We start from the raw sequence: 115041 nt of genomic DNA on the forward strand, positions 1-115041 counted from the left end.
AACGTGAATCATCCCCTGATGGACGGCGTCGCGCCTGGCGCGCGCGCGAGGTCCTCGGATCAACGACACCGGAGACAGGCGACCATGAGCCTTGTGGACATCCAACTGCTGACCATCGCGCTGGTCAGCGTGCTGGGCCTCGTGGCCCTCATCGTGGCCAGGCCGAAGCTCCACCCGCTGCTGGCGTTGCTGCTGGTATCGATGGCCGTCGGGCTCGCCACCGGCATGCCCTTGAACAAGGTCGCCTCCGCCATCTCCGGCGGCGCGGGGAAAACACTGGGCGCCGTGGGATTGGTCGTGGCACTCGGCGCCATGCTCGGCAAGCTGCTGGCGGACTCGGGCGTCACCACGGCCGTCTCCAATGCCATCGTGCGCCGGTCCTCCCACAAGGGCCTGCCCTGGGCCATGGCCGGCGTGGCCTTCGTCATCGGCATCCCGATGTTCTTCGAGGTGGGGCTCGTGGTCCTGCTGCCGCTGATCTTCGGCGTGGCGCGCCGGTTGGAGACCGGCAAGGTCGGCAGCGGCTCCGCCTACGTGTATGTGTCCGTGCCGGTGATCGCCGCGCTGGCCGCCATGCACGGCATGGTGCCGCCGCACCCGGGCCCGCTGACGGCGATCGCCACGCTCAAGACCAGCGTCGGCGCCACGATGATCTACGGCTTCGTCGCGGCCATCCCGGCGATCATCCTGGCAGGACCGATCTACGGCACCTTCATCGCGCCCCGCATGCAGGCACGACCGGACGAGGCCATGATCCACCAGTACGTGCCGGAGAGCGACGGGATCGCCGCCCCCGGGGCCGGCACCCCTGCGCCATCATCGACCGCGCCCAGCGTGGCCGTCGGCGTGCTGTGTGCCTTGCTGCCGGCGGTGCTGATGCTGGCGCATGCGATCGCGGAGATCGTGCTCGACAAGACCTCCCCGGTGCTGCACGTCACGGCCTTCCTGGGCAACCCGATCGTCGCGATGCTGCTGGGCCTGGTCTTCGCGATGGTGATGCTCCGCTCCGGCGAGCCGGACGCGGTGAGAAAGGCGCTCAGCGAGAGCGTCAAGCCCATCTCCAATGTGCTGCTGATCATCGCCGGGGGAGGCGCCTTCCAGCAGGTGCTCACCGATGCGCATGTCGGCGACGCCATCGTGCACATGAGCCATCAGTTCGCGGTCTCCCCGCTGCTGCTGGGGTGGCTGATCTCCATGCTGCTGTCCGTCTCCACCGGCTCCGCCACGGTCGGGATCGTCGGCGCCGCGGGCCTGCTGGCGCCGCTGGCGATGTCCGGCGAGACGGTCAACATGCCGCTGATGGCCCTGTCCATCGGCTGCGGGTCGCTCTTCTTCAACTACGCCAACCATGCGGGCTTCTGGCTGGTCAAGGAGTCGTTCGGCATGTCGATGGGCGAAGCCACCCGCACGATCTCGGTGGTCCAGTCCATCGTGTCCGTCGTGGGCCTGCTGATGGTGTTCGCGCTGAACCTTCTTCCGCCGTTGGGCTGAGGCGGTCTGTCGCACGTCCACCGTCGTCGACGTCCTCTCGTCTACAGGAAGTGACGAATGATCAACGCGACCGGGATGACCACGGGCGCGAGTCCCTTCGGGCCGGCGATGCTCACGGTCCCGTTGTAGGTGGCGGGTGACAGGCCGCTCACGCTGACGGTGACGCAGACCCGGCTGATCATCGCCTCGGCGTCGTTGACCACATGGACGGAGAGCCACGGCGCGCCCGTCTCCTGGGCGACCGTCGCGGTCAGCGGCGCATCCGGCCCTGCGCTGGCCAGCACGAACTGCGGGGTCGGATCTCCGGGCCAATCGTGGTGATGGACGAAGTTCAATGCGCGAGGTCCGGCCACGATCTGTCCGTCAAAGCATCCGATGTCATTCACCGTAGCCGGTTGAATGACATGCATCAGGTCGGGCGCGTGCAGGTCACGCAGCGTCAGCGACTGTCGCCCGTTCGGTCCCTTGTCCAGCTCGAAGACCTTCCACACGGTGCGGATGATCGACGTGTGGTCGAAGCCCGCAGTCGTCTCCCTCCCCTCGTTTTCCTCCTGCTGCCCTTTCCGCCGGACGACCGAGCTCGCACGGATGTGCGGCGACACGACGATCGCCGGGATGCGGCCGCCCAGCACGTTGAAATCGAAGCCGTTCGCCGCGCGGTCCGTCAGGCTGCGCACCGGCGGCACGTCGTGGCCCGGGGCGGTGCCACCGGCGGCGGGACATGGTCGAACACGCCGCCGTGTTCGTCATAGCTGATGATCAGCAGCGTGTCCGCCCAGCAGGGACTGCGCCGCAGCAGGTTGTAGAGCTGCATGAGAAAGACCTCGCCGGTCGCCGCATCGGTCGGCGCATTGCTGCCCCTGAGATGGGTCGGATACTTCGGCACGCCCGGGTGGTTGTGATTGGCCGGCAGGTGGGAACGCGCGTAGTTGTCGAAAAAGCGCGGCTCGATGAATGAGAACTTCGGCAGCTTGCCCGCCTTCACGTCATGGAGGAAGGTCGTCGCCTTGGCGCCCTTGATCTGAGGCGGATGCCCATGGCTCCCCCAGTCCGAGTCGTCGAAGCTCGCGACATTGATGTTGTCCGCGGCGCGGGCGGCATCCGCCACATCCCGCACGGTCTCGACCGCCACGGAGTAGTCGTGGAAGTAGACCTTCCATGTGGCGACCCCGTCGACGCTGCGTCCGTGCACCTCGTCCAGCTGCCGCATGACCGACCTGACCGGTTTCAACGGGTTGAACACGTACTGGATGTCGTCGATGAAGCTGAATCGCTCGCCGAGCAGGTTCACCGACTGTCCCGGCGCGGCACACATGGCGAAAGCCCGATTGGTGAAGGTCTGTGTCGGGACCGAGGCGAACCACTCGTCGCTGAGCGCATAGCGATTGGCCAGGAATGCCGACACCGGCATCTGGGCCGGCGTCAGGCAGTTCATGATGTCCTTGATGTTGTCCGAGGGGACGGGCGCCTCCGGATTGCCCAGGCCCCAGCACTGCTGGGCGTAGTTCAGCGTGAACCCCTGGCACAGGCGGGACCGGTCCCTGGGCGGGTAATCCACGTAGGGATTGGACTCGGGCTTGTGTGCCAGGCCCAGGAGCTGCTGCGCCATGTCGCAGAACGGCTCGCCGGGATCGATCGTCGGAATGGCGGTCGCGGCGTACCAGAGATCCGATCCCTCGATGCGGGTCGGCGTGACCTGATTCGAGACCGGAATGGTCGAGACACCGGGTGGGCACGGGTTGTTGTCGCAGCCCGCCGGGCAAGGGTTGCTGTCGCTGTCGGTCAGCCCATTCAGATGGGCTTGCCCGCCCGGAGCCTTGTCGTAGGGCGGCAGGTTGTCCGGGTGATAGAGACGACCCAGCACGTTGTCGTAAGAGCGGTTCTCGAACAGGACAACGACCACGTGTTGAATTGACATGAGGCTCCTCCAGGGTTCGGCCAAGGCCGGCGCGGGGAGGTCATTGCGAATTCGGCGGAAAGTGCGCCCGTTCAGCAACCCGTCCCATGCGGAACGACTCTAGGGCAAGCGCGGATGACGCATCAGCTGTCATGCCTGACAGGTCCCCCGTCCTTCGGCAACACGCACGCGCCGGTCACGCACACGAAGTTCCCGTCCCCCGGCATCTCCTGGCAGAACAGCACCAGGTACTCGTCCCCCAGGTCCCACACGATGCGTCGATCGATCTCCGCCTCGTGGTAACCGCCTTCGCAGGAGGAGGTCCAGGTGCCCGAGCCGTCTTCGAGCGCTTCATCCTCGCGCTCGTCGTCATCGAAGTCCGTCGAGATCGGCATGTCGGGCGGCCAGACGTCCGTCTGCGCCGGCCGATCGCCCATCCATGCGGACACCTCGGCGGTGATCGACTGGAAGGCGGCAAGGTTGTCGAGTTCCATCTCGCCCTGATCGTCCTCTGTCAGCTCATCGTCCTGCTCGAAGTCTCCGCTCGCGTCATGGAGCACCGCGATCTTGCGGCGCGGGCCGCTGCGGAAGAAGTTGTGGTCGCTGTCGTGGATGCCGTACAGCTGGATCTCCTCGATCCGGTCGGGATACGGCGCGGCGACCAGCCGCTTGATGAGGTCGAGAGGCGTGGGTTGTGTCATGCGATGCATTGAAGGCTATTCTCCAGCCCACAGTCTCGCCGATCACCTGCCTGGATACCCATGCACAAGAACCCCGACACCCCCGCTGGCACCGTCCACCGCCTGATCCTCGACAGCGAGGTCCTCGCGGGCAACCTGGTCGGCGCGCCCACCCGGCGGCTCGTGGACGTCTACATCCCGCACGGGCACGACGGTCGGGGCCTCCCGCTGCTCGTGGACATCGTCGGCTTCACGGCCGGCGGTCCGGTGCACACCAACTGGAAGAACTTCGGCGAGAACCTGCCGGAGCGGCTGGACCGCCTGATCGCCGCCGGCGAGCTGCCGCCGGTCGTCGTCGCCTTCCCGGACTGCTTCACGAAGCTGGGCGGCAACCAGTACGTCAACTCGGTCGCCATGGGCCGCTGGGACGATTTTCTCCGCGACGAGGTCGTGCCCTTCGTCGAGCAACGTTTCGCCTGCGGCGGCAACGGCCGTCGCGGCCTGTTCGGCAAGTCCAGCGGCGGCTACGGCGCGATGGTCCATGCGCTGCTGCATCCGGACTTCTGGTCCGCGGCCGCCGTGCATTCCGGCGACATGGGCTTCGAACTGCTGTATCGCCACGAGTTCGTGCCGGTGCTGCGCGCACTGGCCAAGGAGCCGGACATCAGCCGCTGGGTGGATGCCTTCTGGAACGCGAAGAAGCCCAAGGACAGCGACTTGTTCATCCTGATGATGTTCGCGCAGGCCGCGAGCTTCGACCCCGATCCGTCGGTGCCCTACGGCGTCCGGCTGCCCGTGACCCTGGACACCTGCGAGCTGATCCCGGAGCGCTGGGCCAACTGGCTGGCCTGGGATCCGCTGACGCTGGTGGAATCGCACGGCGCCGGCCTGAGCGCGCTCAAGGCGCTCTACATCGACTGCGGCGATGTCGACCAGTACAACCTGGTCTACGGCGCCCGGCGCATGCACAAGCGGCTGAGCGCGATGGGCGTGGCACACGTCTACGAGGAGTTCCCCGACGACCACTCGGCGGTCGACTACCGGATGGACATCAGCCTGCCGATCCTGGCAAAGGCGCTGTCCTGAGGCACTGGACCGGGGCGCCACGGCGCCAGGTCTTGCCCGGCGCTCCGTGCGAGCCGTGTGTGACGGTTTGTGTCGCCGTCAACCACGATCGTCAGGCGGACGTTTCCTCCAGCGCAGTGACTTCTGCGCGCGCCATTGAATTGGGAGTCATCGCGAGCGTTCGACCCGCCTCGTCGAGGCGTGGTTGTCCATCCATTCAAAGAAGTGCTCGAATGACCAAGATTTCCATCCTCGCGGCGGCGCTGCTGCTTGCCGCCGGCGTTGCGCAAGCCCAGACCGCCGCCGCGACCAGCGGCCTGTACGGCGACGTGGGCTACAGCTTCCTCAACCTCAAGTCCGACGACCCGACCATCAAGCCGGGCGCCCTGCGCGGCATCGTCGGCTGGGACCTGCACCCGAACGTGGCCATCGAAGCCATGCTGGCCACCGGCCTGAAGGACGACACCGTGGACGGCGTCAAGTTCAAGGTCACGCGCAGCTACGGGATCTTCGTGACGCCGAAGTACAGCTTCGACCAGTTCGAGGTGTTCGGTCGGGTGGGTTATGCCGACAGCAAGATCAAGGCCTCGGGTCTCGGGCTGAGCGGCTCCGACAGCTACGGCAGTTTTGCCTGGGGTCTGGGCGGTCGCTACAACTTCAGCAAGACCATCTACGGCGGCCTCGACTACATGCAGTACTACAAGAAGGACGGCTTGAAGGTCGACGGCGTGACCTTGAACGTCGGTTACCGCTTCTGATCATCGAGGCCCCGACCCCGGACGCTCCGCGTCGCGGGGACGGGGCGTTCGCCGCATGGCTTGACGTGCCGTGCCGTGGCGTCCCCTCCGCGCGAGGGTCAGGACTTGCCTGGCTCCCGCGACGACACGTCACGCACGCAACCGCCCGGCCAGCAGGTGGTCGACGACCGCCATGGCCCGCCGACCGCTCTCCTCCTCCGTCAGCCGCGCACCGCGGCTCGCGATGCTGGGCGAAGTCCTGAAGCGCCCGCCGACGATCAGCGTCGGCACGCCGTCGACACCGGCCCGCTCCTGCAACTGCGTGGCCTGCTGGCACTTCGTCGCCACGCTGAACGACTGGTAGGTGTCCATCAGCTGCTTCGGATCCACGCCCGCGCCGGCGAGCACCGCCGCCTGCTCCTGCGGCGTGTTCATCGACTTCCCCTGCTGCACGAGCAGGTCGAACACCACCGGCCGCAGGTGCTCCTGCAACCCCATCGATTCCAGCGCGAAGAACAGCTTCTGATGCGCGGCCACCTGCGCCCGTCCGGCGATGTGCACGCGGCGCATCGACACGACGTCGCGACGCTGCGCCAGCCAGGCGTCGAGGATCGGATCGAAAGCCTTGCAGTGGCTGCAGCCGAGCCAGAAGAACTCGACGAGCTCGATCTTTCCTCCCGCGGTCGTCGCGATCGGCGTGGCGAGGCGCTCGTAATGCTGGCCCTCGACAGGGCGCCATGCCGTCGGCGTGGCCGTTTCGGCCCCCGCGAGCCTCGGGACACCGGCCATCGCGGCGAGCGCCGGCACGGCCGGCAGAGAGAGCACGGTTCGTCGTTGCATGAGGATCCCCCGGTGTGAACGGGAGGATTCTTGGCGTGGCGTCTTAGACGGCGATTAAATCGAGGATCAGGGCATTCCCCATCACGGCGCCTGACTCGCCAGCAACTGCCGGTACGCGACCTCTTGCAATGCCGTCGTCTGCGCCGCGGTCAGGTTCATCGCCCGCGCCGCGACGCTGCCGGCGCCAAGGCTGCGCGGGTCGCGGCCGGTCAGCCGGCCGAAGGCCATCAGCGCCTCCAGGTAGCTGCCGGCTGCGCTGGCATGGTGGTTGTCGCCGGACCAGAGGTTGAGCTTGTCGCCGTCGATGCCGTCATACGGGTTGCGGTCCGCGACGCCCTGCCCGACCGCACGCACGAAGGCGTCGCCGACAGGGATCATCCCGGCCGTCCCGCGGTTCTGCGTGGCGGCGGCCTTGTAGCCGTTGCTCAACACGGTCGCGGCCTGCTCGAGCGTCTGTCCGTACCAGTGCCCGCCCAGCTGGTAGACCTGGTCCGGCCGCGCCCAGGTGGCCAGCAGCCACACGTTGGCCTTGGCGTTGCCGTTCGCGTTGGCATTCACGTCGACGCCATGGATGAACTTCTCCAGCAGTCCCGAGTAGGTGATGAGGTTGGCCGGATTGCCCGGCGCGGCAGGATCGAGGTTGCTCTGGTCCTGCATCACCACCGCGTCCCAGCGCTGGTTGTCGAGCACCGCCCGCTTGCTCGTGTAGTGGAACTTGAGCGTCTGCGCGCTGACGGCCTCGATGGCCACCTGGTAGTTCAGGCCGGCCTCCACCGTCAGCTGCTTGAAGAGTCCCGGCATCCCGCCGTAGCCGCTGCCGTTCAGGTCAGTGACGTTGACCGAGTTGTAGTGCAGCACCGGGTTCGCATTGCCGTGCGTGAAGCTGTTGCCGATGAAGACGACCTGCAGCGCACCGGTCCCGGTGCTCTCGCTTCGGAACGAGGACGTGCGGTTGTTGAAACCCGCCATCGCGAGGTTGGGCGCGTCGGCCGACAGCACGAGCATGCGACCGGACGCGCCGCCGTTCTCGTAGAGCGAAAGCTTCACGCCCGCCGGGACCTTCACCGAGGACACGCGGTCGGCGAGCACCTGGATGTCCCCGCCGGTCGCGCTGGTGCATTCGCTCTGCCCGCGGAAGTCGTAGTCCTCATAGAAGCAAACCGGCCCGGACGCCGGCGGCGGCGTCGTGGATGCCACCTTGAACGACGAGGCCAGGTTGTTGAAGCCCCGATCGGTGAGATTGGGCGCATCGCCGGTGAGCGCCAGCGCGCTGCCCGTGAAACCCGGATGCTGGTACAGCGTGACCCGTGTTCCCGCAGGCACGCGCACCGACGAGATGCGGTCCGTGACGGCGGCACCGACCTCGCCGCTCGCGGCCGAGGTGCAATGGCTGGCGCCCTGGTAGTTGTAGTGCTCGAAGAAGCAGACGTCCGCCGCGGACGCGGCCAGCGGGAGCAGGAGCGCGGTGGCCGCGGCCAGTCGTGCGGATACGGTTGTCAGGGGGCGCGACGTTGCGGCATGGGGCTCCTCGCCAGGGCATTGGGATTGAGGGCGCGAGTCTAGGAACGCCGCCGCTTCAATGCCAATACGACAAACCGTCGGCGCCATATCCAAAACCTCTGACGATGGGTTCTGAGCGATGGCGACGCGATGCCGGCGATGCGGCTCGGTCCATCCGGCAACAAGCCTTGCAACTTGCTACATCCAGTGCTGCAGCTCAAGGCTGTCGATGCCGGAACAAACCACCGCGGATATGAGTGGGTCAAGTTTCGACTGCAGCGCCTCTTACGAGAGGTAATGCAGAGAAGACTCTCCAACACCTTGCAAGCCTGGAAGGCGCTTCAACGCCGAGCGCAACCAGTTGCCGATTCCAACTAAGGGACGCTCTCAAAAAATAAGTATTTCTTCATCCCTCGGAGTTATCTAATGCATCGCCAGACGGATAGCTGCTGCAGCCGGATTGACCAAACCGCCCATAGGAAGGCTTGTGACACGCTGCATGTTTCCAATGTCGGCGCGGATCTCGCTTGGGCAAAAGGCGGAAAACAATTCAGCTTACCCCACGCTGCCTCGTTATATCTAGATTACATCAAGTAGTCCGCATTTTTCAGCATTTTCGCCGATTATGGAAGGCAAGGTGATTTTATCCTTTGCATTGACATTGAGAAAATGTCAATCAAGCCCCAACAGCTCCTTCGAAAGGAAAACCATGCCTGCCATTCTCATCTGGAACATTCAGCACTCCAGCGGCTTCCAAGATTCCTTCTCAGAGAAAAATAATTTGATCAACGAAGTTCTTGAAAATTGCATAAGAGATCAGGGCGTGACAGCTGTAATTCTCTTGGAAATTACCAGCAGAGAATCTGTTGAGCAATTCGCCAGAAATCGGCAGCTCGATCTCACCATTCACGGCGATGGGTCATCTCTGAAGTATGCAGTACTCACCAAAGGTGCACATAGATGCACAGATGTAACTCCGTATTTTCCGTCTTTTTCGGACAAGCCCCGAGGCGTTGTGCATGTGGGATTTGGGAGCATGCCGGCATTGCTCATAACGCACATCAAATCCGATTCGGGCGACTCCGGCCTTGCATGCCTATCGGATATATGCAAGCAGTTGCCGGAAAACATGCACTCAAACTCGCAAAGATGGCCGCAAGCCGGTGTGATTGCATTGGCGGATTGGAACCTTGAGGCCAAGAATGCAGAAATTGTGGCCAACTTGTTTCAAGCAAAGATCGTTGCACCGTCGATGCCCACGCGATACTCAAGCATAGCCGTGGATAAAATAACAAGCCCAAAAGTGGGCGAAAAAACCCTTGACTACGCTTGCGTTTTTGGGGGATTGAAATATTCCCCATCCATTTCCGCCATGGTGCCAGATATATTTTATGAACGCAGTGTTGGATTTATATTCGAAAAATATTTAGATCATATAAAGGGAAAGCGAAGAATTCTCAAGCAGGAAATCCAAAAAAGAGAAGACGAGCTAAAGGCTGCATTGGATTCAAAAAAGGCAGGAAAAAATATTACAAACACCACTTTGAAGGCCCTGCAATCAGCATTGGAAGTGCCGCAAAATGAAAAGATCGTGTACGACGTGGCCAAGCGGACTGTTCGAACGCTTTACGAGCGCATCGGAGCAAGGGCCAGACTAACTGACACTGACCAACAAGCAATCCACCAACTAATTACGCAACCCGGAATGGGCCCAGATCATCTGCCTGTCGTCATTAAATGGTAAGAATCGAGATTAATCCAAGTCGGAAGGTCGGCCTTTAAGCCGACCTTTTTTATTGTGCGCATCGTCGCTTCATGAATGGGCGGCGCAATCCCCACGCGGCTGCGCTTGCTCTCTCGAGCCGTCAAGGCATTCGTCCGGATCGCTTCATCAGATTCGCCGCCTTTTCCATCAATCCCGCCGATCGCCGCGCATCGGCCTTTCCTACTATTCATCCACGCCAACGACGAGTGCCTTCCAGCCGACGTCGGCAGGCGTTTGTCGTCACCTCCACCACAGGGACCCGAGGTCCCGTCTCAACAGGGAGTTCCACATGGCCTTTCCGACCTCCGTGAATGACCAGATCACCGATTCGGTCACGCAAGCCAACACCAAGGTGCTGGGCGACGCCCCCGCCATCGCGTTGGGCAACCTCTTCCAGGCGACCGCGCAGGCCCTGGCCAACGCGGCCCACAACGCCACCAACGCGCAGCAGCAGAGCTACGTGTCCGCCCAGGCCGCCACGACCATGGGCGTCACCACGCTCTACTCGATCGACACGGCCTCCACCGGCATCGCGACCAAGGACATCCTCACCGGCAAGCCCTACGGCTGATCCGCGACCGGGGCGTCCGCCCTGTCGCGCCCGAGTCCTCACGGACTGACCCCGACCCAGGAGCACCACCACCATGGCATTTCCCACCGCCGTCAACAGCCAGATCACCGACTCGGTGACCCAGGCCAACACCAAGGTCCTCGGCGACGCGCCCGCGATCGCCCTGGGCAACCTGTACCAGGCGACCGCGCAGGCCCTGGCCAACGCGGCCCACAACGCCACCAACGCCCAGCAGCAGAGCTACGTGACGGCCCAGGCCGCCACCACCATGGGCGTGGCGACGCTGTACTCCGTCGACACCGCGTCCACGGGCGTGGCGACGAAGGCGATCCTCGGCGGCTGAGCCGCCGGGACCGTCCTTCCGCCACCCCGCGACCGCCGACGTCCGTCCAACCGTTAACCGCAAGGAGCTGGGCACATGGCCTTTCCAACCTCCGTCAACAGCCAGATCACCGATTCCGTGACGCAGGCCAACGTGCAGGTGCTCGGCACTTCGCCGGCCATCGCCATGGGCAACCTGTACCAGGCCACCGCCCAGGCCCTGGCCAATGCGGCCCACAACGCCACGTTGGCGCAGCAACAGATGTACGTCACGGCGCAAGCCGCCACCACGATGGGCGTGACGCTGCTGTATTCCCTGGATACCAGCGCCACCGGTGCAGCCACGAAGAAGATTCTCGGCTGAGCCCCAGCGCGTCAGGAGCGTCCCCGCGAGCTCCCGGACGCGTCGCCGTCACTAGCGTTTCTTCCACCAACCGCAAGGAGCATTCACCATGGCATTTCCGACCGCCGTCAACAGCCAGATCACCGACTCGGTGTCGCAGGTCAACACCAAGGTGCTGGGCGACGCCCCCGCCATCGCGATGGGCAACCTGTTCGTCGCGACCAGCCAGGCGCTGTCGAACGCCGCGCACAACGCGACCAACAACCAGCAGCAGTCCTACGTCACCATGCAGGCGTCGACCACGCAGGGCGTGAGCACGCTGCTGGCCATCGACACGGCCTCCACCGGCAGGGCCACGGCCGCCATCTACGCCTGACCGCCGCCTCCGGCGTCCGGCCCGCGCGACGCGGTTCCAAGCAGTCCGCCGTCGTCGTGCGGGCCGGAGTTCCCGGATGAGTCTTCTGCCCGCCATCGCGTCCGGATCCCCGGTCGCCGTCGGCCTGGCCCCGGCGATCGCCATGGGCATGACCGACGTCGCGATGGCCCACAGCATCGGCCTGGCCATGGCGAACGCCGTGGCCAGCCAGCAGCGCGGCCAGGTCGTGGCGGAGGCCGCGCTCGCCCAGGTCCTCGCCATGATCATCGCCAAGGGAGCGTCTCCATGATCGATGAAAGCACCGTGAACAGCCAGATCGTCGACTCGGTCAGCACCACCGTCACCCTCGCGACCGGGCAGGCCCCGTCGCAGGCGCACGGGATGATCGACGCCGTGCTGCTCGAGACCCTCGGCATGGCGATGTACAACGCCGTGAACCGGCAGCAGAGCAGCGGCATGATCAGCGCCGCGGCCGTGACCTCGGCCTGCGCCCGCATCCTGACCATGCAGCCGCCGGCGCCTCCGCCGCCGGCCCCGCCGCCGCCGCCGTCGGTGAATCCGCTGCCCGGGCCCGCGGCGCCGCCCGCGTCCTCCGCCAACCTCATCGCCGGCGCCATGGCCGACGGCCAGACCGCGATCCAGGTCCTGCAGGCGCAGTCCGCCGGCTCCTCGCAGGATGCCGGCCTCGCGCAGAAGGACCTGCTGGCGCTGGCCGCGGCCGCCACCGCGGCGGCGAACACGACGCACCCCGCCGCTTGAAACGCCCGTGAAATGCCCCTGAAGCGCTCTTGAAGCGCCCTTGAAGCGCCAGGCCCAAGGCCCGCGGTCCGCCGTCGGTCGCCTCGGCGAGTCGTCCCCGTCCCACCCAGGAGTTCCCATGGATCCGACCACGGTCAATGCCCAGATCATCGATGTGATCAACCAGTCGCAACTGGCCACGATGAGCCCGCAGGTCGTGATGACCAGCGGCGCCGGCAAGGCCTACCAATCGGTGGCGCAGTCCTCCGCCATCGCGGTGCAGGACGCCGCGGACGCGCTGCGCAACATCTCGACCATCGCGACCACCGCGGCGGGCGTCGCGATGGCGCAGTACCTGGCGACCGGCGAAGAGCGCTACAAGAATGCGCTGGACGCCGCGCAGCAGCTGATGCAGAACGCCACCACGGACTTCTCCAACGTCGGCACGGCCGCGGCGAACGTCCTCAAGGGATTTCCGGCGGGTTGATCCGCGGACCCTCCCCTCAACTCAGGAGCCATTGCCATGTCAGTCTCAGTTGCGGGGCGGCCCGTCCAGCAGGCGGCGTCCCTGTCCGATCTGGCGCGGCTGGCGCTGGCCTTCGTCGACGGCGGCCTGGAATGGCTGGGCTGGGCGGCCGCCGGCATGGGGGTGCGCTACGACTTCCCCGATGAAACGACGCTGCTGTCCCAGGTCCAGCTCGGCCTGCACGGGTCCCCGCTGGCGCTGCTGCCCCGGCTCGGCCTGATGGTGAGCCCGGTGAAGCTGATGAGCCTGGGCGGCGATCTGCCCGTGCTGGCCAAGGCGGAGGGCGGCGATGCCAACGCGCTGCTGAACACGCAGGTCCGCCGCGTCCTCGACGACCACCAGCTCCTCAGCCAGGCCGATCTGATCGCCCCCCAGGCCTGGTTGACGGACCTGGGCGTGGCGCGGGCGCCGGTGCTGCAAGGCACCGAGTTCCACGATCGCGTGGCGCTGGTCCGGCTGATGCGCGATCCGCTGCTGGCCGCCAGCGCCGGCAGCGAGGCCGACACCCTGGCGAAGGAGGCGGCCACCTTCGCGGTGCAGCAGTCGCGCACGCCCCAGGAGTTCTGCGACTACTTCCGTTTCTACCTGGCCCTGGCGGCCCGCTCCGCGGCCGCCTCGCCCGGACCCGGACAACGCGCCGATGCCGCGGCCCAGGCCATGCGGACGCTGCTGCCGCTGTTCTTCGGCGCCCTGGACTGCCCGCAGGTCACCGGACTGCCCTCCCCGACGACGTCGGACGCGCGGTCAGGGCCTGGCTGTCCAGCGGCAAGCCGGTGGGGTTCTCCCGGCTGTCCGAAGGACTGGTGCAGGTGGCGCTGAACACGCGGTTCCAGAACGAGACCGGCAGCGCGGCACGACAACTGGTCGAGGCCTACCTGCAGGCGGCCCAGACGCTGCTCGGCCAGGCACACCCGCACGACGCGCAGCTGGGCCAGGACGGCAACACCGGCGTCTTCCTCCTGCAGTCCGGCGACCAGCACCTGGAGCTGCAGCTGAGCGCCAACGGCGTCATCTCGCTGCGCGACTTCGGCCTGGCGCGGCGGATCGCCGCGGCGTCGGTGCCGGATCCCGGTCCTTCGTCCGGTTCCCCATCCGATCCCCTGTCCCATCCCGATCAACAGGAGCCCCTGTCATGAGCGACCCCTCCGCTTCTTCCCCTTCCCCTCCCCCTCCCCCTCCCCCTCGCCCTCCCCCTCGCCCTCCCCCTCGCCCTCGCCGGCGACCCCCGAGCCGGTGCTTGTGCCGGTGCCCGTCCCTATGGCCGCACCTGTGGCCGTACCGGTGGCCGACGCCGTCGCGGCGCAGTTGCAGGCCTCCCTGGATGCGACGGCCGCCGCCCTGCGCGCGACGCAGCAGCAGTCCGAGGCCGCGCAGGCCCAGGCGGAGGCCTCGTTGGCCGCCCAGGAGGCGGCCATCGGCCAGTCCCTCCAGGACGCCATGCAGGCGCAGGCGGATGCCATCGCCGCCGCGCAGCAGCAGGCGATGAACGCGATCGCGGCGGCGGTCAAGGGAACCGGCGGCTGACGCCCGACCGCGGGCTACTCGCCCGCCGACATCGCACGGCGGTGGTCGCGGGCGCTGCGGCCGACGGCCCGGCGGAAGCACCGCTCGAAATGGCTGAGGTCCGCGAAGCCCGCGCGCAGCGCCACTTCGGTGATGCGCAGCTGAGGCTCCCGCAACAGCTGCTGTGCGATGTGGATGCGGATGCACAGCAGGAAGGACTTGAAGCTCATGCCCAGGCTGCTGCGGAACAGGAAGGTCAGGTGCGAGGCGCTGACATGCGCCTGGGCCGCCAGGTCGGTCAGCGAGACCGGCTCCGCGAAGTGCTCCGACAGGAACAGCAGGGCGCGCCGCAGTCCGGGATGCACGGTGTCGAGGACGCGGACCTGACGCTCGAGCACGATGCCGACCCACTGCGAGGCCGAACGGGGCGCCGCGGTGAGGCCCGTCGCCGTGGACGGGGCCAGCGGCCGCAAGGGACCGGAACCGGGCGGAACGGCTTGCGCCGACGCGCTGCCGACGGAGGCCGGGACCGCGTCCGGCACGACGTCCTCCGCGCGTCCCGCGATCTCCTCGGGGCCGGCTCCCGGCCGTCCGGCCCGATCGCCCGCCGCATCGCCCGCCGGCGGCAGCAGCCACGGCGTGTAGCGCCTCAGCTCCTCCAGGCCGATCACGGCAGCTTCGGCCATGGTCGTCAGGCAAGCCATGGCGCGGTCGAGTTCGGCGACGTTGCCGGGCCAGTCGTAGGCCTGGCAGGCGGCCGCCAGGGCGGCGTCGATCTGCGCTGGCTCGGCCGCGGGGAGCGACCGGCCCAGCGCCGCTTCCAGCAGCAGCGGAATGTCGCCCGGGCGCGCGCGCAAGGCAGGGAGTTCCGCGGAGAGATAGTCCAGTTCGGCATGTAGCGCCCGCGAGACCACCGGCACGCCGCCAGGATGGCGCAGGTCGGCCGTGGTCGAGGCGATCAGTCGAACGCCCGGCACACTTCCCGGAAGGCCGCCCGCCGCCGCGTTCTCCGCGCGCCATGCCTGTTGTGCCGTGAGCCACTGGCCCAGTAGTTCCGTCTGGAGCGGCGGCGACAGCTCGTCGACGCCGTGGAGGAACAAGGTCCCGCCCCGGGCCTGCTGCAGCCACGCCGCCGGGCCGTCCGGCGGATGCGCGCAATGGACCTCCACGAGCGGTCCCGACCGGCGTCGTCCGCCGGCATGGATGGCCGCCGCGGCCCAGGCCTTCTCGGTGCCGAACTCCCCTTGCAGCAGCACCGGCAGGTCGCTCTGCGCGGCCCGTTCGACAAAGCACTCGAGCCGGGCCAGCGCGGCGCTGGTGCCGATCAGGAGCCTGATCGGCCGCTGTGCCGCATGCGCCCAGTCCTCGACGCGGTGGCGGTGGCAGAGCCGCCCCAGCCACGCGCACAGGTGACGCAGCGCGGGCGCGGTCGTCGGCGTCTCCGGCAGGCCGGCCTGCCAGGCGAGGGTCAGGCGCCCGAGCGGCAGGCCCGCATGAACGACGGGCAGCGTGTCGCTGCGATGTTCGTCCTGCATGGCGGCCTGGGCCGGCGCTGCCTGCTCTGCCTGCTTTTCCTCCGAGACGGCGGCTTTCGAGATGACGGCTTGCGACGCCGTCACCGCCGGCCGCCATTCGACGTGAAGGCGTCCTGCCTCACGCTGCGCCAGCCACTCCCCTTGATCGTCGATGCTGAGCTCCAGCGCGCGCAAGGGCCACCGGTTCATCAGGCTGGTGGCCAGCCCGTTCAGCAGATCGGACAGGCGTCCGTGCGGCTGATAGGCGCGCCGGATCCATTCATCGATCGCCGCCGGGGACAGGTCGTCGGGGTCGGGCACCATGGTCGGTGGAGGCGGCGTCACGACGCGGATCGTGGCTGGAACAGCGAATCGACCGTGTCGACCAGCCGCTGCAGGATCCGGTAGACCAGCCCGGCGGAGAACCCGCCGAGCAGCGCCAGCAGCGGCTTGGCCATCGACGGCGACGACGCCGACTCCATCTCCAGCGGCAACAGCACCGACAGCAGCAGGCCGGCCACCAGCCCCAGTCCGATGAGGATCCAGTACGAGCCGTCATAGCGCGGGTCGTAGTTGGAATCGGAGACGAACCGCTGGGCCGTGAAGAGCGCCTGGAAGGTCGCGCCGATGCCCGCGGCCGAGAGCAGGAAGGCCAGCACGGCCAGCTGTCGCATGCCGTTCACGCCGTAGATGTCGGCGTTCATGGTCTCCGCGGTCAGGTAGGGGCTGACGCTCAACGCGACGAACAGCGCGAGGAAGCTGAACGCCGCCCCCAGCAGCAGGCGCACGTTGGGGATCGGGCCCATGACCCGGATCCATCCGGGCAGATCCGCGTGATCGCCCATCAGGCACAGCGTGACCGGCAAGGCCGGTGCGATGGCGCGGGTCAGTCCGGCGTGCAGGGCCGCCAGCGTGGACAGCGGGACGCCGGCCAGCGCCTCGATGGGCATCGTGGCGGGCGCCGGTGTGGACTCAATCGGGGACTCGACCGCGGGAGTCATTGCGGGCCTGTCCATGGCGTCCAGCCCCGCGAGGAGTTCCTCCGGCAGCGCCACGCCGCGCGACCACGCGAATCGCAGCATCAGCCAGATCTCGCCGGACAACTCATCCCGGAGCACCGGCGTCTTCGAGGTCGCGGAAATGGCGTGCGGCCCCTCGCTCATGGCGTCACCGGGAACGCGTCGACACGATTCACCCAGCCCTGGAGGAACCGGCCCAGCGTCGGCTTCGCCTCGACCAGCCGCTGGTAGTAGGCGATGCGCGCGGCGCGCAGGCGGCTGTAGAGCACCGTCGCATCCGCGCCGTTGAGCGTGGCGAACGTGCCGTCGCCGAACACGCCGTCCACGGCGAGCGGTGTGGGTGCGGCCGCGATCGCATTCAACGTCTGCTGCAGGACGACGATCGCATTCCTGCCGGCGTTGACATGGAAGTCCACCAGCATGTCCGCCACCCCTGGCTCGTGATGTCGTCGCCGCGCAGCGGGTCCCAGTACTGGCGCTTGTAGACGATGCCGGCCTGCGCGTCCGTCAGGGCGAGCAGGTTGTCGAGGGTCGGCGCGATGCCCAGGAGCTGCGGGCCGCAGCCGCGCAGGGTCTGCAGCGTGATGCCCTTGTTCGTCGCGCCGCCAGGGTCCGCGGGGTCGTTGACGAAGCCGCCCTCGAAGCGGAGGAGCATCGGCAGGAATCGGTTGAAGTCGGCCATGGTGAGGTCTCCGTTCGATCTCGTCGTCAAGGACGGGGTTGACCGCGAGCCCCCAGGCTCGCGTTGTAGTCCGCCAGCCGCGACTCGCAGTCGGCCAGCAGGCGGATCAGGTCGCGCTGACTCGCGGCGCATGCCTGCAAGCTGCCGCGATCGGCCCGGTAGCCCAGCAGCAGATCGCCGTAGGAGAGGCCCGCGGGCAACGGTCGCGGGTCGGCACAGGCTTGGGACAGGCCGGCGGGAACCGGACAGCCGAGCGCGGGGGCACGACCACGATCGGCGGCGACGCGCAGCCGGTCATCGCCAGGGACAGCCAGAGCAGGAGGCAAGCGGCTCGCATGAGGGGCCTCCCGTCTCAGCGGCCGCGCAGCGCCGCGAGCTGTGGTTCGGGCACGGTCGCCGAGAGGCAGTCGAGGCCTTCGCGCTCGTTGGCGACCGTGCTCCGCTGGGCGTCCAGCGCGGCCAGGCGCTGCGCGACGGACGCCGCATCGGCCGGGGCCGGCGGCGACTGGCGCAGGGCCGCCCGTTCGCGGTCCATCGCGGCGAGCCGCGCATCCAGCACGGTCACGCGCTGCGCCGCCTCGACGTTGGCGGCCTTCAGCCGCTCCTGGTCCTGGGAGGAGCGCTCCTGCAGGGCCGCCATGTCGCGTTGATGCGCGGCGGCGATCACATCCGCCCCGTCCGTCAGACGCTGCTTCGCCAGCTGGAACTGCCCGGCCTGCGAGTCCAGTTCAGCCCGGGTCCGGGTCAGCGTCCCGGTGACCTCGTCCAGCCGGTACGCCCCGACGCGGTAGCCGAGCAGGCCGCCGCCACCGGCGGCCAGCAGGAGGGCTCCGAGGAGCCAGGTGGGGATGACCATGTCGTCTTTCTCCATCGATGTCGTGATCGCCGCTGACCTGCCGATGGCATGGCGCGACGAAACGACTGTCGATGAACCGGGACGACGAAAACATTACGCGGCATTACGCGGCGTTCCGCGGCAGGCATAGCGCCGAGTCACGCGATATCAGGCCACATGACACCACGTGGCCGGCATGCTCGGCATGCTCGGCGTCAGGGCGTCAGGGCGTCAGGGCACCCCGCGCGGCCTCACGTCGCCCGGCCCGTCATGGCGGTCGGCGCCTGACCGCGCCGGATCTCCAGGGTCAGGTCCCCGAACCTCAGCTCCCCCGCCGTCGCTGGATCAAGGCCGGCGGGGTCACGTCTTGCCCCAGCGCCTGCGCCAGCTGGCGGCGCAACCGGAAGATCTGGATGTTGAGATGTCCGGCGTCCAGCCCCAGCATCCGGCCCAGGCGCTCGTGATAGACCCAGCCCTGATCCGGCGGTGCCAGCCCGCGCGCCGCGTCGTCGGTCCTCAGGCGCGCTAAGGTCAGCAGCGCGTAGTGGTGCGTCCGTTCCCCGAGGTCGAGGTCGCGGTCGCCATAACGCAGGCGGAGCATCACGTGCTCCTCGTCGAGGCTGACGTCGAAACGCGCGACGCACGCGGGCGTCACGGGGACCGGGGACACCGCCCCGGTCGACACTTCCTCGGTGATCTGGCCGACGCCCGAGTGGAAGCGCCAGCGGTGTCCACCGACGTCCACCTCGTCCCCCTCCTGCAGCGCGCAGAGGCCGGCCTCCGAGGTGCATTGCCAGACTCCGTCGTTCTCCTGGACGATGGACACGGTCGCGGCGTGGCTGTCGGGCAGCAGGTTGGAACGGGCGAGGCTGATCGCCTCCGCACCGTCCAGCCGCAGCAGCATCGGCCCGGGACGGTCCAGGTCCTGCACCCGCCAGCTCGCGGCCGCGTCGACGCCGAACGCGACCGACTGGCCCGGCTGCAGCGCCACCGCGCCGTGATGCGGCACGCGTCGGCCGTCCAGCATCGTGCCGTTGCGGCTGTGGTCGCGGAGTTCCCAGCCCTGCCCGGTCCAGCGGATCGAGGCGTGCAGGCGCGAGGCCTCGCCATCGGCGATGACGGTCGAGGAACTCCGGTCCCGCCCGAAGATGTGCTGGGCCAGCAGGACGATCCTGCGGCCGCTGGTGCTGTGGATCAGGACCGCCACGCTTCCCCCTCGATGAATGACGCGCAGGGACTTTAAGGAGCGGCCCGGCCGGGCGCAGCTGTAATGCCTGACAGGGCCGCGCGCGCGCGTTGACTGCGACAGTGGCGGATGCGCTTCATCACCGTTCCCCGACGCACGCGACCCGCGCCGGGACTGACCACGACCCTGGCCCGCGAATCGTCCGGCCCGTCGTCCGGTCCGTCGCCGCCCGATGCCGGCCATCCGGGCGTCGTCGGCCAGTACGTGCTGGAACGGACCCTGGGCACCGGGGGACAGGGCGACGTCTTCGCCGCCCGGGACACGCTGCTGCTGCGTCCGGTGGCCCTGAAGCGCCTGCGCCGCGTCGACGCCACCGGCGGTGATCGGCATCTCCTCGAGGCCCGGCGCTCCGCGAGCCTGCGGCATGCCGCCTTCGTCGGCATCCACGGCGTCATCAACGACGGCAGCGGCCAATGGATCGTCATGGAGCGGGTCTTCGGCCGCGAGCTGTCCGTCGTGATGCGGGACGGCCCGATGGCGCTGCCGCCGGCGGTCGACGTCATCCGCCAGGCGGCGCAGGCGCTGTCGGAGGTGCACCGGGCCCGACTGGTCCACGGCGACATCAAGCCGTCCAACCTGATGCTGCAGGCGGATGGCGATCTGCGCATCCTCGACTTCGGCGTCGCGCAGCCCTTCGATCCCGCGGGCTTCGACGCCGCGACTGCGGGCATCCAGGCCGGCACGGTCGCCTACATGGCGCCGGAACGCCTGGCCGGCGCCCCCGTCGCCGGCATCCGACCTCTACGCGCTGGGCGCCGTCTTCCTCGAGCTCGTCGGTGGACACCGCCGGTGCCCGACGGGTGCTCCGGGTGACGAGCGGTCCGACGGCAGCGCGTCGTGGCAGTTCCCCCGGGGCTGCCCGGGCCGGTCGTCGACCTGATCCGGACCATGGGCGCGCCGGCGGTCGAGGCCCGCCCCGCCGGCATGGAGGCCGTCGTGCGCGCGCTCGACGAGCTGCCCGTCGAGTTGCGCGCCGGGCCGCCAAACGGGCAGTCACGCGGGCTGTCACCCGGGGAGCCACGCGGGCAGTCACGCGGGGAGCCACGGACGGCGGGATCGCCGACGCGGCGATCGGGCTTGCACGCCCTGCTGCCCCCGCTGTTTCCCCTGCTCCTGCTGCTGGGACTGTCCGCCGCGGTGTCGGGCGACCATCCGGCACCGCCGGGTGCCGTCGCCAACCGCAGCGTGCCGAGCGACCCGCAGGAGATGCGCGCCGGCATGGACGCGCTGCGCCGCTTCGACGAGGACGGCGCGGTCGCGCGCGCGACTGCGCACTTCAGGACGGTGGTGGACCGTTCGCCCCGCCACGCCGCGGCCTGGGCCGCGTTAGCGATCGCGCACTGCATCAGCCATCGCAATGACGGGCATGACGAATCGCTGCTCCAGCAGGCGCGCGAGGCGGCCCGGCGCGCCGTCATGCTCGACGGGCAACTGGCCCTGGCCCAGGCCGCCGAAGGATGGGCGCTGGAGGTCCAGGGCGACCGGTCTTCCGCGATGACGCGCTACGAGCGCGCGCTGCGGCTGGATCCCGACAACGTCTATGCGCTCAACGGCCAGGTCCGCCTCCTGATGGCGCAGGACAAGTTCGAGGCCGCGCTCGAGCTGGCCTCGGCCGCCCGCGAGCGCCACGCCGACGACCGGACCTTCATCGACCTGCTGGGCTGGCTCCACTTCGAGCACGGCGACATGGCGGCCGCTGAACGCGAGTTCCGCGCCAGCATCCAGACGCAGCCCGACGCCGTCTTCGCCTACGCCAACCTCAATGCGACGCTGCTGCGCCTGGGACGACCGGAGGAAGCGCTGCAGGTCCTCCAGCGCGGCCTGCAGATCCGTCCGGCGGGCCGGCTGTATACCAACCTCGGCAATGCGCTGTATGCGCGGGGCGACTACGCGGCGGCCGCGGCGGCGTTCCAGGCCGCGGCCGACGGGCCGCACGGCAGTCCGAACTTCTATCTGCGCTGGGCCAATCTCGCCGATGCCCTCCTGTGGACACCCGGGGAGCGTCCAGCGTCGACCGCGGCCTACCGGCGGGCGTGGCAGCTGTTCCAGCCCACGCTGACGCGCGACCCGTCGCCCGCCAACGTCTCCCGGGCGGCGCTCTACCAGGCGCGGCTCGGGATGCTGGCGGAGGCCGCGGCCAGCCTGTCGTCGTTGCAGGCGCGGCCGCCCGATCGCGCGGATCCCAACTTCCGGATGGCCCTGGCCCAGGAGGCCCTCGGCCAGCGCGCGCTGGCGCTGCAGTCGCTGCGCCGCGCGTTGAGCCTGGGTTATCCCGCCGCCCTCGTGAAGACCGAGCCGGCCTTCGCCGCCCTGCGGGAAGACCCCGGGTTTGCCTCCCTCCTCCCCGTCCCTCATCAGCCCCCCACAGGAGACACCCGACCATGAGCCGACCCGCGCACGGCGATGCCGCCCCGCTTCCCGCCGCCATCTCACTGTCGTTCGACTATCAGCAGCAGTCCAAGCTGCTGTGCTGGAACGCGACCGAAGGCCATCGCGACATCTACATGCAGCGCGGCCCGAGGGCCGGCGGCGTCTCGCTGCTGCCGGGGGAGTACGTGAGCGTCTTCGTCAAGGGAGGGGGACCGATCGACGACCTCGACAAGCCCTGGAGCTTCCGGATCGTCGATTGCTTCTTCATCACGTTTCCGGAGCTGCACTGGGCCGGTGAGGAGATCGGCATGACCTACTCCCAGCCCTCGCCATTCATGGGCCCGACACTGGAGCGGTCGGGCAGCACCACGCGTCATGTCGACAACCTGGAACTGGCGCCGGAAAGACTGCTGTCCGCCGACAACTACCTCACCATCGTCTACCGCGCGCAGAACGCGTTCCGGGTGATCCATCCCGTGGGGACCCACCCGGTCAGCGCCAAGCATCAGCTGGGTCGCTGGGACATGAGTTTCGTGCTGACCGTGGAGATCACGGAGCCCGATCCGGCGAAGGAGAAGTACATCCGCGTGTTCCGATTCGATCCGGAAACGGAGGTCGGCAATGGCTACAACCGGCCGCACGAGGGGGCCGACGGCGATCAGCCCACCGGATGATGCGGCAGGACCGGGGCCTGCGGCAGCGCGACTTCCGCCGCCGCCCCGTTCCACCGCCTCAAGGCCCGCTGGAAGAACAGGCTGTTGGGCAACTGCAGCATCGTCCCGTTCTGCGCGTCGCCGCTTTCCAGCAGCGTCGTGTAGACCAGGTTGATGTCGACCACCCGGCCCTTCACGCCGGGCCGGTCGCCGGCTTCCAGCAGTTCCACGACATCGCCGATCCGGAACGCATGCGTGATGTAGATCAGCAGCGTGCAGAACAGGTTGGACAGCACGCTCCACGCGGCGAAGAACGCGACCGCGCCGACCGCGGCGAAACCGGTGAACGCCGTCCACAGCACCGAGCCCGACACGCCCAGGCGCTCCAGCGACCACAGCAACGCGCCGCCGTAGACGAGCACGCCGATGCTGCGCAGGAACAGCGAGGCGACCTTGACCGGGAATCCGTAGCGGCTCGTGAGCCGGCGGGAGATGAGGCGCGCCACGCGCATCACCAGCCACGCGCCCAGGCCGATGACCGCCACCTCGATCACCGGGACGAAGATGTCCAGCCATTCGGCCAGCCACAGCGGAAGACGGTCGTGCAGGGATTGGTAAAGCTTGTTCATGGCGCAGCAGGTTAACGCGTCGCCGCGTCGCCCCGGCCTTCAGGCACCGGGATGGATGCGACGACTTGTGAGGCAAGACCTGTCCCTCCGACCCGGTACGTCGTCGCCGGCCGTCCGTTTCCGTCCTACCTCTTCGGAGTTGTTTCGGTTTCAGCTCATCACAAAGAGAGCAGCGGCGTAGCGATTCGCGGGCCCGTTCAGAGGGCGTGAAGATGAAGATGCGCGCCTCGGGCAAGGGGCCCCTGCACGTCAGGGACCCCTGTCCGCGCCCTCCACTTCATCCTCGATGCCCATGAACATCCTGCAGCGCTCCGCACTCCTGCCCGAGGTCGCCAAGATCGCCCTGGCCGTTTCGCTCGCCCTGGCCACGGCGGGCACCGCCCTCGCCCACAGCAGCTTCCTGAAGGTCGACGGACGCACCGTCCGGAACCAGAACGGCACCGGCGACCCCATCTATCTGCGCGGGGTCAACCTTGGCGGCTGGCAGGTGCATGAAGGCTGGATGTCGCCGCTCGCCGGCGCCGGCGACGACTACACGATGCGCAAGACGCTGAGCCAGCGCTTCGGCGACGGTGGTCGCGACGCGCTGATCAACGCCTACCAGGACAGCTACCTGCAGGAGAAGGACTTCAAGATCCTCTCCGACCTCGGCATGAGCGCGCTGCGCCTGCCCATCTACTACCTCAACCACATGAACGAGGACGGCTCGTGGAAACGCGACGCCGCCGGCAGGATCGACTTCCGCCGCATCGAGTGGGTCGTCGCGATGGCCAAGAAGTACCGGATGTACGTCATCCTCGATCTGCACGGCGCGCCGGGATCGCAGAACGGCGCGGACCACAGCGGCCGCATCGGCGGCTCCGGCCAGCTGTGGAACAACACGACCTACCAGAACCAGACGCTGACCTTCTGGCGGGAGCTCGCGACGCGTTTCCGCAACGAGCCCACCGTCGCCGGCTACGACGTGCTCAACGAGCCCTCGCTCAACTACCCGGCGCCGGCGACCCGGCCGGTGCTCGACATGTACGACCGGATCTACAAGGAGATCCGCGCCGTCGACCCGAACCACATCGTGATCATGGAAGGCATCTGGGACTGGTCCGCGATCACGCGGCCGTCCGACTACGGCTGGACCAACGTCATCTACGAGTTCCACTACTACAACTGGGGCAACGACTCGAACTACCAGTCGCAGGTGAATTTCACCGAGGCCAAGATCAACCAGGAGAAGCAGTACGCGTCGTACAACGTGCCGCACTACGTCGGCGAGTTCATGTACTTCAACCTGCAGAGCAGCTGGGAGTACGGCCTGCGCCGCTACAACGAGGCCGGCTGGCACTGGACGAGCTGGACCTACAAGGGCACCAACATCGGCAACTGGGCGCTCTACAACAGCACCAACGCCGGCGCCAACACGCCCAACGTGGCCACCGACAGCTACGCCACCATCGAGGCGAAATGGCGCAGCTGGGACGTCGAGAAGAACATGGCGCCCAACACGATGCTGAACGGCGTGTTCAAGGCCGCGCTGACGGGCAAGAACAGCCTGATCCGCAACCTGCCCTTCGAAGGCAGCTGGCGCGCGACCAACAGGCTCGAGGCCGAGATGTTCTACGCGCAGAGCGGTGTGAGCTTCGACAGCACCGGCGTCGGCAGCTTCGACGCGGGCGACTGGCTGCGCTACATCGATGTGGACTTCGGCAGCGGCGTCGACCGCCTGAAGCTGCGGCTGGCGGTGGATGCGTCCAGCGCCGGCAAGCAGATCGAAGTGCGGCTGGACAGCCCGACCGGCGCCCACGTCGGCACGGTCACGGTGCCCAGCACCGGCGGCTGGACCAGCTTCCAGGAGGTGACGACGCCGATCCAGCGCAGCACCGGCATCCACAACGTGTACCTGGTGGCCAAGGGCGGCACCGGCGTGGCCAACCTCGACTGGCTGCAGTTCGAGGACTCGACCGGCACGAACACGCCGACGCCACCCAGCACGCCGCCGACCACCCCGCCCACGACGCCGCCCGGCTCGACGGCGCCGGTCTCCGGCCAGACCTACGTCCTCGTCGCCAAGCACAGCGGCAAGGCGCTCGACGTGCGCGAGCGCTCGACGCAGGACGGCGGCCTGCTCCAGCAATGGGCCTACGGCGGCGGCGCCAACCAGAAATGGGTGGCGCAGAGCGCCGGCAACGGCCTGTGGCAGCTGCGCTCCGCGTCCAGCAACAAGTGCGTGGACATCAGCGGCGTCAGCACCGCCAACGGCGCGGCGGTCCAGCAATGGAGCTGCACCGGCGGCGGCAACCAGCTGTTCCGGCTGGAAGACCAGGGCAACGGCTTCTTCTACCTGCGCGCGTCGCACAGCAACAAGTGCCTGGACGTGACCAACGTGTCGGCGCTCGACGGCGCGGCCGTGCAGCAGTGGGATTGCGCCGGGGACAACGCGCGCTGGAAATTCCAGGCACCCTGAGGGACGTTTTGCACCAAGGATCGCTTCTTGCCAGAACAAAACGCTCGCAGCCCGGCGACACCTCGTCGCCGGTCCCATTGTTCTGAAGACAAGGAGATTCACATGAAGCGTTCCCTGCTGATGGTGGCCACGGCCACGATGCTGTCCCTGGGTGTCGGCTCGGCCATGGCGCAAGCGGCCTCCAGCCCGACCTCGGGCACCGAGGACCAGGCCAAGGCGCTGAAGAAGCAGGCCGATGCCGATTACAAGGCCGCCAAGAAGGCGTGCAACGCCATGAAGGGCGATGCCGAGAAGCAATGCGAAAAGGACGCCAAGGCGACCCATGAGAAGGCCGAGGCGGATGCCAAGGCCATGAAGGAAAAGGCCCAGGCCGACAAGAAGGCCATGAAGTAACGGCATCGCCTGCCGAGGCGCTCCGGCGCTCCGGCAGGCGGTTCTGTTCCGGCCTTCCAGTGCGCGGCGGGATCACCCCGCCGCGAGTTCGCGCTCGACCTGCTCGCTGCCGGTCGGGCGTGTCTGCGTGCTGCTGCCGCCGCCGCCGCTGCCACCGTCTTCGAGGACCTGACCATTCCCCATCCGGATCACGCGGTCCGCGAGATGGAAGTAGCGGTCGTCGTGCGACACCACGATCACCAGGTGACCCTTGTCGCGCAACTCCGGCAGCAACTCCGTATAGAAGAGATGGCGGAAGGTCGGATCCTGGTCCGCCGCCCATTCGTCGAAGACCAGCACCGGCCGGCCTTCGAGGTAGGCGTGCACCAGCGCCAGCCGCTTGCGCTGCCCCGTCGACAGGTCGACGGTGCTGAACGCGCCGTCCTTCACCGACACCTTGTGCGCGATCTCCAGCCGTTGCAGATAGGGCAGCGCCCGCTCCGGCAGGCTGCCGCCCTGGCCGGCCTCGGCGGCGAGGTCCTCGAACAGGTAGAAGTCCGAGAACACCGTCGTGTAGAGCTGGCGGTAGTGGTCGCGCGTCTCGTCGGTCACCGGCGCGCCGTCGGCCAGCACCTGCCCCTGCTGCGGCGCGTACAGCCCCAGCAGCAGCTTCACCAGCGTCGTCTTGCCCGAGCCGTTGTCGCCGACGATGAACACCATCTCCCCACGCCGCAGCGTCAGGTCCACCGGGCCGAGCACGAAGGCGTCGCCGCCTTCGGGCTTCGAGAAGGCATAACGCACGCCGCGCAGATCGATGGACTCGCCCAGCGTGGCCGGCGCGCCCGGCTTGTCGAGGTCGAGGAAGGGCTCCGGCGTCGCGAAGCGCGCCGACATGTCCGCGATGCGCTGGAATGCCACCCGCGCCCGGCCGATGCCCGGCACCGCCGCGGCGATCTGGTCCAGCGGCCCCTTCAGGAACAGCAGCACCAGCACGAAGCCGCTCAGCACGGCGGGTTCCATGGTCCGGAATGCCGCCCAGCCCAGGATCAGCGCGATCAGCAGGAAGAACAGCGCCGAGCCGAAGGCCGTCGCCAGCACGTAGGTGTTGATCGCGCGCCAGTTGATCTCGCGGATGCGGTCGACCGTGCCTTCGATCTGGCCGCCGTACATCCCCGCGCGGCGCGCGCGGTGCATGCGCAGTTCCTTGGCGCCGTCGCTGATCGCGCGGTAGGCCTTGTGCAGCTGTTCCTCGGCGTCACGCGCCTTGTGGAAGCCGCGGATGCCGCGCGCCTGCGCCCAGGTCTGCACGCCCACGCCGATCACCAGCGCCACCAGCAGCAGCCCGAACAGCGGCGGTGACAGCCACGCCAGGTAGCCCAGGCAGCCCAATGTGATCGCCAGCGCGATCACCGCCGAGGACAACACGAAGGCGGCGTCGCTGATCATGTCCACGTCGCCGGTCAGCACCGGCATCAACCGGTGGGTGCGATAACGCTCCAGCGCGTCGATCGGCGCGGCGAGGATCTTGCGCGCCAGGCTCTTGCGCACCTGGGCCACCAGCCGCTGACCGACGAGGTTGGTGCACATGCTGGACGCCGCGCGTCCCACCAGCGCCACGGCGCACAGCGCGACGAAGGTCAGCAGCAGCCCGCCGGCCATGCCGCCGGGCCGGTTCAGCACCTCGTTGATCGTGCCCAGCAGCGCCACCGTCGCCGCGCCGGCGGCGATGCCGGTCACCGCCGACACCAGCAGCCAGGGCAGGAACGGCTTCAGCAGCGCGGAGACTTCGCCGGACTTGCCGGGCTTGGCGGTAGCGGAGCGAGGCGGGTCGCCCGCCGGAGTGCCAGGAGCAGTGTTCATCGGGGTGGTCTTTCAGCCGCCGGCACGGCGGCGCGGCGGACGGGGTGAGGTCCTCACCGGTAGACGTTCCAGCGGCGCGGATGTTCACGGCGCAACCCCTCGTGAACAAACGCGGCGGCAGGACGTCTCTCTCCTGACACCACCGACCAGGCATCACCGCCGATGCCGTGCCCCGTTCCATGCCCCTGCATCCCGACCTGGAAGCCTTCCTCGAGCTCGTCAACGACGCGACTGCCGACGGTCCGGCGCTCCATGAGATGACGCCGGCGCAGGCCCGCGCGGCCTACGACCGGTCGACGCTCGCGCTGGACGAGCCCGGCGCCGATCTCCCCACCGAGGCGATCGCGCTGCCCGCCCGTGACGGCCACGTGCTGCCCGGGCGCCTGTACCGGGGCGGCATCGAGCCGCGTCCGCCGGTGCTGCTGTTCTTCCACGGCGGCGGCTACGTGCTGGGCGGACTCGAGTCGCACGACTCGTTGTGCCGCGACCTGGCCGCACGCGCGGCGTGCGTGGTGCTGGCCGTCGACTACCGGCGCGCGCCGGAGCATCGCTTCCCCACCGCCTTCCACGACGCCGAGGACGCCTTCAGCTGGCTGCGCGGCCATGCCGGCACGCTGGGGCTGGATCCCGGACGCATCGCCGTCGGCGGGGACAGCGTCGGCGGCACGCTCGCCACCGCGCTGACCCTGGCGGCACGGGAGGCCGGCCTGCCGCAACCCGTCCTGCAACTCTTGCTGTACCCGTGCACCAGCGCCCGGCAGGACACGCCCTCTCACCAGCGGCTGGCCAGCGGCTTCCTGCTGGAAGCCCGCAACCTGCAGTGGATGTTCGGGCAGTACCTGCGAGACGACGCGGACCGCCTGGACTGGCGTTTCGCGCCGCTGCAGGCCGCCCGCCTGCAAGACCTGGCCCCCGCCCACCTCGCCCTGGCCGAGTTCGACCCGCTGCTCGACGAGGGCCTGGCCTACGCCCAAGCCCTGACCGCCGCCGGCGTCCGCGCCACCTCCAAGGTCTATCCGGGCATGGTCCACGACTTCGCGCGGCTCGGGAACGTCGTCGAGGACGCCGGCACCTTGCGCGCCGAACTGGCCGCCGTCCTGGCCCAGGCCTTCCGCTGAACGCCCCGCGTGAACAAATCGGCGCGGCCAACGTCTCTACAGGAAGAAGGCGGCGCGACAGGCGCCGCGACCACTTTCAAGGCAGTCCCATGTCCATCGCTTCGCTGGCGCAGGTCGCCGGCCGCCTCCTGAGCCACATCGCGGGTCAGCCCTGCGAGACCGTGATCCATGGCAACCACCTGACCGTCAAGCCGCTGGACGGCAGCTCTGCCAGCACCTGGATGCTGGAGGCCGGTGCGCCCCTGCCCTCGCTGCAGGCGCGCCACGGCCTCGGCGTCGGCCAGGGCGCCGCGGTGCTGGCGGACCTCCACCTCCCGGCCGCGCTCGAAGCCCTCTTCGCGTTGCGCCCCGAGTTGCCGGCGGTCGCGCTGGGCGACGTGCTGCCCACCTCCGCTGCACTGGTCCGGAGCGGCATTGCGCTCCCGACCGGCACGACGACCCCGGTCGGCTCGACCCATCCCGCCACCGCAGCCGCCACCGCGCCGTCGACCATCTCCCGCGAGCTCTTCTGGCAATGGGACCGCCTCTGGCTGGCCGACCGACGCGAGCCCGCGCCGATCCAGCATGTCTTCAGCAAGGACGGCCGCCGCCACCCGCGCCGGCCGGCCAAGCCCACCGGCACCGTCTACCGCCGCCACATCCCGTGGCTGGACAAGACCTTCAGCCTGCGCGCATTGGACGTCGACCGCGACCTGGCGACCGTCAACCGCTGGATGAACGAACCCGCCGTCGCCCACTTCTGGCAGGAGACCGGCGACCTGGAGCACCACCGGCGCTACCTGTCCGGCATCGCCGCCGACCCGCACACGATCAGCCTGATCGGCAGCTTCGACGACCAGCCCTTCAGCTACTTCGAGGCCTACTGGGCCAAGGAAGACCGCATCGCCCCCTTCTACGACGCGGCCGACCACGACCGCGGCTGGCACGTGCTGGTCGGCGAACCGGCGCTGCGCGGCCGCGAGTTCCTGACGGCCTGGATGCCGGGGATCTCCCATTACCTGTTCCTCGACGACTGCCGCACGCAGCGCCTCGTCATCGAGCCGCGCATCGACAACCGCCGCATGGTCCACAGCCTGAACCGCTGCGGCTACGCCTCGCTCAAGGAGATCCAGTTCCCGCACAAGCGCGCCGTGCTCGGCCTGCTGATGCGCGAGCGCTTCTTCGACGACGCGCTGTGGATCCCGCGCGGCGACGGCCCCTTCGACCTCTCCGCAGTTCCGCAATCCTGAGGTACCCATGCACATCCATGACCTGATCGGCATCGGCTTCGGCCCGTCCAACATCGCCCTGGCGATCGCGCTCGAGGAGGGCCGCGAGGCGCGCCCGCAGGACCGGCCGCTGGACGCGCTCTTCGTCGAGCGCCAGCCCGGCTTCGTCTGGCACAAGAACATGCTGCTGGACCACGCGCACATGCAGATCTCCTTCCTGAAGGACCTGGCGACGCTGCGCAACCCGTCCAGCCGCTTCACCTTCCTGAACTACCTGCACGAGAAGGAGCGGCTGCAGGACTTCATCAACCTGAAGACGTTCTTCCCCAGCCGCCACGAGTTCAACGACTACCTGGGCTGGGCGGCGGCCCAGTTCGAGGACCGCTGCGCCTACGGCGAGGACGTCTTCGAGGTGCTGCCGGAAACGCGCGGCGGCGAGGTCAAGCTGCTGCGCGTGCGCTCGCGCACGGCCGCGGGCGTCGTGCAGGAGCGCCTGACGCGCCACCTGGTCGTCGGCGTGGGCGGCATGCCGCGCATCCCGGCCGAGTTCAAGGCCTTCAAGGACGATCCGCGCGTCTTCCACTCCAGCAACTACCTGCAGGCGATCGCCGGCAACGGCGAGGCCAGGCGCATCGCGGTGGTGGGCGCGGGCCAGAGCGCGGCGGAGATCTTCATGGACCTGCACGGACGCCCGCAACGGCCGCACGTGGACCTGGTGATGCGGGCCCGGTCCATCAAGCCGTCGGACGACAGCCCCTTCGTCAACGAGATCTTCAACGCCGACTTCACCGACTTCGTCTTCAGCCGCACCGGCAGCGAACGCGAGAAGCTGCTCAACGAGTACTGGCACACCAACTACGCGGCGCCGGACCTGGCGCTGATCCAGCAGATCTTCGACGTGTTCTACCGCCAGCGCGTCAGCGGCGAGGAGCGCCACCGCTTCCTGCGGCGTCACGAGGTGGCCGGCGCGCAGTCGGCCGAGGACGGCCTGCGGCTGACGCTGCGCGACCTGAACCACGAGCGCACGACGACGCAGCGCTATGACGCGATCGTGCTGGCGACCGGCTACGAGCGCGACCGCCATCGCACGCTGCTGTCCTCGCTGGCGCCCTACCTCGGCAACTTCGAGGTCGACCGCCACTACCGCCTGCGCGGCAGCCCCAACTTCCATCCGAGCGTGTTCCTGCAAGGCGCCTGCGAGCTGACGCACGGCCTGAGCGACACGCTGCTGTCGGTCACCGCGATCCGCTCCGGCGAGATCCGCAGCGCGCTGCACGGCGCCGCGGGCCTCTCGCCGGCAGCGGCCCGACAGGAAAGCTCACGGCAGGCGGCGTGATCAGGGGATGGCCCAGGACATGACCCGACCCTCGCGCCGCCCTCGCTGTTTCCGTCGCTCCGCGCCGGATCGTTGAGCGAGGAGTCACCGACGACCACCGCTTCGTTCTTCGCGACGCGCGCCGCCACACGGGATCCGTGGCGGCGCGCTTTTTCACGTTCCGGGCTCCCGCTTACCTCTTCACCACAACCATGAATCCTCAGAAGGATCGCGCCATGTCCCCGTTCACGTCGTCCCTGTCTTCCCCGTCGTTCCCGTCCTCGTCGTCCCCCGTGCTGCCCCGCCCTCGCCTGCTCTCGCTGGCGCTGGCGTCCGCCTTCGGCACCGCCGCGCTGGCCGGCGCCTCGCCCGTCTGGGCCCAGGTCGCCGCCGAGGCGCCCGTCGATCAGGCGGTGACGGCCGCCGCGGCGCCAGGCTCCGCCGCCTCCGCAGCGACGGGCTCGACGGGCGCAACGGGCGCGGCCGGTTCCGCCCTGCCCACCGTGTCCGTCAGTGGCCGGTCCGCGCCGACCGAGGGCACCGGCTCGTACACCGCGCGCAGCACCGGCGCGGGCACGCGCATGCCGCTGTCGCCGCGGGAGACGCCGCAGTCGCTGACGGTCATCGGCCGCCAGCAGATGGACGAACAGAACCTGGACACGCTCAACGAGGTGATGCGCCAGACGCCCGGCATCGTCGTCAACCGCCGCGACGAACGCGTCGACTTCACCTCGCGCGGCTTCTCGCTGAGCCAGATGGTCGACGGCATCCCGACGCTGGCCTTCAACAACGTCTCGGCCGAGGCCAGCATGACCAGCATGGCCATGTACGACCGTGTCGAGGTCATCCGCGGCCCCGCCGGACTGCTCAACGGCGTCGGTCAGCCGGGTGGCTCGATCAACCTGGTGCGCAAGCGTCCGACCAGGGACTTCGAAGGCAGCGTCACCGTCGGCGCCGGCAACTGGAGCCGCTATCTGACGCAGGCCGATGTCGGAGGCAGCCTGACCGCCGGCGGCGGCGTGCGTGGCCGTGTGGTCGCGTCCTACTCGGGCGGCGACACCTTCATCGACAACAAGAGCCGCAAGGACAGCCTGCTGTACGCGATCGTCGAGACCGACCTCGGCGCGCGCACCGTGCTGGCCGGCGGCTTCGAGTACCAGAAGAACGACATCGATGGGGCCAACTTCGGCAACATCCCGCCGTACTACGGCAACGGCACGCGGCTGGTGGTGCCGCGTTCGTATTCGTTCAGCACGCCGTGGAGCGTGTGGAACATGGAGACCAAGCGCGCCTTCGTGAACCTGCAGCATGAATTCGACAACGGCTGGCAGGTGAAGGCCGAGGTGGCGCAGGTGAAGAACGACCGCGAGCGCTACAGCGGCGACCTGCAGAGCACGCTGCCGACCTTCCCGATCAATGCGGCGACCAACATCGGCGTGGTCTCGCTGAGCGACAACCCGGCCAACGGCACGAACAAGTCGGTGGACGTCTACGCGTCGGGGCCGTTCCAGCTGTTCGGCCGCACGCACCAGGCGGTGATCGGCTTCAACGTCAACAAGCTGGAGACGGAGATCGCCAACAACAGCGCGCTCAACACCGGCACGCGGCTGGACCGCCGTCCGGGCGCGGTGTTCGACCTCGGCGCGATCGCCAAGCCGGACTTCCAGTACCCGCGCCTGCGCCAGTACGGCGAGACCGAGGAGCGCGCGATCTACGCCTCCACGCGCCTGCAGGCCACCGACGCGCTGTCGCTGGTGCTCGGCTCGCGCGCGACCTGGTACGAGAACAAGGCCTACCAGCGCTCGTGGGCGGGCACGGCCAACGGCGCGCGCATCGACGTCGCGCCGGTGAAGGAGGACGGCGTGTTCACGCCGTACGCCGGCGCGGTCTACGACCTGACGCCGTCGACCTCCGTCTACGGCAGCTTCACGCAGATCTTCCAGCCCAACACCTCCAAGGACGTGAACGGCAACGTGATCGATCCGCAGCGCGGCAGCAACGTCGAGTTCGGCGTGAAGAGCGAGCACTTCGGCGGGCGTCTCACGACCGCCGCCGCGGTGTACCGCACCAAGCAGGACCACGTGCCGGTGGCGACCGGCACGCTGCAGCCGGACGGCACGCCGGCCTTCCGGGGCGAGCGCGGCACGGTGACCGAGGGCTTCGAGTTCAGCGTCGCCGGCGAGGTGCTGACCGGCTGGCAGGTGCAGACCGGCTATGCCTACGGCACGCCGCGCAAGGCGGACGGCTCGGCGCTGTCGCCGCACCTGGCCACGCGCACCTTCAACCTGGCGACCAGCTACCGCCTGCCGGGCGCGCTCAACAAGCTGACCGTCGGCGGCAATGTGAGCTACCAGAACCACACGTCGATGGACATCATCTCCAAGCCGACGCTGACGCAGGGCGGCTACACGCTGCTGGGCCTGCTGGCGCGCTACGACGTGACGCGGCAGCTGACGCTGTCGGTCAACGTGGAGAACGTGACCGACAAGACCTACGTCTGGATGAGCGGGCAGTCGGGCTACATGTTCGGGACGCCGCGCAGCACGTGGGTGCGGGGGAGCTACAAGTTCTGATGGGCAAGGACTGACCCTCGGCGCGCTTGTGGGACGTGCCGCCGCTCACCGCGGTGTGAGCGCGGCGGCGTGGTCCCCACGGCACCGGACCGGGGCAGAGGGTCAGGGGGACGGCGCCCGTCGCAGGACCTCCGCCAGGGGCACGGCCTCGCGCTCCGCCTCCGGCGGATAGTGGTACCACGCCTCATGCGGCGACAACTTTCCGCAGGCGTTGCATTGCGTCTTCTCCCACTGATGACCGCAACCGGGACACAGGCCACGCGTCCAGAAGGTATTCCAGACCGTCCCGCACGAAGGCACGCACTCCCACAGATCCTCCGGTCCCGGCCGCCACTGGCAGTCGGGGCAATAGATCTCGGCCTTGTCCTTCATGGATCTCTCCGCTCCAGGTTGCTGTTTGCCTCGGTGACCATCCGCGAAAGCACGCGACTGCTGAACGTCATTCCGGCCATCTTCGCATCCCGGAGCACGAGTCACGCGGTGACGGGCGCTCCCGTGAACAGCACACGACGGGTGCGCGCGCCATGACGTCGGTAGCGCCATGACGTGGCGGATGCGTCCTCAATCAGCTTTGATCGCCTTGATCCGTTGCTCCGTCTCGCTGACGTCGCACCCCAGCGCCCAGCCGACCTGCCAGTTGCCGCCGTCGCCTTCACGATTGCCGTAGAGCTCGCACTTCGCTGCGCGATAGACGCGCCAGGTCTTCGCCTCCTTGACGGCGAGTGCGCGCATGCCTTCCGGGTTGTGCGCATCCTTGGAGATCTCGTCGATGTGCTGGCGTTCGACCGCGTCGAGCTCCTTCTCAGCCACCCAGAGCTGGTGGCTCAGACAGCTGATCTGAGTGTGCGTCGCGCCCGCGAACGGCGCGTCCGGAGCGCAGGCGAGCTGGGAGAGGCGCAGGTGATACTGGTTCTCGACACAGGCGGCGGTCGTGCAGGCATTGCGTTTGGCGAGCCACGCGCGCTGGGCCACGCGCCTCGGATCGGTGGCCGCGACATCGTCGCCCGGCGCGTAGTAGATGCCCAGCTCGTCGTCCATGTCCGACAGCTTGCTATCGCCGCAGATCATCTTCTCGATCCTGGTGCCCGCCTTCTTGCAATCGAAGCTGGCGGCGTGGGTCGACGAATACAGCCCGGTCATGAGCAGCATGGCGACACCCACCATGCGCATGCCGCTCATTCGGTACCAAGGGGTGACGACGGTCTTCTTCATTCTTTCCTCCGGACAAAAACGCGGCGGAGGGTAAAACACGGACCGTTAAGAGGCCGTCAGGATGTGGCCTCGGACATGAAACCGCTCGATCCCGACGGCCGATGTCTGCTTCCAGCGACGGAATCCGCTGTCCCGAGCGGAGTCCCGTCCTGCGGTGGACCCGTCTTGCACGAGCGGGACCTAGGCCATCGCTGCATGCAGGTGGTTCGGGTCGTTGACGATGAACTCACGCAGGTCCGGATACTCCTGCGACAGGAGCTCCCGCACCGACGAGAACGGCAGGCGCTCGAAGGCGCGTTCCCAGAAGCGCAGCGCTTTCCGATCGTCGCGGAACACGCAGATCAGCCACGGATGGTCCGAGGCCATCACCGTCTGACGGAGGACTTCCGAGGCGATGCCCAGGCCACGGTATTTGGGCAGCACGTACAGATCGGCGAACTCCTTGATCGTCCGTTCCTGCAATTGCTGAAGGCCGATGAGGAGCAGTCCCGCGACCTGCCCGTCGTGATGGAGGAGGTAGCCCCATTGCTCGGCGTCAGGTGCACCCAGGCGTTCGAGAAAACCGGACAGCGAGTTGAACCGGCCGTCGGCGTCGATGTCCTCACCAGACCAGAACGAGGACTCCAGCTCGTAGAACTGCCAGAGGTTGTCCAGCAGCTGGGCGTCGGCCGGCGCGACGGAAGTCAGGGTGACAAGTGCATTCATCCGCAGTCTTGTACCTCACCCGATTCGCTCCTTCCTTCACGACCTTCCACCGGCCGCTTCCGAGATCCGATCCGCCATCGCGCCATGCTCGATCAACTCGACCAGCTGCGCCCGGTAACCCTGCGCCAGCGCCTCCATCGTCTCCGGCCTGAACATCCGATCGCTGTAGGACCAGTGCATCGTCATCACGCCGTCCATCACCTGGCCGATCACCTCGATCCAGTTCGGCAGCGGGCCGTTCTCGTCGCGGGCCATGCCGCCGGAGTCGCGGGCGCGGGTGAAGCCGGTGCCCTCCTTCAAGGTCTGGTCGAACTGCCCCAGGTAGTTGAACGCGATGCCGGGCCGCACCGCCGCCAGCGAGTCCCGGACCGCCGCGTCGGCGTGCAGGTAGCGCAGCGCGCCGAAGCCGACCCCGCGGTTCGGCACCGCGCGCAGGTGCGCCGACATCGCCGGGATCGCCTCCGCCCATGGCCGGCCGTGCCCTGACAGGCGCACCGGATACGCGCTCGTGAACCAGCCCACCGTGCGGCTCAGGTCGATGTCCGCGGCGTCGCCTTCACGGCCATGACCTTCGAGCAGCACCAGCGCCTCCGGATGCCCGCTCCACGCCGACAGCGTGCGACCGAGCGCGGTCAGCAGCAACGCGTCGATGCCGCTGCCGTAGACCGCGGGCGCGACGCGCAGCAACTGCTGCGTCAACGCCGCATCGAGCGTCATCGAGGCCGAGCGCCGGTCCTTGATCCAGCCGGTCGCTTGCGGGTCGTCGCGCGGCAGGTCAGGGATCGCGGCGATCTCGCGCTGCCAGTGCGGCAGTTCGGCGGCCAGGGCCTCCGAGCCCGCCCATCGTTGCAGATGCTCCGCCCAGGCCTTGAACGGTGCGCTGCGCGCCGGCAGCGTCGGCTCCGTGCCTGCCGCCAGCGCCAAGTACAGCGTCTGCAGGTCTTCCAGCAACACGCGCCAGGACACGCCGTCGATCGTCAGGTGATGCACCGCGATCAGCAGACGCGCGCTGCCGTCGGCATGACGGAGGTGCAGCATCCGCCACAGCGGGCCCTGCGCGAGGTCCAGGCTGCGTTGCGCCAGGTCAGCCTCGCGTCGGATGTCGTCCGGTCCGGCCACGTCGCGCGTCCACAGCACCTCGACGGCCTCCGCGGCGGCAGCGTCCTCGTAGCGCTGCGCCCACGCGCCCTGCCCGTCCTGCCGGAATCGCAGGCGCAGTCCTTCGTGGTGCCGGGCGAGCAGCGCGATCACGCGCCGCAGCCTGTCATCGTCCAGCCAGGCCGGCGCCTGCAGCATCACCGACTGGTTGTAGTGATGGCGAGCGGGGATGGGCTCCTCGAAGAACCAGCGCTGGATCGGGGTCAGCGGGACGATGCCCTCGGCGCCAGCGGCTTCGAGTCCTGCGGTCTCGACTGCTGCGGAAGCAGTCGAGACCGTGGTCGTGGCCGCCGCGACCGCAACCGCGGCACTCAGGCCTTCGATCGTCTGGTGCCGGATCAGGTCCCGCAGCCGCAGCTCGAAGCCGAGCTTGGCGTTGCGCACCCGCGAGATCACCTGCAGGCTCAGGATCGAATCGCCGCCCAACTCGAAGAAGTTGTCGCCGATGCCGACCTGCTCGACGCCCAGCACCTCCTGCCAGATCGCCGCCAGGCGACGCTCGACCTCGTTGCGCGGCGCACGATGCGCCCCATCGCCGCTCGCCACCGGATCCGGCAACGCGGCGCGGTCCAGCTTGCCGCTGATGAGTCGCGGCAGCTTCGGCAGCACGACGAGGTGCGCCGGCGCCATGTGCTCGGGCAGCGTTTCCGCCACGCGCTGACGGATGCGCGTCAACAGCGACGCCTCGACGACGTCCGGCAAGGCGACGACATAGGCGACCAGCTGCTTGCCCGACGCGCTCTCGCGCGCCACGACCGCGGCCTCGAGCACCCCCGGCACCTCGGCCAGGCAGGTCTCGATCTCGCCGAGCTCGATCCGGAAACCACGGATCTTCACCTGGTGGTCGGCGCGGCCGATGTACTCGATGTTGCCGTCCGCCATCCAGCGGACGAGGTCGCCGGTACGGTAGAGCCGGCCGCCCGCGGCGTCGAACGGGTCCGCCACGAAGCGCTGCGCCGTCAGGCCTGCGCGACCGAGGTAGCCACGCGCCAGGCCGTAGCCGCCGATGTAGAGCTCGCCGACGACGCCGGCGGGCACCGGCTGCAGGTCGGTATCGAGCACGTGGATGGCGCGGTCGCCCACCGGCCTGCCGATCGGCGCGTAGGCGCAGTCGAAGCCTTCGGTGGCCGCGGACTTCCAGATCAGCGGCGTGATCACGCATTCGGTCGGACCGTAGCCGTTGATCATCGTGCGGGGGCGCAGGTGGCGGCAGACCTTGTCGTACGCCGCCTTGGGCATCGCCTCGCCGCCGAAGACGTAGAGCTCCACGGGCGGCGCGTCGCCGCGCAGGCCCGCCCAATCGGCGATCTGCCCGAGGTAGGCCGGCGGGAAGGCGGCATTGGTGACCTCGTAGCGGTAGAGCGCCTCGCTGGTCTGCTCGGCGGTCCAGAGCTCGTTGTCGCGCAGCGCCAGGCCCGCGCCGATGCACAGCGGCGTCAGCCAGCGCTCGTGCGCGCCATCGAACGAGAACGACATGAAGTGCAGCTCGCAGGACGCCGCGGTCATGCCGTAGATCTCCGCCGTGGCCAGGCAATGCATCGCCAGCGGGCCATGCGTCACCGCCACGCCCTTGGGCAGCCCGGTGGAGCCGGAGGTGTAGATCACGTAGGCCAGGTGGTCGGGATGGTCCGGCAGGTCCAGGTCGATGGCCTCCGTGGCATCCACGATGTCTTCAAGGTCCGCAAGGTCCGTGGCGCCATCGATGTTGTGCGTGGGGACTGCAGCGGACGGACGATCGCCCACCTCCTCCATCGTCACCACGGCCAGGCCTTCCACCACGGGCAGTCGCGCCTGCAGCGCACGCTGCGTGAGCAGCAGCGACGCGCCGCTGTCCTGCAGCATGAACGCCAACCGGTCGGCCGGGTACGCCGGGTCCAGCGGCACATAGGCCGCGCCGGCCTTGAGCACCGCCAGCAGTCCGACGATGCTGTCCAGCGAGCGTTCCAGCGCCACGCCGATGCGCGCATCCCGCTGGATGCCGAGGCGGACGAGATGGCGTGCCAGTCGGTTGGCGCGGGCGTTCAGCTGCGCGTAGCTGAGTTCGTCGTCGCCGAACAGCAGCGCGATCGCATCGCCGCGTTCGGCGGCCTGGCGTTCGATCAGACGGTGCACGGGGACTGGTCGCCGCTCGGCGGGCCCATCGCCGCGGCCCAGCGCGCGGAGCGCCGCCGTGGCCGGTTCCGTCATCCACGCAAGCTCACCCAGCGGCACGGACGCATCGGCGCTCATGCAGGCAAGCAGCTGCGCCATCTCGCCGCGCAGGGTCTCGACGAAGGCGTCGTCGAAGTCGCGGCGGCTGTAGCAGTACTCGATGACGAGCCGGTCCCCCGCGACGACCTGCAGGTCCATCGCATAGCCGGTCAGGCCTTCGCCGCCGATCTCCGCGAACTCGAGGCCGTACTGGCTCAGCTGCCGCAGTGCACGGTCGATCGGCGCGTTCTCGAACACGATGATGCTGTCGAACAGCGGTCGGCCGGACGATCCCGCCCAGCGCTGAACGTCCGCCAGCGCGGCGTGCTCGTGGTCGCGCAGCTGGAGATTGGTGTCCTGCACCGCGCGCAGGTAGTCGCCCACGCGCTGGCCGGCGTCCCAGCACACGGGCACCGGCACCGTGTTGATGAACAGGCCCAGCATCTCCTCGGCGCCGGGCAGCGAGGCCGGACGACCGGCCACGGTCGCACCGAAGACGACACGGTCGCGGCCCGTGTGCCGATGCAGCAGCACGGCCCAGGCAGCCTGCACCAGCGTGTTGACGGTCACGCGCTCGCGCTGCGCGAAGGCCTGCAGCGAGGCGGTCTCGTCGATGTCGAAGCGCGTGTAGCGCTTCTCGAAGCCGGAGCGGCCCGGCGCGGCGCGGGTCGACTCGGCCAGCAGCGTCGGTCCGTCCAGCTGGGCCAGCGCCGAGGTCCAGAACGTCTCGGGCGTACCGACGTCCTGACGCTGCAGCCAGCGCACGAAGTCGCCGTAACGCGGCGGCGTCTCGGGCAACGCTTCGCCGGCGTAGCAGCGCAGCCATTCGGCCATCAGGCGCGAGTCGCTCCAGCCGTCCGACAACAGGTGGTGGCGCGTCCACACCAGTTGATGGCGATCGTCGTCGAGCTGGATCACGGCCACGCGCGACAGCGGCGGTCGGAGCCAGTCGATGGGACGCACGAGCTCCGCGCGGGCGAAGTCGGCGATGCGACGGGCCATCGCGGCCGAATCAGTCGAATCAGCCGAATCAGCCGAATCGATGGAAGCGGTCGGCTGGGTGGCACCGGAGGACCTGCGCCAGTCGATCCGTTCCATCACGGCCGGTGCGTCGCGCAGCACCAACTGCAACGGGCGCGCCATGCCGGGCTGCCAGAGCACGACCGTGCGCAGCATCGCGTGGCGGGCGACCATCACGCGCCAGGCCGCCTCGAGGCGCTCGGGGTCCAGGTGGCGGACTTCGACGTTGAGCTGGTTCACGTAGAGCCCGGAATCCGGCGCCTCCACGGAATGCAGCAGCATTCCCTCCTGCGTCGGGACCAGCGGGTAGACGTCCTCGATCGTCGAGGCGTCGATGCCGAGCGCGGCGATGGCCGCGTCGTCGAGGAAATCCTCCAGATGACCGCGCACGACCGCGGCGTTGGCGGCGTCCGGCGATGCCCCCGGCTCCGCGAGCCGTTCGGCGACCGCGCCCAGGCGGGCGATGGTCTGCAGCTCGAAGACTTGACGCGGCGTCAACACCCAACCCACGCGGCGCAGCCGGGAGATGATCTGCAGGCTCAGGATGGAGTCGCCGCCGACCTCGAAGAAGTTGTCATGGCGGCCCACGCGCGTCGCGTCCAGCACGTCCGACCAGATGGCGGCGATGGCGGCCTCGACCTCGCCTTGCGGCGCTTCGTAGTCGACGGTGGAGGCGACCTCCGGCTGCGGCAGCGCCTTGCGGTCGACCTTGCCGCTGGGATTGAGCGGCAGCGTGTCCAGCATGACGATGACGGCAGGGACCATGTACTCCGGCAACGTGCGAGCCAGCGCCTCGCGCAGGAACGCGACATCAATGGCAGCATCGACGGCGTCGTCGCTCGACCGACCTTGGTCGCCTTCAGCACCTTCAGCACCTTGAGTGCGTTCAGTGCGTTCAGTGCCTTGCGATGCGCCGATCGCGCCGTGCGCTGACACGTACGCGACGAGCCGAGCTGCCGTCGATCCCTGCTGAGCCACGACGACGGCCTCCCGGATCCCGGGCTGCGCCAGCAGCTGCGCTTCGATCTCTCCAAGCTCGATGCGGAAACCGCGGATCTTGACCTGATGGTCGATGCGGCCGAGGTAGTCGAGTTGCCCGTCGGCGTTCCAGCGCACCAGATCGCCGGTGCGATACAGCCGGCTGCCGGCCGACGAACCAGTGCTCCCCGTTCCTTCGGCGTCGCCCGAGGCCATCGGGTTCGCGACGAAGCGCTCGGCCGTCAATCCGGCGCGACCGTGATAGCCGCGTGCCAACCCGACACCGCCGAGGTAGAGCTCTCCCGGAACCCCGGGCGGAACGGGATTGAGGTCGCGGTCCAGAACCCAGGTGGAGATGCGCGCGATCGGCGCGCCGATCGGCACCTGGCTGCGGCCGTCGTCGCGGCAGGTCCAGTGCGTGACGTCGATGGCGGCTTCGGTGGGACCGTACAGGTTGTAGAGCCCTGCGTCAGGGAGCCGACGGAACACGCCGGCCTGGGCCTCTGCCGGCAATGCTTCGCCGCTGCACACGATGCGGCGCAGCGAGGTGCAGACCTCGACACCGTCATGTGCCAGGAACGCCTGCAGCATCGACGGCACGAAGTGGATCGTCGTGACCCGATGCGCTTCGATCAGCGAAACGAGACGTGCCGGATCGCGATGATCGCCCGGCGCGGCGATGGCCAGACGAGCACCCTCGGCCAGCGCCCAGAAAAGTTCCCACACCGAGACGTCGAAGCTCAGCGGTGTCTTCTGCAGCACGGTATCCGCCGAGCTCAGCGCGTAGGCTGCCTGCATCCACGCCAGACGGTTGTGCAGCGCCACGTGGCGGTTGGCCGCGCCCTTTGGCCGCCCGGTCGACCCGGACGTGTAGATCACGTAGGCGAGGTTTTCGCCGTGCAACTCGATATCGGGGTTCGTCGTCGAATGTTCGGAGACGTCGACGGTATCGATGTCGATGAAGCGATGCCCTTCCCCACCTGGAAGCCGGTCGCGCAGATGCGATTGCGTCAGCACCAGCGACACGCCGCTGTCCTGGAGCATGTAGGTCAGCCGGTCGGCTGGCAGCTCCGGATCGAGCGGCACGTAGGCGCCACCGGCCTTCAGGATCGCCAGCACGCCGACCATCATGTCGAGCGAGCGCTCGACCGCCAGCCCCACGCGCACGTCGGGGCGCACGCCCAGGTCGATGAGGCGATGCGCGAGGCGATTGGCGCGAACATTGAGTTCGCCACGCGTCAGCGACGTATCGCCGAACACCAGCGCGGGCGCATCGGGATCGATCGCGGCCTGGCGTTCGATGAGGCGATGGATCGCCAGCAAGGAATCGACGCCCGCGCCGGTCACGCTTCCCGCACCTTCAACGACATCGGCGCCGGAGATGCCGATGTCGATGCCGATGCCGATGGCCTCCGGACCCTCGCTCCATCGTGCCAGCATCGCCTCCTCGGCGGTTCCGAGCAGCGGCAAGGCGTGCAGAGGACGGTCGCCGCCTTGGACGAGCGCGTCGACGATCCCGCGCACGGCGGCCTCGAGATAGCCGGCCATGCGCTCGGCACGCACCGACTGCTCGACCTGCAGCACCAGCTCGAACACCTCGCCCCGATCGTTGACCGACAGCGTGAACGGATAGTTGGTGCGCTCCTTCGCACTGACCAGCGTCATACCCTCCCAGGTCGTGTCCAGCTCGTTCACGGCGCCGGCAGCGCTCGTGCCGTTCGTGCCATGCGCGCCCCCTGCGCCATGCCCGCGCGCGCTGCCGTCCTCGCCGCGGCGCGGACCGCTGTGGCGGTAGTTCAGCAGGCTGGAGAACAGCGGCGTCCCGCCCGGCAACCCGCTGCATCGCTGCGCCAGCGACAGCGGCGCATGCTCGTGATGCAGCAGGCCGGTGAGGCGCTCGTGCGTCTCGCGCAGCCCCTGTGAGACGCTGCGGCCGCCGAGCCGCACCCGCAGCGGCAGCGTGTTGATGAACATCCCCATCGCGCGATGCGCGTCCTCGCCGCCGGCCATGCGACCGAACAGCACCGTGCCGAAGACGACGTCGTCGCGGCCCGCGGTGCGCGCCAGAACGAGCGCCCAGGCAAGATGGAACAGCGTCGCCGCGCTGACGCCGTGGCGCCGCGCCTGCGCGCGCAGGGCCGTGGAGAGCGCCGCGGGCAGTGTCAGGCGCGACTCCTCATTGGTGCTGCCGTCCAGCCGCGCATCCGCCAGTCCGAACGGGGCGGTGAGCTCGTCCACATCGCCCAGCTGCTCGCGGAAGAAGGCTTCGTGGGCCGCCGTGTCGATGCCACCGCGAGCCTGCGCGACGTAGCGGCGGTAGGGGACCGGTGACGGCAGCTCGGCCAGCCGGCCCTGCAGGATCAGCGCGATCTCCTCGATCATCAGCTTCTCGGCCGTGTGGTCGAGCGCCAGGTGATGGCTCGGCAGCTGCAGCAGCCACTGGCCGGCCGGCTCGTCGTGCACGGCGATCGCGCGCACCAGCGGCGCGCGGCGGACGTCGATGCGGAAGCTGCGACGGTCCGCATGGGCGGCCAATCGTTCCGCCGCGAGCCCCGCCGCACGGTCCGACTCGTCGATCTCCAGCCATTCGAGCGGCAGCGGCGCCTCGCGGCACACGACCTGCACGGGATGACGCAGCCCCTCCCACAGGATCGCGGTGCGCAGGATGTCGTGCCGCGCGATCACCTGGTTGAGGGCCTCGACGAAGCGCAGCAGACGTGGCTGCGCGTCGAAGCGCAACATCAGCGAACGGACGTAGGCGTCGCCCTGCGCCTGCATCAGGTGATGGAACAGCATCCCCTCCTGCAGCGGCGCCAGCGGATAGAGGTCCTGGATGTTGGCGGCACCGCCGGGAATGGCCGACTCGATCCGGCGCAGCTCGTCCGCGTCGAGGTCGATCAACGGCAGCATGCCGGGCTCGAGCGCGACGCAGCCGACGGGGATGGTGGCGGCGCTGTCGGCGATCGTGGCGGCGTCCGGCGACGGACGGGCCATGGCAGCGGCGATGGCGGCCGCGAAGTCGGCCAGTCGTGGGTGCAAGAAAAGCTCCCGCATCTCCAGGCGCCAACCGGCCTGGCGCAATCGCGCCTGCAGCTGGATCGCCAGCAGCGAGTGACCGCCGATCTCGAAGAAATTGTCCTGGCGGCCGACGCGCTCGACCCCCACCAGGTCGGCCCAGATCGCGGCGATGGTTGTCTCGGCCTCCCCTTGTGGCGCTTCGTACTCGACGGCGGACGCGGTCTCCGGCGCCGGCAGCGCCTTGCGGTCGACCTTGCCGCTGGGGTTCAGCGGCAGCGTGTCCAGCACGATGATGGCGGCGGGAACCATGTATTCGGGCAGCCTGCGGCTCAATGCCTCGCGCAACGTGGCGAGGTCGAGGCCGTCTCGCGTCGCGGCGTCCGTCGACCGTGCCGACACGTACGCGATCAGCCGGTCGCCGGTCGGCGCGCGGTGCGCCACGACCACGGCCTCACGCACGCCGGGCTGCGCGAGCAGCTGCGCTTCGATCTCGCCCAGCTCGATGCGCAGGCCGCGGATCTTGACCTGATGGTCGGTGCGTCCGAGGTAGTCGAGTTGGCCGTCGGCATTCCAACGGACAAGGTCGCCGGTTCGGTAGAGCCGGCTGCCGTCGCCAGCGGTGGGGTTCGCGATGAAGCGCTCGGACGTCAGTCCCGCGCGATCGTGATAGCCGCGGGCCAATCCGATGCCACCGAGATAGAGCTCGCCCGCAACGCCTTGCGGCACGGGGTTGAGATCCCCATCGAGCACCCATGTGGAGATCCCGGTGATCGGCGCGCCGATCGGCACCTGACTGCGGCCGTCGTCACGGCAGGTCCAGTGCGTGACGTCGATGGCCGCCTCGGTGGGACCGTACAGGTTGTAGAGCCCTGCGTCAGGGAGCCGACGGAACACGCCGGCCTGGGCCTCTGCCGGCAATGCTTCGCCACTGCACACGATGCGGCGCAGCGAGGTGCAGACCTCGACGCCGTCATGTGGCAGGAACGCCTGCAGCATCGACGGCACGAAGTGGATCGTCGTGACCTGATGCGCTTCGATGAGCGACACCAGGCGTGCGGGATCCTTGTGATCACCCGGGGCCGCGATGGCCAGGCGTGCGCCCTCGGCAAGCGCCCAGAACAGTTCCCACACCGAGACGTCGAAGCTCAGCGGTGTCTTCTGCAGCACGGTATCCGCAGAGCTCAGCGCGTAGGCCTCCTGCATCCACGCCAGACGGTTGTGCAGCGCCACATGGCGGTTGGCCGCACCCTTCGGCCGCCCGGTCGATCCGGACGTGTAGATCACGTAGGCGAGGTTCTCGCCGTGCAGCTCGATACCGGGGTTCGTCGTCGAATGTTCGGAGACGTCGACGGTATCGATGTTGACGAAGCGATGCCCTTGCCCGCCCGGAAGCCGATCGCGCAGGTGCGACTGCGTCAGCACCAGCGACACGGCGCTGTCCTGGAGCATGTAGGCCAGCCGGTCGGCGGGCAGCTCCGGATCGAGCGGAACGTAAGCGCCACCGGCCTTCAGGATCGCCAGCACGCCGACCATCATGTCGAGCGAGCGCTCGACCGCCAGCCCCACGCGCACGTCGGGGCGCACGCCCAGCTCGATGAGGCGATGCGCGAGGCGGTTGGCGCGGACATTGAGCTCGCCACGCGTCAGCGACGTATCGCCGAACACCAGCGCGGGCGCGTCCGGCGCATTCGCTGCCTGGCGTTCGATGAGTCGATGCACCGGCTCCGTCGAGGCAACCGGCGCGGTGTTGATGCTGAGTCGACCCAATGCGTTCGACTCGGCTTCCGACATCAACACCACGTCTCCGACGGCGATCTCCGGCGTGTCGACGATCGCCGCGAGCATCGCGGTGAAATGTCCGGCCAGCCGATCGATGGCCGCAGGATCGAACAGCTCCACTGCGTAGCTGAAGCTCGCCCGCACCGTGCCGTCGGCGTTCTCGGTGGTGGTCAGCATCAGCTCGAACTGAGCTGCCTGCTCGCCGGCCACGTACGGCGTCACCTTCAATCCCGGCAGCGCCGCCTCGCCCTGCGCCCCGCCGCGACCGTGGTTGAACATCACCTGGAACAGCGGATGCACGCCCAGCGAGCGCTCCGGCTGCAATGCATCGACCAACTGCTCGAACGGCAGGTCCTGATGCGCCTGCGCACCGAGTGCCGCCTCCTTTGCCTGATCGAGGACCTGCGCCAGCGTGCGGCGGCCCTCCACGCGATTGCTCAGCACCTGCGTGTTGACAAAGAAGCCGACGACGCCCTCCGTCTCCGGCCGCTGACGGTTGGCGACGGGCACGCCCACGCGGACGTCGGCCAGACCGGCATGGCGGGCAAGCACGGCCTGATAACCGGCCAGCAGCGCCATGAACAGCGTGGCGCCACGATCCAGCGCCTGCTGTCGAAGCCGGCCCACCAGTGCCGCCGGCAGCGTCGTCACATGCTGGGCCGCACGATAACGGCCATCCGAGCGGCGCGGACGGTCCACCGGCAACTGCAACACCGGCTGCTCTCCGCCCAGCCGGTCCTTCCAGTAGGCCAACTGCCGGTCCTTCTCGCCGGCCTCCAGCCAGTGCCGCTGCCACGCCGCGTAATCGGCGTACTGGATCGGCAGGGCCTGCGAAGAATGAACCTCGCCCCGCACCCGCGCGCCGTACTGCGCGATGAACTCGTCGACGATCACCTTCATCGACCAGCCGTCCGACACGATGTGATGCATCACGACGACCAGCACGTGGCGCCCGGCGTCCTGACGCAGCAGCGCCACGCGCAGCAACGGACCCTGGCCCAGGTCGAAGGGCTGGTCCACGAGGCGACGCGCCTGCGCCCGCGTTCGGCTCTCCAGGTCGGTCCCCCGGTCGGTCCCGGCATCGGTCCCGATGTCGATCTCGATGCCTGTCCGAGGACCTGCATCGGCGATGCGTCCCTGGCTGAGGTCGATGGTCTCGACCTCGAAACCGGTGTTCCCGGCTTCATGCACCTGCTGGGCCACCTGCCCCTGCGCATCTGCATGGAAGGTCGTGCGCAGCGACTCGTGACGCTCGACCAGCGCGGCGAAGCTGGCACGCAGGGCGGCTTCGTCGATCGTCCCCTGCAGGACCAGCGCACTGGACAGGTGATACGCCGTGCTGGTCGGGTCCAGCGTCCACAGGAACCACTGGCGCAGCTGGGAATGGGAGAGCGGCCGTGCGTCGAAGCGCGCCTCCAGACGGGCACCAGGGCCGTCGCCCGAGGACGACGTCGCCGTGTCCGCGCCCACTTCGCCGGGCGCGACGCGCGGCGCCGGCACGATCGGCAGCATCGCGAAGTCGATGCCCTGCGCCTTCAGCGCCTGCAGGAACCCCGTTGCTTGTCGGCGGGAAGTCGCGCGAAGCGCTCCGCGAGTGCGCGCTTGGGATCGGCGGGGCGCACGGTCGACGTCCCGGTCCCGGCCGCCGTCGCCGTCGCCGCTCCAGCCGCTCCAGCCGCTCCAGCCGCTCCAGCCACCGATGCTGTTGCCGATGCGCCCGCGACGGGGTCGTTCTTGTCGATGATGCTCATTCAGTTCTCCCAGGTGTCCAGCAGCGCCGCCATGCGATCCAGATCGCCGCTCTGCGCCGACGCCAGCGCATCGACTTCGCGCTGCACGGCCGCGGCCGCATCGGCCAGCGTCGGCTGCTCGAAATACGCGCGCAGCGGCAGCTGCACGCCGAAGCGGCGTTGCACCTTCATCTGCAGTTTCAGCAGGGCCAGCGAATGCCCGCCCAGTTCGAAGAAGTTGTCGTCGCGCCCGACGCGCTCGATGCCCAGCGTCTCCGCCCACAGCGCGGCCAGTGCCGTCTCGGTGTCGCCGCGTGGTGGCTCGTGGGCACGATCGACGTCGGCCTCAGGCGCCGGCAGCGCCTTGCGGTCGACCTTGCCGTTGGGGTTCAGCGGCAACGCGTCCAGCACGATGAACAGCCCCGGCACCATGTGGTCCGGCAGCACCCGCGCGAGGCCCTCCCGCAGCGCGCGCGGCGCCAGCACGTGGCCCGGCAGCGGCGACACGTAGGCCACCAGCCGCGCGCCGGACGCGCCCTCGGCGGCAACCGCCACCGCCTCGCGCACGCCGGGCTGCAGCCGCAACTGCGACTCCACCTCGCCCAGCTCGATGCGGAAGCCGCGCACCTTCACCTGGTGATCGATGCGGCCGAGGTACTCGAGCTCGCCGTCGGCGTTCCAGCGCACCAGGTCGCCGGTGCGATACATCCGCCCACCCGGGGCGGCGAACGGATCGGCGACGAAGCGCTCCGCGCTCGCGTCCGGCCGGCCCAGGTAGCCGCGCGCCAGGCCGCCGGCCAGGTACAGCTCCCCCGGCACGCCCGGCGGGCACAGGTTCAGGTCACCGTCCAGCACGTAGGCGGCGCGGTCCCCGACCGGCTTGCCGATCGGCATGTAGGACGCCTCGAAGCGCTCGCCCGCCATCGCGATGCCCACCGTCGGGGTGATCACGGTCTCCGTCGGACCGTAGCCGTTGATGATGCGGGGTGGCTTGAGCACGGCCTGCACGAGGTCGAGATTCGCGCGCGACATCGCTTCGCCGCCGACGGTGTAGGACCGGATCGGCAGCCGACTTGCCGACTCGCCGAGCATCTCCGCCATCTGCGTCAGGTACCCCGGCGTGAAGCACGCGATCGTGATGCCGTGGCGCTCGATCTCCGCGGCGGTCCGCTCGACCGGCCAGAGCTCCTGGTCGCGCGGCATCAGCGCCGCGCCGAAGGCCAGCGGCACCCAGGTTCGCTCATGCGCGCCGTCGAAGGCGATCGACGCGAACTGCAGCTCGCGGTCGGCCGGCGTCATGCCGTAGACCTCGCCGATGGACTGGACGTGCATCGCCAGGGGCCCATGCGTGACGGCCACGCCTTTGGGACGCCCCGTGGAGCCGGACGTGTAGATCACGTAAGCCAGATGCTCCGGGTGGATCTCGACGGCGGGATTCGTCGCGGCGCCGGTGAAGGCGTCACCGCCATCCAGCGTCAGCACCTCGAGCCCCTCGTGCACCGGCAGCCTGGACGCGATCGCTTCCTGAGTCAGCAGCAGTCGCAGGCCGCTGTCCTCGACCATGTAGGCCAGACGCTCCGCCGGATACGCAGGGTCCAGCGGCACATAGGCGGCGCCAGCCTTGAGGATCGCCAGCAGGGCGACCACCATGTCCATCGAGCGCTGCACGGCCAGTCCGATGCGGTCTTCGGGCTGGACTCCCATCGCGATCAGGCGATGCGCGAGGCGGTTGGCCCGGGCGTTGAACCCGGCGTAGCTGAGCTGGTCGTCGCCCGAGATCAACGCGATGGCATCGGGCCGCTCGGCGGCCTGGCGTTCGACCAGCCGGGGCACCGGCGGCGTTGCACCGTAGCGATGGCCGTTGAGTCCCCAGACCTTCAATCGTTCGCGCGATCCGGGGTCGAGGACGTCGAGCTCGCTCATCGTCCGCGTCGGACGCTGCGCCAGCGCATCCACCAGGCTGCCCACGGCCGCCTGCATCAGCGCGCAGACCTGGTCCGCGTCCAGCGTCTCGTGCACCTGGGCGACCAACCCGAAGCCGTGGCCGTCGTCGTCCACCGAGAGCCCGAACGGGTAGTTCGAGCGCTCCTGCGCGGCACCGATCTCCATGCCCGCCCACGCGCTGGACGACGCATCGCGCCGGCGGCCCGCATGCCGGTAGTTCAGCAGCGCGGAGAACAACGGCGTGCCGCCTGACAGGCCGCTGCAGCGCTGCGCGAGCGACAGGCTCGCGTGTTCGTGATGCAGCAGCGCGGAGAGCGCCGCATGGGCGTCCCTCAGGCCATCGACGACGGACTGCGCGCCCACGCGCAGCCGCAGCGGCAAGGTGTTGATCGAGAGACCCAGCGCGCGCTCGGCGCCGCCTTCGGCGCTCAGGCGGCCCAGCAGCACGGTGCCGAAGACCACGTCGGTGCGACCCGTCGTGCGACCCAGCACCAGCGCCCAGGCGAGGTGGAACAACGCAGCGACGCCGACGCCATGCCGGCGTGCCTGCTGGCGCGCCGCGGCGGCCAGGGCGTCGGGAAGCGCATGGCGCGCCTGACGCAGGCGCGTGCCGTCGCCGCGGACATCGGCCACGCCGAACGGCGCGGTCGGCTCGGTGACGTCGCGCAGCATCTCGCTGAAGAACGCCTCGTGCGCCGCGCGGCCGACGCCGAGGCGGGCCTGCGCCACGAAGCGGCGGAAAGGCACAGGCTCAGGCAGCTCGGCGGCCCGGTCCTGCTGGATCAGCGCGATCTCCTCGACGACACCGGCCAGCGTGCTGTGGTCCGTCACCAGATGATGGCTGGGGAGCTGCAGCAGCCAGCGGTCCTGGGCCGCGTCGAATCCGGCGATCGCGCGAAGCAGCGGCGCGCGGCGGACGTCGATGCGGCAACGCCCCGGCCGGGCCATCTCCTCGAGCCGTGCGGCCACCGGGCCGTCCTCGGGCGACAGCCACTCGATGGCGAGTCGCGCCTCCCGGCACACGACCTGCACCGGTTCCTCCAAGCCCTCCCACAGCACGACCGTGCGCAGGATGTCGTGGCGCTCGATGACGCGGTTGAAGCTCTCGACGAAGCGGCGCAGACGCGACTCGCTGTCGAAGGCGATCAGATGGGCGGTGACGTAGGCGTCGGCGTCGGGCTGCAGCAGGTGGTGGAAGAGGATCCCCTCCTGCAGCGGCGCCAGCGGGTAAACATCCTGGATGTTGGCGGCGCCGCCCGGGATGGTCGCTTCGATGCTGTCGATCTCCTCGGGCGTCAGCGTGATCAGCACGTCGGCCGCGTCCGTCGACGCCATCGCGGACGACACGATCGCCTGGGCGAACGCGGCGAGCTCCGGGTGCAGGAAGATCTGCCGGACTTCGGCGCGACGGCCCTGCGCGCGCAGGCGCTCCAACACCCGCAAGGCCAGCAGCGAGTGGCCGCCCAGCGCGAAGAAGTTGTCGCGCCGTCCTACCTGTTCGACGCCCAGCACCTCCGCCCAGATCGAGGCGACGGCCCGCTCGACGGCGCCCTCCGGCGCCTCGTACTCGGCATCGGAGATCGCTTCCGGCGCCGGCAGCGCCTTGCGGTCGACCTTGCCGCTGGGGTTCAGCGGCAGCGTGTCCAGCACGATGATGGCGGCGGGGACCATGTATTCGGGCAGCCTGCGGCCCAATGCCCCACGCAGCGTGGAGATGTCGATGCTGCGTTGCGCCGCGACGTCCGTCGCGTCTGCCGGAACGTTCGTCGACACGTTCGTCGACACGTATGCGATCAGTCGGTCGCCGGTCGGCGCCCGGTGGGCCACGACCACGGCCTCACGCACGCCCGGCTGTGCGAGCAGCTGCGCTTCGATCTCGCCCAGCTCGATGCGCAGGCCGCGGATCTTGACCTGATGGTCGGTGCGTCCGAGGTAGTCGAGTTGGCCGTTGGCATTCCAACGGACAAGGTCGCCGGTGCGGTAGAGCCGGCTGCCGTCGCCAGCGGTGGGGTTCGCGATGAAGCGCTCGGACGTCAGTCCCGCGCGATCGTGATAGCCGCGGGCCAATCCGATGCCGCCGAGATAGAGTTCGCCCGCAACGCCTTGCGGCACGGGGCTGAGGTCAGCATCCAGCACCCACGTGGAGATGCCAGTGATCGGCGCGCCGATCGGCACCTGGCTGCGACCGTCGTCACGGCAGGTCCAGTGCGTGACGTCGATGGCCGCCTCGGTGGGACCGTACAGGTTGTAGAGCCCTGCGTCAGGGAGCCGACGGAACACGCCGGCCTGGGCCTCTGCCGGCAATGCTTCGCCGCTGCACACGATGCGGCGCAGCGAGGTGCAGACCTCGACACCGTCATGTGCCAGGAACGCCTGCAGCATCGACGGCACGAAGTGGATCGTCGTGACCCGATGCGCTTCGATCAGCGAAACGAGACGTGCCGGGTCGCGATGATCTCCAGGCGCGGCGATGGCCAGACGAGCACCCTCGGCCAGCGCCCAGAACAGCTCCCACACCGAGACGTCGAAGCTCAGCGGTGTCTTCTGCAGCACGGTGTCGGACGCATCGAGTGCGTAGGCCTCTTGCATCCACGCCAGGCGGTTGTGCAGTGCCACGTGGCGGTTGGCCGCGCCCTTCGGCCGCCCGGTCGACCCGGACGTGTAGATCACGTAGGCGAGGTTCTCGCCGTGCAACGCCAGTTCAGGGTTCGCGTCGGATGTCGCGTCGACGTTCCGATCCGATAGGACCGATCGACCCGCGTGTTCGATCGCTTGGGGCGCTCCGATCGTGTCGATGTCGACGAACCTGCGCCCTTCCCCACCGGGCAGCCGGTCGCGCAGGTGAGACTGCGTCAGCACCAACGACACGCCGCTGTCCTGGAGCATGTAGGCCAGCCGGTCGGCGGGCAGCTCCGGATCGAGCGGCACGTAGGCGCCACCGGCCTTCAGGATCGCCAGCACGCCGACCATCATGTCGAGCGAGCGCTCGACCGCCAGCCCCACGCGCACGTCGGGGCGCACGCCCAGCTCAATGAGGCGATGCGCGAGGCGGTTGGCGCGGACATTGAGCTCGCCACGCGTCAGCGACGTATCGCCGAACACCAGCGCGGGCGCGTCTGGAGCGATTGCGGCCTGGCGCTCGATGATCCGATGCACCGGCTCCGCCGGTGCGACCAGCGCGGTGTTGACGCTGAGTCGCGCGAGGGCGTTCGACTCGCCCTCCGACATCAACGCCACGTCGCCGACGGCGACCTCCGGCGTGTCGGCGATCGCCGCAAGCATCGCGGTGAAGTGCCCGGCCAGCCGCTCGATGGCGTCCGGCTCGAACAACTCCGCCGCGTAGCTGAAGCTCGCCCGCAGACCGCCGTCCTCCAGTTCCATCGTGTGCAACGCGAGCTCGAATTGCGCCGCGCGCTCCGTCATCGCGACCGGTTCGATGGTCAGCCCGGACAGTTGCCGGGCCGACAAGTCCTGACCCCGTTGATGGTTGAACAGCACCTGGAACAGCGGATGCAAGCCCAGCGACCGCTCCGGCTGCAGCGCTTCGACCAACTGCTCGAAGGGCAGATCGGGATTCGCCTGCGCGCCGATGGCCGCCTCGCGCGCCTGCCCCAGCAGTTGCGACAACGACGACCGCGTGCCGATGCGGTTGTCCAGCACCTGCGTGTTGACGAAGAAGCCCACCACCGGCGCGATCTCGGGCCGGTCGCGGTCGGCGATGGGCACGCCGACACGGATGTCGGACTGGCCCGTCCATCGGGACAGCACGGCCTGGAAGCCGGCCAGCAGTCCCATGAACGGCGTCGCGCCCGCCTCCCGCGCACGCTGCCGCAGGCGGTCCATGAGGGCCGGCGCCAGCGTGATCGTGTGTCGCGCCGCCTGGTACCGGCCATCGGCGCGTCGCGGACGGTCGGTCGGCAGTTGCAGCACCGGCTGCTCGCCGCCCAGGCGTGCGAGCCAATGATCGAGCTGCAGCCGCCGCTCGCCGCCGGCCATCCGCTGCCGTTGCCACGCGGCGTAGTCCGCGTACTGGATCGGCCACGGCGCCAGCGTCGACTGTTCGCCGCGCACGGCGGCCTCGTAGTCGGCGAAGACCTCGTCCACGACGATGCGCATCGATCCGCCGTCGGAGACGATGTGATGCATCACGACCACCAGCAGGTGGCGATCGGCGCCCTGGCGCTGCAACCCGATCCGGATCAGCGGCCCCGACCGGAGGTCGAAAGGCGTATCGACGAGTCGCCGTGCCGCCGCCTCGTCCGGCAGCTCGGTCAGCGCGACCGCGGCTTCGCCCGACCCCTGGACCTGCTGCGCCACCTCGCCATCCGGCCCGGCATGGAAGGTCGTCCGCAGCGATTCATGCCGGCGGACCAGCGCGCCGAAGCTCGCTCGCAGGGCCGCCAAGTCCAGCGCCCCGTGCAGGGTCAGCGCGCCCGCGATGTGATACGCCGTGCTCGCCGGATCCAGCTGCCACAGGAACCACTGACGCTGCTGCGCGGAAGAGACCGGCAGCCCGCGCGACCGATCGGCCGCGGACAGGGGCCTGATCGCCGCCGTGTCCGGGCGCAGGCCGTCCACGGCCCGCGCCAGTGCCGCCACGGTCGGATGCTCGAACACCTGCCGTGGCGACAGCTGCCAGCCCCGACGGTGCGCCAGCGAGATCAGCTTCAGGCTCAGGATCGAATCGCCGCCCAGCACGAAGAAGTGGTCGTCACGGCCGACCCGCGTCACGCCGAGCACTTCGGCGAAGAGGCCCGCGACCGTCGTCTCGGTGTCGCCGCGCGGCGCAGCGTAGGCGTGCACCGCGGCGGGATCGGGGTCCGGCAGCGCCCGTCGGTCGACCTTGCCGTTCGGATTGAGCGGGAGTGCGTCCAGGCACACCACGAGGCTCGGCACCATGTAGTCGGGGAGCACGGCGGCGACCTGGGCACGCACGTCCTCCACGTCGATCGCCCGGCCCGGTCGCGCGACGACATACGCCACCAGCCGCGCGCCGGAAGGACTCGGCGCAGCGATGACCACCGCCTCGCGCACGGCCGGCTGCGCGGTCAGCGCGGCCTCGACTTCCCCAGTTCGATGCGGAAACCGCGCACCTTGACCTGATGGTCGATGCGCCCGAGGTACTCGAGTTCACCGTCGTCATCCCACCGCACCAGATCGCCGGTGCGGTACATGCGCGCGCCCGGGGCGCCGAAGGGATCCGCGACGAAGCGCTCGGCCGTCAGGCCGCCGCGATCGAGGTAACCGCGCGCCAGGCCGGCGCCACCGAGGTAGAGCTCCCCCGGCACGCCGGGCGGGCAAGGCGACAGGTGGCTGTCGAGCACCCAGGCGGCGCGCTCACCGACGGGGCGGCCGATCGGCGCGACCGGTCGGTCGCCCAGCGGGGCGATGTCGTCCGCGGAGGCCCGCCACGCGCAGGGTGTGATGACGGCTTCCGTCGGTCCGTAGGAGTTCACCAGCCATTGCGGTGCGAAAGCGTCGCGGGCCGCGCGCAGATCGGCGGCGGGCCAGGCCTCGCCGCCGGCGATGCACAGTCGCACCGGCAGGCGGCCGCCCGGATGCTCGGCGGCCAGCTGGCGCAGGTAGGCCGGCGGCAGGTGGATGGCGGTTACGCCGTCGCGACGCATCGTGCGCGCGACCTCGGCGGTCGACCAGCCGTCCTGCGGCAGCAGCACGACCGCGGCGCCGTGGATCAGCGGCGCCATCCACTGCGATCCGGCGGCATCGAAGCTGATCGACGCGAACTGCAGCATGCGGTCGTCCGGCTCGAGACCGAAGCGCGCCACCACCGCCTGCAAGTGCATGGCCAGCGCGCCGTGCGCCACGGCCACGCCCTTGGGGCGGCCGGTCGACCCGGAGGTGTAGATCACATAGGCCAGTTGGTCGGGCGACAGCGGCACGCGGGGCGCCGCCGTGTCGCTCGCCTGGCCGTCCTTGCTCGCTTCGATCGCTTCGCTTCCGTCGTTCCCGTCGTTCGTGCGGCCCGTGTCCGATGCCATCCGATCGAGACACAGGACCGTGAGCCCGGAACGCGTCGGCAGGCGCGCGGACGCCGCCTCGGTGGTGAGCAGCAAGGCGAGATCGCTGTCCGCCATCATGTGGGCCAACCGTTCGGCCGGATACGCAGGATCCAGCGGCACGTAGGCACCGCCGGCCTTGAGGATGGCCAGCAGGCCGACCACCATCTCGACCGACCGCGGCACGGCCAGTCCGACGCGCGATTCGGCCTTCACCCCCGTGCGATGAGGTGGTGCGCCAGCCGGTTGGCACGAGCGTCCAGCTGCGCATAGCTGACCCGCTGACCGTCGGCGATCAGCGCGATCGCGTCGGGCCGCTCGGCCGCGTGACGCTCGATCAGCCGTGGCACGGCGGCGACCGCTGGCAGCGACGGCCTCAGTGACGGCTGCGGCGACGGCTGCGGCGACAGCGGCCCTGGCGACAGCGGCCCTGGCGACAGCGACCTGCCGGTCTCCTCGACGTCTCCGGACGATCGCCGACCCTCGACGGCGGCGGATGTCGCCCACGCGCGCCATTGGGCGAGCGCCGACGCCTCGATGCCACCGAGCTCGCACAGCGCCAGTTCGGGCTGCTCCGCGAGCGCCCGTGCGATGTCCTCGACCGCTGCCAGCACCGAGGCGACGATGTGGTCGGGGTCCAGTGAACGGTGCACCTGCGCCACCAGCCCGAAGCCGTCGCCGAAATCATCGACGGAGAGCGCGAACGGATAGTTCGTCCGTTCCTCGCCGTCGAGCAGCCGCACGCCCTCGCCCAACTGGGCGCCGACCGGCATGCGGCGGCTGTGGCGGTAGTTCAGCAGCGCCGAGAACAGCGGCGTGCCGCCGGGCAGACCGCTGCAGCGCTGTGCCAGCGACAGCGGCGCATGTTCATGGCGTAGCAGGTCCGCCAGTCCCGCGTGCGCGTGACGCAGGCTCGCGGCGACGCTGGTCGCGCCCACGCGCAGACGCAACGGCAGCGTGTTGATGAACAGGCCGAGCGCGCGGCCGGCCTCCTGGCCGGCCTGCATGCGGCCCAGCAGCACGGTGCCGAAGATGACGTCGTCGCGTCCGGTCGCCCGCGCCAGCACCAGCGACCACGCGAGGTGGAACACCGCGGAGGCGGTCACGCCGTGCCGCTGGGCCTGGCGCCGGACGGCGGCGGCCAGTGCCTCGTCCAGGCTCAGTCGGGCTTCCCGCACGCCGGATCCGTCGCCCTGCACGTCGACGAGGCCGTACGGCGCCGTCGGCTCGGTGACGTCGCCCAGCAGGCCGGAGAAGAAGGCCTCGTGCGCGTCCCGGCCGACGCCCCGTCGGGCGCGGGCCACCAGGTTGCGGAACGGAACGGGCGCGGGCAGTTCGGCCTCGGCGCCACGCTGCATCAGGCCGATCTCCTCGACGATGCGTTCCAGCGTCGTGTGATCGGACACCAGGTGATGACGCGACAACTGCAGCAGCCAGGAGCCTTTCCACCGCCTGTGCGCACCGCTCTCCGCGCCTCTGTCCATGCCCTCGGGCCAGTCGACGCCCTCGGCGAGGCCCTGCACAGCCGTGGCCCGGATCATCGGCGCCTGCCGAACGTCGATGCGCATCCGGCTGCGATGGACGTGGGCCTTGAGCCGCTCGGCGGCAGCCGCCGTGGGCGCGGCCCCCTCCCCGTCCAGCCACTGCAGCGTCAGTGGCGCTGCGCGGTGCACGACCTGCACCGGGTCCCGCAATCCTTCCCAGACCACCGACGTGCGCAGGATGTCATGCCGCGCGATCACCGCGTCCAGATGCGAGACGAATCGCTCCAACCGCTCGCGGCTGTCGAAGGCCAGCCCGCGCGAGGTCACGTAGGCGTCGCCCTGCGTCTGCATCAGGTGATGGAACAGGATGCCCTCTTGCAGCGGCGCCAGTGGATAGAGGTCCTGGATGTTGGCGGCGCCGCCCGGCACCGCCGACTCGATGCGCCGGATCTCGTCCGGCGCGAGATCGACCAGCGGCAGCATGGCGGGCTCGATGGCGGAGCAGTCGGCGGGAATGCCGTTCGGCGGCACGACGATCTCCGCCTCGGCGGGATCGCGGGAGATGGCCCGCACGAAATCGTCCAGGCGCGGATGCTCGAACACCTGACGCACCTGCGCGCGGTGTCCGTCGCCGCGCAGCCGCTCGATCAGCCGAAGGGCCAGCAGCGAATGGCCGCCCAGCTCGAAGAAGTGATCGCGCCGGCCGACACGCGCGACGCCCAGCACCTCCGCCCAGGCTGCCGCGATGGCCGTTTCCATCGGCCCTTCCGGTGGTTCGTGATCGCCGGATCCGGACGTTTCCGCATCCGGCAATGCCTGGCGGTCGACCTTGCCGTTGGGCGTCAGCGGCAGCGCCTCCATCACGACGATGGCCGACGGCAGCATCGCGTCGGCCAGCACGCGGCCCAGGCGCTCGCGCAGCGCGGCGATGTCGGGCGCGACGCCGTCACGTCCGGTGACGTACGCCACGAGCCGTGTGCCGCCCAGGCTCTGCCCGGCCGTGACGACGGCCTCAGCGATCGCCGGATCGGCGCGCAGCTGGGCCTCCACCTCGCCGAGCTCGACGCGGAAGCCGCGCACCTTGACCTGGTGATCCACGCGGCCGAGGTATTCGAGTTGACCGTCCGGCGTCCAGCGCACCAGATCGCCGGTGCGGTACATCCGCCCGCCGTGCGCGTCGAGCGGGTCGGCGACGAAGCGCTCCGCCGACTGGCCGGGGCGCTGGTGATAGCCGCGCGCCAGACCCGGGCCGGCCACATACAGCTCGCCGGGCAGGCCCGGCGGCAGCGGCTGCAGGTCCGCATCCAGCACGCGCATCGCGCTGCCCGGCAGCGGGCGGCCCACCGGCAGCGTGGCTGCCGACCGGTCGGCCTGCGCGGCATCCTGCGTCAAGGTGCCGACCGTGGTCTCCGTCGGCCCGTAGTGGTTGAACACGCGCAGATCCGGCCGCAGCGCGCGGAGGCGATCCAGCAGCGCCCAGGGCGTGGCTTCCCCGCCCAGCACCAGCCGGCGGCGCGGCAGGACCTCGGCCGGATCCAGCGCGCCCATCAGCGCCTGCAGGTGGCTGGGCGTGATCTTCAGCATGTCGATCGCGTGGCGCCGCATCACGGCGGCGAAGCCGTCCGGATCGAAGGCCCGCGCCGCGGACACCAGGTGCAGCGTCCGCCCGGCGCTGAGCGCGCCGAAGAGCACCGTGTGTCCCAGGTCGGCCGCGACGGTCGACACCATGGCCATGCTGCTCACGCCGTCGGCCTCATGACTCCTGTCGATGTCGGCGGCGGTTGCGCCGCTCTCCCGACCGGCAATGCCCAGGCGATGCAACACGCCGTCCAGGTAGTGGGCGAGCGCGCCGTGGCTCACGACCACGCCCTTCGGTCGTCCCGTCGAGCCGGAGGTATAGATGAGGTAGGCGGCCTGATCCGGGTGCGTGAGCGCCGCGGCCATGGGCGACCGGCGTTCGCCGTTGCCATCCCTGGGGTTGGCGGTGTCGGTGGTGGCGTCCTCCTCCGCTTGCAGCTCGAGGATCTCGACGCCACCGGTCCACGCCGGATCGATGTCGCCGATCACCAGCATCGCGCCGCTGTCGCGCAGCTGGAACGCCCGGCGTTCCTCAGGCAGCGCCGGATCCAGCGGCACCACCGCGGCGCCGGCGCGCATCACGCCGAGCATCCCGACCACCATCTCGATCGAGCGCTCGACAGCCAGGCCCACGCGCGCGTCGAGGCCGACACCTCGCGCCTGCAGCAGTGAGGCCACCTGATCGACGCGACGGTCCAACGCGAACCAAGTCAGCGATGCCTCCTCCTGGACGAGAGCGATCGCATGCGGTTGGCGATGCGCGTGTCGACGCACCTGCTCGTGCACAGGAACGAATGCCGCTTGCCGCGGAGCCGATGCCGATGCCGATGCCGATGCCGACGGCGTTGCAGAGGAGGAGTCACGCGCCTCTCGCCGGTTCCCCACTCGCCCAGGCGTCGCAGGTCATCGGCGTCGGCAAGGCTGACGGAGCCGACCGTGCGGTCCGGCTCGTGCACCAACGTCTCGAGCATCGTCACGCAGCCGCGGATCAGTCGCCTGGCGGTCGCCGGCCCGAACAGGTCGGTGTTGTAGGCCAGGCGTCCGCTTGTGCGCGACGCGCCGACCTGGAAGTTCATCGACAGGTCGAACTTGGCGTTGACATCGCCCTGCTCGATGAACTCGACGGCGACGTCGTCGAAGGACAAGGCCGGCAGGTCGCCCATCTGGACGCCGAACAGCACCTGGAACAGCGGCGAGCGCGATGGATCGCGCCGCTCGCCGCGCTGCGCGAGCAGCAGGTCCAGCGGCAGGTCCGGGTGGGACATTGCCGCCAGCGCGTCGCCGCGGATCTGGCGGCAGAGCTGGCGCAGCGTCTGCCCGGGCGACAGCCGGGCCCGGTAGACATGCGTGTTGATGAAGAAGCCGATGAGGCCGAAGACCTCCTCGTCCTGCCGCCCCGCGTGCGGCACGCCGACGGCGAACTCGGACTGGCGGGCGAAGCGCGCGAGCAGCAGCTGCCAGGCCGCGAACAGCGCGACGAACGGCGTGCAGCGCTCGACGCGGCAGAACTGCCGCAGCGCGGCGTCCAGCGCGGGATCGAGGTCGAAGGCGATCGAGGTCCCGCGGAAGCCCGGCATCGCCGGACGCGGCGCGTCGGTGGGCAGTTCCAGCACCGGCACCTCGGCGCCCAGATGCGCATGCCAATGGGCGAGCGCGCGGTCGAAGCCGCCGCGGGCCATCTCGGCGCGTTGGCGGACCGCGTGGTCGGCGTACTGCAGCGGCAGCGCCGGCAGGGCCACCGGTCCGGACTGCTTCAGCGCCAGCGCGTAGGCGGCCGAGAGGTCCGCGGCGAAGATCGGGTTCGACCAGGCGTCGGACACGATGTGGTGCAGGCAGAGCGCGAGCACGTGTTCATCGTCGCCGACCCGGACCAGGCGCGCCACCATCGCCGGCGCCGTCCCCAGATCGAAGACATGGTTCAGCGTGGCCTGGACTTCGCGCGCGACCGCCGCGTCGCGCGTCTGCGCGCGATCACCGCTGCCGCGGCCCAGGTCCGACAGGTCGACCTGTTCGAGCACGAACGGGACGCTGGCCTGCGCCACCGCCATCGGCACGCCGTCACGTTCGAAGAAGCGGGTGCGCAGGATCGCATGGCGGGCGATCACGGCGTCGAAGGCGCGCTGCAGCGCTTCGGCCTGCAGCGGACCGCGCAGCCGCATCACGCGTGGCAGGTTGTAGGCGGTCATCCCCTCGCCCATCCGCTGCAGGATCCACAGCGGCTCCTGCGTGAACGACAGCCTGACGGCATCGCCGTCGGCGACCCGGGGAGAAACCGGAACATCAGCCGGCGCGGCGGGGGAAGGGTCATGTCGTTCATCGGTCGGACTGCGGAGTCAAGGAGGGATCCGTGACGGATCAGGGGGAGCGGCTGTCTTCGGGGGCGTGGTCTAAGGCGTCTTCTCGGCCGTCTTCTCCGCCTTGTGCCAGTCGGTGGCCGCCAGGCGCTCGAAGCCCGAGGTGTCCCACGGGCCGGCGCGCAGCGCCGCGGCCAGTTCGGCCACGGTCGGGTGGTCGAAGACCAGGCCGGGCTCGATCTCGATGCCCAGCAGCTTGCGCAGCCTCGCCACCAGCCGGATCACCATCAGCGAATGGCCGCCGAGCTCGAAGAAGTCCTCGTCGATGCCGATCGGGCCGCGGCCCAGCAGCAGACCCATGCCTTGCGCGAGGACGACCTCCAGCGCGTCGCGCGGCGCGCCTGGGGCGTTGCCGATGCCGCCGGTGGCGGAGGTCGAGCTCGCCGCGACAGCCGTTGCGGCCTCTGCGGCCATCCGCACGACGATCGCACCCCGATCGAGCTTGCCGTTGGCCAGCCGCGGGAAGACATCGAACGCATGGAAGCGCGTCGGCACCATGTGCGACGGCAGCGCGGCCTTCAGCGACTCGCGGATCCGCTCCACAGGTTCCGACTGCGCCGCGCGGTCCGGTCCGTCCGACTGGCTCGGGCGGTCCGTCGCAGTGGCCGCGCCGGCACCGCCCGTGGCGGCGGTGCCGGCGGTGGCGGCCGATCCGCCGTCACTCTCCAGCACCACGCAGGCCGACAGTTCGATCTCCCCGGTCGCGCCCGGCTCGGCCAGCACGACGGCCTGACGCACGCCCGGGAGGGCCAGCAAGGCGACCTCGATCTCCGCCGGATCGACGCGGAAGCCACGCACCTTCACCTGATGGTCGGCGCGACCCACGAGACGCAGGCCGCCTTCGGCCAGCACGCGCGCGACATCGCCGGTGCGGTACAGCCGCTCGCCGGGATGGAAGGGGTCGTCGATGAAGGCGCCCTGCACTTCCCGGCCCAGATAGCCCCGGCAGACCTGGGACCCGCCGATGAAGACCTGACCCAGGCCGCCCGCCGGCGCGAGCCGCATCGCCTCGTCGAGCACGAGCACGCGGTTGTTGGCCAGGGCTTGCGTCAACGGCAACGCGTCGCCGCCTTGCAGGTCGGACGCGCGCACGCGATGGACCAGCACGCCGACGGTCGTCTCGGTCGGACCGTAGTGGTTGTGGATGACCGTGTCCGGCGCGAGGCGGCGCAAGCGCTCGATCAGCGCGCGCGGCGCGGCCTCGCCGCCGAGCACCAGCGTCCGCGGCACGCGCGCCGCGTCGTCCTCGAGCAGCGCCTCGAGGTGCGACGGCACGATCTTCACCGCGTCGATGCGCATCGTTTCGACGAAACGCGCGAACGCGGCCGGGCTGCGGGTGTCGTCGTCGTTGGCGATGACCAGGCAAGCGCCGTTGAAGAGCGCGCCGAACAGCGCCGTGTTGCCCAGGTCGGCGACGACCGAACTGGTGAGGCCCCAGCGCCGGCTGGCGGCCAGGTCCATCGCCACGGTGCTCGCGACGACATAGTTCAGCAGCTGGCCGTGCTCGATGGCCACGCCCTTGGGATGGCCCGTCGATCCGGACGTGTAGAGCACGTAGGCCAGATCCTCCAGTCGGGGCTGCGTGGCCGGCTGCGTGCCGTCCAGCTGGCGCAGATCGATTCCGGGCCGTCCGGCGGGCGTGATCACATCGCCGGTCAGCAGCGCCGAGGCGACTTCATCGCCATCGCCATCGCCATCGCCATCGCCGCGCGGCGACGAAGCAGAAAGCACCAGCGCCGGTCGGGCATCCGCGAGCAGCGCCCGCCGCCGTGCGGCCGGCCAGCCGGGTTCGAGCGGCAGGTAGGCCGCGCCGGCCCGCCACGCGGCAAGCATCGCGACGATGAGGTCGGCGCCGCGCGGCAGGTCCAGCGCGACCAGCGATCCGGGCGCCACGCCCAGCGAGGTCATGGCGCGCGCGAGCCGGTTGGCGCGCTGGTTCAGCGCCCGGTAGTCCAGCACGACGCCGCCGGCTTCCAGCGCCGGCGCCTGCGGCGACAACGCCGCCCACTCGGCGACATGCTGCGAGACGGTCAGCGCGCCGGCATGGCGCCGTTCGCCCTCGCCCGCGCGCAGCAGCGCGGCGCGCTCCACCGGGCCGACAGGATCCAACTCCCTCACCGCTGCCTGCGGACGGTCCAGCACCTGGGTGACGAGCGTGGTGAACTGCTCCAGCAGACGCTCAACGGCCGTCTGCGAATGGCGCTGGCCGTCAGCGTGCAGGACCAGTTCGGCGGCCTCGCCCCAGCACACCGCCAGCGCAAGCGCTCCGGCGTCAGTGAGGCTGTCGGCGCCGGACCGGACGATCGCCGGTGCAGACCAGCCCGATGCAGGCGCGGCGACGGTCTGCCAATGGAAGATGGTTTCCTGATGTGCCGTCGTCGCCGCAGCTCCAACCCCTGCTGCAACCTTTGCCGGATCAGTGGCCGACATCGTTGGCGATTCAGCCGTCCAGTACTCCTGCGCATCGACATGCGCGCCGGTCGTGGCGGCAACCTGGCTCAGCCAGTCGTCGACGCGGGTCTCGCCGGACAGGGTCACGGCCACCGGCAGCAGTTTTTCGAACACACCGAAGGCGCCGCGCATGACCTCGTAGTCGTCCCGGCAGTCGTGCCTCCAGCCGGCGATGAACCGTTCGAACCCGTTCAGCCGTGCGAGCAGCAGCAGCCAGACCGCGTGCAGCAGCGGCTCGGCGCCGATGCCGGCGTCGCCGATCCTGAAGCTGGCGATGCGGCGCGCCAGACCCGCATCGAGCACGGTCCGCGCCTCGACGCGACCGGCGCGCGGCGCCAGCGGCGACGGCAGGCGTGGCCCGTGCCACGCCGTGTCACCGGCCAGGTGCGCACGCCAGTACGCCGCGCCGGTCCGGCCGTCCTCGCCGCCGGCCAGCTCCGCGCGCCATTCGACGTACTGGCTGTATTGGAAGAGCTCCTCGACGTCGAAGCCCGCCGTCGTGGCGTGCCGCTCGGCATGCGCCTGCGCGATCTGCGCCAGCAACGCGCGCAGGCTGCCCTCGTCCGCCACCAGCGCGCTGGCGTGCAGCGCCAGCACGTGCCGCGTGTCCGAGACACGCGCGATGCCCGCACGCAAGACCTGGCCCTCGGCGATGGACAGCGGCGTGGACAGCTGGTCGATCCACGCCTGCAACGCCGCCTCGTCCCGATCGCGCAGATCGACGCTCGACCAGTCGAGCGCCGGCCGCCTCGGCAACGGCCATTGGCGCAGACCGCGATAACCCTCGACGGGGCCGAAGGCGGTCCGCAGGATCTCGTGCGCGTCGATCGCCTGCGCGACCGCGCGACGCAGGGACTCTCCCGCCGTGGCGCCGGCTGGGGACGAGTCGACCGAAGCGTCGCGTGAGGAATCGGCGCCGCCATGAGGGCCACCATCGAGACCCACATCGATCATGACGCTCGCCGTCAGGCCGGGCACGGCGCCGAGCTGCGCGACATCGATCGAGGCGGCATCCAGCGGCCCGGCGACGATGCGCTGCTCGGGGCTCAGGCCCGTGCCGACGATCGTCTCTGCCGGCAGCCCGGGGGTATGGATCGCGTTCATCGGATCACCCCTCCCCGCCCAGCGACGCGCGATCGAACATCGCGCCCATGGCCACGACGATCTTGCGCGGCCCCTCGTACGGGTCGCGCGCGTGGGCCGCCAGCATGTTGTCCAGCATGATGATGTCGCCCTGGCGCCAGTCCAGCCGCACCGCGCAGGCCTCATAGGCCTGGCCGACGACGGCCATCGTCTCGTCCGGGATCGGCGACCCGTCGCCGAAGGTCACATGCCGCGGCATGCGGTCCGGGCCGACCAGGCCGAGCAGGTCCTCGCGCACCTCCGGCTCCAGGCAGCTGACGTGGTGCAGCTGCACCTGGTTGAAGAACACGCGTTCGCCCGTCAGCGGATGCTTGACCACGGCCGGGCAGCGCGTGCGGGTCTGCAGCGTGTCGGCGTCCAGCCAGGCGAAGTCCGTGCCGGCCTGCGTCAGCCGGGCCTCGACCTCCGCACGGTCGGTGGTCTTGAAGAAGTCCTGCCACGACACATCCAGCCGCGGCGTGAAGGTGCGCACGTAGCGCAGGCCCTTGCGCTCGAACTCCTCGACGAGCTCGGCGGGCAGCCGGCGCAGCATGTCCCGGCAGTCGACGATCGGCGTCGCGCCGCCGACCGGGGACGGCAGTTCGCAGAAGAACCACTGCTTGCGCGGCCAGCGCTCCAGGTGGGCGCTTTCGTTGTGGAACAGGATCATCTGCCGCTCGGGATACGGTGTGGAGCGGTAGGTGTTGCGGCCGCCCTCCTTCTTGGGCAGGTCGCCGTAGCCGCCGAACAGCTCCGGCTCGATGGACTCGGCGAAGGCCTCGAACTCCTGCGGCGTCCTCAGCCCGAAGTTGCGCAGCAGCAGGCCCGCATGCTTGAGCAGCAGGGGCTCGACGACATCGCGGTTCGCGCGCGCCCAGGCGACGGCATCGAGGTCGGGGCGCGTGGCTTCGACGATCAGCGGGAAACGGCGGTCGTCCGCGAGCGTGGACAGGCGCACCGCGGGCGTCGCGGCCGGAGCCGGCGCGCCCTCGGCGGCCGGTCCCGCACGCTTGCCGAGCGCGGCCAGTTTGCCGAGCTTGCCCAGCTTGTCGACGGGAGGAGGAAGGGAAGTCATGGTCGGCTCCTGAAGAGGCGGAGGAGAGGAAAGCGGCAGTCCGTCCAGCAGCGCGTCGAGCGGGGTCTGCGGCTCGGCGGTGGCGCGCTGCAGCAGCGTCCGCCAGTCCTGGGCGGCGGCCTCGACGGTGGCGCGCTCGTAGAGGGCGGTCGCGAACACCCACTCGGCACGCAGGCCGTCGGCGGTGTCGGTGACGAAGACGGCGAGGTCGAACTTCGAGGTGACCGGCGGCCGCGACTCGAGGCGCACGGTCAGCCCCGGCAGGTCCAGGCGCGCGTCCGGCGTGTTCTGGACCACGAACAGGACCTGCACCAGCGGGCCATGCCGGCGCGAGCGCGGCACGCCGGCGGCGTCGACGATCTGGTCGAACGGCATGGCACCGTGCTCGAAGGCCGTCAGACCGAGCTCGCGCACCTGGGTCAGCCAACCCGCGAAGGTCTCGCCGCGCCCGCTGGCACCGTCCCCCGCAGGCCGCGCGCCATGGGCCCCCATGGGTCCGGCGGCAGCGCCGAGCCGGCGCGAGCGCAGGGGCACGACATTGACGAAGAACCCGATCAGCGGCTCGAGCGCTGGCAGATCGCGGCCGGCCACGTCGGTGCCGACGACAAGGTCGTCGCTGCCGGTGCGACGGTGCATCAGCGCCAGGAAGGCCGCCATCATCACGAGGAACGGCGTGCTGCCCTGCGATCTGGCCAGACCGGTGATCGCGTCGGCCTCTGCCTTGGACAGCGTGACCGGCACCGTGTCGCCGGCCATCGAGGTCACGGGCGGCCGCTCGCGATCGGGCGGCAACGTGGACAGGACCGGCGCGCCGCGCAGCGTGTCGCGCCAATGCGCGGACAGCGCGGGTTGCGTCGCGGCCAGCTGGCGCGTCTGCCACTGCGCGTAGTCCGCGTACTGCACCGTCAGCGCGGGCCAGTCCGGCGCCGTGCCGGTGCGGACCGACGCATAGGCGGCGGTGAGATCGCGGACGAAGACGCCCACCGACCATCCGTCGCAGGCGATGTGATGCACGCACAGCAGCAGCACGTGTTGATCGGGCGAGAGGTGCAGCAACTCCGCGCGCAGCAGGCCATCGCCAGCCAGATCGAAGGCGCGAACTTCCTGCGCGGCCAGCGCTGCGTCGACGGCGGTCCTCCGGTCTTCCCGCGATAGTGCGGACAGGTCGCGCATCGGCAGATCGACCGGCGCCGCCGGTCGCAGCACCGCGATCGACTCGCCCTCGTCGTTCTCCGGATAGACGGTGCGCAGCACCTCGTGCCGGGCCACCAGCGCGTCGATCGCGCCCTGCAGCGCCGCCGCATCGAGCTCACCGTCCAGATGCAGCGCGGCGGCCATGTTGTAGGCCGGATGCGCCTCGCGATCGGCGCGCGGCGTCATCCGCTCGACCAGCCACAGGCGGCGCTGCGCCGGCGACAGGATCCGCCCAACGCTTCCATCGATGGGCACCAGAGGCACCGGCGCGTTCGACGTCGGCGGCGGAACACCAGGGCGCGCATCCGGCGTCGCGGCACGCGACAGTGCAGCGTCGCGGCGTGCATCGATGCGCGCGGCCAGGTCGCCCAGCACCGGCGCTTCGAAAAGGTCGCGCAGACTCAAGGTCACGCCCAGCCGCGCCGACACGCGCGAGGCCAGCTTCACTGCGGTCAGCGAGTTGCCGCCCGCGACGAAGAAGTTCGCGTCGCGCGTCGGCAGCGCGGCATCGGACACGGCCATGGACTCGCGCCAGATCTCGGCGAGGACCCTTTCGGTCACGCTGCCCGGCCGCTGCGTTCCGATGGCATCTCCCGCGTCCGGCGACAGGTCCTTCTCGCCGAATCCGCCGACTCGGCCGGCTCCGTCGCCTCCGCGATTTCCGCCGTCCCGGCCCTCTCCACCGTCGCCGCCGAGCACGAAACGTCCCTCCGCGTGGATCGCGAAGGCATCCAGCGTGCCATCGATCCAGCCTTGCCGCGCGGCAGCGCGCTGGATCTTCCCGCTGGACGTCTTGGGCAGACCGCCCGGATTGAGGAGCACCGTGACGCGCGGCGCCTCGCCGCAATGGCCGCCGACGATCGCGCCGATCGCGGCGACGAGCGCCTGCGCCGTCATCGCCTTGCGCGTGCCGCGGGACACCTCGGCGGCGACGCCGATCGCGTCGCCGTCAGGGCCCGGCACCGCGAAGGCGGCCACGCGTCCCTGACGCACCAGATCCGGCTGGCGCTCGATCGCCGCCTCGATGTCCTGCGGGTACAGGTTGTGGCCGCGCAGGATGATCAGGTCCTTGATGCGCCCGGTCACATACAGCTCGCCGTCGAGCAGGAAGCCGAGATCGCCGGTGCGCAGCCAGCGCTCGGGGCCCTGCTCGAGGAAGGTCTCGGCGCTGATGTCCGGTCGGCCCCAGTAGCCCTGCGCCACGCTGGGTCCGCTCACGCGGACCTCGCCCACCCGGGCCTCGCCGAGCGAGGCGCCGGTCGCGGGATCGACGATGCGCAGCTCGTGGCCGGTCGCCACGGCGCCGCAACTGACCAGCTGTTGCGTCGCACCGTCCGCGGGGTTCACGTGAACCGCGCGGTCCGCGCGTTCCAAGTCAACACCCGCGTCGACGTCTGCTTCGACTTCCTTGACCTCTTCGATCGGTTCCGCCCGGCCCTGCTTCAGGGCCTCGATGGAGAAGCGACGCGTCACCGCGCCATCCCCGCGTTGCCCGCCGGTGACGAACAGCGTCGCCTCCGCCAGGCCGAAACTCGGATAGATGGCGCCGGCGCGGAATCCGAAGGGCGCAAACGCCGCCTGGAACTCGGCGACCGTGTCCGCCCGGACCGGCTCCGCGCCGGACAACGCGACGCGCCAGGCGCTCAGGTCCCAGGCCGGCGCGGTGGCCCGACCGTCCTGGCCGTCCCGCTCCGCGCGCCCTGCCCGCCCTGCCCACCCCGTCCGCCTCACGCGCTCGGCGCACAGCCGGTACGCGAAGTCGGGACCGGCGGTGAGCGTGCCGCGATGACGGTGCATCGCCTCGATCCAGCGCATCGGCCGGGCAAGGAAATGCGACGTCGTCATCAGGACCAGCTTTCCGCCGGTGAAGAGCGGATGCAGCAGGCCGCCGATCAGCCCCATGTCGTGGAACGGCGGCAGCCAGGAGACGGAGACGTCCTGCGCCGTGGTGCCCATCGCCGCCTGGATCGCGCGCTCGTTGGCGATCAGGTTGCCGTGACTCACCATCACGCCCTTGGGCGTGGACGTCGATCCGGACGTGTACTGCAGGAAGGCGATGTCGGTCGGCCGCGGACGGTGCGGCGTCCAGGCGTCGGCGCATGCGGCATCGATCTCGTCCACGGCCAGCGCGTGCAGGGTCCCCGCGCCGCGGGATGCCGCGACACCCGCGACACCCGCGAGTCCTGCGGACCCTGCCGTTCCACCGCACTCCCCGAAGCTGCCCGCCTCGATCACGGCGCGCGTGGCGAGCACCGCCGCCGCGCCGGCATCGCGCGCGATCGCGTCGAAGCGATCGAGGTGTTGCGGTCTCGTGCTCTCCGGCGGGAACACGGGCACCGCGATCATCCCGGCGTACTGGCATCCGAGGAACGCGACGAGGTAATCGTCCGTGCCGTCGAGCGCGATGAGCACGCGCGCCTGCGCCGGCAGCGCCACGGCCTGCAAGGTCGCGGCCAGCGCGAGCGAGCGGCGGCGGAGCGCCCCGAAGGTGACGGGCCGCTCGCGATCATGGCGTCCGTTGTCGTGTCCGCTGTCGAGTCGGCCGTCCAGTCCGTCATCGCCGACCACGATCAAGGCGGTGTCCCCGCCCGCGCGGCGGCCAGGCGGTCGAGGTGCTCGACGAGGGTCGACGCCGCGCCGTCGGGCACCGGCAGGGACGAAGGAGTCGTCATCGCGGCAGGCATGTCGCGTTTCTTTCAGTGAAGGTCTCTGGGCAGCGGGCCCGCGGCGCCGGGCGCCGCGCGGTCACGCGAAGGCGCCGGGCGCGGCTCGCGCGGGGGCGCTCATGGCGCTCAAGGCGGTCAGGTGGCGGGTGAGCGCGGTCAGCACCGCGCCCTCCTGCTGCCGCACGAAGAAATGGCCGCCGTCGAACCAGTCCAGCGTGGCGGGCACGTCGGACGCGAGCGACCAGGCGGCGAGCCGGTCCGGCGCGATGTCGTCCTGGCGTCCGGCGAAGACATGCAGGGGCACGGGCAACGGCGCCTGCGGGACATGGCGGAAGCTGTCGCACACGCGGTAGTCCGCGCCCAGCACGTCGAGCGTCAGGCGCAGCAGCTCCGCGTTGGCGAAGACTTCCTCCGGCGTGCCGCCCTGGCGGCGCAGATCGGCGGCCAGCGTCGCGTCATCGGCCAGCGCCGCACGCAGCCGGGACGTGTCGCGCCGCGACGGCGCCGCGCTGCCCGAGGCGATGAGCGCGCGTGGCAGGCGCTCGCCGCGCTCGCGCAGGCGTTGCGCCATGCCGTGGGCCAGCAGCGCGCCCATGCTGTGGCCGAAGAACGCGAAGTCCGGTGCGTGACCCGACGGGCCCGTCACGCCGCGCATCACCGCCGCCTGCTCGTCGCAGAGCCGGTCCACGAGCGCTCCGAAGTCCTCGACGAAGGGCTCGCCGAGGCGGCTGCCGCGGCCGGGCAGTTCCACCGGCACGATCTCGATCCAGCGCGGCAGCAGCCGGCGCCAGCGCAGGTACATCGTGGCACTGGCCCCCGCGCACGGCAGGCACAGCAGCTGGAGGGCCATCGCCGGCATCGGCTTCAACCCGCGGTCGTGGGCTGGCCGGCCTGCTCCTGCTCCGCCATCCAGTCGCGCAGCGACTTCGGGCGCATGTCGGTCCAGGTGCGGTCGACGTAGGCGAGCACCGTCTTCTTGTCACCGCGGATCTCCGGCACCACGGACCAGCCGCCGGGCACGGCCTTCCAGTGCGGCCAGATCGAGTACTGGTCTTCGTGGTTGACGAGAACGATGAAGGTGTCGTCTTCGCGGTCGAAGCAGCTGGTGGACATGAGAACGCCTCTTGCAGGATAGGGATGGGGGCGTCCCCGTGCCGGTGGAACCGGCGACGGGGCCCTGTCCTGTCAAGACGTTTCAGCGTCGCGGATGTTCACGCGGATCGCGTGCCGCGGTGTCGTCGGGATCCAGCGCGCGGGCCGGCACCTGCCCGGCGAGCGCCCACAGCCGCGTCGCCTGCTGATACTGGCGCGCGTGTTCGGGATCCTCGGCCAGCCAGCGCGCGAGGGCCTGGCGGGCGGCGTCGTCGAAGTGCTCGCTATCGAACTCGCGTTGCACCCAGGTCCAGGCGGCGGACCAGACGGGATCGTCCTGCTCTTGTGTCATGGTGGGGTTGGCGGCGGCGTGACCCGGAGTCGTTGGCGCAGGGCCGGTCGACCCTGCGGCGCGAGCTTACTCCAGCGTCGCCGCGCGCCGCGCGAGGGCGCGCAACGCGGCCCGCGTCGCCCCGCGCGTCAGTCGTCCGCCAGCAGGTGGCGGCACCCGGCGATGGCCCGGGCGGCCTCCGCGATCCAGGCATTGACCAGGCCGAGCGCACATCCCATGCGCTGCGCGATCTCGCGCTGGGTCAGGCCTTCCAGACGATAGAGCTCGAACGCCTGGCGCGTCTGCGCGGGCACGCAACCCAGCGCGCGGTCGATGGAGCAGATCACCTGCTTGTCGCGCATCGACTGCTCGGGCGACACCGTGTCGGGAATGTCCAAATCGTCGGCCTCCACATCGAAGGCGCGGTAGTTCGCCTCGACGCTGTGCTTGCGGCAGTGATCGAGCGCCATGTTGCGGACCACGCGCGTGCAGTAGCCCAGCGGCCGGTCGGCCTGACGCGGCGATTCCCCATGGGCCAGCTTCAGGTAGGCGTCCTGCAGCACGTCGTCCGCCTGCTCGGGCGTGCGCACGATGCCCTGCGCGATCCGCCGCAGCCGCGCCCGGTTCTCGATGAAGACATGGGTCAGCCCCGGCTCGAGGCACTCGATGGTCATGACAGTGGTACTCCCTGTGACTTCGAGGTCACTTGAATGATAATAATTCTCAACAAGGCGCGACTCTACCGTCATCGCGACACGATTCCCGCTATCCCGCCGACCGATCAGGGACATGACACCGACGCTTCATATCGCAACAGTTGGAGACGACGCGTTCGTGCCTGCCCCTGTGTGCGACACCGCACCGACGGTGCGCGAACAACTGCATCGCCTGGCCCCGGCGCGCCTGCGCGAGATCGACGCCCAGATGACGTCGGCGCCGCACACGCTGCCCGCGCCGGTCGTCGGGCGCGGCATCGACCTGACGCTGCTGGACCGGCTGACGCAAGACCTGACCCTTGACGGACTGCCGGCGGTGATACGGCGGTCGAGCCGCGCCCGCCAACTCGGTTATCTCGGGGGTCGCCTGTGCGCCGAGACGGCGCTGCTCGACCTGGCGGACCGGTGCGAGGTCCTCACCGCGGCCATGACGGCGGCCATGAACGCGGCCATTCCCATCGGCGACGGCGGCGCGCCCCAATGGCCGGAGGGAGTGATCGGCTCGATCGCCCACACCCGCGACGGCGCCTGGGCCGCGGTCGCCCCCGGCGCGGCATGCGCGCGCCTGGGCATCGACAGTGAAGTCATCGTCGACGAGGCCGGCTGCCGCGACATCGTCGCGGTCTGCTGCACGCCGCGGGAACGCCGGCGCTGGTTCGAGCTCGCCGATCCGTTGCGCGCCACCTTGCTCTTCTCGGCGAAGGAAAGCGTCTACAAGGCGATCCATCCGCAGGTGAAGCGCTTCGTCGATTTCGATGAGGTGGAGATGGTCGGGATCGAGGATCTGGCCGGCACGCTGTGCCTCCACTTCCGTGCAACCCCGGAGGGGCCGCTCGCCGGGCGGATCCCGGCGCTGCAGGTCCATGCCCGGGTGGTCGGCGAGAGGGTGCATACCGCGATTGCCGACCTCCAGGACCGAGGCACGACCTGACCCCACGACCGGCGGCGCGACAAGACGAGAATTCCTCGCATTTGAGAATTGGTTGCATTTACACTGCGCCGCTTCAACATTCGCACGACCTCGCAAGATGTCCCTGCTCTACCTCGCGCTGGCGATGGCCGCGGCGATCGCCTTCTATCTGGGAAGCCGGCATCAGACCCTGCGCGCGGTGGCCCATCCGCGACGCCTGCGTCTGGCGGGCGGGTGGCTGCTGGTGCTGGCCTGGGCCGCGGCCTGGCGTGCGCTCGGCTTCTGGGGCGGCGGCTTCGCGATGCTGACGGCCTTCATGCTGAGCGCCGTGGCCCTGCCGTATCTGAACGCCTGGGTGGCGGGCCGCAGGAACGGGGAGACGCGCCATGTGGGGTAAGTCGCTGGCCGCGGCGCTGCTGGGTCTGCCGTTGACGGCGGCCGTGATCGGTCTGGTGACCCTGAGCTGGCCGGGCCGCTCCGAGGTCGTCACCCTGCCCTGGCTGCTGATGTCGTTCCCGCTGTGGATCGGCGTGATGGCGACCGTCTTCACCGCGCGCAGCGGTCTGCGGGCCTGGGCGTGGATGGGCGGGCTCACGGTGCTCGGCTACGCGCTGCTGCACGGTCTCAAGCTGATCGGCTGGATCCAGGTCGTCGCCCCATGAAGAGGAAGCTCAATCCCGCCACCCTGCGCAGCTTCCTGGCGCTGCACACCTGGGTCGGCCTGGCGGCCGGACTGCTCCTGTTCATCGCGTTCTACGCCGGCGCGATCACGGTGTTCACACAGGAACTGGACGGCTGGCGCCGCCCGTCGGCCGAGGTCGACCAGGTCGCCAGGCTGGCCCGCGCGCAGACCCTGCTCGACAAGGTCCAGCTCGCGCATCCGCACTCGCACAACCTGAAGCTGCAGCTGGCGCCGGCCGACCCGGAGCTCGACTGGTACAACGAGAACTACACCGAGCACCGCCGGTACGTGCTGGACGCATCGGGACAACACCTGACCCCGGCGGCGGCGCACGGCGGCTTCATCCAGCTGATCTACGAGCTGCACTACACCGCGGGACTGCCGGCGCCGTGGGGCACGCGGCTGTTCGGGATCGCCTGCGTGCTCTACGGCCTAGCCCTGGTCAGCGGCATCGTCATCCACGCGCCGGTGCTGCTGAAGGACCTCTTCGCCCTGCGCGCCGGGCGCAACCTGAAGCGCCTGTGGCAGGACGCGCACAACGTCATCGGGCTGCTCTCGCTGCCCTTCCACGTGATCTTCGCGTGGAGCGGCGCGGTGCTCGCGATCGGCTACCTGATGCTGGCGCCGTTCCAGTTCTTCGTGTTCGAAGGCAAGCTGCTGAAGATCATCAAGCCGGACCTGCAGACGGCGACGCACGTGGAGGCCGAGGCGTCCCCGCACGCCCTGCTGCCGCTGACGGAGTTGCTGCGCCGCGGCCGGGAACAGGTGCCGGGCTTCCAGCCCTCGGAGGTGTCGCTGCACGACCCGGGCGATGTGAATGCGCAGGTCACGCTGGTGGGGCTGGTCGACCAGAAGATGCTGAGCCGCCGCGTGGCCGTGGCCCTGAACGGCGCCACGGGCGAGGTGCTCGGCGTGGACCAGCCGGCCACCTACTCGCCGGGCAAGCGCTTCCTGAACGGGCTGACCTCGCTGCACTACGGCAACTTCGGCGACACGCTGCTGAAGTGGCTGTACTTCGTGCTGGGGTTGGCGGGCGCCTTCCTCTTCTACAGCGGCAATCTGCTCTACATCGAGGCCCGCCGCCGCCATCAGCAGACGGAGCAGGCGCGCGGCCCGCGACTGATGGCGCGCCTGACGCTCGGCGTGTGCCTGGGCTGCATCGCGGGGGTGTCGGCGCTTTTCCTCTCCGGCGCGCTGCTGCGCGACCGGTGGGACCAGGCGGTCTACTTCGGCGTGTTCTTCGCGAGTCTCGCGTGGGCCTTCCTCCGTCCGCCGGCGCGGGCGGGGCATGAACTGCTGTGGCTCTGCGCCGTGCTGACGGCGGCGATCCCGGCGGCGGCGTGGATGGCGACGGGTGTCTCCCCGCTGGGCGCGGTGCTGGACGGACACTCGCACCGGATCTTCGTGGACCTGACGGCGCTGCTGCTGGCCGCAGCCTATGCGCGACTGGCGGCGGCGACGCTGAAGCGCGGCCTCGACGGGCCGGCGAACAGCGTGTGGGCGTTGGCGCCGAAGACCAGCAGGAAAGCCGTCCCGCAGACGACCGGGACCTCCCGCCCGCTCCCGCCCTAGGACTGAGGAGGCCGGGCCGGACGGGAGAAATACGGCACCTCGTACATACGCCCCCACGAGGCCTCCGGCGGCGAGGTCCAGAACACCGTCAAGGCCTGGCGCCAGGTCGAGGCGTCCAGCGCGGCGATCGCGGTGTGGAAACCGGGGAGCGCCGCCAGTTCCCGCACCCGCGCTGCGGCCCTGACCTGCAGCTCGCCGATGTTCTGCGCATCGCCAACGGCAGCGATTTCCTGCGTGGCGTGACGCGGCGTCGTCGCGGCCGCGTCGTCCGCCTGCCGGTGGGCCAGCGGCAGCCACTGATCGACGACGGGTCGGCCGTACTTGTCGACCAGCGCCTGGAACGCCGCCGAGGACAGGAAGGACTGCATGCCGCCGAGGTCCTCCCACAGATAGAACGGTGAGTAGCGCGCGGGCGCCTGCGCCGTGCGTTCGCTCACCAGGAAACCCTTGTAGCGCAGCCCCGGCAGTGCGTCGAAGCGCGGACCGATCTCGACGGCGCGCTGGCGGACGGTGTCGATGTCGAAGGTCTCGGGGAAGTCGAATCCGTATTGCATGGAGAACATGACCGCTCCGCGTCGTCAGTGGACAGGGACCGCAGTCTGATCCTGCGGGCATCGCCGGACAACGTGCCGGACGGCAAAGGGCCGTTGCGGGCGGCGCAAGGCAGCCCGAGCCCCCCGCTCGACGGTCGACGCGTCGAGCGGCAGTCCACTCGGCGGCCCACCCGGCGACCTGTCGCCGCTTTCGCATTCCGGATAACGCGGCGCACCCCGAGAAACCTAGAGTCGCACCTCCATGCGCGGCATCCGCCCGACTTCGATCGAGGAGCAGTCCCATGAGTTTCCATGCCATCAATCCTCCAGGACCGGGCATCCCCGGCCTTTCCCAGGCCGCGGCCATCGACGGCGGCCGGCTGTTGCTGCTGTCCGGCCATGTCCCCTTCCGAGCCGACGGGTCGGTCGCGGGCCCGGACTTCGAGGCCCAGCTCGAGCAGGTGTTCTCCAACCTGGAGGCAACACTGAAGGCCGCCGGCAGCGACTTCGCCCAGGTGGCGAAACTGACCTACTACGTCACCGACCTCCAGCCGGACCTGCTGCCGACGCTGCGCGCCGTGCGGGATCGTTTCATCGACCCGAAGCATCCGCCGGCCAGCACGCTGATCGGCGTGGCGGCGCTGTTCCGCCCCGACGTGCGCGTCGAGATCGAGGCGGTGGCCACGGCCTGATGGCCTGACGGCCTGGGCTGGGGCTCGCCGCCTGCGCCCCCGATCCCCGCCCGGTCTCCTCGTCAAGGCATCACGGCATCACGATGCAGAATCCCCGCACGATGGATCCGACGCTTCCCCCTCCCGCGAACCCGCGTCTCACCGTCGTCACGCGCGACGTGCTGGCCGACGTCGAGGATCAGGCCAGGAGCCTCGCGGGGTGGGGCCAGCGATACCAGCAACTGAGCGGCGGACGTTTCCGGGGCTCGATGCTCGGTTGCTCGGTGGACGGTCTCCAGTTCTTCGTGGAACGTCTGAACCAGGCGACCCATCAGACGGGACCCGGCCCCGCGGGCGCGATCGCCCTGGCCTTCCCGCTGGCCTGTGAAGGCTCGGGGCGCGTCTTCGGGCAGACGTATGACCGGGACACCCTGGTCGCCCTGGCGCCTCGGCAGGCCAGCGATTTCCGCTCACCCGCGACGCTTCAGCTGGCGGGCATCGCGATCGAGGCGGACGCGCTGATGCGGTACGCCGCGTGGTCGGATGGCGAGACCGCCGTCGCCGCCGCGGTCTCCCGCGCCGTGCTGACCTTGGCGCCTGCGAGCAGCGCGCGCCTTCGCCGCCGCCTGCATGCCGCGGCGAGGCTGGTGGCCGATGATCCGGCTGCGCTGCAGCGGGGTCAGGTCGTGACGGCGCTGCACCATGCGCTGCTCGGCGCCTTTGTCGAGGCCATCGGCGCGAGCTGCGCCGCTGATGCTGGCACCGCCTCCACGCCTCGGCCGCGTGCAGCCGCAGGCCGCTCCCGTCATCGCATCGTCCGGGAGGCAGTGGAGTTCATGCGCGCCGGGGTCGACCAGCCGCTCGACATGGTCGACATCTGCGCCGCCGTGCGGGTGCAGGCGCGCGTGCTCCAGTACGGTTTCAACGAGGCGTTCGGCGTCACGCCGATGGCCTTTCTGCGAGGGATCCGCCTCCACGGCATCCGACGCGAACTCCGTGCGTCCACCGATGAGCCCATCGGGGACATCGCGGCCCGCTGGGGCCTCTGGCACCTCAGCCGCCTCGCGGCGGACTATCGCGCCCTGTTCGGGGAACTGCCCTCGGCAACCCGGCACCGCCGCGCCTCAAGCGCGTAGATGCCGTCCGGCGCCGCTCGACGTCGCCCGCCCGCGCGAACGGACAACGCCGCGGCGCGTGGTCACCCGCGCAGGGCGGCAGCGACGGCGTCGGCCAACGGGGTCGTCGGCCGGCCGAGCAGGCGGGACAGGTCCCGCGAGGTGTCGTCCAGCTCGCCCTGCCCCGACTTCACGCTGGCGTCGACCACGACATCCACGATCATCTGCGGCAATCCCCAGCCCTGCAGCGCGGCGGCGAACTCCGCGGGCGCGAGGTCCCGGTAGCTCACCGGCCGGCCGGCCTGCCTCGACACTTCCGCGGCGAACTCGGCCATCGAGAAGCTGTGGTCGCCGACCAGTTCGTAGGTCTTGCCCACGTGGCCGGGTTGCGTGAGCACCGCGACCGCGGCGCCCGCGTAGTCCTCGCGCGAGGCCGAGGCCAGTCGCCCCTGCCCCGAGCTGCCGATGAGGGCGCCGTGCGTCACGGCATCGGCCAGACCGGCCGTGGTGTTCTCGAAGTACCAGCCGTTGCGCAGCAGCACGTGGGCCAGTCCCGAGCGCTTCAGGTACTCCTCGGTCTGGTGGTGCTCCCTTGCGAGCGACAAGGTGGACGTGTCCGCACGCAGCATGCTCGTGTAGACGACCAGCTGGACGCCCGCGGCCTGCGCCGCGTCGATGACGGCCTGGTGCTGCCTCAACCGCTGCCCCGGCACGACGGCGGACACGAGCAGCAGCTTCTCCACGCCTTCGAACGCCGCACGCAGGGTCTCGGGGCGATCGTAGTCGCCCACGCGCAGCTGGACGCCCAGGTCCCGCAGCGCGCCGGCCTTCTCCACGTCGCGCACGGTGGCGACGATCTCGTTGGCCGGCAGCGTCTTGAGCAGCTGCCGGATGGCCAGCCCGCCGAGGTGTCCGGCGGCGCCTGTGATGGCAATCATGTCGATCCTTCGTTGGTTTGATTCAAGCCGCCACTCTAGTGATCGGACCGTTGGCTGAATAATGTTGAAGATCAATGACGGTTATCGAAGGATTGGATACCCCGATGGAAGTTCGTCAGCTGGATCTGTTCCTCCGCGTCGCGGAGTTGGGAAGCATCAACCGGGCCGCCCAGACGCTGCAGCTGTCGCAGCCCGCCTTGTCGCGGCAGATCGCCCTGCTGGAGCAGGACATGGGCGCGCGGCTCTTCAACCGCACGCAGGGCGGCGTGCTGCTGACCGACGCGGGCCGGTTGCTCTCGGAGCGGGCGCGCCCGCTGCTCAAGCAGTTCAACCTGCTGAAACAGCAGGTCGGCGAGCAGGCCGCCGGACAGCTCGCCATCGGCATGCCGCCGGCCTGGCGGCAGCGGGTGGCGTGCCCCTTCATCGAGGCCATCGCCGCGCAGTTGCCCGGCGTCAAGCTGCGTATCTGCGAGGGGCTCAGCAACGAGCTGCAGGACGACATGGCCGCAGGCCTGCTGGACCTCGGCATCGTGCCCTTCAGCGCGACGCCGGCGCACAGGCACACCCAGACCGCGCTCCTGCGCGAACCCGTCGTCGTCGTGGGTCGCGCCGCCGATCAGCTGACGCCGGACAAGCTGCTCCCCCTGACCGACCTGGACGGCAGGCCCCTGGTGCTCCCCGAACGCCCGAACGTGCTGCGCGTCCAGCTGGAGCAGGCGATGGCGCGACGCGGCCTGGACTGCCGCGTCGCCGTGGAGACCGACGCGGTCGACATCTGTCTCGACATGGCCCGGCGGGGCGTGGCCCTCAGCGTCGTGCCCGCCTCCGCGCTGTCCGGCATCGCCGGCGACGCGTCGTTCAGCTGGGCGCCGCTGCGGGCCCAGCAGGTCACCTGGGCGCTCTGGGAGAACCAGGCCCGCGCCCACTCGGAGGCGGTCGTGGAAGGCCGGCGGCTGCTCCTGCGGCACATCGGCGGCCTGATCCGGCGCAAGCAGTGGTGGAAGGCCGAGCTGCTGGTCGACTTGAAGGCATGATCGGCGTCCGTCAGATCTTTCTCATCCCGGTCCCGCCATGATCACCTGCCACCTCCGCTACGTCCTCGACCCGTTCAAGCTCAAGGAGTTCGAGCACTACGGCAAGCTCTGGATCCCGCTCGTGCGCCGGTTCGGCGGCGTGCACCACGGCTACCTGCTGCCCTCGGAGGGCGCGAACAACATCGCGCTGGCGTCCTTCTCCTTCCCCTCGCTCGCCGCCTACGAGGCGTACCGGATCAAGTCCCTCGAGGATGCGGAATGCCAGGCCGCCTTCCGGTACGCGGAAGAAACGCGCTGCATCGTCAGCTACGAGCGCACGTTCTTCCGGCCTGTGTTCGAGTGACCTGACGGGAGATCGCCGGCCCTAGGTCATCCACGGCCGGGGCCAGCTGTTGCGCTTCGCGACCTGCTGCAGGTCGGCGACGCAGTCCGAGCACATCGGTGCAGCCTGACGAGGGAACACCTGCGTATGGAGGAACTGGGTCAGCAAGGTGCGGCGGCACAAGCCGCAGATCCCGCCTTCGTTGGGTAGGAACGCGGTGCCGGTCTTCTGGCATTTGAACGGCACCGTCGTCATGGTGCTGCGCTCCCGGAGATGCGGATCCAGTGGGGCATGGCGTCCTCGCAAGTCGGCCCGGAGGGATGCAGGGTCTGATGCCAGCAGATTGTCGAGGCCAACGCTTGGAAGCCGGATGGCGCTTTCCCCACCTCCTAAGAGGTAGAGCCCTTCGCAACCCTCGTTGCATCCCTGCAAGCATTGCAACCGGGCCGTCGCATCCGCGCGCTCCCGACGCACCTCGACACAGCGCCCGGTCACGCGTCCCTACAGTCCCTCCACCTCGACGCCCCGATGGCGTCGCTGCTGGAGAACCCCTGTGACCGTTTCCCGCCGCACCTTCCTCGGTACCGCCGCCGGCGTCGCCGCCTCCGCGCTGCCGCTGTCCCAAGCGATCGCCGCCAGTCCGGTCGGCGACGTCGTCGGCAAGATCACCGTCGGCTACCAGGGCTGGTTCGCCTGTGCCGGCGACGGCGCGCCGATCAACGGCTGGTGGCACTGGGCGCAGGACTGGGGTCGCACGCCTTCCCCGAGCAACCGCGCGATCATCTCGTGGCCCGACATGCGCGAGTACGCGTCCGGCTACGCCACCGCATTCGACCGGCTGGGCAACGGCGCACCGGCGACGCTGTTCTCGTCCTACGACCAGTCCACCGTCGACACGCACTTCCGCTGGATGCAGCAGAACGGCTGCGACACCGCGGCGCTGCAGCGCTTCAACCCCAACGGCGGCGAAGGCGCGACCCGCGATGCGATGGCGGTGAAGGTGCGCAGCGCCGCCGAGTCGTATGGCCGCAAGTTCTACGTGATGTACGACGTGAGCGGCTGGCGCAACATGCAGCCCGAGATCAAGGCGGACTGGCTGAACAAGATGTCCGCGCTGGTGGCGTCCTCGGCCTACGCACGCCAGAACGGCAAGCCCGTCGTCGGCATCTGGGGCTTCGGCTTCAACGACGACAACCATCCCTGGTCCGCCGCCGCCTGCCTGGACGTCATCAACTGGTTCAAGGGCCAGGGCTGCTACGTGATGGGCGGCGTGCCGACCTACTGGCGCGAAGGAAAGAACGACTCGCGCGCCGGCTACCTGGACGTCTACCACGCGCTCAACATGATCTCGCCGTGGATGGTCGGCCGCATCGGCGACGCGGCCGGGTCCGACTGGTTCTACCAGAACGTCAACCTGGCCGACCAGGCCGACTGCAACGCACGCGGCATCGACTACCAGCCGTGCGTGCTGCCCGGCGACCTGAGCGTACGTCAGCGCAAGCACGGCGATTTCATGTGGCGCCAGTTCTACAACCTGGTCCGCCTGGGCTCGCAGGGCCTCTACATCTCGATGTTCGACGAGTTCAACGAGGGCAACCAGATCGCCAAGACCGCCGAGACCGCGGCCTTCGTGCCCGCCGGCTCGGGCATCCTCGCGCTGGACGAGGACGGCACGGCCTGCTCGTCCGACTACTACCTGCGCCTGACCAACGACGGCGGGCGCATGCTGAAGGGCCTGCTGCCGCTGACGCCGACGCGGCCGACGCAACCGGTGGTCGGCACGACGCCGCCCGTCGCGCAGGTGGTGACGCTGCGCGCCCGCGTGAACAACCGCTACGTGACGGCCGAGAACGCCGGCGCCGCGGCGCTGATCGCCAACCGCGACGCCATCGGCGGCTGGGAGCAGTTCGAGCTGCTGGACGCCGGCAGCGGCAACATCGCGCTGCGCGCGCGGGCCAACGGCAAGCTGGTCTGCGCAGAAAACGGCGGCGGCTCCGCGCTGATCGCCAACCGGACCGCCGTGGGTCCGTGGGAGTCGTTCAAGCTGATCCGCAACCCGAATGGCTCGGTCACGCTGCAGTCGATCGCCAACAACCGCTACGTCACCGCCGAGAACGCCGGCGCGGCCTCGCTGATCGCGAACCGGACGGCGATCGGACCCTGGGAGCAGTTCGACCTGATCACCGCCGCGCGCTGAGCCCGCGGGCCACCCGGCGACCGGCGACCGGCGACCGGCGACCGGCGACCGGCGGCGTCCGGTCGCGTCCGATGACGGCGTGACTGCCCGGCGTCTGCATCCGTCCCGCGAGGAACGCCGTATATCCAGGCATCGACACTACCCCGAAAGGGTGGGAGCCTTGCCGTGATCACGCACCATCCGCGGGCAACCGCAATGAAGGCCGCACGGGCGCGATGGGGATGTCGCGCCGCCGAGGCGGCGGTGACGAACAATCGCGCCCAGCCCGTCGTCCCGCCTTCCGGCAGGGACGTGACCTCGTCGTCCGCGGAAGTCGGGCCGCCGCAGTTCCCGCGTTGTCCGCGAGGAGCTCGCCGCGGTCCGCCGTCCCGGCGTCCTGATCCAGGAACCATGAACGCCAGCGCCGAAGCCTCCTCGCCCGAGACCGCCGATCCCCTGCGCCAGCTGATGGCCCGCGTCGCCCTGCGCGACCGCGGCGCCTTCGAACGCCTGTACCGCGCCACCTCGTCCCACCTGTTCTCGATCTCGCTGCGCGTGCTGCGCGACGAGGGCCGCGCCGACGAGGTGCTGCAGGAGGCCTACGTCAGCATCTGGCAGAAGGCCGCGAGCTACCAGCCCGACGCCGCGACGCCGATGACCTGGATGATCAACATCGTCCGCAACCGTGCGATCGACGCGCTGCGCGCCGGCCGCAACGAACGCGACAGCACCGTCGCACTGGACGACGAGGCGATGGACGTCCCCGCCGACGCCAGCGGCGACCCGCACGCCCTGCTCGACGAGAGCCTGACGAAGGCCCGCATCGACCAGTGCATGCACGCGCTGCCGCCGGCCCAGCGGCAGGCCCTGGCGCTGGCCTACTACCGCGGCATGGTGCACACGGAGATCGCCGAGATGTTGCGGTCCCCGCTGGGCACGGTGAAGAGCTGGGTCCGCCGCGGACTCGACCAGCTGAAGTCCTGCCTGGACGGCGCGGCGGTGCGCACATGAACTACCTCCGCCCCGAACGCCTCGACGCCCTCGCCTGAGAATACGCGCTGGGCACGCTGGCGGGCGGCGCCCGCCGCCGCTTCGAATCCCTGATGCGCGACTCGGCCGCCGTGCGCCTGTCCGCGCAGATCTGGCAGCAACGCCTGTCGGCGCTGGAAGCCGCCACGCCGCCGGTCGCACCGCCGCTGGGCAACTGGCCCGGCATCCAGCGCCGCCTGTTCCCGGATGAACGGCAGCGGACCGACGCCGCGGCCGCGGCTGGCTCAACGGGGTCAGCGGGCTCAATAGGGTCAGCGGGGTCACGACAGGCCCACGGCGGCTGGTGGCGCTGGCTGGTGCCCGGCGGTGCCCGCGGCGCGGCCGCCGTCTCCGGCTGGGCCGTCGTCGGTGCCCTCGCCGGCGCGCTGGCCTGCGTGGCCGTGCTGCGCAGCTCCCCGACGTGGATGGAAAGCATCCAGGCCGACCAGGCCACGCCCGCGAGCTACGTCGGCCTGCTGCACGATGCCCAGGGACAACCGACGCTGGTCGCGAGTTCCCGCCGCCACGGCAGGCTGATGACGCTGCGCCTGCTGCAGCCGCTGGCCTTGCCCGAGGGTCAGGTCGCGCGGCTGTGGGCGCTGCCGGACCACGGCGCCCCCTTCCTGCTGGCGACTCTGCCGGCCAAGGACACGGCGCAGGCGCCCATGGCCGACACGTCGGAGAAGCTCTTCAAGTCGGTGCGCCGGCTCGCGGTCACCATCGAACCTGCGGCCACCGCGCCGGGCGCGCCGCTCACGCCCTTCGTCTGGGAAGGCGACTGCGTGAAGGTCTGGTGACGGGCTGACCCGTCATCGCCGCGACGCCATATCGCCGCGGCGCCGCATCGACGGCGCGCGGCGGCGGCGGCGGCGCGGGGCAGATCCGGACGATCCGCCGCCGTGAAAGAAATTCCCGCCTTCGCCCGCATCCGGGTGACGGCCGTTTCCGTAGATGGATCCATGAGCCGCACTCCCACTGCCGCCGGACGGACCGGCACCCGCCCCGTCCCGGGCGCCACGCCCGCCGCCCGGTTCCTCCACCGCCTGCGTTCGCTGAGCCTGCTGGTCAAGTTCAACGTGATCTTCCTGGCCGTGTTCATCGTCGGTCTGGCCGGCACCGCGGTGCTGGCGCGCCACTGGCTGCAGGCCAGCGCGCAGGAGCAGGTGACCGACCGCGCCCGGCTGCTGATGCGCAGCGCCGGAGCCGTCAGCACCTACACCGCGGACCACATCCGCCCGCTGCTGGAGGACCACCTGCGCGAGCGCTTCGTGCCCGAGTCGGTGCCCGCCTTCTCCGCGCACGAGGTGCTGGCCACGCTCTCCAAGGCGTACGAGGACTACGGCTACAAGGCGGCCATGCTCAATCCCACCAACCCGCGCAACCGCGCGGTGAGCTGGGAGGAGGACGTGATCTCGCAGTTCGCGCGCCGGCCCGCGCTGACGGAGTTCGTCGGCCGTCGCGAGACGCCGGGCGGCGAGGCGCTCTACATCGCGCGACCGATCCGGATCACCAACGCGGCCTGCCTGGGCTGCCATGCGTCGCCGCAGACCGCGCCGGCCACGCTGGTCGCGAGGTACGGCCCGTCCAACGGCTTCGGCTGGCGGCTGAACGAGACGCTCGGCGCCGAGGTCGTCACCGTGCCCATGGCGCTGCCGCTGAAGCAGGCGGCGCAGACCTTCTGGCTGGTGATGGGCGCGCTGACGGCGACCTTCCTGGTCATGGGCGCCGCGCTCAACCTGATGCTGTGGTCGCTGGTGATCCGGCCGGTGACGGGCCTGGCGCGCATCGCCGACCGGGTCTCGCTGGGCGAGGACGCACCGGCCTTCGAGGTCCGCCCGGGCGACGAGATCGGCGTGCTGGCCGCATCGTTCGGACGCATGCGCCGCAGCCTGGACCAGGCCATGGCGATGCTGGAGAGCGGGACATGAGCGGCAGCGACCCGGGTTCCGGCACCGGCACCGGCACCGGCGGCAAGGCGGCGCGCGCCACGCCGCACATCGGCAAGTACCTCGTGCGGGGCAAGCTCGGCGAAGGGGCGATGGGCGTCGTGTACCGCGCGTTCGATCCGCACATCCAGCGCGAGGTGGCCATCAAGCTGATCCGGCGCCAGGTGGAGGACGCCGAGGAGGCGGCCCGCGAAGACTCGACCTCGGCGCGCTTCCGCAACGAGGCGCGCGCGGTCGGGCGCATCGCCCATCCGGGCGTGGTGACCATCCACGACTTCGGCGAAGTGACGAGCGCGGACGGCCTGAAGGGCTACGCCTTCCTCGTCATGGAGCTGGTCGACGGCCGCGGGCTGGACCAGATCCTCAGGCGCGAGATGCCGACACCGCCGCTGGCGTGGTCGCTGGGCGTCATGGACCAGTTGCTGGACGCGCTGGCCAGCGCGCACGCCCAGGGCGTCTGGCACCGCGACATCAAGCCCGGCAACCTGCTCGTCACGCGCGACGGCCGCGTGAAGCTGACGGACTTCGGCATCGCGCGGATCGCCGACCACCACCTCACGCAGGCCGCGTCGCAGATCGGCACGCCGGGCTACATGGCGCCGGAGCAGATCCTCGGCGGGGCCATCGACCATCGCGCCGACCTCTTCGCCTGCGGCGTGCTGCTGTACCGCCTGGCGACCGGCCGCATGCCCTTCAGCGGCGCGCTCGAGGCGGTGATGTACCAGACGCTGCACCAGGCGCCGCCGGCACCGACGTCGCTACGGCCCGGCGAGCTGCCGGCGGCGCTCGACGCCCTCGTGCGTCGCGCGATGGCCCGCGACCCTGGCGAGCGTTTCCCCGATGCGACGGCCATGCGCGCCGCGCTGGCCGCCATCGCGCGGGAAGTTCCCGGCGACGGCACCTTCGAGCCGACCCTGCCGGTCGGGGGCGGAACAGGGGCGGGAACCGGTGCCGGCACAGGCTCGGGTTCCGGGACGGGTTCCAGGACGGCAGCAGGCAGCGGAACCGCCGCCGGCAGCCGCACCGGCACGAGGACGGCGGGCGGACTGGATGCCACCCTGATCGCCCAGATCGAGCGCGCGCTCGCCTCCCACATCGGGCCGCTGGCCAGGCACCTCGTGTCACGCGATCTGGCGCGCCACGGCGGCGGCGACATCGACACCCTGTCCCGTTCCCTGGCGCGCCATCTCGCCGACGAGCCGGAACGGGCGCAGTTCCTCGCCGCGACGGACGCACTGGTCGCCGCGGCCAACAAGGCGCCAGGAGTCTGAGATACTGTATATAACATCAGTCATGAAACCTGACCCCTGTCGTGCCCTACACCGTCGCCGTCCGCGAACTCTGCGAGTTCACTGCCAAGGAAGGCGATCTGGACCTGCGCTTCACGCCCGCGCCGACCGCGCAGGAAGGCATCGCCGGCCACGCGCTCGTCCATGAGCGCCGCGGGCCGGACTACCGGCGGGAAGTGACGCTCAGCGGCGAATTCGGCGACCTGCGCGTGCGCGGACGCGCCGACGGCTTCGATCCGGCGCGGCGGCGCCTCGAGGAGATCAAGACCTTCCGCGGCAGCCTCGATCGGCAGCGCCCCACGCATCGACGGCTCCATTGGGCCCAGGCCAAGGTCTACGCCTGGCTGCTGTGCCAGGCCGAGCACCTGCCCGACATCGAGGTCGCGCTGGTCTACCTGGACCTCGGCAACCAGGAGGAAACGGTCCTGACCGAACGCTGCACGGCGGCGGAACTGCGCACGCACTTCGAATCGCTGTGCGAGCGATTCCTCGCCTGGGCCGCGCTCGGACTGGATCACCGGGAGCGGCGCGATGCGGCGTTGCAGGCGCTGAGCTTTCCCTTCGGCGATTTCCGTGTCGGACAGCGGCCGCTCGCCGAGGCGGTGTACCGCGCGGCCGCCTCGGGCCGCTGCCTGCTCGCGCAGGCGCCCACCGGCATCGGCAAGACGATGGGCACGATCTTCCCGTTGCTGAAGGCCGCGCCCGGACAACGCCTGGACAAGGTCTTCTTCCTGGCGGCCAAGACCTCGGGCCGGCAGACGGCGCTGGATGCGATCGAGCGGCTGGTCGACGACCGCGGCGGTGTCGTCGACGCTTCCGGCGGCGTCGGTGTCTCCCCGTCGACGAAGCGCGTCGTGCCGCTGCGCGTGCTGGAACTCGTCGCCCGCGACAAGGCCTGCGAGCATCCGGACAAGGCCTGCAACGGCGAGTCCTGTCCGTTGGCCGAGGGCTTCTACGACCGCCTGCCCGCCGCGCGGGCGGCGGCCCTGCGCATCGGGCAGGACGTCGGAACGGGTGCCAGCGCGAACACAGCCGCGGACACAGACGCGGGCATCGCCCTGACCCGCGCCGCCGTGCGCGACGCCGCGCTGGCCCACGCGGTCTGCCCGTACTACCTGAGCCAGGAACTGGCCCGCTGGGCCGACGTGGTGGTCGGGGACTACAACTACTACTTCGACCACGGTGCCCTGCTGCACGGGCTGACGCAGGTGAACCAGTGGCGCATCGGGCTGCTCGTCGACGAGGCGCACAACCTCGTCGAGCGCGGCCGCAAGATGTTCAGCGCGACGCTGTCGCCGGAGCGGCTCTACCAGGCGCGGCACTCGGCGGGCGCCTCGGCCTCGCCGCTCGTGCGCCAGGCCCTGGACAAGGTGCGCCGGAGCTGGCGGGCGATCGACAAGGCGCAGGCCGAACCCTACGCGGCGTACGAGCAGTTCCCCGAGTCCCTGCTGAGCGCGCTGCAGCACGGCATCGGCGTGGTCGCCGAACACCTCGCCGCCCACCCCGACGAGGCTGACGAGGCGCTGCTCGACTTCCACTTCGAGGCGATGCACATGACGCGCGCGGTGGAGTCCTTCGGGCCGCACTCGCTGGTGGACGTGCAGAAGCCGGAGGGCTTCCACGCCAAGCCGGGCCTGCCCGTCCTCTGCATCCGCAACATCGTCCCCGCGCCGTTCCTGCGTCCACGGCTCGCGGCGGCGCAGACGAGCACGCTGTTCTCGGCGACGCTGCAGCCGCAAGCCTTCCACGCGGACCTGCTGGGACTGCCCGAGAACCACGCGAGCGTCGAGGTGCCCTCGCCCTTCGACGCCAGCCAGCTGCAGGTGCATGTGGCGTCGCACATCTCGACGCGTTACCAGCACCGGCACGCCTCGCTGCAGCCGATCGCCGACCTGATCGCCGCGCAGTACGGCCGGGCGCCGGGCAACTACCTGGCCTTCCTCAGCAGCTACGACTACCTGGAGCAGGTGGCGGCGCTGCTGGCCGAGCGGCATCCCGACGTCCCGCAATGGCGCCAGTCGCGCCGCATGAGCGAAGGCGAGCAGCGCCAGTTCCTCGACCGCTTCACCGTCGACGGCCAGGGTGTGGGGTTCGCGGTGTTGGGCGGCGCGTTCGCGGAAGGCGTCGACCTGCCGGGAAGGCGCCTCATCGGCGCCTTCCTCTCCACGCTCGGGCTGCCGCAGGTCAACGCGGTCAACGAGCAGATCCGGGCGCGCATGGACCAGCTCTTCGGCGCGGGTTACGACTACACCTACCTCTACCCGGGTTTGCAGAAAGTCGTGCAGGCGGCGGGGCGGGTAATCCGCACCACCGAGGACCGCGGTGTCGTCCATCTGATCGACGACCGGTTCGCCCGCGCCGAGGTGCAGCGGCTGCTGCCGGCGTGGTGGGCGCCACCCCTCACTAGCGCGCCCCGGTCGGGCCCCATGCTTGCCAAGGGAGCCTTGACCATGACCTCTCCCCGCGTCTATCGCTGCACCTGTGGCCACCGCCTCTACTTCCGCAACAGCGCCTGCCTGGCCTGCGCGGCGCCGCTCGGCTTCCTGCCGGACGACCTGACGCTGCACGCGCTGCTGCCCGGTCCCGCCACCGCGACCTGGCGCATCGCCGGCGTCGACGGCCTCTTCACCCGCTGCGCGAACTTCCACACCGCCGCCGGCTGCAACTGGCTGCTCCCGCTCGATGACCGCCGTTGCGGTCCGCTGTGCGTCGCCTGTGCGCTCAACCGCACCATTCCCGATCTATCGGACCCGATCAACGCCGAACTCTGGGGCCGCCTGGAACGCGCCAAGCGGCGTCTGGTCTCGCAACTGCTCGGCCTGCAGCTGCCGGTCGCGCCGAAATCGGAGGCCGGCGACCGCGGCCTGGCCTTCGACTTCCTGCGCACGCTGCCCGGCCAGCCGCGCGTGATGACGGGACACGCCTGGGGCGTGATCACCATCAACATCGAGGAAGCGGACGACGCCAAGCGCGAGGCCGCCCGGCAGCGCATGGGCGAGTCCTACCGGACGCTGCTCGGGCATTTCCGCCACGAGATCGGTCATTACTACTGGGACCGGCTGGTCGCCGGCACGACCTGGCACGAGCCATTCCGCGCGCTGTTCGGCGACGAGCGCCTCGACTACGCCGGCGCGCTCCAACGCCATCACGCCGCCGGCCCGCCGCCGCACTGGCCGCAGCGCTTCATCACGTCGTACGCCAGCGCGCATCCCTGGGAGGACTGGGCGGAGACCTGGGCGCACTACCTGCACCTGCGCGACACCATCGACACCGCCGGCAGCTTCAAGCTGCTCAGCACCGTCGACGAGGCACGGCCCCTGCCCTATGGACCCGACGACCTCTGGTCGCCGGCCCACGCCAGCGGCCCCGACTTCCTGCGCCTGCTGCGCGACTGGCTCGCCATCACCAGCGTGATGAACGAGATGTCCCGCGCGATGGGCCAGCCCGACTTCTATCCCTTCGTCCTGCAGCGCCGGGTCGTCCCCAAGCTGCACTTCATTCATTGCGTCGTCGAGAACGGCAGGACCTCATGATTCGCCTCGATCTCCACTTCGAACTGGACTACCGCATCGACTCGCCCACCGGCGATTTCGTGTTCAACATCCAGCCGGCACAGACGGCGGCGCAGCGCGTGCTGCAGGAACAGGTCGTCCTGACGCCGGAGGTCCCGTGGCGCTCGGACACCCTCGCCGGCAGCCGCAACCGGCTGCTGCGCGTGCGCGCACCGCAGGGGAACTTCCACCTGACCTATACCGCGAGCGTGACGATCGACCACCGCATCGGCGATCCGGTCTCGATCGAGGAAACGCCGGTCGACGAACTGCCCAGCGAGTGCCTGTGCTACCTGGCGCCGAGCCGGTACTGCGAATCCGACCGGCTCGTCCAATGGGCCGATGCCGAGTTCGGCCATCTGCCGCCGGGCTACGCCCGTGCCGCGGCGATCGCGCGCTGGGTGCAGCGGCACATCGCCTACTCCGCCTTCGGATCGACGACGCAGACCTCGGCGCTCGACACCCTGACGGACCGCGTCGGCGTCTGCCGCGACCAGGCGCACGTGATGATCGCGCTGTGCCGGGCCTTGTCGATGCCCGCGCGCTACGTGACCGGCACCGACTACGGCGCCGACCCGACCAAGGCGCCCGACTTCCACGCCTATGTCGAGGTCTACCTCGGTCGGCGCTGGTACACCTTCGATGCGTCGGGGACCGGCATCCCGATGGGCTTCGTGCGCATCGGCACCGGGCGGGACGCGGCGGACGTGCCGTTCGCGACCCTGTTCGGCCAGGTCCAGGCGCCGTTCGCGCCGCTGGTGCGGGCGACGGCCTGCGGCGGGTCCGGGCTGCAGCTGCCCGTCGACGTGGGCCTCGCCCTGTCCACCGATGGCGATTCGGCGGGGTATAACCTCGCGCCGGTCGCGGCCTGAGCACCGCCCACCGCAGTTCGCACCATGACGGTAAAGGCCGGGCTTCCGGCCTTGCCGCTTTCGTCTGATCGTATACGATAGACGAATGCTTCCCTGGATCAACGACACCTCCCCCGACCTGCTCGCCGATGTGCGGGACACGTCGCTCGCCAAGCTCGTCCGTGACGAGGTGCTGAACGCGATCCTGCGCGGCGACCTGCCGCCGGGACAGCGCATCAACGAGCCCGATGTCGCCGCCCGCCTGCGCGTCTCCCGCGTCCCCGTGCGCGAGGCGCTGCGCGAGCTCGAGAGCACCGGCCTGGTCGCCGCGCGCAAGCACGCCGGCGTCTTCGTGCGCGTGCTCGATCCCAAGGAAGTCGCCAGCCTCTACGAACTGCGCAGCCTGCTCGACGGCCACGCCGGGCGACGCGCCGCCGCCCTCGACCGCCCGCGGCGCGATGCGCTCGTGAAGCGCCTCGTGACGTTGGGCCGTGAGATGAAGGCCAATGCCCGCCGCCGCGACGTGCAGGCCTATTACGCCGCCAACCTCGCCTTCCACTGGGCCATCGTCGAGGCCACCGACAACGAGCCGCTGACGCGCACCTACCAGGGCATCGTCCAGCAGCTGCACCTGTCGCGGCTGCGGAACCTGTCGCGCGACGTGGGCATGAAGGTCTCGATCCAGGAGCACGACCAGATCGTCGCGGCGCTGGACGACGGCGACGCCGCGCTGTGCCAGCGCCTGCAGGAACACCACGTCAACGCGGCGCACGGCCGGCTGCTGGAGACGGAGGAAAGAACGACGGCGACCACCCGGGCGATCGCCTGGGCGATGGCATGAGCTAGGCCCGGGACCCGGGGAACGCCGGCGCACACCCCACCAAAGCAAGAACGAGGGCCATCACAAGAGCCCCGCTTCATCCGGAGACAAATCCATGACGAACCGACGATCCGTGCTGATCGCCGCTCCCGCGTTGCTGCTCGCCGCACGACGCGCCTGGGCGGCGGACGCTTTCCCCAGCAAGCCGATCCGCTACATCGTGCCCGTCGCGGCGGGCGGCGGCAGCGACTTCATCGGCCGCGCGGTCTGCGAGCGCTGGGGCCATGCGCTCAACCAGACCTTCGTGGTCGACAACATGGGCGGCGGCGGCGTGATCGCCACGCAGGCCACCGCCAAGGCGCCCGCCGACGGCTACACCCTCATGCAGGGCTACGTGGCCACGCACGGCACCAGCCCGGCCACGCGCAAGCTGCCCTACGACGCGGTCAAGGACTTCAGCCCCATCGGCATGATCGGCGGCACGCCCAACGTGCTGGTGGTCAACACCTCGGTGCCGGTCAACGACCTCAAGGGCTTCATCGAGTACTGCCGCAAGAACCCCGGCAAGCTGAGCTACGGCTCCTCCGGCGTGGGCTCGCTGACGCAGCTGGTGATGGAGCTGTTCAAGCAGCAGTCCGGGGTCTTCATGCTGCACGTGCCGTACCGCGGCATCGCGCCGGCCTTCACCGACCTGATGGGCGGCCAGACGCAGGCGATGTTCCCCGGACTGGCCGCGGCGCTGCCGCACATCCGCTCCGGCCGCGTGAAGCCGCTGGCGGTCACCGGCACCGCGCGGAACCCGACGCTCAAGGACGTGCCCACGCTGATCGAGGCCGGCTTCAAGGGCTTCGACGCGATGCAGTGGTACGGCGTCGTCGGTCCGGCGGGCATCCCGCCGGCCGTCGTCAAGCAGCTCAACACCACGCTCAACACCATCCTCACGGCGCCGGACATGCGCGAGAAGCTGGCTGGAGAAGCCGTCGATCCGACCGCCATGAGCCCCGAGCAGTTCGGGCATCACATCCAGGCCGAGGTGGCCCGTTGGACCGCGCTGGCGCGCGACCGCAAGATCCAGGTCGACGACTGAGCGGCCGACCGGACAGACCACTGCAGACACGACTGAAGAACGAGAGAACCCCATGGCACGCAACACCCAGGTCGTCGCTGACCACAACGCCCCGCCCATCACCCAGATCCTCGCCCGCTACGTGGCCACGCATCCGTCGCGCGGCTGGAGCGACGCGGTGGACCACGAGGCCCATCGCACCTTCATGAACTGGGCCGGCTGCGCCGTCGGCGCCGCCGGTCACGAGGCGATGCATGCGGCGCTGTCCGCCGTGCAGATGCTGGAACCGTCCGCGCAGGCCAGCGTCCTCGGCCGCGCCGAGAAGGTCGACATGGCCGGCGCCGCGCTGCTCAACGGCATCAGCTCGCACACCTTCGACTTCGACGACACGCACCTGAAGACCATCATCCATCCGGCCGGTCCGGTGGCTTCCGCCGCGCTGGCGCTGGCCGAGCACCTGGGCCTGTCCGGCCGGCAGCTCATCGACGCGTTGGTGCTGGGCATCGACGTGTCCTGCCGCATGGGCAACCTGGTCTACCCGGAGCACTACGACCGCGGCTGGCACATCACCGGCTCCACCGGCACGCTGGGCGCCGCGGCGGCCTGCGCGCGGCTGCTGGCCCTGGACGAGCGCCGGACCCAGATGGCGCTGGGCATCGCCGCCTCGCAACCCGTGGGCCTGCGCGAACAGTTCGGCACGATGACCAAGCCCTTCCACCCGGGCGGCGCGGCGCGCGCCGGTCTGCTGTCGGCGCTGCTCGCGAAGCACGGCTACACCGCCAGCCCGCGCGCGCTGGAAGCGCCGCGCGGCTTCGCGCAGGTGGTCTCGACGAAGTACGCCTGGAACGAGGCCACGGACGAGCTCGGCGAGCGCTTCGAGATCTCCTTCAACACCTACAAGCCCTTCGCCTGCGGCATCGTCATCCATCCGAGCATCGACGCCGCCGTGCAGCTGCGCGAGCAAGGCGTGAGGCCCGAGGACGTCGAGCGCATCGAGCTCAAGGTGCATTCGCTGGTGCTGGAACTCACCGGCAAGAAGGAGCCAGCGGACGGCCTGCAGGGCAAGTTCAGCGTCTATCACGGCGTGTCGGCCGGGCTGATCTTCGGCCGCGCCGGCGAGCCCGAGTACGACGACGCGATCGTCAACCACGAGGACGTCGTGGCGCTGCGCCGCAAGGTCGTCGCGACGGTGGACGACGGCATCGACGAGGCTTCCGTCGACATGACCGCCGTGCTGCGCGACGGCCGTCGTGTCCACGTGTTCGTCGAGCACGCGATCGGCTCGCTGCACAAGCCGATGAGCGACGCGGCGCTGGAGGCGAAGTTCCATTCGCAGTCCGACGTCGTCATCGGCGCCACGCGCAGCGATGCGCTGATCGCGGCCTGCTGGAAGCTCGGCGAACTGGCCGACGTGCGCGAGCTGACCGCGCTGGCGCGGCCCTGAGAGCGATCGCACCATGCGCGGCTACACCCTCCAGCATCGGGACGGTCATGTGGAGCTGCTGCTCCGCGACGACCTGCCCCGCCCTTCCCCCGGTTCCGGTCAACTGCTGGTCCGCGTTCGCGCGGCCGGTCTGAACCGCGGCGAGTTCCTGGCCGGTCACGGCCTCCATGGCGCCGGTGGCGCGCCCAAGCCGGTGGGCGCGGAGGCGGCCGGCGAGGTGGTCGAGGTCGGCGACGGCGTGCAAGGCTGGCGCGTCGGCGACCGCGCGATGGGCCGCTGCGCCGGCGGCTTCGCCGACTTCGCGCTGATCAGCGAGGCGGAAGCGCTGCACGTGCCCGAAGCGCTCGACTGGACCGAGGCAGGCGCGATCCCGCTGGCCTTCCTGGTCGTCTACGACATGCTGGTGATCCAGGGCCGTCTGAAGGCGGGCGAGACCCTGCTCGTGGCGGGCGGCAGCTCCGGCGTCGGCGTGGCCGCGCTGTCGGCGGCCAAGGCGATGGGCGCGCGCGTGATCGCCACGTCCGGCAGCGCGACCAAGCTCGAGCGGCTGAAGACATTGGGCTTGGACCTCGGCCTCGAGACCCGCTCGCCCGACTTCGCGGCCGCGGTGCGCGAGGCCACCGACGGTCGCGGCGCGGACCTGGCCATCGACACCGTCGGCGGCACCGTGTTCTCCGAGTGCGTGCGGTCGCTGGGCTTCCAGGGACGGCTGGCGATGGTGGGCTACGTGGACGGCGTGCTCAAGGCCGAGCTCGACCTGGAAGCGCTGCACGCGCGGCGCCTCCATCTGTTCGGCGTCTCGAACAAGCTCCGCTCACCGCAGCAGCGCGCGGAACCGGTGCCAGGCTTCCGGGCCGACTGGTTGCCCCTGTTTGCCGCCGGCCGCCTGCGGCCCGTGGTCGACCGCGTGTGCCGCTTCGAGGAGCTGGCGCAGGCCAAGGCGGCGATGGAACAGGGCGAGCACCTGGGCAAGATCGTGCTGGCGGGTAGCGTGGACTGATTCACCAAGGACATCGACATGAACGTTCAACGTCGTGAACTCTGTGCGGCGGGCGCCGCTTCCCTGTTGCTGAATGCCTGCGCATCGCCGACGGCCGGCGCCAGTGGCGGGTCCGGCATCGGATCGGCCGGCACGGCAGGCCCGGCCGATGCCCGGGCCGCGGCCGCCGAGTTGAGCGGCACCGGCAAGCTGCGCGCCGCGATCAACCTCGGCAATCCCATCCTGGCCAGCCGCGGCGCCGACGGCGAGTTGCGCGGCGTGTCGGTCGACCTCGCGCGCGAGGCGGCGCGGCGATTGGGCGTGGGCATCGAGCTCATGGCCTTCAACGCGGCAGGCAAGGTCGTCGAAGCGATCAAGGAGAAGCAGGTCGACCTGGCCTTCGTCGCGATCGATCCGCTGCGCGGTGCCGACACCGACTACACGGCGCCCTACGTGATCATCGAAGGCGCCTACCTGGTCCGCAACGACGCGCCGCAGCGGCGCAACGAGGACGTCGACCGCACGGGCACGACCATCGTCGTCGGACGCGGCAGCGCCTACGACCTGTACCTGACCCGCGAGATCAAGTCCGCGACGCTGGTGCGCGCGCCGACGTCGCCGGCAGTGACCGACATGTTCCTCGCCGACCAGCTCGACGTCGCCGCCGGCGTGCGTCAGCAGCTGGAAGCCGATGCGCGCCGGGTGGGCGGCGTGCGCCTGCTGCCGGGCCGCTTCATGGTGATCGAACAGGCGATGGGCGTGCCCAAGGGGCGCGTCGCGGCGCAGCGCTGGCTCAGCGGATTCGTCGAGGAGATGAAGGCCTCGGGCTTCGTCGCCGAGGCGCTGCGGCGGCACGGGATCGAGGGGGCACTCGTGGCGCCGCCGGCTCGGAAATGAAGATGTAGCCTCGGCTCATGCGTCCAGATCGAGGAACTGCGGGTCATCCACGGGGCCAGCGCCAACGAAGTTCCGCCATCGGAACAGAACCTTCCTGAAATCTGGAGTGACCATGAACTCAGCGACAGAAAAACTTCAGCTATATCTCTGCGGTCATTCATCCATATGGATTTTGGTCCGCAGAAACGCTAGGTATTTCGGGTCTTCCAGTTCGAAGACCTCCAGCCCGGCGCCCATGTAGGCCCGGGTGAGCTCATCGGCAGCCCGGTCCATCCGGCCGTCTTCGAAGGCGATTTCTCCGAGCCGCAAATGGATGAAGGGCTGCCCCAAGCCACCGGGCCCACGCACCGCCGAATTGAAATGTTCGTGGGCCACCGCCAGGTCGCCGCTGAGATAGGCCATGTCTCCCAGAGCGCAGAAGATCCAGGTCCCCATCTCCCAATCCAGCGGATCACCGGGCATGAGCTGGAGTGCTTCTTCGAACTTCAGCTTCGCGTCGGCAAGGCCGTCATCCTCCTCGGCCAGCGCATCGCCTTCAGCGCAGAGCGCGGTAATCCGAGCATAGAGCTCATCGGTCATTTCCATCATTTCCCTCGTCTTCCATTGCTCGTGTTATCTGTTCGCTCGCTTCCGGTGGCGGTCGCCTGCCCCAGCTGCCGCCGTGCACCGCAGGATGGACGACTGTCCTACACCGCCGAAAGGAGGCAGACGTTAACCTCAAACGTGGGCGAATTTTCTGAAGGAAGCACCATGGAAGCCACCAACCACCAGTTCCACGAGTTGTTCGACCAACTCGGCCTGCCCTCCTCCGAGGCGGAGATCCGCGAGTTCATCTCCGTGCACCGCCCGCTGCCGGGCGACGTGAAGATCACCGAGGCGCCGTTCTGGACCGAGCAGCAGTCGCGCCTGCTGAAGGAGCTGCTGTTGCAGGATGCAGACTGGGCCGAGGTGGTTGATCAGCTGAACGTGGCGCTGCACTGATCGAATCGCTGAGCGTCTACAAGCTCGGCGACATTCCTCCGTCGACCCGGAGATTGATACCGGTGATGTACCCGGCCAGCGGACTGGCAAGGAAGGCAATCGTGTCCGCGATTTCCTCCAGCCGTCCCACACGGCCGACGGGCACCTGCGCGAAGATCGGCAAAGCCACCCGTTCGACATCGGGCCAGGGTGCCTCCGGCTCGGCCAATCCACGCTCCGCGGCGGCTTGACGGAATGCCGTGTCCAGCGCAGCGCTGTGGATCGTGCCGGGCGAGACGGCGTTCACCGTCACGCCGTCGCCGGCCACCGCCTTCGCCATCGATGCGGTCAACGCGTTGATGGCGGCCTTGCTCGCTGAATAGTCCGCGCGCGCGGCCGGAGACATCGTTGCCGCAAGACTCGAGAGGTTGATCACGCGGCCCCATCGCGCCTCTCGCATCCCCGGCAGCAGTCGCTTCGTCACGCGCACGGCGCTCAACACATTGCGGTCATAGGCCGCCATCCAGGACTCGGGTCGGGACTGCTCCCAGCTCTCGTTCGATCCGCCTGAACCGCCGGCGTTGTTGATCACGATGTCCATGGCACCGGCGAACTGCTCTGCGTCGTCGACCAGGCGTTGCACGTCCTCGTCGCGCGTGAGATCACCGACGACCGCGTGCGCCCTGCCGCCTCCGCCTACGACCTCGTCCACCACCTTCGCTGCCAGGAGCCGGTCGCGCCCATGCACGATCACGATCACGCCCTCGCGCGCAAGCCTCCTGGCGATGGCTTCGCCGATTCCCTTGCTGCTGCCGGTGACGAGCGCTTTCCTGCCCTTCAATCTGAGATCCATGCGAGAGAACCTCTTCCAAGTTGCTGATGTGGTGACAGCGTAGAGTGAGGTCATGAGCCAGACAATTACGCACCTTGCGGTGCCTATCCCCCGCGAGCAGCGCGAGGCATGCCTCGGTCCCGAGGGATCGGCCGCGCATGTGATCCGCGTGATCCGGATGATCCAGGGCCAATGGAAGCTGCTGATCCTCTTCAGGTTGTATGCGGATCCGTCCATCCGCACCCTGCAGTTGAAGCGCGACCTGGCGGGCATCTCGCAGAAGGTCCTGACGCAGCAGCTCCGCGAGCTGGCCGGCCACCGCCTCATCGAGCGTATCGATTTCGGCGAAAAGCCGCTGCGCGTCGAGTACCGGCTTTCAGAGATGGGAAGAGAGCTGGTGCCCATCCTCGGCGCGGCGAAGGGCTTCTCGCTGAGGCATCCGAATTGAAAGACCTCGACTGGAACGACCTCCGATTCGTCGTCGCCGTGGCCCGCGAGGGATCGGCCGCCGCCGCGGCGCGGGCGCTCGGCGTCTCCAACGCCACGGTGCTGCGCAGGATCTCGGCGATCGAGGCGGACATCGGCTCCCCGCTGTTCGACCGCCTGGCCACGGGCTACGTCGCCAACGAGGCGGGCCGCACGCTCACGCTGGCCGGAGAGTCGATGGACGCCGCCATCGTCGATGCTCGGCGCAGCATCGAGGGCAAGGCCTCCGCGCTGTCCGGCACCGTCCGGTTCACCACCACGGACTCGCTGGCCTTCGGCGTCCTGCCCGCGTTGCTGCAGTCGTTCCGCGCGAAGTTCCCCGAGATCCAGGTCGAGCTGCTGGTGACCAACAACGCGCTCAACCTCGACCGGCGCGACGCCGACGTGACCTTGCGGCCATCGACCCATCCGCCCGAGACCTGGGTCGGCATGAGGTTGCTGCGGATGGATTTCGCGGTCTACGTCGCGTCGGCGTCGGCGTCGGCCCCATCGCACGACGCTGCCGCGATCGGCGCCACGATGGCCGCCGCAGACTGGCTCTGGCCCGACGGTTCCCTGAGCGGCGCCGCCGCCAGCCGGTGGCTCGCGAGCGCCGTCTCTGACGAGCGCGCGGTGCTGCGCGTCGACTCCTTCGTCGCGATGCAGGCGATGGCGGGCACCGGACTGGGCGCGGCGCTGCTGCCGCGTTTCCTGGGCGAGGGCCAGCCCTTGCTCAAGCGCGTGGCCGACGCCCCGCGGGAGGCGTCGGCCGACCTGTGGATCCTCACGCATCCCACGCTGCGGCACTCGCCGCGCGTCCAGACTTTCCTGTCGCATCTGTCGGAAGGACTCCGCCAGATGCGCGAGCGCTTCGAGGCGCCGGACTGACCGGCCCGCCCGTTCAGGGCGCCGTGTACACCAGGTAGTGCAGACGGTCCTCCCAGACGCGCTCCGATTCACGGCTCTGGCTCATCGTGCCGCACAGCGGGAAGAACGGGAACTGGTCCGAGGCGACCGGACTGCCGGCGGGGAAGAGCTCGCGGTTGTTCATCTGCTTCGTCAGGTCGAACGGATCGAAGGCCGCCGGGATCGGCACGCGGTTGATGTTGGTGATGTTGGTGCAGAGCTGCTGGCGGTTGAAGTCCTCGACGTGCGTCACGGTGTCGCCCTTGTTGCCCTCCTTCCAGTGGAGCTCGAAGACGTTGCACGCGATCTCCCGCGCCTGGAAGACCACCTTCTCGCCGAAGGCCGGCCCCTGCATGTAGTTGGCCGGGAACGGCGTCGCGGCGTTGTACGGGACCTCGGGGTTGTTCTGGCGCGGATACGAGAACGTCATCGTCCCCGTCGTGATCGGGCCGAAATAGCCGTCGCCGGGCGCGGCCTGGAGCGTGTTGATCTTCAGGCGGAACCTGAACGGTGAGGCTGCGCCGCCGGTCGTGGCGGTGAAGTCGACGACGTTGATCTTGTCGCCGCCGACCCAGGATTCGAAGCTCTGGGGCGTGCAACTGGCCTGCGCCTGGGGTTGGACTTCCGCGGCGGAGACGCCGCCGCAGGCTTGCAGGGTCAGGCAGACGGCGGCCCCCACGGCCGCCAGGATCGATCTCAGGAACATGGTCGTTTCTCGGTAGTGGAATGACCGGGAAATCCTAGGGATCGATGCGCTGCGAGAGTAGCCACGCGGCCGCGCAGGCCCTGTGCGGCGATGGCGCTGGACGCGAGCGAACGCGCGTGCTCAGGGCGGCCGGATCAGGGCCGAGGAATCAGTTCAACTGCTTCGGATCGATCGGCCCGAGGCTCTCGCGGACATGCGCGAGCGCGGCGACGACCTTGTACGAAGGCACGCCCGAGTCAAGCAGCCGGCGCGCCGCCTGCAGCAGCACCAGATCCTGGAACGTGAAGCGCATGTCGCGGGTGGGCGCCAGCAGGTCGTCGGAGATCAGCGCCTTGATGTAGCTCTTCGGCAGTCCGGTGATGTGGCCGGCCTGGCTCATCGAGAACGGGGCGGTGGCTGCGGTCATGGTGATGCTCCTGAATGCTGAGCCTCCACGGTACGGTCCGGGCGTTCACGCCGGGACCGGAGAACGGACCGAAGCCTTGTAGGACAAGGTCGGTGATGACGGCCGTCCTCAGGTACTCAGACGCGGGTTCCGCAAGTGCGGTCGCCACCCGATCGCTTGCCCATTCATCGTCACGCCGGCAGGATTGGGCAAAACTCCGGCAGCTTCGTGCGTTGCCCGCGGCCGGCCGGCGGCGAACAATCCGTCCCATCGACACGATTCCCCGTTCACCCTCTGCGGAGCCGAAAGCCATGAACAACTTCAGCCTCAACACGCCCACCAAGATCCTCTTCGGGAAGGGCCAGATCGCCGGGATCGCCGGCGAGATCCCCACCGACGCCCGCATCCTGATCACCTACGGCGGCGGCAGCATCAAGAAGAACGGCGTGCTCGACCAGGTCCGCGAAGCGCTGACCGGCCGCACGGTGTTCGAGTTCGGCGGCATCGAGCCGAACCCGACCTTCGAGACCCTGATGAAGGCCGTCGAGGTCGTCAAGGCCGAGAACGTCGATTTCCTGCTGGCCGTCGGCGGCGGCTCGGTCGCGGACGGCACGAAGTTCATCGCCGCAGCCGCGCAGTACGACGCCGCCAAGGATCCGTGGGAGATCCTGCTGACCCGCGGCGCCAAGGTCACCGGCGCCGTGAAGATGGGCGTCGTGCTGACGCTGCCGGCCACCGGCTCGGAGTCCAACAACGGCGCCGTCATCAGCCGTCAGGCGACCGGTGACAAGCTGCCGTTCTTCTCGGCCTTCACCTACCCGGTGTTCGCGGTGCTCGATCCGGTGACCACCTACAGCCTGCCCGCGCGCCAGGTGGCCAACGGCGTCGTCGACGCCTTCGTCCACACCGTCGAGCAGTACCTGACCTATCCGGCCGAAGGTCGCATCCAGGACCGTTTCTCCGAAGGCATCCTGCTGACGCTGATCGAGGAAGGTCCGCGCGCGCTGGCCGAGCCGGAGAACTACGACGTCCGGGCCAACGTGATGTGGAGCGCGACGCAGGCGCTCAACGGCCTCATCGGCGCCGGCGTTCCGCAGGATTGGGCAACGCACATGATCGGCCACGAGCTGACCGCGATGCATGGCCTGGACCACGCGCAGACGCTGGCGGTCGTGCTGCCGTCGGTGCTCGAATACAAGAAGGAGCAGAAGCGCGCGAAGCTGCTGCAGTACGCGGACCGCGTCTGGGGTCTGCGCGACGGCAGCGAGGCGGAGCGCATCGACGGCGCCATCGCCGCGACGCGGGCCTTCTTCGAGCAGCTGGGCGTCGGCACGCGGCTGTCGGCCTACGGACTGGACGGCAGCTCGATCCCGGCGATGATCGCCAAGCTCAAGGAACACGGCGGCACGGCGCTGGGCGAGCACCAAGACATCCGCATCGAGGACAGCCAGCGGATCCTCGAAGCCGCCCGTTGATCCTCCGCTGAGTCCTTGCCGATCCACCGCTGATCCTCCGCTTTCGTGGCGCACGCGGCCTGCAGACCGCGTGCGCCCGAAGTCATTTGAAGACCCCATGGCCACCACGCTCAACGCCGGCATCCGTCGGCGCATCATCGACACCGCGATCCGCTACAAGTCGGGCTCGTTCTCGACGCCTTCGCCGGTGGCCGGCGTGCGCATCCTGTACTCCGAGACGGCGCATCCGCGCACGCCGGTGCTGTACGAGCCCTCGATCGTGATCGTGGCGCAGGGCGCGAAGGTGGGTCACGTCGGCGAGAAGACCTTCCGCTACGACGCGGAGAACTACCTGCTGCTGACGGTCCCCCTGCCCTTCGAGTGCCAGACGATCGCGAGCCAGGCGGAGCCCTTCGTCGGCGTGTCGATCGACATCGACACGGCGGTGCTGCAGGAACTGCTGATCGAGCTGGAGGACGAAACGCTGGACCGCCCCGCGAGCCTGGAGGCCGCCGGCGTCAACAGCGCGGCGTTCACCGAGGACGTGCTCTGCGCGATCGAGCGGCTGTTCGACGCGATGAACCGTCCGCGCGACGCGAAGGTGCTGGGCAAGCTCATCCTCAAGGAGATCATCTATCACGTGCTGTGCGGCGACAGCGGCGCGGCGCTGCAGGCGCTGGCCAACCGGCACACGCACTTCGCGCAGGTGACCAAGGCGCTGCAGCACATCGAATCCAACTTCGCCAAGCCGCTCAGCGTCGAGCAGCTGGCCGGCCTGGTGAACATGAGCGTGTCCGCCTTCCATCACAACTTCAAGGCGGTGACCAACACTTCGCCGCTGCAGTACGTGAAGAGCTACAAGCTGCACAAGGCGCGGCTGATCATGCTCAACGAGGGCGTGAAGGCCGGCGTCGCCGCGACCCGCGTCGGCTACGAGAGCCCGTCGCAGTTCAGCCGCGAGTTCAAGCGCTACTTCGGCGCGACGCCGGTGGATGAGGTGGCGCGGCTGAGGGCGTTCAGTCCGTCGGTGTCTTAAGGCGCCGGGCGCGCCGGGAGCGCCGGGCGGGCGGTTGTCGGTGTTTTGCCGACACGCAGTGCGGTGCAAACCGGACGCGGGACACCGAAGTCCGGAGATACCGCGCGAGGGGGCCCGGCGTCACACTGCGGCAACGCCATCGCACCCAGCCCACGCCATGAAGATCCTTCTTGTCGACCCCTCCCCGTCCTGGATCGCCACCCTGCGCTACCGCCTCGGCGAAGTGCCGGGCGTCGTCGTGGTGGCCCAGTGCGCCTGCGAAGAGCACGCCGTGATCACCGCGGCACTGTGCCAGCCCGACGTGGTCATCTGCGACGTGGCCTTGAGCGAAGGCTCCGGCCTGAACACGGTGGCCCGCATGCGCAAGTCGGGCTTCCGCGGCGCGGCCTTCGCGATCAGCAACGCCGACGAGGTGCTGTTCGGCCCCCGCTGCATGGAAGCGGGCTTCAACGCGTTCTACAGCCGCGAGTTCGAACTGGACACGCTGCGCGAGTTCGCGGACACGCCGCTGACGTTCAACCTGCCCAAGCTGCGGCAACTGGCCGTGGCGGCCTGACTCTGACCACGCCGACGGTCAGAGCCGGGTGCGATACGACGCCGGCGTCTGACCGAAGGTCCGGCGGAAGACCTGGATGAACGCGCTCGCGGTCGAGTAACCCAGGTCGAGCGCGACTGCGGATACCGCCGCGCCCGCGGCCAGCATCTCGAGCGACCGCATCATCCGTGCGCGCTGCCGCCACGCGCTGAAGTTCAGCCCCGTTTCCGACACGAAACGCCGGCTCAAGGTCCGAGCGCTGACCGCCCCCAGTCGGCCCACTGCTCGAGCTTGCGCTCGTCGGCAGGATCGTCGATCAAGGCACGGGCGATGCGCTGCAGCCGGGAATCGCTCGGCAGCGGCAGGCCCATCGGCTCCGGCAACGACGTCCTGATCTCCTCGAGTATCACCGCCGCAAGATGGGCTTGCGAAGCCGCCCACGGCGGCGTCGGTCCGTCGATCGGCCAGCTGCACGCTCGCAGCACCGCTTCGCGCAGCAGACCTGATGCGCGGATCGTGCATGGACGCTGCGGCAAATCCGCACAGGTCGGCTCGGCGACGTACACGCTCCAGCCATGGAAGGGACCATGGGAACGTCCCGCGTGCGCCTCATGCGGCGGCAACCAGACCGCATGGCTGCTCGGGACGAGCCAGATGCCTTCTTCCACGCCAACCGACAACAGCCCGCGCAGCGATCCGAAGAGCTGCCCGCGCGCATGCCGGTGCGAGTCCGCCAAGAGCTCGTGGTGCTGGCTGTCCTCGACGGCGAGCAGCAGCGGTCCGTCCGCCGAGTTCACCCATTGATACGCGTCGTCCAGTCGCTTCGACATTGGCGGATTCAAGCTATCTGATGGCGGCGCTAGTGTAGGGCCGCCACCTGCTGGCGTCTTACGCTCGGGTCATTGCAACCACGAGACCCTTCATGCAAGACCTGACCCCAAAGAATCAGAATGACCTCCGCTCGCGGCTTGGCGCCGGGATGGGACGGGTCGACGCCCGCGACAGCCACTCGGTGCGTAGCGCGTGCTGCGTCACGCCGTGAAGGGGCAGCCATGCGATTCGACACCTCGAGATTCCCGCTCGTCTTCCTGATGGAAAACACGCAGGCGGCTGGCCCGACGGAGACAGTGGAAGCCCAGTTGATCGCACTGCTGGACCGCGGCGAGCGCTTCGTGCTGCTGACCGACCACCTGCCCGGCGATCATGCCGAGGAGTCGCACGAAGAGCGCAAGGAGCGTGCGCTCTTCTTCAAGCGCAACAAGGACCGCATGAAGCGATTGTGCGGCGGCCTCGTCTTCATCACCGGCGATCGCTCCGTGTCGGCGGCGGTCCGGCTGGCGGCTCAAGGTGCCGGCAAGGTCCTGGGGCTGGGTTTTGCGTTCGTGCCGTCCGAGGACGAGGCGACCGGCGAAGCGCTGCGGCTGCTCGCGAAGGGATCGCCTTCCACGACCGCATCGTCGAACTGAGGGCAAGCTCATCGGGGTGCACGGGCTGCCGTTTCCGCAACAATCAGATCCATGAAACACGCCGTCCTCTGGCCCGTGCTCGCGATGATGGCCGCCCTGCCGCTGGCCGAGGCCGGCGCCTCGCCGTCCGACAGTGGTCCTCCCGTCCGGATGCACGTGAGCCTGTGCGGGGCCGAGCCCACGACGACCGAAGGCGATGCCGCGACGCAGACGATCGTCAAGCCACGGGGCCGGCCCGTCGGCGACGTCGCCGTCCAGCGCTACTTCGCAGCGCATCGCGACAGCGCCCGCCTTCGTCTGGACGCCTCGACAGGCACTGTGTCCCTGGAGGGCACCATCAGCCAGGCCACGGTCCGGACCCTCGCCGGCGCGCTGGAAAAGCAGCCGGTGCCCCGTCACCTCGTGGTCAATTCCTTTGGCGGGAACGCGCGCGCCGGCATGGCCATCGCGGACCTGCTCCGCAGACATCAGCTGGCGATGACCGTGCGGGGCTTCTGCATGTCTGCCTGCGCGGTCTACCTGCTGCCCGCGGCCCGCGAGGTGCACCTCGACGACGCGGTGATCGGTCTGCACGGCCGCCCGGCGACGTGCCGCGAACAGCTGTCCCCGTGGACCGGCATCCGCCAATGGGGCCTGTCGAACTACCTGGAGTTCATCAAGGTGGCCAGGCTCGACGCCGACTTTGCGGCGGGGACGCCTCGTATGGGCGAGGCCGTCAGCCTTTCCCAGCGCTCCGATCGGGGCGCGATGGATGGCCGTGCCAGGGACTGGCTCGTCGTGAGCCCCTCACAGGTGGCGCGGCTGGGCATCCCGGTCGCGTCGATCTCGTCGACCGACACCTTCGACGCGATCGCCTCGGATCGCGACCGCTCGCTGATCGGCGGCATCCACGTCTACTAGCCGCTGCGCGGGCAGGCCCGCGGAGTGCCCGCGGAGTGCCCGACGAGTGCTCCACGAGCGCCTAGTCGTGACCCGCCCCGATCGCGTGTCGCAGGCCCTCCAGGGCCGGCTCCACCACCGACATGTCCGCGCCTTCCGCGAATACCGCGTAGGCCGGATAGAGGAACTCCGGCGCGCCGCGGATGCGGCGCAGCTTGCCGCTCTCGAGGTGCTTGCGCACCACCGCCAGCCGGAAGTAGCCGGAACCGCCGGCCGCCAGCACGTATTCCCGTCCCAACGGACCCAGCCCGGCGGACACGCCCGCGTGCCCCATCTCCGGGAATGCCAGCGCGTGCTGGGCTGCGAACTCCGGGCCCCAGTCCACGTAGACGTAGTCCTCGGGATCCAGCTGCTGGCCGCGCTTGCGCGTGGTGACGAGCACCAGCTTCTCCTCGAGCAGCAGCTCGATGCGCAGGCCCGGCCGCTGCTGCGGCGCGTAGACGACCGCGACGTCCAGCGTCCCCGACACCACGCGATCGATCAGGTCCGCCGGGAAACCGACCTCGGTGCGCAAGGCCAGATGCGGCGCCGAGGTGCGCATCCACAGCAGCCAGTCGAGCAGCAGCGGATCCCACAGGCTCAGTTCGCAGCCGATCGTCATCACCGACTCGCGCCCCGGCGGCAGCGCCACCTGATGGCGCGCGCGCTCCCACACCTGCACCAGCATCGACGCGTAGCGCGTGAACTGCTCGCCGGCGGGCGTCAGCGTCGCGCCGGCCTTGTTGCGGACGAAGAGTGTCGTGCCGAGCTGCTCCTCCAGCGTCCGCACCCGGGCGCTCACCGCGGTCTGCGTGACGTGCAGGGTCTCCGCCGCGCGGACGAAGCTGCCCGCGGCCACGATCTCGAGAAAGGTGCGAGCCAGCGTGATGTCCACGGACGTCCCCGTCGTTGCGCAATGAATGCAACTATTCTGCACTCAAGCAGCAATAAGACTCGCTTTACCTGCATCCAACGCTGATCGACGATGACGCCATCGACAGGCCCCTCAGGGGCGACAGGAGTCCGTCATGAGATCCGCAACGACACATGTGATCCACGCCCGCCGCGCCGCGCCCTCGCCGCGGCAAAGGATTCCCGCGTGGCTGGACAAGCTGCTGACCTGGCTTTTCAGCGGCCTGCGCGACGACGCCTGCATCCACTGATCCTCCGTCACGGCGTGCGGGTCAGCACGGCCGTCGCCCGCCAGCGCTGCGGGAACAGCTCGCGCAGTTGCGCCACCTTCGGCAGATCGTTGATCACGATGTAGGGGTGGCGCGGGTTGCGCTCCAGGAAGTCCTGGTGATAGCCCTCGGCGGGATAGAAGGCCTTGCCCGCCTCCAGCTTCGTCGCGAGCGCCTTGGGAAAGGACTTCGCGGCGTCCAGCTGCGCGATGTAGGCCTGCGCCACGCGCGCCTGCTCGGCGTCGCGCGGGAAGACCGCCGAGCGGTATTGCGGGCCGGTGTCCGGCCCCTGCCGGTCCAGCTCCGTCGGATCATGCGCCACCGAGAAGAAGATCTGCAGCAGCGCGCCGTAGCTGACCTGCCTCGGGTCGTAGGTGATCTCCACCGCTTCCGCATGGCCGGTCATGCCGCTCCCGACCATCTCGTAGTGCGCGGTGCCGGCATTGCCGCCCGCATACCCCGAGACCACGCGGGTCACGCCCTTCACATGCTGGAACACGCCCTGCACGCCCCAGAAGCAGCCGCCGGCGAAGACGGCGGTTTCCGTCGTCCGCGCGCTGTTCGTCGCGACATCCACGGCCGGCGCCGCGACGACGGTGGACGCGTCGGCAGACCGCCCCACGGCGAGCTGCTGGGTCCCGAAGACGGCGAGCGGCAGCGCGACGGCGCCAAGGAGCAGCAGTCGCCGACGGTTCGCGGCCCTGCGGGAGGAGGTGGTGTCCGGACCTGCCGTCCGCGCGTCGAGAGGGGTGTTCATGGTCATCCTTTCGTGGCCTCGCGGGCCGGGTTCAACCGAAGGTGAAGGCGTAGGCCAGCACGCCGGGGTCGAGGAACTCGATGCTGAAGTCGCGGTCCTTCAGCGGACCGTCGCCCTGGCGGATCAACTGGTACAGGCGCTCGCCGCCGACGGTGCCGTTGCCGTCGGCGTCGACGTCCAGGCCGTGCGCCGCGCCCGGCCGCTGGCCGTCCAGCGTGACGCGGAACCGCACCGTCTTGCCAGCCGGAGCACCCAGCACGAGGTGCAGGTCGCGGGCATGGAAGCGGTAGACCACCCTCGCCTTCGGGCTCAGCGCGGCCGCCTGCTGCGGACCGACACGCCACTGCCCCTCCAGCGCCCAGTCGTTGAGCGCCAGCTGCGCGGGCGCGGCGTAGGTCGCCGGCTGATCGTGCGCGGCAGCCGGCCTGGCCGCGAAGCGCTCGGCGCGCTCGTACCCGACGTAGGTCTCCGGCGATCCGACCTCCTGGCTGCCCCCGGCCGACTCGACGCCCTGGGCCTTCACGGCGACGGTGCCGGCGTCCGTCGGCGCGCTGCCGTTCTCGCGCAGCAGCTGCTGGATGACCGCCTCCGAGTGCGCGTAATCGCCCTCGCCGAAATGCCTGAAGCGCACGCGCCCCTGCGCATCGACGAAGTAGTGCGCCGGCCAGTAGCGATTGGAGAACGCGCGCCAGATGGCGAAGTTGTTGTCCACGGCGATCGGATAGGTCACGCCCAGATCGCGCGCGGCCTTGCGGACGTTGTCGATGTCGCGCTCGAAGGCGAACTCCGGCGCGTGCACGCCGATGACCACCAGCCCCTGGTCGCGGTACTTCTCCGCCCACGCCTTCACGTAGGGCAAGGTCCGCAGGCAGTTGATGCAGGAGTAGGTCCAGAAGTCGATCAGCACGACCTTGCCGCGCAGCGACTCCGCGGTCAGCGGCTTCGAGTTCAGCCACTGGACGGCGCCGTCCAGCGACGGGAGACCGCCGAGGTCCGGCAACGCACCCGCACCGCCGTGGCCGCCGGACATCATCATGGCGCCGCCCGATCCGCCGGCCGCACCGGTCATGGCGCCTGACATCACGCCCGACATGGCACCTCCCGTCGTTCCGCCCATTGCGCCTTGCATCGCGTCCTTGGGCGCCATCGCCGCATCGGCGCCGGCCATCATGGCCGACTGCGCGGACGGCGCCATCGCGTCCACCGTGGTGTCCGCCTGGAGGCGCTCCAGCAATCGCTGTTCGAAGCCGCCGGTGGACGCGATCGACAGCTGCGACAGCGCGCCCGTGTCGAGCCCCAGCGCGATCGCGGCGACGCCGGCCAGCATCGCGGCGCCGAGCCCGCGGCGCAGCCACTCGCCGCTGCCCAGGTGGCGCTTCATCGCGGCGAACACGCGTTGCCCCGCCAGCAACGCGACTGCCAGTGAGCTCGCCGCACCCAGCCCATAGGCCAGCAGCAGCAGGCTGGTGTGGAGGCCCGCGCCCTGCAGCGCTGCCGTGGTCAGCACCAGGCCCAAGATGGGCCCCGCGCAAGGTGCCCAGAGGAGCCCGGTCGCGATGCCCAGCACGAACGAAGACCACGGCCCGCCGCGTGCCGAAGGCGACGACTGCGCGCGCGACGACAGGCGATCGCCGGCCGCGACGAACGGCCGCGCGACGGCATCGGCCAGGCGGGGCCACAGCAGCGCCAGCGCGAAGACCGCCATCAGCACCAGCGCCGCCGTGCGGCCCGCCTGGTTGGCGCGGACCACCCAGCCCCCGCCGACCGCGGCCAGCGTGGCCACCGCCGTGAACATCAGCGTCATGCCCGCGAGCATCGGCAGCACCGACCGCGTGAACGGCTGCCCGGCCCGGGCGAAGACGAAGGGAAGCACCGGCAGGATGCAGGGGCTGACGATGGTCAGCACGCCGCCGAGGTAGGTCAGGAGGAGCAGCAGCATTCGGAGGTCCGGAATCTGGAAATCGAGGAAGGGACGGTCATCAGGGCGACGTCGACCGTTGCGTCATCAGGTCGCGTCGCGTCGCGTCACGTCATCTCATGTCGAGCCGGCGAAGCTCATCGACACGCCGTTCATGCAGTAGCGCAGCCCGGTGGGACGCGGCCCGTCGTCGAAGACGTGGCCGAGGTGCCCGCCGCAGCGCCGGCAATGGACTTCCGTCCGCGCCATGCCCAGGGTCCTGTCGGTGCGTTCCACCACGGCGCCGGCCAGCGGCTGCCAGAAACTCGGCCAGCCAGTGCCGCTGTCGAATTTGGTCGATGACGAGAACAGCGGCAGGGCGCAGCCCGCGCAGGCGAAGGTGCCGCGCCGGTGCTCATCGTTGAGCGGACTGCTGTACGGCCGTTCGGTGGCCTCGTGTCGCAGGACCGCGTAGCTGGCCGGGGACAATTTGGCCCGCCACTCGGCGTCGGTGAGGACGACCTCGAAGCGTTCGACCGTCGGCTCGGCCGTCGGGGCGGCCTCCGCCGCGGCCACCAGCCCGGGCGCACCCGTCGACGGCCAGTGGCGCGCGGCGGCGCCGACGAGGACGGCTCCGGCGGCGGTGCCGCCCAGGACGAGGAATCGGCGTCGTGTGCTCATGGCATGGCTCCTGATCGAGGTCCCGGTCCGGGGACGATGCTCGTCAGCGTACGCAGCGGGTCTCCCGAAGTCCTCACGCAAAGTTCAAATAAATGTGAGAACTCCGGACCGCCGTCCGGGCCACGGCAGCGGGGAGAATGCCCGCCATGGTGAGCGATCCGCTGAAACATCCGCCCAAGCGCCTGCTGCTCGTCGAGGACGACGCGCACATCGCCGAGCTGCTCGCGCTGCACCTGCGCGACGAGCACTACGAGGTCGTGCATGCCGCCGACGGGCACGAGGGACTGCGCCTGGCCGAGCAAGGCGGCTGGGACCTGCTGGTGCTGGACGTGATGCTGCCCGGCGTGGACGGGCTCGAGATCTGCCGCCGCGCGCGGGCGATGCCGCACTACGTGCCCATCGTGATCATCAGCGCGCGGGGCGGCGAGTTGCATCGCATCCTCGGCCTGGAACTGGGCGCGGACGACTACCTCGCCAAGCCGTTCTCGGTGCTGGAACTGGTGGCACGCGTCAAGGCGCTGCTGCGCCGCGCCGAGGCGATGTCCCGCAGCGCGCGGCTGGATGCCGGCAGCGTCGGCCTCGACGGCCTGTTCATCGATCCGGTCGCGCGGCAGGCCCAGCTGGACGGCCGCGTCATCGAGCTCACGCCGCGCGAGTTCGACCTCCTCTACTTCTTCGCCCGGCAGCCCGGCCAGGTGTTCTCGCGGCTGGACCTGCTCAACGCCGTCTGGGGCTACAACCACGAAGGCTACGAGCACACCGTCAACACGCACATCAACCGGCTGCGCGCCAAGATCGAGACCGACCCGTCGAACCCGGCGCGCATCCTCACCGTCTGGGGCTGCGGCTACAAGATGGCGCCGCCCGGGGGCCTGGCCGCGTCCTCCGGGTCCCCGGCGTCTTCCCAATCCACGGGGTCTCCCGGGTCTCCCGGACCGGCCGGGACCTGACGATGCGGCCCCGTCTGTCCCTTCGCCTGAACCTCACCCAGCGGCTCGCGCTGGTCTTCGCCGGCTTGCTGCTGCTGTGTTCCGGCGCGTCCGCCTGGCTGCAGGTGCGCTCCAGCCGGATGCATGAGCAGGAGGTCGTGCAAGGCCTGTCCCGCGACCTGGCCGCGCACATCGCGGCGCAGGCGCCGTTGATGGACGAACGCGGGCCGATGCCGGGCGCGGTGCGGCGGCTCTTCGGCCAGCTGATGGCCGTGAACCCGAGCGTCGAGGTCTACCTGCTCGACAACGACGGACGTGTCGTCGAACACGCGGCGCCGCAGGGCCATCTGGTGCGCGAGCACGTCGATCTCGATCCGGTGCGCCGCTTCCTCGCCCACGCGCCGCTGCCCATCACCGGCGACGATCCGCGGAGTCCCGCGCGCAAGGTGTTCAGCGCGGCGCCGCTGCGTGTCGGCGACCGCGACGCGGGCTTCGTCTATGTCGTGCTGCTGGGCGAGGCCCACGACCGGCTGGCCGGCCTCGACGCCACCGGCAACGCGTTGCGCGCGGCGCTGTGGTCCATCGCGATCGTGGCCCTGCTCTGCCTGGCCGCGGGTCTGATGGCGTTCGGCCTGATCACGCGACCGCTGCGCCATCTGGCGGAGGCCGTGCGCCGGCATGACATCGACGACGCGACCGCGACGGCGCTGCTCGTCGACGAGCGGTCGCCGGACGCCGCGACGCGCGACGAGATCGCCGTGCTGCGCGCGGCGTTCTCGCAGATGGCGACGCGCATCGGCGAGCAATGGCGTCGGCTGTCGCGCCAGGACGAGCAGCGCCGGGAAATGGTGACGACGATCTCGCACGACCTGCGCACGCCGCTGTCGTCGCTGCACGGCTACCTCGAGACGCTGCTGCTGAAGGACGGCCAGCTCGATGCCGCCCAGCGACGCCGCTACCTCGAGATCGCGATCGAGCAGAGCACCGCGGTGGGCGGACTGGCGCGATCGCTGTTCGAGCTGGCGCGGCTGGAGCAGGGATTCGTGGAACCGCAGATGGAGACCTTCCAGCTGACGGACCTGGTGCAGGACGTCTTCCAGAAGTTCGAGCTGGTCGCGGCGCAGCGGCAGGTCGTCCTGAGTGCCCGTTTCGACGAGCCCGTGCCGCCGGTGGAGGCGGACCTGGGCCTGATCGAACGGGTGCTGACCAACCTGCTCGACAACGCCCTGCGCCACACGCCGCCGGGCGGACAGGTGCAGGTGGCGCTCGAGCGCATATCGTCGGAACCGCCCGCCTCGGTGCGCGTGACGCTGGCCGACACCGGCCCCGGCATCGACCCCGCTCGCCGCGCGGATCTCTTCCAGCGCCCGTTCAACGTCGACGGTGCACGTCGCGGCGGCGGCCTGGGCCTGCGCATCGTCCACCGCATCCTGGCGCTCCACGGCGCCGAGATACGCCTGCTGGAGGCGCAGGGCGCCGTGTTCGAGTTCGCGCTGCGCCAGGCGCCGGCCGCGGGACGCGCCACCTCGTCGCCACCGGCACCGCCACCGGAAGCGCCGACGTCCTGACGCCGCCCCGACGGGGCCACGCGCGGGTCAGACCGCCCGTTTCCCCGTGTTGCGCATCTCCTCGCACAGCGCGTCGACGGCCTGCTCGATGACCCGATGCGCCGCGTCGGCGCGGACCTGCAACGCATCGCGGGCGGCGGCGCTGGCTCGCGCCGCCGTGTCCACGGCCGCCGCCGCGGCGCCCCGGGCCACGCGCTGCGCATTCGCCGTCGCCTGCGGGCCGGTCGACTGGTCCACCTCCGCGCGCCGGAGGGCAAGCGGGCCGGCCTCCGCGCACAACAGTCCCTGCAGGCGGTTGACCTCCAGGTGCTGCCGCTTCAGGTCCGCCTGGGCGAGGCTCAACGCAGCCGTCAATCGATCGATGCGTTGCTGCACCTCCGCAGCGGGCGGCTGCGCCGCGACGCCTCCCGCCGTGTTCCGCGGCAGCGCCAGGCGTGCCCGCTTCAGGTCCGCGAGCCGCTCGGTCACGCGCTGCTGCAACGGTGCCAGCCGCTCCTGCGCGGCGGCATGGCGCCGGGCGGCCTCGTCGACGCGGGCCTGCAGCAGCGCCGCCTCGTCGCGCGCGATCAGGGCATCGCGCGCCTGCACCGCGACATGGGCCGTCGAGTCCGCCAGCCGTTGCTGCGCCTGGACCGCCGCGCCCGCGTCGGTCAGCGCGGCCCGTGCCGCGGCCGCATGCGCCTGCAGGTCCGGGGTGTGGGCGTCGACGACCGCCGCGAGCGCCTGCCGGACTGTCGCCAGCCGGGCCATGGCCGCCTGGGCCGCCGTGAGTCGCAACTGCGCGGCGACGTGATGGTCCGTGGCCGCCTGCAGATCCGCCTGCGCAGCTTGCAGCTGATCGCGGTGCGTGCTCACCGCAGTCCGGTTGATCAGCAGGTTGTTCCGCGCCGCGGTGATCGCCTGCTCCTGCTGGACGGTGTGCTGAGGATCCCGGATCGCGCGGTCCAAGGCCTGCGTCAGCCCGGGGGTCGCGCCTTGCGCCGCCGCCAGCAGTTGCCGGTGCTGTGCGACCCGTTGCTTGAGCAGCGGCAGCGCATGGCGCGCCTGGAACTCCGCCGCCAGGGCCTGCTGCTGTTCGGCGATGCGCAGCGGATGCTCGATCGCACCGGCGTTCTCGGCTTCGGTGCGGCGACGCCGCAGCTCCCGCATCGACCGCTGCCGCTCGCCCAGCACCGCCAGCGCGGCGGCCTCGGCGTCGACGCGCATGGCCACCTGCGCCTGCGCGGAGAGCAGCGGCCCCGCGAGCCGGGGCAAGGGCTTCGCCGCCTGGACCGATGGCGCGTCGGATCGCGGGAACAGGCCCGGCCGCGGCGTCGTCTGTCGCCACGCGCCGTCGTCCGCGCCGATGGCCAGCATCGGGGACAGGGACGGCAACTCGTCGGCGGCGTCCATGTCCGCGAACCCCATCGCGGCGGGGCGCATCGCACCCCGGGCGTTCATCGGGCTCATGGGGTGAGTCGGCGTCAGCGAGACCGATTGGCTGCCGGCGGAGAAATTGACCATCGACCGTCCTCCTGATGAGTGCCGCCTGCGTGTGGGCAGCGTGTCGCCTCACTGTGGGACGTCGTTGTTGCCGATGGAAACAAGGAACCGAAGCGCCCGTTGACGACCCGAAGTCCTCAACGATCACTCGGCGATCACTCGGCGATCAGCGCCCGGGGGCGGGCTCTCGCGGCGCGGCGCCGTCGGTCCCGGACGCATTCGCGGAATCGGCGGGGCCGACGTCCAGCCATCCCGCCGCGATGATCACCACCAGCGCGGCCACGGCGGCGAGCACCGCGCCCCAGCTGGCGATCCGCATGCGCGGCGAGCGGCCCACGCGCTCCGAGGCTTCGGGGCGCACCCCTTCGATGCGGGCGGCGCTTCGTCCAGGCTGGATGCGTGATTCGGGGCCGACGATGCGCCCCGCGCCGTCGGCCGCATCGACGCCTTGCGCCCACACGTCGTCCTCGGGCGGGGCGGAACGGCGCGCGGATGCCGCGCCACGCCGCGTCACCGGATCCGGGGTTCCACGAGGTGGCGCCTTGCCCTTGGCGCCGGTGGCGACGCGCGCGCTGCTTTTCCCAGCGCTCTTCCCCGCCCCTTCCGCGCCCGTGGCGGACGACGTGGACGCCGAGCCCGAGCCCATGTCACGGGACGACTCGCCGGTGACGCGCTCCTCCTCGACATCGTCCAGCAGATGCCGCGTCACCGCGCCCATCAGGCGGCTGGCCGAGGCCTGGCGGCGACCGCTGGCCTCATCGCGCCGGCGCGCCGCCGGATCGCCGGGCAGCGGCCGGACCTCCTCGGCGGAGGTCGCCGACGCGCCGGACGACGCCGCCGGTCTCGCGGGCAGTCGAGGCGGATCGCCGCGCATGGCGCGGGCTCAGACGCCGTCGACGGAATACTCGCGCCGGCCGGCCACCGCGCCGCCACCGAGCGAGATCGGCAGCACCGGCTCGATCGTGTTCGTCATGCCCGATCCCGCGGAGCCATGACCCAGGCCGCTCCCGAGTCCGTTCCCGGCCACCGCTGCCGCCAC

The 115041-nt window shown here is 69.9% G+C and carries 94 protein-coding genes and 4 pseudogenes (1 of these 98 only partly in view); 55 read left to right on the forward strand and 43 right to left on the reverse strand.

What is annotated here, in order from left to right:
* The first annotated feature begins 84 nt into the window (after positions 1-84).
* Positions 85-1491, forward strand: a complete 1407-nt coding sequence (locus ACQ86G_RS21755) for a GntP family permease (RefSeq protein WP_431257258.1) — start codon at positions 85-87, stop codon at positions 1489-1491.
* Between the two features lie 41 nt (positions 1492-1532).
* Here the strand turns inward: ACQ86G_RS21755 and ACQ86G_RS21760 are convergent, their stop codons facing one another.
* Genes ACQ86G_RS21760 through ACQ86G_RS21770 form a run of 3 tightly spaced genes read right to left on the reverse strand, consistent with a single transcriptional unit; the run spans position 1533 to position 4089 of the window.
* A complete protein-coding gene (locus tag ACQ86G_RS21760) occupies positions 1533-2177 on the reverse strand; it encodes an alkaline phosphatase family protein (protein ID WP_431257259.1) in 645 nt (214 codons plus the stop codon).
* Positions 2156-3487: an alkaline phosphatase family protein gene (locus ACQ86G_RS21765; RefSeq protein WP_431257260.1), complete on the reverse strand. Its 1332-nt coding sequence runs from the start codon at positions 3485-3487 to the stop codon at positions 2156-2158. Before ACQ86G_RS21765 ends, ACQ86G_RS21760 begins: the two co-directional genes overlap by 22 nt.
* 44 nt (positions 3488-3531) lie before the next feature.
* Positions 3532-4089 carry a hypothetical protein gene (locus tag ACQ86G_RS21770; RefSeq protein ID WP_431257261.1) on the reverse strand — a complete coding sequence of 186 codons (558 nt, stop codon included), beginning with the start codon at positions 4087-4089 and terminating at the stop codon, positions 3532-3534.
* A 60-nt stretch (positions 4090-4149) separates the two neighbouring features.
* On the opposite strand from ACQ86G_RS21770, the gene ACQ86G_RS21775 reads away from it, so the two are divergent.
* Positions 4150-5154, forward strand: coding sequence for an alpha/beta hydrolase (locus ACQ86G_RS21775; RefSeq protein WP_431257262.1), 1005 nt, complete (start codon positions 4150-4152; stop codon positions 5152-5154).
* 212 nt (positions 5155-5366) lie between these two features.
* On the forward strand, positions 5367-5891 hold the full coding sequence (locus ACQ86G_RS21780; protein WP_431257263.1) for a porin family protein: 525 nt from the start codon (positions 5367-5369) through the stop codon (positions 5889-5891).
* Positions 5892-6020: 129 nt separating this feature from the next.
* On the opposite strand, the gene ACQ86G_RS21785 is transcribed toward ACQ86G_RS21780, so the two are convergent.
* A complete protein-coding gene (locus ACQ86G_RS21785; protein ID WP_431257264.1) occupies positions 6021-6710 on the reverse strand; it encodes a thiol:disulfide interchange protein DsbA/DsbL in 690 nt (229 codons plus the stop codon).
* 81 nt (positions 6711-6791) lie between these two features.
* Positions 6792-8318 (reverse strand): peptidase inhibitor family I36 protein, encoded by a 1527-nt coding sequence (locus ACQ86G_RS21790; RefSeq protein WP_431257265.1) that lies wholly within the window; start codon positions 8316-8318, stop codon positions 6792-6794.
* A 601-nt stretch (positions 8319-8919) separates the two neighbouring features.
* Between ACQ86G_RS21790 and ACQ86G_RS21795 the strand changes: the two genes are divergently transcribed.
* The 11 genes from ACQ86G_RS21795 to ACQ86G_RS21845 all read left to right on the forward strand — a co-directional run bounded on the left by ACQ86G_RS21795 (position 8920) and on the right by ACQ86G_RS21845 (position 14374).
* Entirely contained in the window at positions 8920-9954 is a 1035-nt protein-coding gene (locus ACQ86G_RS21795) for a hypothetical protein (protein WP_431257266.1), read from the forward strand.
* Between the two features lie 310 nt (positions 9955-10264).
* Entirely contained in the window at positions 10265-10546 is a 282-nt protein-coding gene (locus ACQ86G_RS21800; RefSeq protein ID WP_431257267.1) for a RebB family R body protein, read from the forward strand.
* 73 nt (positions 10547-10619) lie between these two features.
* Complete coding sequence (locus tag ACQ86G_RS21805; RefSeq protein WP_431257268.1) at positions 10620-10889, forward strand: RebB family R body protein; 270 nt, start codon at positions 10620-10622, stop codon at positions 10887-10889.
* A 75-nt stretch (positions 10890-10964) separates the two neighbouring features.
* Entirely contained in the window at positions 10965-11231 is a 267-nt protein-coding gene (locus ACQ86G_RS21810) for a RebB family R body protein (protein WP_431257269.1), read from the forward strand.
* Positions 11232-11319: 88 nt separating this feature from the next.
* The gene (locus tag ACQ86G_RS21815; RefSeq protein ID WP_431257270.1) at positions 11320-11586 is read left to right on the forward strand and encodes a RebB family R body protein; all 267 of its coding nucleotides are present in this window, start codon (positions 11320-11322) and stop codon (positions 11584-11586) included.
* A gap of 76 nt (positions 11587-11662) precedes the next feature.
* Positions 11663-11875: a RebB family R body protein gene (locus tag ACQ86G_RS21820; RefSeq protein WP_431257271.1), complete on the forward strand. Its 213-nt coding sequence runs from the start codon at positions 11663-11665 to the stop codon at positions 11873-11875.
* On the forward strand, positions 11872-12345 hold the full coding sequence (locus ACQ86G_RS21825; RefSeq protein WP_431257272.1) for a RebB family R body protein: 474 nt from the start codon (positions 11872-11874) through the stop codon (positions 12343-12345). The genes ACQ86G_RS21820 and ACQ86G_RS21825 overlap by 4 nt, the downstream gene beginning before the upstream one ends.
* A 118-nt stretch (positions 12346-12463) precedes the next feature.
* The gene (locus ACQ86G_RS21830) at positions 12464-12811 is read left to right on the forward strand and encodes a hypothetical protein (protein ID WP_431257273.1); all 348 of its coding nucleotides are present in this window, start codon (positions 12464-12466) and stop codon (positions 12809-12811) included.
* 36 nt (positions 12812-12847) lie between these two features.
* Positions 12848-13669 carry a hypothetical protein gene (locus ACQ86G_RS21835; RefSeq protein ID WP_431257274.1) on the forward strand — a complete coding sequence of 274 codons (822 nt, stop codon included), beginning with the start codon at positions 12848-12850 and terminating at the stop codon, positions 13667-13669.
* Complete coding sequence (locus ACQ86G_RS21840; RefSeq protein WP_431257275.1) at positions 13660-13986, forward strand: hypothetical protein; 327 nt, start codon at positions 13660-13662, stop codon at positions 13984-13986. Before ACQ86G_RS21835 ends, ACQ86G_RS21840 begins: the two co-directional genes overlap by 10 nt.
* Positions 13987-14107: 121 nt before the next feature.
* Positions 14108-14374 (forward strand): hypothetical protein, encoded by a 267-nt coding sequence (locus ACQ86G_RS21845; protein ID WP_431257276.1) that lies wholly within the window; start codon positions 14108-14110, stop codon positions 14372-14374.
* 14 nt (positions 14375-14388) lie between these two features.
* Here ACQ86G_RS21845 and ACQ86G_RS21850 read toward each other — a convergent pair whose 3' ends face one another.
* The 7 genes from ACQ86G_RS21850 to ACQ86G_RS21880 all read right to left on the reverse strand — a co-directional run bounded on the left by ACQ86G_RS21850 (position 14389) and on the right by ACQ86G_RS21880 (position 19610).
* A complete protein-coding gene (locus ACQ86G_RS21850; RefSeq protein WP_431257277.1) occupies positions 14389-16212 on the reverse strand; it encodes a helix-turn-helix domain-containing protein in 1824 nt (607 codons plus the stop codon).
* Positions 16209-17030, reverse strand: a complete 822-nt coding sequence (locus tag ACQ86G_RS21855) for a hypothetical protein (RefSeq protein WP_431257278.1) — start codon at positions 17028-17030, stop codon at positions 16209-16211. Before ACQ86G_RS21855 ends, ACQ86G_RS21850 begins: the two co-directional genes overlap by 4 nt.
* Positions 17027-17248: a putative peptidoglycan-binding domain-containing protein gene (locus ACQ86G_RS21860; RefSeq protein ID WP_431257279.1), complete on the reverse strand. Its 222-nt coding sequence runs from the start codon at positions 17246-17248 to the stop codon at positions 17027-17029. Before ACQ86G_RS21860 ends, ACQ86G_RS21855 begins: the two co-directional genes overlap by 4 nt.
* Positions 17245-17568, reverse strand: a complete 324-nt coding sequence (locus tag ACQ86G_RS21865; RefSeq protein WP_431257280.1) for a glycosyl hydrolase 108 family protein — start codon at positions 17566-17568, stop codon at positions 17245-17247. Before ACQ86G_RS21865 ends, ACQ86G_RS21860 begins: the two co-directional genes overlap by 4 nt.
* 26 nt (positions 17569-17594) lie before the next feature.
* Positions 17595-17768, reverse strand: a complete 174-nt coding sequence (locus ACQ86G_RS21870; RefSeq protein ID WP_431257281.1) for a hypothetical protein — start codon at positions 17766-17768, stop codon at positions 17595-17597.
* A gap of 152 nt (positions 17769-17920) precedes the next feature.
* Positions 17921-18424 carry a hypothetical protein gene (locus tag ACQ86G_RS21875; protein ID WP_431257282.1) on the reverse strand — a complete coding sequence of 168 codons (504 nt, stop codon included), beginning with the start codon at positions 18422-18424 and terminating at the stop codon, positions 17921-17923.
* A gap of 301 nt (positions 18425-18725) precedes the next feature.
* Positions 18726-19610 carry an FHA domain-containing protein gene (locus tag ACQ86G_RS21880; RefSeq protein ID WP_431257283.1) on the reverse strand — a complete coding sequence of 295 codons (885 nt, stop codon included), beginning with the start codon at positions 19608-19610 and terminating at the stop codon, positions 18726-18728.
* A gap of 108 nt (positions 19611-19718) precedes the next feature.
* Here ACQ86G_RS21880 and ACQ86G_RS21885 point away from each other — a divergent pair, with 108 nt between their 5' ends.
* The 3 genes from ACQ86G_RS21885 to ACQ86G_RS21895 are packed head-to-tail and all read left to right on the forward strand — an operon-like array spanning position 19719 to position 22693.
* Complete coding sequence (locus tag ACQ86G_RS21885) at positions 19719-20462, forward strand: serine/threonine-protein kinase (protein WP_431257284.1); 744 nt, start codon at positions 19719-19721, stop codon at positions 20460-20462.
* 24 nt (positions 20463-20486) lie between these two features.
* Entirely contained in the window at positions 20487-22034 is a 1548-nt protein-coding gene (locus tag ACQ86G_RS21890) for a tetratricopeptide repeat protein (RefSeq protein ID WP_431257285.1), read from the forward strand.
* Positions 22031-22693 carry a hypothetical protein gene (locus tag ACQ86G_RS21895; protein ID WP_431257286.1) on the forward strand — a complete coding sequence of 221 codons (663 nt, stop codon included), beginning with the start codon at positions 22031-22033 and terminating at the stop codon, positions 22691-22693. Before ACQ86G_RS21890 ends, ACQ86G_RS21895 begins: the two co-directional genes overlap by 4 nt.
* On the opposite strand, the gene ACQ86G_RS21900 is transcribed toward ACQ86G_RS21895, so the two are convergent.
* Entirely contained in the window at positions 22678-23301 is a 624-nt protein-coding gene (locus ACQ86G_RS21900; protein ID WP_431257287.1) for a mechanosensitive ion channel domain-containing protein, read from the reverse strand. The genes ACQ86G_RS21895 and ACQ86G_RS21900 overlap by 16 nt on opposite strands.
* Before the next feature lie 292 nt (positions 23302-23593).
* Between ACQ86G_RS21900 and ACQ86G_RS21905 the strand changes: the two genes are divergently transcribed.
* Positions 23594-25759, forward strand: coding sequence for an RICIN domain-containing protein (locus tag ACQ86G_RS21905; protein ID WP_431257288.1), 2166 nt, complete (start codon positions 23594-23596; stop codon positions 25757-25759).
* Positions 25760-25861: 102 nt separating this feature from the next.
* The gene (locus tag ACQ86G_RS21910; protein ID WP_431257289.1) at positions 25862-26152 is read left to right on the forward strand and encodes a hypothetical protein; all 291 of its coding nucleotides are present in this window, start codon (positions 25862-25864) and stop codon (positions 26150-26152) included.
* Between the two features lie 72 nt (positions 26153-26224).
* Here ACQ86G_RS21910 and ACQ86G_RS21915 read toward each other — a convergent pair whose 3' ends face one another.
* Entirely contained in the window at positions 26225-27991 is a 1767-nt protein-coding gene (locus tag ACQ86G_RS21915; protein WP_431257290.1) for a cyclic peptide export ABC transporter, read from the reverse strand.
* 179 nt (positions 27992-28170) lie between these two features.
* Here ACQ86G_RS21915 and ACQ86G_RS21920 point away from each other — a divergent pair, with 179 nt between their 5' ends.
* The 4 genes from ACQ86G_RS21920 to ACQ86G_RS21935 all read left to right on the forward strand — a co-directional run bounded on the left by ACQ86G_RS21920 (position 28171) and on the right by ACQ86G_RS21935 (position 34205).
* The gene (locus ACQ86G_RS21920) at positions 28171-29109 is read left to right on the forward strand and encodes an alpha/beta hydrolase (protein ID WP_431257291.1); all 939 of its coding nucleotides are present in this window, start codon (positions 28171-28173) and stop codon (positions 29107-29109) included.
* A gap of 89 nt (positions 29110-29198) precedes the next feature.
* The gene (locus ACQ86G_RS21925; RefSeq protein ID WP_431257292.1) at positions 29199-30338 is read left to right on the forward strand and encodes a GNAT family N-acetyltransferase; all 1140 of its coding nucleotides are present in this window, start codon (positions 29199-29201) and stop codon (positions 30336-30338) included.
* 7 nt (positions 30339-30345) lie between these two features.
* Complete coding sequence (locus ACQ86G_RS21930) at positions 30346-31653, forward strand: lysine N(6)-hydroxylase/L-ornithine N(5)-oxygenase family protein (protein WP_431257293.1); 1308 nt, start codon at positions 30346-30348, stop codon at positions 31651-31653.
* A 215-nt stretch (positions 31654-31868) separates the two neighbouring features.
* Positions 31869-34205, forward strand: a complete 2337-nt coding sequence (locus ACQ86G_RS21935) for a TonB-dependent siderophore receptor (protein WP_431257294.1) — start codon at positions 31869-31871, stop codon at positions 34203-34205.
* A gap of 102 nt (positions 34206-34307) precedes the next feature.
* On the opposite strand, the gene ACQ86G_RS21940 is transcribed toward ACQ86G_RS21935, so the two are convergent.
* The 14 genes and pseudogenes from ACQ86G_RS21940 to ACQ86G_RS22005 all read right to left on the reverse strand — a co-directional run bounded on the left by ACQ86G_RS21940 (position 34308) and on the right by ACQ86G_RS22005 (position 71977).
* Entirely contained in the window at positions 34308-34577 is a 270-nt protein-coding gene (locus tag ACQ86G_RS21940) for a hypothetical protein (protein WP_431257295.1), read from the reverse strand.
* A gap of 189 nt (positions 34578-34766) precedes the next feature.
* Complete coding sequence (locus ACQ86G_RS21945; protein ID WP_431257296.1) at positions 34767-35417, reverse strand: lysozyme inhibitor LprI family protein; 651 nt, start codon at positions 35415-35417, stop codon at positions 34767-34769.
* A 180-nt stretch (positions 35418-35597) separates the two neighbouring features.
* On the reverse strand, positions 35598-36122 hold the full coding sequence (locus ACQ86G_RS21950; protein WP_431257297.1) for a GNAT family N-acetyltransferase: 525 nt from the start codon (positions 36120-36122) through the stop codon (positions 35598-35600).
* A gap of 36 nt (positions 36123-36158) precedes the next feature.
* Positions 36159-47777 (reverse strand): amino acid adenylation domain-containing protein, encoded by an 11619-nt coding sequence (locus tag ACQ86G_RS21955; RefSeq protein ID WP_431257298.1) that lies wholly within the window; start codon positions 47775-47777, stop codon positions 36159-36161.
* A 23-nt stretch (positions 47778-47800) separates the two neighbouring features.
* Positions 47801-48016 carry a hypothetical protein gene (locus ACQ86G_RS21960; protein WP_431257299.1) on the reverse strand — a complete coding sequence of 72 codons (216 nt, stop codon included), beginning with the start codon at positions 48014-48016 and terminating at the stop codon, positions 47801-47803.
* Positions 48017-54973: an amino acid adenylation domain-containing protein gene (locus tag ACQ86G_RS21965; protein WP_431257300.1), complete on the reverse strand. Its 6957-nt coding sequence runs from the start codon at positions 54971-54973 to the stop codon at positions 48017-48019. It lies immediately after the preceding gene.
* Positions 54974-54987: 14 nt separating this feature from the next.
* Positions 54988-59804, reverse strand: a pseudogene (locus ACQ86G_RS21970) (amino acid adenylation domain-containing protein); the annotation flags it as partial.
* Positions 59729-61255: a condensation domain-containing protein gene (locus tag ACQ86G_RS21975; RefSeq protein WP_431261464.1), complete on the reverse strand. Its 1527-nt coding sequence runs from the start codon at positions 61253-61255 to the stop codon at positions 59729-59731. The pseudogene ACQ86G_RS21970 and the gene ACQ86G_RS21975, both read right to left, overlap by 76 nt.
* Positions 61256-61405: 150 nt before the next feature.
* Positions 61406-64927, reverse strand: a complete 3522-nt coding sequence (locus ACQ86G_RS21980) for a non-ribosomal peptide synthetase (protein ID WP_431257301.1) — start codon at positions 64925-64927, stop codon at positions 61406-61408.
* Between the two features lie 4 nt (positions 64928-64931).
* Positions 64932-69782 carry a condensation domain-containing protein gene (locus ACQ86G_RS21985; RefSeq protein ID WP_431261465.1) on the reverse strand — a complete coding sequence of 1617 codons (4851 nt, stop codon included), beginning with the start codon at positions 69780-69782 and terminating at the stop codon, positions 64932-64934.
* A gap of 177 nt (positions 69783-69959) precedes the next feature.
* The gene (locus tag ACQ86G_RS21990; protein WP_431261466.1) at positions 69960-70739 is read right to left on the reverse strand and encodes a thioesterase II family protein; all 780 of its coding nucleotides are present in this window, start codon (positions 70737-70739) and stop codon (positions 69960-69962) included.
* 5 nt (positions 70740-70744) lie between these two features.
* Positions 70745-70993 (reverse strand): MbtH family protein, encoded by a 249-nt coding sequence (locus ACQ86G_RS21995; RefSeq protein ID WP_431257302.1) that lies wholly within the window; start codon positions 70991-70993, stop codon positions 70745-70747.
* An 82-nt stretch (positions 70994-71075) separates the two neighbouring features.
* Positions 71076-71324 carry a DUF4880 domain-containing protein gene (locus tag ACQ86G_RS22000; RefSeq protein ID WP_431257303.1) on the reverse strand — a complete coding sequence of 83 codons (249 nt, stop codon included), beginning with the start codon at positions 71322-71324 and terminating at the stop codon, positions 71076-71078.
* Between the two features lie 128 nt (positions 71325-71452).
* A complete protein-coding gene (locus ACQ86G_RS22005; protein ID WP_431257304.1) occupies positions 71453-71977 on the reverse strand; it encodes a sigma-70 family RNA polymerase sigma factor in 525 nt (174 codons plus the stop codon).
* A 115-nt stretch (positions 71978-72092) separates the two neighbouring features.
* On the opposite strand from ACQ86G_RS22005, the gene ACQ86G_RS22010 reads away from it, so the two are divergent.
* From ACQ86G_RS22010 to ACQ86G_RS22025, 4 genes are all read left to right on the forward strand, one after another.
* Positions 72093-72950, forward strand: coding sequence for a 4'-phosphopantetheinyl transferase family protein (locus tag ACQ86G_RS22010; RefSeq protein WP_431257305.1), 858 nt, complete (start codon positions 72093-72095; stop codon positions 72948-72950).
* 97 nt (positions 72951-73047) lie between these two features.
* The gene (locus tag ACQ86G_RS22015) at positions 73048-73326 is read left to right on the forward strand and encodes a hypothetical protein (RefSeq protein WP_431257306.1); all 279 of its coding nucleotides are present in this window, start codon (positions 73048-73050) and stop codon (positions 73324-73326) included.
* Positions 73316-73591 carry a hypothetical protein gene (locus tag ACQ86G_RS22020; protein ID WP_431257307.1) on the forward strand — a complete coding sequence of 92 codons (276 nt, stop codon included), beginning with the start codon at positions 73316-73318 and terminating at the stop codon, positions 73589-73591. Before ACQ86G_RS22015 ends, ACQ86G_RS22020 begins: the two co-directional genes overlap by 11 nt.
* Positions 73588-75183 carry a PepSY-associated TM helix domain-containing protein gene (locus tag ACQ86G_RS22025; protein ID WP_431257308.1) on the forward strand — a complete coding sequence of 532 codons (1596 nt, stop codon included), beginning with the start codon at positions 73588-73590 and terminating at the stop codon, positions 75181-75183. The genes ACQ86G_RS22020 and ACQ86G_RS22025 overlap by 4 nt, the downstream gene beginning before the upstream one ends.
* Here the strand turns inward: ACQ86G_RS22025 and ACQ86G_RS22030 are convergent.
* The gene (locus ACQ86G_RS22030; protein ID WP_431257309.1) at positions 75180-75746 is read right to left on the reverse strand and encodes a DUF4865 family protein; all 567 of its coding nucleotides are present in this window, start codon (positions 75744-75746) and stop codon (positions 75180-75182) included. The two genes, ACQ86G_RS22025 and ACQ86G_RS22030, sit on opposite strands and share 4 nt — an antisense overlap.
* Before the next feature lie 272 nt (positions 75747-76018).
* On the opposite strand from ACQ86G_RS22030, the gene ACQ86G_RS22035 reads away from it, so the two are divergent.
* Together ACQ86G_RS22035 and ACQ86G_RS22040 are read left to right on the forward strand one after the other, a co-directional pair.
* Positions 76019-76408 carry a RidA family protein gene (locus ACQ86G_RS22035; RefSeq protein WP_431257310.1) on the forward strand — a complete coding sequence of 130 codons (390 nt, stop codon included), beginning with the start codon at positions 76019-76021 and terminating at the stop codon, positions 76406-76408.
* 101 nt (positions 76409-76509) lie between these two features.
* Positions 76510-77523: a helix-turn-helix domain-containing protein gene (locus ACQ86G_RS22040; protein WP_431257311.1), complete on the forward strand. Its 1014-nt coding sequence runs from the start codon at positions 76510-76512 to the stop codon at positions 77521-77523.
* Between the two features lie 62 nt (positions 77524-77585).
* Here the strand turns inward: ACQ86G_RS22040 and ACQ86G_RS22045 are convergent, their stop codons facing one another.
* Positions 77586-78440, reverse strand: coding sequence for an SDR family oxidoreductase (locus tag ACQ86G_RS22045; RefSeq protein WP_431257312.1), 855 nt, complete (start codon positions 78438-78440; stop codon positions 77586-77588).
* Between the two features lie 104 nt (positions 78441-78544).
* Between ACQ86G_RS22045 and ACQ86G_RS22050 the strand changes: the two genes are divergently transcribed.
* Positions 78545-79474: a LysR family transcriptional regulator gene (locus ACQ86G_RS22050; protein ID WP_431257313.1), complete on the forward strand. Its 930-nt coding sequence runs from the start codon at positions 78545-78547 to the stop codon at positions 79472-79474.
* A gap of 37 nt (positions 79475-79511) precedes the next feature.
* The gene (locus tag ACQ86G_RS22055; RefSeq protein ID WP_431257314.1) at positions 79512-79817 is read left to right on the forward strand and encodes an NIPSNAP family protein; all 306 of its coding nucleotides are present in this window, start codon (positions 79512-79514) and stop codon (positions 79815-79817) included.
* Positions 79818-79838: 21 nt separating this feature from the next.
* Here ACQ86G_RS22055 and ACQ86G_RS22060 read toward each other — a convergent pair whose 3' ends face one another.
* A complete protein-coding gene (locus ACQ86G_RS22060) occupies positions 79839-80051 on the reverse strand; it encodes a hypothetical protein (protein ID WP_431257315.1) in 213 nt (70 codons plus the stop codon).
* A gap of 298 nt (positions 80052-80349) precedes the next feature.
* Between ACQ86G_RS22060 and ACQ86G_RS22065 the strand changes: the two genes are divergently transcribed.
* The 13 genes and pseudogenes from ACQ86G_RS22065 to ACQ86G_RS22125 all read left to right on the forward strand — a co-directional run bounded on the left by ACQ86G_RS22065 (position 80350) and on the right by ACQ86G_RS22125 (position 95844).
* Positions 80350-81993 carry a lectin gene (locus ACQ86G_RS22065; protein WP_431257316.1) on the forward strand — a complete coding sequence of 548 codons (1644 nt, stop codon included), beginning with the start codon at positions 80350-80352 and terminating at the stop codon, positions 81991-81993.
* Between the two features lie 390 nt (positions 81994-82383).
* Positions 82384-82983, forward strand: a complete 600-nt coding sequence (locus tag ACQ86G_RS22070) for a sigma-70 family RNA polymerase sigma factor (RefSeq protein WP_431257317.1) — start codon at positions 82384-82386, stop codon at positions 82981-82983.
* Positions 82984-83075: 92 nt separating this feature from the next.
* On the forward strand, positions 83076-83798 hold the full coding sequence (locus tag ACQ86G_RS22075; RefSeq protein ID WP_431257318.1) for an anti-sigma factor: 723 nt from the start codon (positions 83076-83078) through the stop codon (positions 83796-83798).
* 162 nt (positions 83799-83960) lie between these two features.
* On the forward strand, positions 83961-84929 hold the full coding sequence (locus tag ACQ86G_RS22080; protein WP_431257319.1) for a c-type heme family protein: 969 nt from the start codon (positions 83961-83963) through the stop codon (positions 84927-84929).
* A complete protein-coding gene (locus ACQ86G_RS22085; RefSeq protein ID WP_431257320.1) occupies positions 84926-86218 on the forward strand; it encodes a serine/threonine-protein kinase in 1293 nt (430 codons plus the stop codon). Before ACQ86G_RS22080 ends, ACQ86G_RS22085 begins: the two co-directional genes overlap by 4 nt.
* Before the next feature lie 41 nt (positions 86219-86259).
* Positions 86260-88626 (forward strand): annotated as a pseudogene (locus ACQ86G_RS22090) (helicase C-terminal domain-containing protein); the annotation flags it as partial.
* An 87-nt stretch (positions 88627-88713) separates the two neighbouring features.
* Positions 88714-89769: pseudogene (locus ACQ86G_RS22095) on the forward strand (zinc-binding metallopeptidase family protein); the annotation flags it as partial.
* Positions 89766-90659, forward strand: coding sequence for a transglutaminase-like domain-containing protein (locus ACQ86G_RS22100; RefSeq protein ID WP_431257321.1), 894 nt, complete (start codon positions 89766-89768; stop codon positions 90657-90659). The pseudogene ACQ86G_RS22095 and the gene ACQ86G_RS22100, both read left to right, overlap by 4 nt.
* Before the next feature lie 85 nt (positions 90660-90744).
* Entirely contained in the window at positions 90745-91479 is a 735-nt protein-coding gene (locus ACQ86G_RS22105) for a GntR family transcriptional regulator (RefSeq protein ID WP_431257322.1), read from the forward strand.
* 94 nt (positions 91480-91573) lie between these two features.
* A complete protein-coding gene (locus ACQ86G_RS22110; protein ID WP_431257323.1) occupies positions 91574-92545 on the forward strand; it encodes a Bug family tripartite tricarboxylate transporter substrate binding protein in 972 nt (323 codons plus the stop codon).
* Positions 92546-92597: 52 nt separating this feature from the next.
* A complete protein-coding gene (locus ACQ86G_RS22115; RefSeq protein ID WP_431257324.1) occupies positions 92598-93968 on the forward strand; it encodes an MmgE/PrpD family protein in 1371 nt (456 codons plus the stop codon).
* 13 nt (positions 93969-93981) lie between these two features.
* Positions 93982-94968 (forward strand): zinc-binding dehydrogenase, encoded by a 987-nt coding sequence (locus ACQ86G_RS22120; RefSeq protein WP_431257325.1) that lies wholly within the window; start codon positions 93982-93984, stop codon positions 94966-94968.
* An 18-nt stretch (positions 94969-94986) separates the two neighbouring features.
* A complete protein-coding gene (locus tag ACQ86G_RS22125; RefSeq protein ID WP_431257326.1) occupies positions 94987-95844 on the forward strand; it encodes an ABC transporter substrate-binding protein in 858 nt (285 codons plus the stop codon).
* A 153-nt stretch (positions 95845-95997) separates the two neighbouring features.
* On the opposite strand, the gene ACQ86G_RS22130 is transcribed toward ACQ86G_RS22125, so the two are convergent.
* Positions 95998-96432 carry a tetratricopeptide repeat protein gene (locus ACQ86G_RS22130; RefSeq protein WP_431257327.1) on the reverse strand — a complete coding sequence of 145 codons (435 nt, stop codon included), beginning with the start codon at positions 96430-96432 and terminating at the stop codon, positions 95998-96000.
* A 162-nt stretch (positions 96433-96594) separates the two neighbouring features.
* Here ACQ86G_RS22130 and ACQ86G_RS22135 point away from each other — a divergent pair, with 162 nt between their 5' ends.
* A complete protein-coding gene (locus ACQ86G_RS22135; protein ID WP_431257328.1) occupies positions 96595-96825 on the forward strand; it encodes a DUF2789 domain-containing protein in 231 nt (76 codons plus the stop codon).
* 16 nt (positions 96826-96841) lie between these two features.
* Here ACQ86G_RS22135 and ACQ86G_RS22140 read toward each other — a convergent pair whose 3' ends face one another.
* Positions 96842-97657, reverse strand: coding sequence for an SDR family NAD(P)-dependent oxidoreductase (locus tag ACQ86G_RS22140; protein ID WP_431257329.1), 816 nt, complete (start codon positions 97655-97657; stop codon positions 96842-96844).
* A 79-nt stretch (positions 97658-97736) separates the two neighbouring features.
* Between ACQ86G_RS22140 and ACQ86G_RS22145 the strand changes: the two genes are divergently transcribed.
* Both ACQ86G_RS22145 and ACQ86G_RS22150 read left to right on the forward strand, forming a co-directional pair.
* Positions 97737-98084: a winged helix-turn-helix transcriptional regulator gene (locus tag ACQ86G_RS22145; RefSeq protein ID WP_431257330.1), complete on the forward strand. Its 348-nt coding sequence runs from the start codon at positions 97737-97739 to the stop codon at positions 98082-98084.
* Entirely contained in the window at positions 98081-98989 is a 909-nt protein-coding gene (locus tag ACQ86G_RS22150) for a LysR family transcriptional regulator (RefSeq protein ID WP_431257331.1), read from the forward strand. The genes ACQ86G_RS22145 and ACQ86G_RS22150 overlap by 4 nt, the downstream gene beginning before the upstream one ends.
* 13 nt (positions 98990-99002) lie before the next feature.
* Here ACQ86G_RS22150 and ACQ86G_RS22155 read toward each other — a convergent pair whose 3' ends face one another.
* Positions 99003-99713, reverse strand: a complete 711-nt coding sequence (locus ACQ86G_RS22155; RefSeq protein ID WP_431257332.1) for a MoaF-related domain-containing protein — start codon at positions 99711-99713, stop codon at positions 99003-99005.
* 148 nt (positions 99714-99861) lie between these two features.
* Positions 99862-100119 carry a MerR family transcriptional regulator gene (locus ACQ86G_RS22160; RefSeq protein WP_431257333.1) on the reverse strand — a complete coding sequence of 86 codons (258 nt, stop codon included), beginning with the start codon at positions 100117-100119 and terminating at the stop codon, positions 99862-99864.
* A 290-nt stretch (positions 100120-100409) separates the two neighbouring features.
* Between ACQ86G_RS22160 and yqhD the strand changes: the two genes are divergently transcribed.
* The 3 genes from yqhD (at position 100410) to ACQ86G_RS22175 (ending at position 103144) form a co-directional block, all read left to right on the forward strand.
* Positions 100410-101573, forward strand: coding sequence for an alcohol dehydrogenase (gene yqhD, locus ACQ86G_RS22165; protein WP_431257334.1), 1164 nt, complete (start codon positions 100410-100412; stop codon positions 101571-101573).
* Positions 101574-101670: 97 nt separating this feature from the next.
* The gene (locus ACQ86G_RS22170; RefSeq protein ID WP_431257335.1) at positions 101671-102588 is read left to right on the forward strand and encodes an AraC family transcriptional regulator; all 918 of its coding nucleotides are present in this window, start codon (positions 101671-101673) and stop codon (positions 102586-102588) included.
* A 157-nt stretch (positions 102589-102745) separates the two neighbouring features.
* Entirely contained in the window at positions 102746-103144 is a 399-nt protein-coding gene (locus ACQ86G_RS22175; RefSeq protein ID WP_431257336.1) for a response regulator, read from the forward strand.
* A gap of 18 nt (positions 103145-103162) precedes the next feature.
* Here ACQ86G_RS22175 and ACQ86G_RS22180 read toward each other — a convergent pair.
* Positions 103163-103953 (reverse strand): annotated as a pseudogene (locus ACQ86G_RS22180) (AraC family transcriptional regulator).
* A gap of 222 nt (positions 103954-104175) precedes the next feature.
* On the opposite strand from ACQ86G_RS22180, the gene ACQ86G_RS22185 reads away from it, so the two are divergent.
* Both ACQ86G_RS22185 and ACQ86G_RS22190 read left to right on the forward strand, forming a co-directional pair.
* On the forward strand, positions 104176-104589 hold the full coding sequence (locus ACQ86G_RS22185) for a hypothetical protein (protein WP_431257337.1): 414 nt from the start codon (positions 104176-104178) through the stop codon (positions 104587-104589).
* Positions 104590-104673: 84 nt separating this feature from the next.
* Positions 104674-105489: an ATP-dependent Clp protease proteolytic subunit gene (locus ACQ86G_RS22190; RefSeq protein WP_431261467.1), complete on the forward strand. Its 816-nt coding sequence runs from the start codon at positions 104674-104676 to the stop codon at positions 105487-105489.
* A 61-nt stretch (positions 105490-105550) separates the two neighbouring features.
* On the opposite strand, the gene ACQ86G_RS22195 is transcribed toward ACQ86G_RS22190, so the two are convergent.
* Positions 105551-106402, reverse strand: coding sequence for a LysR family transcriptional regulator (locus tag ACQ86G_RS22195; protein WP_431257338.1), 852 nt, complete (start codon positions 106400-106402; stop codon positions 105551-105553).
* Between the two features lie 133 nt (positions 106403-106535).
* On the opposite strand from ACQ86G_RS22195, the gene ACQ86G_RS22200 reads away from it, so the two are divergent.
* The gene (locus ACQ86G_RS22200; protein ID WP_431257339.1) at positions 106536-106670 is read left to right on the forward strand and encodes a hypothetical protein; all 135 of its coding nucleotides are present in this window, start codon (positions 106536-106538) and stop codon (positions 106668-106670) included.
* A 7-nt stretch (positions 106671-106677) separates the two neighbouring features.
* Here ACQ86G_RS22200 and msrA read toward each other — a convergent pair whose 3' ends face one another.
* From msrA to msrB, 3 genes are all read right to left on the reverse strand, one after another.
* Entirely contained in the window at positions 106678-107451 is a 774-nt protein-coding gene (gene msrA, locus ACQ86G_RS22205; RefSeq protein ID WP_431257340.1) for a peptide-methionine (S)-S-oxide reductase MsrA, read from the reverse strand.
* A 25-nt stretch (positions 107452-107476) separates the two neighbouring features.
* Positions 107477-109384 (reverse strand): cytochrome c biogenesis protein DipZ, encoded by a 1908-nt coding sequence (locus tag ACQ86G_RS22210; RefSeq protein ID WP_431257341.1) that lies wholly within the window; start codon positions 109382-109384, stop codon positions 107477-107479.
* 96 nt (positions 109385-109480) lie between these two features.
* A complete protein-coding gene (gene msrB, locus ACQ86G_RS22215; protein WP_431257342.1) occupies positions 109481-110023 on the reverse strand; it encodes a peptide-methionine (R)-S-oxide reductase MsrB in 543 nt (180 codons plus the stop codon).
* A gap of 137 nt (positions 110024-110160) precedes the next feature.
* On the opposite strand from msrB, the gene ACQ86G_RS22220 reads away from it, so the two are divergent.
* Together ACQ86G_RS22220 and ACQ86G_RS22225 are read left to right on the forward strand one after the other, a co-directional pair.
* A complete protein-coding gene (locus ACQ86G_RS22220; protein WP_431257343.1) occupies positions 110161-110973 on the forward strand; it encodes a response regulator transcription factor in 813 nt (270 codons plus the stop codon).
* A 2-nt stretch (positions 110974-110975) separates the two neighbouring features.
* Positions 110976-112520: a sensor histidine kinase gene (locus ACQ86G_RS22225; protein ID WP_431257344.1), complete on the forward strand. Its 1545-nt coding sequence runs from the start codon at positions 110976-110978 to the stop codon at positions 112518-112520.
* A 27-nt stretch (positions 112521-112547) separates the two neighbouring features.
* On the opposite strand, the gene ACQ86G_RS22230 is transcribed toward ACQ86G_RS22225, so the two are convergent.
* From ACQ86G_RS22230 to ACQ86G_RS22240, 3 genes are all read right to left on the reverse strand, one after another.
* On the reverse strand, positions 112548-114023 hold the full coding sequence (locus ACQ86G_RS22230) for a hypothetical protein (RefSeq protein ID WP_431257345.1): 1476 nt from the start codon (positions 114021-114023) through the stop codon (positions 112548-112550).
* 145 nt (positions 114024-114168) lie between these two features.
* Positions 114169-114876: a hypothetical protein gene (locus ACQ86G_RS22235; RefSeq protein WP_431257346.1), complete on the reverse strand. Its 708-nt coding sequence runs from the start codon at positions 114874-114876 to the stop codon at positions 114169-114171.
* 9 nt (positions 114877-114885) lie between these two features.
* On the reverse strand, positions 114886-115041 hold the end of the coding sequence (locus ACQ86G_RS22240) for a helix-turn-helix domain-containing protein (RefSeq protein WP_431257347.1). The gene runs 1482 nt beyond the window's last position; only the last 156 of its 1638 coding nucleotides appear in the window; its start codon lies beyond the right edge, outside the window; its stop codon occupies positions 114886-114888.

Origin of the sequence: Roseateles chitinivorans (assembly GCF_050632145.1) — a bacterium.
GTDB lineage: Bacteria > Pseudomonadota > Gammaproteobacteria > Burkholderiales > Burkholderiaceae_C > Roseateles > Roseateles chitinivorans_B.

Coding starts and splice junctions, on each gene's coding strand:
- ACQ86G_RS21755 (WP_431257258.1), top strand. CDS start 85: ATGAGCCTTGTGGACATCCAACTGCTGACCATCGCGCTGGTCAGCGTG.
- ACQ86G_RS21770 (WP_431257261.1), bottom strand. CDS start 4,089: ATGACACAACCCACGCCTCTCGACCTCATCAAGCGGCTGGTCGCCGCG.
- ACQ86G_RS21775 (WP_431257262.1), top strand. CDS start 4,150: ATGCACAAGAACCCCGACACCCCCGCTGGCACCGTCCACCGCCTGATC.
- ACQ86G_RS21780 (WP_431257263.1), top strand. CDS start 5,367: ATGACCAAGATTTCCATCCTCGCGGCGGCGCTGCTGCTTGCCGCCGGC.
- ACQ86G_RS21785 (WP_431257264.1), bottom strand. CDS start 6,710: ATGCAACGACGAACCGTGCTCTCTCTGCCGGCCGTGCCGGCGCTCGCC.
- ACQ86G_RS21790 (WP_431257265.1), bottom strand. CDS start 8,318: ATGGCGCCGACGGTTTGTCGTATTGGCATTGAAGCGGCGGCGTTCCTA.
- ACQ86G_RS21795 (WP_431257266.1), top strand. CDS start 8,920: ATGCCTGCCATTCTCATCTGGAACATTCAGCACTCCAGCGGCTTCCAA.
- ACQ86G_RS21800 (WP_431257267.1), top strand. CDS start 10,265: ATGGCCTTTCCGACCTCCGTGAATGACCAGATCACCGATTCGGTCACG.
- ACQ86G_RS21805 (WP_431257268.1), top strand. CDS start 10,620: ATGGCATTTCCCACCGCCGTCAACAGCCAGATCACCGACTCGGTGACC.
- ACQ86G_RS21810 (WP_431257269.1), top strand. CDS start 10,965: ATGGCCTTTCCAACCTCCGTCAACAGCCAGATCACCGATTCCGTGACG.
- ACQ86G_RS21815 (WP_431257270.1), top strand. CDS start 11,320: ATGGCATTTCCGACCGCCGTCAACAGCCAGATCACCGACTCGGTGTCG.
- ACQ86G_RS21820 (WP_431257271.1), top strand. CDS start 11,663: ATGAGTCTTCTGCCCGCCATCGCGTCCGGATCCCCGGTCGCCGTCGGC.
- ACQ86G_RS21825 (WP_431257272.1), top strand. CDS start 11,872: ATGATCGATGAAAGCACCGTGAACAGCCAGATCGTCGACTCGGTCAGC.
- ACQ86G_RS21830 (WP_431257273.1), top strand. CDS start 12,464: ATGGATCCGACCACGGTCAATGCCCAGATCATCGATGTGATCAACCAG.
- ACQ86G_RS21835 (WP_431257274.1), top strand. CDS start 12,848: ATGTCAGTCTCAGTTGCGGGGCGGCCCGTCCAGCAGGCGGCGTCCCTG.
- ACQ86G_RS21845 (WP_431257276.1), top strand. CDS start 14,108: ATGGCCGCACCTGTGGCCGTACCGGTGGCCGACGCCGTCGCGGCGCAG.
- ACQ86G_RS21855 (WP_431257278.1), bottom strand. CDS start 17,030: ATGAGCGAGGGGCCGCACGCCATTTCCGCGACCTCGAAGACGCCGGTG.
- ACQ86G_RS21865 (WP_431257280.1), bottom strand. CDS start 17,568: ATGGCCGACTTCAACCGATTCCTGCCGATGCTCCTCCGCTTCGAGGGC.
- ACQ86G_RS21875 (WP_431257282.1), bottom strand. CDS start 18,424: ATGGTCATCCCCACCTGGCTCCTCGGAGCCCTCCTGCTGGCCGCCGGT.
- ACQ86G_RS21885 (WP_431257284.1), top strand. CDS start 19,719: ATGCGCTTCATCACCGTTCCCCGACGCACGCGACCCGCGCCGGGACTG.
- ACQ86G_RS21895 (WP_431257286.1), top strand. CDS start 22,031: ATGAGCCGACCCGCGCACGGCGATGCCGCCCCGCTTCCCGCCGCCATC.
- ACQ86G_RS21900 (WP_431257287.1), bottom strand. CDS start 23,301: ATGAACAAGCTTTACCAATCCCTGCACGACCGTCTTCCGCTGTGGCTG.
- ACQ86G_RS21905 (WP_431257288.1), top strand. CDS start 23,594: ATGAACATCCTGCAGCGCTCCGCACTCCTGCCCGAGGTCGCCAAGATC.
- ACQ86G_RS21910 (WP_431257289.1), top strand. CDS start 25,862: ATGAAGCGTTCCCTGCTGATGGTGGCCACGGCCACGATGCTGTCCCTG.
- ACQ86G_RS21915 (WP_431257290.1), bottom strand. CDS start 27,991: ATGAACACTGCTCCTGGCACTCCGGCGGGCGACCCGCCTCGCTCCGCT.
- ACQ86G_RS21920 (WP_431257291.1), top strand. CDS start 28,171: ATGCCCCTGCATCCCGACCTGGAAGCCTTCCTCGAGCTCGTCAACGAC.
- ACQ86G_RS21925 (WP_431257292.1), top strand. CDS start 29,199: ATGTCCATCGCTTCGCTGGCGCAGGTCGCCGGCCGCCTCCTGAGCCAC.
- ACQ86G_RS21930 (WP_431257293.1), top strand. CDS start 30,346: ATGCACATCCATGACCTGATCGGCATCGGCTTCGGCCCGTCCAACATC.
- ACQ86G_RS21935 (WP_431257294.1), top strand. CDS start 31,869: ATGTCCCCGTTCACGTCGTCCCTGTCTTCCCCGTCGTTCCCGTCCTCG.
- ACQ86G_RS21940 (WP_431257295.1), bottom strand. CDS start 34,577: ATGAAGGACAAGGCCGAGATCTATTGCCCCGACTGCCAGTGGCGGCCG.
- ACQ86G_RS21945 (WP_431257296.1), bottom strand. CDS start 35,417: ATGAAGAAGACCGTCGTCACCCCTTGGTACCGAATGAGCGGCATGCGC.
- ACQ86G_RS21950 (WP_431257297.1), bottom strand. CDS start 36,122: ATGAATGCACTTGTCACCCTGACTTCCGTCGCGCCGGCCGACGCCCAG.
- ACQ86G_RS21955 (WP_431257298.1), bottom strand. CDS start 47,777: ATGCTGCCGATCGTGCCGGCGCCGCGCGTCGCGCCCGGCGAAGTGGGC.
- ACQ86G_RS21960 (WP_431257299.1), bottom strand. CDS start 48,016: ATGAGCATCATCGACAAGAACGACCCCGTCGCGGGCGCATCGGCAACA.
- ACQ86G_RS21980 (WP_431257301.1), bottom strand. CDS start 64,927: ATGAACGCGATCCATACCCCCGGGCTGCCGGCAGAGACGATCGTCGGC.
- ACQ86G_RS21990 (WP_431261466.1), bottom strand. CDS start 70,739: ATGCCGGCGATGGCCCTCCAGCTGCTGTGCCTGCCGTGCGCGGGGGCC.
- ACQ86G_RS21995 (WP_431257302.1), bottom strand. CDS start 70,993: ATGTCCACCAGCTGCTTCGACCGCGAAGACGACACCTTCATCGTTCTC.
- ACQ86G_RS22000 (WP_431257303.1), bottom strand. CDS start 71,324: ATGACACAAGAGCAGGACGATCCCGTCTGGTCCGCCGCCTGGACCTGG.
- ACQ86G_RS22005 (WP_431257304.1), bottom strand. CDS start 71,977: ATGACCATCGAGTGCCTCGAGCCGGGGCTGACCCATGTCTTCATCGAG.
- ACQ86G_RS22010 (WP_431257305.1), top strand. CDS start 72,093: ATGACACCGACGCTTCATATCGCAACAGTTGGAGACGACGCGTTCGTG.
- ACQ86G_RS22015 (WP_431257306.1), top strand. CDS start 73,048: ATGTCCCTGCTCTACCTCGCGCTGGCGATGGCCGCGGCGATCGCCTTC.
- ACQ86G_RS22020 (WP_431257307.1), top strand. CDS start 73,316: ATGTGGGGTAAGTCGCTGGCCGCGGCGCTGCTGGGTCTGCCGTTGACG.
- ACQ86G_RS22025 (WP_431257308.1), top strand. CDS start 73,588: ATGAAGAGGAAGCTCAATCCCGCCACCCTGCGCAGCTTCCTGGCGCTG.
- ACQ86G_RS22030 (WP_431257309.1), bottom strand. CDS start 75,746: ATGTTCTCCATGCAATACGGATTCGACTTCCCCGAGACCTTCGACATC.
- ACQ86G_RS22035 (WP_431257310.1), top strand. CDS start 76,019: ATGAGTTTCCATGCCATCAATCCTCCAGGACCGGGCATCCCCGGCCTT.
- ACQ86G_RS22040 (WP_431257311.1), top strand. CDS start 76,510: ATGGATCCGACGCTTCCCCCTCCCGCGAACCCGCGTCTCACCGTCGTC.
- ACQ86G_RS22045 (WP_431257312.1), bottom strand. CDS start 78,440: ATGATTGCCATCACAGGCGCCGCCGGACACCTCGGCGGGCTGGCCATC.
- ACQ86G_RS22050 (WP_431257313.1), top strand. CDS start 78,545: ATGGAAGTTCGTCAGCTGGATCTGTTCCTCCGCGTCGCGGAGTTGGGA.
- ACQ86G_RS22055 (WP_431257314.1), top strand. CDS start 79,512: ATGATCACCTGCCACCTCCGCTACGTCCTCGACCCGTTCAAGCTCAAG.
- ACQ86G_RS22060 (WP_431257315.1), bottom strand. CDS start 80,051: ATGACGACGGTGCCGTTCAAATGCCAGAAGACCGGCACCGCGTTCCTA.
- ACQ86G_RS22070 (WP_431257317.1), top strand. CDS start 82,384: ATGAACGCCAGCGCCGAAGCCTCCTCGCCCGAGACCGCCGATCCCCTG.
- ACQ86G_RS22075 (WP_431257318.1), top strand. CDS start 83,076: ATGCGCGACTCGGCCGCCGTGCGCCTGTCCGCGCAGATCTGGCAGCAA.
- ACQ86G_RS22080 (WP_431257319.1), top strand. CDS start 83,961: ATGAGCCGCACTCCCACTGCCGCCGGACGGACCGGCACCCGCCCCGTC.
- ACQ86G_RS22085 (WP_431257320.1), top strand. CDS start 84,926: ATGAGCGGCAGCGACCCGGGTTCCGGCACCGGCACCGGCACCGGCGGC.
- ACQ86G_RS22100 (WP_431257321.1), top strand. CDS start 89,766: ATGATTCGCCTCGATCTCCACTTCGAACTGGACTACCGCATCGACTCG.
- ACQ86G_RS22105 (WP_431257322.1), top strand. CDS start 90,745: ATGCTTCCCTGGATCAACGACACCTCCCCCGACCTGCTCGCCGATGTG.
- ACQ86G_RS22110 (WP_431257323.1), top strand. CDS start 91,574: ATGACGAACCGACGATCCGTGCTGATCGCCGCTCCCGCGTTGCTGCTC.
- ACQ86G_RS22115 (WP_431257324.1), top strand. CDS start 92,598: ATGGCACGCAACACCCAGGTCGTCGCTGACCACAACGCCCCGCCCATC.
- ACQ86G_RS22120 (WP_431257325.1), top strand. CDS start 93,982: ATGCGCGGCTACACCCTCCAGCATCGGGACGGTCATGTGGAGCTGCTG.
- ACQ86G_RS22125 (WP_431257326.1), top strand. CDS start 94,987: ATGAACGTTCAACGTCGTGAACTCTGTGCGGCGGGCGCCGCTTCCCTG.
- ACQ86G_RS22130 (WP_431257327.1), bottom strand. CDS start 96,432: ATGATGGAAATGACCGATGAGCTCTATGCTCGGATTACCGCGCTCTGC.
- ACQ86G_RS22135 (WP_431257328.1), top strand. CDS start 96,595: ATGGAAGCCACCAACCACCAGTTCCACGAGTTGTTCGACCAACTCGGC.
- ACQ86G_RS22140 (WP_431257329.1), bottom strand. CDS start 97,657: ATGGATCTCAGATTGAAGGGCAGGAAAGCGCTCGTCACCGGCAGCAGC.
- ACQ86G_RS22155 (WP_431257332.1), bottom strand. CDS start 99,713: ATGTTCCTGAGATCGATCCTGGCGGCCGTGGGGGCCGCCGTCTGCCTG.
- ACQ86G_RS22160 (WP_431257333.1), bottom strand. CDS start 100,119: ATGACCGCAGCCACCGCCCCGTTCTCGATGAGCCAGGCCGGCCACATC.
- yqhD (WP_431257334.1), top strand. CDS start 100,410: ATGAACAACTTCAGCCTCAACACGCCCACCAAGATCCTCTTCGGGAAG.
- ACQ86G_RS22170 (WP_431257335.1), top strand. CDS start 101,671: ATGGCCACCACGCTCAACGCCGGCATCCGTCGGCGCATCATCGACACC.
- ACQ86G_RS22175 (WP_431257336.1), top strand. CDS start 102,746: ATGAAGATCCTTCTTGTCGACCCCTCCCCGTCCTGGATCGCCACCCTG.
- ACQ86G_RS22185 (WP_431257337.1), top strand. CDS start 104,176: ATGCGATTCGACACCTCGAGATTCCCGCTCGTCTTCCTGATGGAAAAC.
- ACQ86G_RS22190 (WP_431261467.1), top strand. CDS start 104,674: ATGATGGCCGCCCTGCCGCTGGCCGAGGCCGGCGCCTCGCCGTCCGAC.
- ACQ86G_RS22200 (WP_431257339.1), top strand. CDS start 106,536: ATGAGATCCGCAACGACACATGTGATCCACGCCCGCCGCGCCGCGCCC.
- msrA (WP_431257340.1), bottom strand. CDS start 107,451: ATGACCATGAACACCCCTCTCGACGCGCGGACGGCAGGTCCGGACACC.
- ACQ86G_RS22210 (WP_431257341.1), bottom strand. CDS start 109,384: ATGCTGCTGCTCCTCCTGACCTACCTCGGCGGCGTGCTGACCATCGTC.
- msrB (WP_431257342.1), bottom strand. CDS start 110,023: ATGAGCACACGACGCCGATTCCTCGTCCTGGGCGGCACCGCCGCCGGA.
- ACQ86G_RS22220 (WP_431257343.1), top strand. CDS start 110,161: ATGCCCGCCATGGTGAGCGATCCGCTGAAACATCCGCCCAAGCGCCTG.
- ACQ86G_RS22225 (WP_431257344.1), top strand. CDS start 110,976: ATGCGGCCCCGTCTGTCCCTTCGCCTGAACCTCACCCAGCGGCTCGCG.
- ACQ86G_RS22230 (WP_431257345.1), bottom strand. CDS start 114,023: ATGGTCAATTTCTCCGCCGGCAGCCAATCGGTCTCGCTGACGCCGACT.
- ACQ86G_RS22235 (WP_431257346.1), bottom strand. CDS start 114,876: ATGCGCGGCGATCCGCCTCGACTGCCCGCGAGACCGGCGGCGTCGTCC.